This window comes from Pseudomonas sp. LH21, assembly GCF_036549575.1.
Taxonomy (GTDB): domain Bacteria; phylum Pseudomonadota; class Gammaproteobacteria; order Pseudomonadales; family Pseudomonadaceae; genus Aquipseudomonas; species Aquipseudomonas peradeniyensis.
Genome location: NZ_CP144367.1, coordinates 5,182,501 through 5,297,843 on the forward strand (window position 1 = coordinate 5,182,501; position 115,343 = coordinate 5,297,843).

A 115,343-nucleotide genomic window follows, 5' to 3' on the forward strand; every position below is an offset into this window, starting at 1 on the left:
CATGGTCACTTGTGATGCTGATAATCTTGGCGACTATCAGTCCGCACTCACAAGCACCCACACGAATTGCTTGATTCAATTTGTTAAAGAGCGTTTGGTTAAGCGCTTTTCATCTCAACCGAGGCGCGCATTCTACGCTCTCCTCATTTCGTGTCAAGCGTTTATTTTGAAGTTTTTCGTTTCACTTCAAACACTTGACTCGCTGCGATCTCTCGTAGCGGGAGGCGAATCATACAGCGTTACAACCTGCTGTCAACTGCCTTTTTCGCCGCTGCCGATCTGGCGATCGAAGCACCTCCGATACTACCTGAAACATTCAACCTATTGATTAAAAAGAGGTTTTGCGTTTCGACTACGTCGGAAGTGGGGCGCATTATAAGGGGATCTGAGAGGGCGTCAACCGTTAATTTCATTAAATTGAAATATCGGGGGAAGAGACCGCGTCAGGGCTGCCAGGTGTTCGCCACAACCCTTGCAGCGCCTATCAGATCGAGCGCCGCCCGCGCGGCGCATCGCGGGACAAGCCCGCTCCTACATTTGTTGCAACGTGCCGAACCTGTCAGGCCATGGCTGCCCGCCTTCGTGCATGTCGTGAGACAGGTGGGGTGCCAGTGGTGACCACGCTGAAACCACGCCGGACCAACAAGGCGGACCAGGTAATGGCACAGGATTGACTGGCCCGAAACAAATGTAGGAGCGGGCTTGTCCCGCGATGCGCCGCGCGGGCGGCGCTCGATCTCATAGGCGCCAGAGGAACCACGGCGAACACTTCTGAGACACAACGCAATCCCATGACAGGCACCTTACAGCGCCAGCACCATTCCAACCACCCCTCAAGCCGCCCTCCCCCGCCCGACCAATCGTGGAACACGCCGCCACACCGGGGGAATACGCAGCACCAGAAGGATGACCCCAATAGCGGCATACACCGCCCATTCCTTCAAGTCCGAGCGCACGATCCACAGGAAGTGCAACAAGCCCAACCCGAGGATCACATAGACCAGCCGGTGCAGCTTCTTCCACCGTGCGCCAAGGCGTCGCTGGCTATACCGGTTGGAGGTGACCGCCAGTGCCAGCAGCCCAAGAAAACCCAAGGCACCGACAATGATGTAGGGCCGCTTGCGCAGCTCGACGCCGAACTGCCCCCAATCCAGCCCCAGGATGAACACCATGTACGCCGTCATGTGCAGCACTATATAAGCAAAGCACCACAGCCCCAGCTGGCGCCGCACCACGATCCACCCCGACCACCCCGTCAGCCGCTGCAGCGGCGTCATGCTCAGGGTAATCAAGAGAAAGATCAGCGCCCCCTGCCCGAGACGGTCCACCATGATCTTGCCCGGATCAGGACCAAGCAGCCCCATGGCCGCCTCGTACAGCCACCATACGGGGAACAGGCAACCAGTCACGAAGATCGCCAGGCGCAGCCAGGGATAACGCATCAGTAATTCTTCCGCAGGTCGAGGCCGGTATAGAGCGACGCCACTTCATCGGCATAGCCGTTGAACATCAGCGTATCGCGCACATTGGGACTGAACAGCCCGCTGGGCAGGCGACGCTCCCGGGCCTGGGTCCAGCGCGGGTGGTCGACCGTCGGGTTGACGTTGGCATAGAAGCCGTACTCGTTCGGCGCCAGCCCCTGCCAGGTGGTCTGCGGCTGATCCGCCACCAGGCTGATGCGCACGATCGACTTGATACTCTTGAATCCGTACTTCCACGGCACCACCAGACGCAATGGCGCGCCGTTCTGGTTGGGCAGCTCGCGGCCATACATGCCCACCGCCAGAATCGCCAGCGGGTTCATCGCCTCATCCAGGCGCAGACCCTCGACATAGGGCCAGTCGATCAGGGCGAAACCGGACCGCTGGCCGGGCATGCTCTTGGGGTCTTCCAGGGTTTCGAAACGGATATAGCGCGCCTTCGAAGTTGGCTCGACCTGCTTGAGCACCTCCGCCAAAGGAAAGCCCAGCCAGGGAATCACCATCGACCAGGCCTCCACGCAGCGCAAGCGGTAGATCCGCTCCTCGAGCTGGTAAGGCTTGATGAAGTCCTCCAGCGCATAGCGCCCGGGCTTGGCCACCTCGCCATCGACCACCAGGCTCCAGGGCTCGGTCTTCAGGCTGCCGGCATTGGCCGCCGGATCGCCCTTGTCGGGCCCGAACTCGTAGAAGTTGTTGTAGTGAGTGGCGTCCTTGAACGGCGTGATCGCCTCGCCACTGACGGTGACTGCCTGCCAGCGCGTGGCGCCGAGCTTGTCGGTGAACCAGCCTGGCGCGCTGCCCGCCTCGACATCGGCATAGCGGGAAACCTCCGCCGCGGTGCCCAACCGGGGCAAGGCGCCCAGGGCTGCACCTGCAAGGCTGGCGCCCAGCAACTTGCGACGGGAGAGGTAGAAACCTTCGGGGGTGATCTCGGACGACTTGCAGTCGCTGGATCGGGGAAGCTTGATGAGCATGGCGGCTCCACAGTACGGGTCACTGATGTACACGTAAGACTATGGAGCCGGCAGGTTATTCCGCGATTAAATCCTTGTCAGGATTTACGACGGCGCGCCCGCAACAGGAACTGGATCGGCCCCGACGCGGCGTAGGCGAGGAAGATCAGCAGCAGGATGCGCGGCGGATCGCTGAACACCACGGCGAACACCAGCACCACGGCCAGGATCGCGACAAAGGGCACGCGGCCCTTGAGGTCGAGCTCCTTGAAGCTGTTGTACTTGATGTTGCTGACCATCAGCATGCCCGCAGCCGCCACCAGCAGCGCCACCAGGAACGACAGCTTGGAGCCCTGGATGCCGTAGTCGCTGAACGCCCAGACGGTACCGGCCACCACGCCGGCCGCCGCCGGGCTGGCCAGGCCGATGAAGTAACGCTTGTCGGCGGTGCCGACCTGGGTGTTGAAGCGTGCCAGGCGCAGCGCGGCGCCAGCCACATAGATGAAGGCGACCATCCAGCCCACCTTGCCCATGTCGCCCAGGGCCCAGCCGAACGCCAGCAACGCCGGCGCCACGCCGAAGGCGACCATGTCCGACAGCGAGTCGTACTCGGCACCGAAGGCACTTTGCGTATTGGTCATGCGAGCCACGCGGCCGTCGAGGCCGTCGAGGACCATGGCGACGAAGATCGCGATGGCGGCGAAGGCGAAATACTTGCTCGCCTCCCGCGGATCACCCGCGCTCAGGGCGCTCTGCGCGCTCATCGAGCTGATGATGGAATAGAAGCCGGCGAACAGGTTCGCGGTGGTGAACAGGTTGGGCAGCAGATAGATACCGCGGTGACGCACCTTGCGCCCTTCGGCATCGTGGCCTTCTTCGACATGTTCATCGATAGGTAGCAGGCTTTCGGCGTCGGAGGGCTTGTTCGGCTCTTCGGGACGTTCGCTCATGAAAAGTACCTTGCAACAGGGTGGAATATGTTCGACATGGGCTCGGCAAAACCGTTCTAACAGCGAGCCACTGGTCGCTTTATACCAGAAGCTGACCGCGCAAACGAAAAAACGCGGCCGAAGCCGCGTTTTTCATTTATCGACGCAAGACTCAGTTCTTGGTCTTGTCGACGATCTTGTTGGCCGAGATCCACGGCATCATCGAACGCAGTTGCTCGCCGATGATTTCGATGCCGTGGGCGGCGTTGTTGCGGCGCTTGGCGGTCATCGAAGGATAGTTGGTGGCGCCTTCGCTGATGAACATCTTCGCGTACTCGCCGTCCTGGATGCGCTTGAGGGCATTGCGCATGGCCTTGCGGGATTCTTCGTTGATGACTTCAGGGCCGGTGACGTACTCACCGTACTCGGCGTTGTTGGAGATCGAGTAGTTCATGTTGGCGATACCGCCTTCGTACATGAGGTCGACGATCAGCTTCAGCTCGTGCAGGCACTCGAAGTAGGCCATTTCCGGGGCGTAGCCCGCTTCGACCAGGGTTTCGAAACCGGCCTTGACCAGCTCGACGGTACCGCCGCACAGAACGGCCTGCTCACCGAACAGGTCGGTTTCGGTCTCGTCCTTGAAGGTGGTTTCGATGATGCCGGTACGGCCGCCACCGACGCCAGCGGCGTAGGACAGGGCGACGTTCTTGGCGTTGCCCGAGGCGTCCTGGTAGATGGCGATCAGGTCAGGGATGCCGCCGCCCTTGACGAACTCGGAGCGCACGGTGTGGCCCGGGGCCTTCGGCGCGATCATGATCACGTCGAGGTCGGCACGCGGAACGACCTGGTTGTAGTGGATCGAGAAGCCGTGGGAGAAGGCCAGGGTAGCGCCTTTCTTGATGTTCGGCTCGATCTCGTTCTTGTACAGCTGGCCCTGGAATTCGTCCGGGGTGAGGATCATGACCAGGTCGGCAGCGGCGACGGCGGTAGCCACGTCAGCCACTTTCAGGCCATGGGCTTCTGCCTTGGCAACGGTAGCCGAACCTTTACGCAGACCGACGGTAACGTCCACACCGGAGTCCTTCAGGTTGCACGCCTGGGCGTGACCTTGCGAACCGTAGCCGATGATGGCGACTTTCTTGCCCTGGATGATGGAAAGGTCGCAGTCTTTATCGTAGAAAACTTTCATGAAATACCCCTGTTATATCTCGGCCCCAGCGGAGCCATCGCTAGTTTTTGAAGTTAGATGCTGAGCACTTTGTCGCCACGGGCAATGCCGGTGACGCCACTGCGCACGGTTTCGAGAATCGATGCGGTGCCGATGGCCTGGATGAAGCTGTCCAGCTTGTCGCTGGTGCCGCTCAGCTGCACGGTGTACACGCTGGCGGTCACGTCGACGATCTGGCCACGGAAGATATCCGTGGTGCGCTTGATTTCGGCGCGCTGGGCACCGGTGGCCTTGACCTTGACCAGCATCAGTTCGCGCTCGATGTGGGCGCTTTCCGAGAGGTCGACAAGCTTGACCACTTCGACCAGCTTGTTCAGGTTCTTGGTGATCTGCTCGATCACTTCGTCATGGCCAACGGTGGTCAGCGTCAGACGCGACAGGGTCGGGTCTTCGGTCGGTGCCACGGTCAGGCTTTCAATGTTGTAGTTGCGCTGGGAGAACAGGCCGACCACGCGAGACAAGGCACCGGGTTCGTTTTCCAGCAGCAGGGAGATGATGTGCCGCATATCAGGTACGCTCCGTCTTGCTCAGCCACATGTCACGCATCGAGCCGTCCTTGATCTGCATCGGATAGACGTGCTCGGTCCGGTCGACCGCGATGTCGATGAACACCAGGCGGTCCTTCATCGCGAAAGCCTCTTCCAGTTTCGGCTTGAGGTCTTTCAGGCTGGTGATGCGGATGCCCACATGGCCATAGGCCTCGGCCAGCTTGACGAAGTCCGGCAGCGACTCGACGTAGGAGTGCGAGTGGCGACCGTTGTAGGACATGTCCTGCCATTGGCGGACCATGCCCAGCACACCGTTGTTCAGGTTGACGATCTTCACCGGCAGGCCGTACTGCATGCAGGTGGACAGCTCCTGGATGTTCATCTGGATGCTGCCTTCACCGGTAACGCAGGCCACGTCCTGGTCGGGGAAGTTGAGCTTGACGCCCATGGCCGCCGGGAAACCGAAGCCCATGGTGCCCAGGCCACCGGAGTTGATCCAGCGGTTGGGTTTGTTGAAGCGGTAGTACTGCGCCGCGAACATCTGATGCTGGCCGACGTCGGAGGTGACGAAGGCATCGCCCTGGGTCACTTCGCACAAGGTCTCGATCACCTGTTGCGGCTTGATGATGTTGCCGTCGCCCTTGTCGTAGGGGAACAGCGCACCGTCGCCGCGCCATTCGTCGATCTGCTTCCACCAGGCATCCAGCGCCGCCTTGTCGGGCTGCTCGCCGATTTCCTTGAGGATGGTGAGCATCTCGCTCAACACGCTCTCGACCGGGCCGACGATCGGCACGTCGGCCTTGATCATCTTGGAGATCGACGCCGGGTCGATGTCGATGTGGATGATCTTGGCGTTCGGGCAGAACTTGGCCGGGCCGTTGACCACGCGGTCGTCGAAACGCGCACCGACGGCGAAGATCACGTCGGCGTGGTGCATGGCCATGTTGGCGGTGTAGCTGCCGTGCATGCCGAGCATGCCGAGGAACTGGCGATCGGTGCCCGGGAAGCCACCGAGGCCCATCAGGGTGTTGGTGACCGGCAGGTTCAGCGTCTTGGCGATTTCGGTAAGGGCTTCGGAGCCGCCGCCGAGGATCACGCCACCGCCGGAGTAGACGATCGGGCGCTTGGCCGCCAGGAGCATCTCGGCCGCCTTGCGGATCTGCCCGGAGTGACCACGAACAGCCGGGCTATACGAACGCAACTTGACCTTTTTCGGGTAGATGTACTCGAACTTCTCGGCCGGGTTGGTCATATCTTTTGGAATGTCGACCACTACCGGGCCGGGACGGCCGGACTGCGCAAGATAGAAGGCTTTTTTCAGGACTTCGGGGATTTCCGAGGCGTGCTTGATCATGAAGCTGTGCTTCACGATCGGCCGGGAGATACCGATCATGTCGGTTTCCTGGAATGCGTCGGTGCCGACCATGGTGCTGGGCACCTGGCCAGACAGGATGACCATCGGAATGGAATCCATGTAGGCGGTGGCAATGCCGGTAATGGCATTGGTCGCGCCTGGACCGGAAGTCACCAGTACCACGCCGGCCTTGCCGGTGGCACGGGCGTAACCGTCCGCCATATGGGTGGCAGCCTGTTCGTGACGGACCAGGATGTGCTGGACTTCCGGTTCCTTGAACAGGGCATCGTAAACATGAAGGAGAGCACCACCAGGGTACCCGTAGATGTGCTTAACGCCTTCGTCACGCAAGAAGCGGACGACCATCTCAGCGCCAGATAAAAGCTCCACGTTGTTCACCTCTAAAACGCCAGAATACCGCCCTCACTGAGCGGGTCTTAATAGGTTTACTGCCAAGCAGAGCATGAGCGAACGTCAGCACTGACTGAGCAAGTATTGGGAGTGCCCTGGTGTGTTGCGGGCCTTCCCACCCAGCGCGAGGTAACGCGTTGCGGGGTGTTACAAGTCGGCGCGGGTGTGCGCCTCATGATCTGCTTAGCGGGTCTGCTTCTGGCAGTCCCTCTACAGCGGAATCTGGATTCTTGTGATTCGGCGCGCACAAGTCAAGAGAAATTATTGCCAATTTTTCGGCAAGATGAATCACTGCAGCCACTAAAAAGGCTCACAGCAGCAGATTTAAGAAGATTTTCATAAAAAAGGGCCACAATCTGCGGCCCTTGAAGGAAAAAGAGAAGAAATCAGGCGGAGGGGCTGATCAATTGGTCGAATTCTGCCAACAAGCGCCGTAGCGCGCGGCTTTGTTCCGGACGGTCGACAAACACCGTCTCGGCCATGACCAGGATGCCCGAGGCATTGGGCAGCGGGTGTCCGTGCTCGAGGATCAGTTTCATCCGCGGCAGGAAGATCCACTGCAGCCACTGCTCGAAGGCCATGCTGTCGACGGCGAACGGCACCACGCTGGCCAGCGCCTCGGCGCTGGGCGCGACATCGCTCCACCAGCCCTGGACCTTGAGTTCGCGCTCGATCAGCAGCAGATGGTCGGCGATATCGAGGATGCGCTGTTCCATCACAGGTTGACCCGTGCCTTCTGCCGCGCCAGGGCCGCGCCGGCGCTGTCACCCTGCTTCTCGCGGGCCTGGGCGATGGTGTTCCACAGCTGGGCCTGCAGGTCGGGACGACCGTTGGCGTAGGTCAGGGCGCGGCGCGCGAGCTGCTCGGACTGCGCGGCGTCGCCCTGCGACAGGCGCACCTGGGCCAGGCGGAACAGCACCTGCGGCTCACGCGGGGCGATGCGCTGGGCACGCTCCAGGCTCGACGCGGCGCCGTTGAAGTCGCCACTGCCCTGCTGCTGCTGGGCGGTGGTCAGCAGCGCCAGCACCGGGCCGTCGAGCTGTTCGTCGGCGGACAGGCCGCCGCCGGAGACATTGCCCCGCGGAATCCCGGTGGGCGCGCTGGTGACCGGCGCCGGGTTGCTCATCGAGGCGATGTCGAACGGCTCGTCGGCGATCGGGTTGGGGTTGGTGCTGATCGGGCCGCTGCTGACCGGACCCGGGGTGATCGGCCCAGTGCTGATCGGCGCCGGGCCGGTACCTGCCGGGAACGACTGGATCGGCGCGCCGCCGGTCCCCTGCGGGATCATCACGGTGACGCCGGAGTCTTCCGGCAACGACCGGGCCTGGCTGCTGCCACCACTGGTCGGATAGGCCGACGTGCGGTTGGCCGAGACGCGCTCGCTGTTGGAGACCCGGGTGCTCGAATCGACCACCGGAATGTTGCCACGCGGGACGCTGGCACAGCCGTGCAGCACGGTCACTGCCGCCACGGCAGGAATCCACCACTTGTTCACTTCACACCCTCTTCAGAAGCTCGCGCTCAATTCATCCAGCCCTTGACCCAGTCCATCACCTCTTCGGCCGGGTTCTGCTCGCCACCACAGGTGGCGCCAGCGGGCGGTTCACTGCCACGAATATACGGCATCTGCACCGCTCCCGGACAGCTGCCGTCGGAACCCTGGCCGCTGTACGGATCGATCCAGGCCTGCACCACGTTGTCCGGCTGCGGCATGTCCAGCGGCAGCGGGTCGGCCTTCTTCATGAAGCTGGTCCACACCTGCAGCGCGCCGGTGGCACCGGTGAACGGCGTCTTGCCGTTGTCGTCGCGGCCCAGCCAGACCACCGCCAGCAAGTCCTGGCTGAAACCGGAGAACCAGCTATCGCGCGAGTCGTTGCTGGTACCGGTCTTGCCCGCCAGGGTCAGCGAGCTCGGCAGCACGCTGTACACCGAGCGGCCGGTGCCTTCGCGCATCACCCGCTGCATGGCGTTCTGCACCAGGTAGATCGAACCCGGGTCGAAGGTCTGCTGGATCTGGAACGGATAGCGCTTGAGCGGCTCGCCTTCGGCGGTGAGCACGCTGCGGATACCGCGCATCGGCGTGTTGAAGCCGCCGTTGGCGATGGTCTGGTACATGGTCGCCACCTGCATCGGCGACATGCCGCCGGCGCCCAGCAGCATCGACGGGAATGCCGGCCAGTCGACCTGTACGCCGAGCCGACCGATGGTCTTGATCACGTTGGGCACGCCGACTTCCAGGCCTAGCTTGGCGGTCGACAGGTTGTAGGAGTTGGCCAGGCCCTGGTACAGGTAGATGGTGCCATGGGGGCGGCGATCGTAGTTCTGCGGGCGCCACACCTGGCCGTCGGCACCCTTGACCGAGAACGGCTCGTCCTGCACCCAGCTGGTCAGGGTGAACTTGCTCGGTTGCTCCAGCGCGGTCAGGTAGACCGCCGGCTTGACCAGCGAGCCGATCGGCCGCACGGCGTCGATGGCGCGGTTGAAGCCGGCGAAGCCCGACTGGCGGCTGCCGATCAGCGCCTGCACTTCACCGGTCTCGGGGTTGGTGACGACCATCGCCGATTCCACTTCGTCGGCGCCCTTGCGCCCGGCCAGGCGCTTGAAGGTCTCGCTCATGGCGGTCTCGGCCTTCATCTGCAGGATCGGGTCGAAACTGGTGAAGATGCGCAGGCCTTCTTCGGTCAGGTCTTCGTCGCGGTAGTCCTGGCGCAGCTGACGCTTGACCAGGTCGAGGAAGGCCGGGAACGAGCTGTCGGCCAGGCTGCCGCGCTTGGTCACGCCCAGCGGCATCTTCTTCGCCGCGTCGACTACTTCCTGGGTGGCCACGCCCTGCTCGGCGAGCAGGTCGAGCACCAGGTTGCGCCGTTGCAGGGCGCGCTCGGGGTGGCGGCGTGGGTTGTAGTAGGACGGGCCCTTGACCATGCCGACCAGCAGGGCGATCTGGTGCAGCTTGAGTTCCTGCAGCGGCTGGCTGAAGAAGAACTGGCTGGCCAGGCCGAAGCCGTGCACCGCGCGCTGGCCATCCTGGCCGATGAACACTTCGTTCAGGTAGGCCTCGAGGATCTCGCGCTTGTCATAGTGCACTTCCAGGAGCACCGACATCATCGCTTCGGTCAGCTTGCGACTGAGGCTACGCTCGTTGGTGAGGAAGAAGTTCTTCACCAACTGTTGGGTCAGGGTACTGCCACCCTGGCGCATGGCGCCCGAGGAGGTGTTGACCCACACCGCCCGGGCGATGGACTTGGGCGATACGCCGAAGTGGCTGTAGAAGTCGCGGTCTTCGGTGGCGATCAGGGTTTCCACCAGGTACGGCGGCACCTGGTCGATCTTGACCAGGATGCGGTCTTCGAGGTTCTTCGGGTAGATGCCGCCGATCATCAGCGGCTCGAGGCGCACCACGTCGAGCTTGCCGCCATTGGCGCCACTGAGGCCCGCGACATAGTCGCCGGAGAAGCGCACGCGCACGAACTGCGCCGGTTCCATGCCCTCATAGAACTGGAAGCCACGGGTATTGAGATCGACGGTATTGCCGTTGACCGACGCCGCGCCAGGGCCGTTGGCCGCGCTTTCACGGCGGTAACCGAGAGCGTCGAGTTCGGTGAGGAAGTCGTTGCGGCTCAGTTTCTGGCCGACGAACAGCTCCAGCGGCCGGGCATACACCTTGGCCGGGATGGTCCAGCGCTTGCCGGAGAACTTCTCCTGGACCGTCGCATCGAGGTAGACCGCGAAGCCGGCGATCACCACCAGGCCGACCAGGCTGAGCTTGAGTGCCCAGCCCAGCCAGGCGCGGGCGCGGCCGGTCGGGCGTTTTTTAGAGGTGCGGGAATTTCGGGTACGTGTCATGGCGGCGGATTATACGCACTTTGGAAAAGGGGGGCAGACGCCTACGGCGGTTTGCAGGGACGGCACCATTGACCATAATGTCCGATTCGAATTCCCTGACCCCTGAAGGATGATCCGTGAGCCAAGCCCTGATCAGCGCGCTGCAGAACCCCGCCCTCTATCCGCACCCTGTCGCGGGCTTCCAGCTCATCGAGACGCACATCTCCTGGGTGCTGCTCACCGGCGAGTACGCCTACAAGATCAAGAAGCCGATGAACTTCGGCTTCCTCGACTTCACCGGCCTCGACCAGCGCGGGCATTTTTGTAACGAAGAGCTGCGGCTGAACCAGCGCCTGACCGAAGGCCTGTATCTGGAAGTGCTGCCGATCACCGGCAGCGTCGAGGCCCCGCAGATCGGCGGCGAAGGCCCGGCGATCGAGTACGCGCTGAAGATGCGCCAGTTCCCCCAGGACCAGATGCTCAGCACCCTGCAGGCCAACGGCGAGCTGAACGCCGGTCACATCGACCAGATGGCCCGGCAGATCGCCGAGTTCCACCTGCAGGCGCCGAACGTGCCGGTCGACCATCCGCTGGGCACCCCGGACGCGGTCATGGCGCCGGTGGAGCAGAACTTCGAGCAGATCCGCCCGTTCCTGACCGACAAGGCCGACCTGCAGCAACTGGACAACCTGCAGGCCTGGGCCCAGGACAGCTTCAAGCGCCTGCACGGCCTGCTCGAGGCGCGCAAGGCCAATGGTTTCATCCGTGAATGCCACGGCGACATCCACCTGGGCAACGCCACCCTGATCGACGGCAAGGTGGTGATCTTCGACTGCATCGAGTTCAACGAGCCGTTCCGCCTGACCGACGTCTACGCCGACGTCGGCTTCCTGGCCATGGACCTCGAGGACCGCGGCCTGAAGTGCCTGTCGCGGCGCTTCATCAGCCAGTACCTGGAGCTGACCGGCGACTACGAAGGCCTGGAGCTGCTGAACTTCTACAAGGCCTACCGCGCCCTGGTGCGGGCCAAGGTCGCGCTGTTCAGCCTGTCGCCCGACGCCGACGGCGTGCAGCGCGCCACCACCCTGCGCACCTACCGCAACTACGCCAACCTGGCCGAAAGCTACAGCGCCATCCCTTCGCGCCTGCTGGCCGTCACTCAGGGTGTCTCGGCCGTGGGCAAGAGCCATGTGGCGATGCGCCTGGTCGAGGCCCTGGGCGCCGTACGCGTGCGTTCGGACGTGGAGCGCAAGCGCCTGTTCGGCAAGCAGTCGGCAGCCGACGCCGGTCAGCTCGAGGCTGGCATTTACGACAAGGAAGCCAGCATCGCCACCTACCAGCGCCTGCATGAGCTGGCGGCGATCATCCTGCATGCCGGTTTCCCGGTAGTGCTCGATGCCACCTACCTCAAGCACGAGCAGCGCAAGGCGGCGGCGGACGTCGCCAGCGAGACCGGCGTGCCGTTCCTGATTCTCGACTGCCAGGCCCCCGACGCGGTGATCGCCAGCTGGCTGGCCCAGCGCCAGGCCGAAGCCATCGACCCTTCGGACGCCACCCTGGAAGTGATCCAGGCGCAGCAGGCCAGCCGCGACCCGCTGGATGCCGAGGAGCAGAAGCACAGCAAGCGCGTGAACACCCAGGAAAGCGCCAGCATGGACCAGCTGATCGAGCAGATCCGCCAGCACCTGCCCGGCCTTTGAGCCACAAGGCGTGAAGCAGTCGACAGTTCACGCCTGAAGTCCGGCGCCCCTCCAGTGATGTCATTACAATATCATCACACCCCACGGAGGAGGCGCCGCCATGAATCAGCCCCGTCAGCTGGACAACGTCCTGTACTCGATGATCCGCGACGAGAAGATCGCGGCGTTCAACCGCGAGAAGCCCAGCGATTCGACTATCGACTTTCGCGGCGGTGATTTCCGCGGCCTCGACCTGCGCGACCTGGACGTGCGCGGCATCGACTTCACCGACGCCTACTTTCGCGCCGCCGACCTGCGAGGGCTCGACCTGCGCGAAAACGGCCTGGAGGGCGCCAGCCTCGCCCATGCGCAGATCTCCGGGACCTACTTCCCGGCCGAGCTCAGCGCCGACGAGATCCTGATGTCGGTGAAGTTCGGGACGCGGATGCGTTATCGCAGCGCTCGCCAAGGCTAAGTGGCTGGCCTGCGCCAGGCTGTGGATGGGAACTTTGTGGGAGCGGGCTTGCCCCGCGATAGCGTCTGCCCCAGCGATCGCCATCGCGGGACAAGCCCGCTCCCACGCAACCCGCTCCCAGTAGGGTCCCATCCAGCGAAAGTACTGCATCCCGTCGGCCCCGATGGCAAAAGGCCGCGTTATTCACAACCCCCGCTACACTCCTCATTGACCTGCTCGCGATTTATCCCCACGACCCGTTCAGCCATCGCAAGGAGGCTCGATGAACGATGAATTGCAGCATCTGAAAAACCTTGGCAAGACCTCTGCGCAATGGCTGCACGCCGTCGGTATCCACAGTGCTTCGGACCTGCGCCGGCTCGGCGCGGTGGGTGCCTATCAAGCCGTGAGAACGCGAGGATTCCGGGCTTCGAAGGTGTTGTTGTACGCCATCGAGGGGGCCCTGCTGGACATGCACTGGAACGACCTGCCGGCCGAACGCAAGCAGGCGCTGAATCAACAGCTCGACGCGAAATGCCCGGCACAGAAAAACGAAAAATAATTCGCAAAAGGCATTGACGCCGAAATGAGAATCGTTATGATTATCACAACTGGTCGCGAGACCGGTTGGGTAACCTGAATGCTCCCTGGTTCGGACGCTCAGATTATCTCCTCATCAGGCTAATCACGGTTATTGACCCGGCACTTTGCCGGGTCTTTTTTGCCCGCGATTCAGTGCGCCTTGCGCAGTTGGGCGCAGTAGTCCTGCTCCGGCGTCGCCGGGGTGTACCAGACGAAGTCGGCCATGCCCGGCTCGACCGTCTCTCCCACTTCCGTCAGCAACAGCACCTTGCCCTCGGCCTTGGCGTCGAGGTCGGTCAGATGCAGGGGCACGCCCAGGTCCTTGCGCGCATGGTAGCTGCCGGTAAGCAACAGTGCCGGTTGCGGCGCTGCCAGCAGCCGCTCGGCAATGCGTCGGTCGCGCTGCTGCTGCACCGCCAACATGGCCGGCAGCTGGCTTTCCGGCAGCAGGTTGCAGTGGCCAGCGCGCACCTGGGCCAGCAGCGCCTGCACCACGGCCGGCGCATTGGAGCGCTCGCCCGGCGGTGTCACTGGCTGGCGATAGGCCTGGCGGACCTCCTCCGGTGACAGGTTCGCGGCCAGCAGCGGGTAGGGTTGGCCCAGGGCCTCGCGGACGATCGACCCATACAGCGCCCAGTCCCAGCCGGGTTGCCAGTCGAGGGCCTTGGGCAGGTCGGCTGCCGGCGAGGCCTTGCCCTTCTGCGCATCGACCAGGGCCTGCTGCTGCGGCTCGAGCATCTCCAGCAGCAGGCTGCCCTGCGGCCGGCGGCTCTCCAGGGCGCGCAGCAACCAGAGCTGCAGGCGATGGTGGTCGGGGTTGTCGTGCTTTTCACCCACCAGCACCCGTGGCGCATCGGCCAGGCGCTGGACCAGCTGCCCAGGGCTCAAGGCCTGACCGCTGGACAATTCGATGATCCGCCCCAACTGGGCGTTGTCACGGCCCTCGGTGCCCTGCCAGGCCGGCACGGGTGGCAGGCTCGCCTGGCAACCGCCCAGCGCCAGCACCAGGCAGATGGACAGGCCGGACAGCAGGGGATGGCGCATGGCGAAAGCCTCTTAGCGAGTGATAATCAGCGGATGGCCGCGCTCCGGGTGCGGCTGGACCAGGACATCGATACCGAACACTGCCCGCAGCGCCGCCGGCGTCAGCACCTGTTGCGGCGTGTCCAGGGCATGGCAGCGGCCCTGCTCCAGCAGCAGGATATGGTCACAGTAGCGCGCCGCCAGGTTCAGGTCATGCAGGATGACCAGCACCGCCGCGCCACGGTCGGCGAAGCTGCGCACAGCTTGCAGCGTGGTGTGCTGGTGCAGCGGGTCGAGCGCAGAGGTGGGCTCGTCGAGCAGCAGCGTGGTACCCGGCTCGCCGGGCCACAGCTGGGCCAGCACCCGCGCCAGATGCACGCGCTGGCGTTCGCCGCCGGACAGCGCCAGGTAGCTGCGCTCGACCAGATGCCCTGCATCCGCCGCCGCCAGCGCCGCCTCGACGATCTCCCGGTCACGCTGACGGCCGCTGGCATGGGGAAGTCGACCTAAGCCGACCACCTCCTCGACACTGAACGCAAAGCCCAGGCTGGACACCTGCGGCAACACCGCCAGTCGCCGTGCCCGTTCCTGGCCCGACCACCCCTCCAGACCACGACCATCGAGGCGGACCTGCCCGGTGCTTGGCGCCAGTTCGCCACACAGGGCACCGAGCAGGCTGCTCTTGCCGGCGCCGTTCGGCCCGAGCACGCCAAGAACCTGCCCGGGCCGCAGCGTCAGGTTGATGTCGTGCAGCACCAGGCTGCCACCGCGCTTGAGGGAGAGCCCTTGGACGTCGAGCATCAGCTGCGCACCTTCACCAACAGGAACAGGAAGAATGGCGCCCCGATGAACGCGGTGACAATGCCGATCGGCAATTCCGCCGGGGCCAGGGCCAGGCGCGCGATCAGGTCGGCGAACAGCAGCAGAGTGCCGCCCGCCAGCAGCGACGCTGGCAACAGCACCCGGTGATCCGGCCCGGCCACCAGCCGCACCAGGTGCGGTACCACCAGGCCGATGAAGCCGATCAGGCCGGCGGCGGCAACCGCCGCCCCAACGCCCAGCGCCGTGCAGAACACCAGTTCGCGCTTGAGCCCCTCGACCTCGATGCCCAGGTGACGGGCTTCCGACTCGCCCAGCAGCAACGCGTTGAGCGCCTGTGCCCGGCGCGGCAGCCACAGGGCCACGGCGGCAGCCACCAGCAGCAAGGGCCAGAGCCGCTCGTAGCTAGCACCGTTGAGGCTGCCCAGGTTCCAGAACGTCAGGGTGCGCAGGGAGGCGTCGTCGGCCAGGTAGGTGAACAGCCCCACCGCCGAGCCGCCCAGCGCGGTCATGGCGATACCGGCCAGGAGCATGGTGGCCACGTTGGTCTGGCCGTCACGCCGCCCCAGGCGGTAGACCATCGCCGTCACGCCCAGGCCGACGACGAAGGCGCAGAGCGACAACAGGTAAGGCGCGAACCAGTCGGGAATGCCACCCAGCCAACTGCCGCCGACGATCGCCACAGCCGCGCCCAGGGCGGCGCCGCTGGCAACGCCGACCAGCCCCGGGTCGGCCAGCGGGTTGCGAAACAGCCCCTGCATCGCCACGCCGGACAACGCCAGCACGGCACCGACCGCCAGCCCCAGCAGGGTGCGCGGCAGGCGGATCTGGCCGAGGATCATCTCGGCCTGCTCCAGGCCCTCGCCGGATACCGGCAAGCCAATCAGGCGCAGGCCGGCGCGCAGGGTGTCGAGCAACGGCAGGCTGACCGGGCCCAGCGCCAGCGACAGCCAGACCGCGAGCAGGCATAGCAACGCCAGGGTAATGAACAGCGTACGTGGTCGAACCCGCTGCCTCATGGGTTGAAGCTGGCCTTGGCGGCAGGATAAAAACTGGCGGCCAGCTCATGCAGGGTGGCGGGCAGGCGCGGGCCCAGGCCACCGACCAGCAGCGTCGGGTCGAACGATAGCAGGCGCTTGTCGCGCACCGCGCGCGAAGTCGCCAGGGCCGGGTTTTCCTTGATCAGTGCCTGCAGGGCCTGCTCGCCGCTGAGGGCCCGGTCGGAGACCACCACCACGTCCGGATTCAGCGCGGCGAGGGCCTCCACAGAGAAGTTCTTGTAGCCCTGGTGATCGGCGAGGTTGCGGCCTCCTGCCTGGCGCAGCACCCAGTCCCCGGCAGTACCCTGCCCCGCGATCATCGGCTTGGCGCCAGCATGGCCGACCAGCAGCAGGACACCGGGCGCCTGGTGCCCGGCCTTAGCCTGTTCGACCTGCTTGTGCAGCGCCTCCAGTTGCCGGCGATAGTCGGCGGCCAGCGCCTCGGCCTTCTGCTCGTCACCGAGCAACGCCCCCAGGTGCTTGAGGTTCTCGTCCACCGCGCCGACCTCGGCCTTGCTGGAGAACAGCTCGACCCGCACCCCGGCCTTGCGGATCTGCGCCAGCACCGGCGGCGGCCCCATTTCCTCGGTACCCACCAGCACATCGGGGCGCAGGCTGAGGATGCCCTCGGCCGACAACTGGCGCTGGTAGCCGATGCTGGGCAGCGCCTTGAGCGACTCGGGGTGCTGGCTGGTGGTGTCGACACCGACCAGCCGCTGCTCGCCGCCCAGGGCGCTGATCCACTCGCTCAGGGCGCCACCGGCGCTGACCCAGCGCTGCGGAAGCTCGGCGGCCATGGTTTGGGCGGACAGGGCAAGACCGGCGCACAGGGCAATCAAGGCAGCGGGACGGCGCATCATCGGATTCCTTTGCAGAGGGCGGGCAGCACACCTTGTGGCGGGCGGCACAAGTGCGCACCATAGACAGCCTGGCGCGGCGAATGCGGGCAATTTGATAATTATTCGCATTGAAGCGTCAAGCCATCCCTTTGTCACACGGCTTAACCGGAAGCTCCGCTGCAATGCATTTTCTCTGCGCCTCCAACGACCTCGCCGAGGGCCACAGCCGCGCCTTCAGCGTAGCCGGCGTGCCGCTGTTCGGCGTGCGCCGCCAGGGCAAGGTCCACCTCTACCGCAACCGCTGCCCGCACCGGGGCATCCCGCTGAACTGGGCAGCGGACAGCTTTCTCGACGACAGCGCCAGCCTGATCCAGTGCGCCCATCACGGGGCCCAGTTCCTGATAGAAAGCGGCGAATGCATCACCGGCCCCTGCGCGGGCGAATGGCTGGAGGCCCTGGACTGCCAGGAAGACAGCCAGGGCATCTGGTTCACGGATTGAGCAGCACCGGCAGCGGGCGATCGATGACCAGTTGCTGCGCATCCAGGCGCGTGCCGTAGGCCAGTACCTCGACCCCTTGCGCCACGGCGGCGCGCAGGGCCTGGGCATAGGCGGCGTCGATCTCCTCGGCAGGGCGCACGGCCTCGATACCGGTCAGATTCACGCAATACAGCTGCACCGCACGGATGCCCTGGCGCGCCAGGGCGGCCAGCTCGCGCAGGTGCTTGGCGCCGCGCTGGGTGACGGCGTCGGGGAAGGCCGCCACCGGCGTGTCGGGGTAACCCAGGGTTACGCTCTTGACCTCGACATAGGCCTTGGAGCCGTCGGCATACTCCAAGTAGAAGTCGATCCGGCTGCGCTCCTCGCCATAGGCTACCTCACGCTTGAGCGTGGTGAAACCGGCCAGCTCGCTGACCACGCCGGCGCGCAGCGCCTCTTCCACCACGGCGTTGGCGCGCCCTGTGTTGACGCAGGCCAGACGGCCCTGGGGCGTTTCGCTGATCTCCCAGGTACCGGGCAACTTGCGCTTGGGGTCGTTGGAGCGGCTGAACCACACCTGCCCGCCCTCGCGCATGCAATTGAGCATGGAACCGGTGTTGGGGCAGTGGATGGTGATCTGCTCGCCACTGGCCAGCTCGATGTCGGCCAGGAAGCGTTTGTAGCGGCGCAGCAGGCGCGCCTGTTCCAGGGGCGGAAACTGCATCGGTCAGCCCTGCCAGCTCTGCAGGCCACGGGCGATGCGCTGTACCGCCTCTTCCAGGCGCGGCAGGCTCTGGGTGTAGGCGAAACGCACATGATGACCGGCCTGATGCCGGCCGAAGTCCAGCCCCGGGGTGAACGCCAGGTGCTCGGTTTCCAGGAAATGCCGGCAGAACGCGAAGGCATCGCCGCCGAACGCGCTGATATCGGCATACAGATAGAAGGCCCCCTGCGGTTCCACGGCGATGCCGAAGCCCAGCCCGCGCAACGCCGGCAGCAGGTAGTCGCGGCGGCGAGCGAACTCGGCGCGGCGCTCCTCGAGGATCGCCAGGGTTTGCGGCTCGAAGCAAGCCAGCGCGGCATGCTGGGCCATGCTCGGAGCACTGATGTAGAGGTTCTGCGCCAGCTTTTCCAGGTCGCCCACCGCCGACGGCGGGGCCACCAGCCAGCCCAGGCGCCAGCCGGTCATGCCGAAATATTTGGAAAAACTGTTCAGGACGAAGGCCTCATCGTCCACTTCCAGCACGCTCGGCGCGTCCATGCCGTAGGTGAGGCCGTGGTAGATCTCGTCCACCACCAGATGTCCATGACGCTCGCGGGTGGCCCTGGAAAGGCTGGCCAGCTCGTCGCGGTCGAGCACCGTGCCGGTCGGGTTGGCTGGCGAGGCGACCAGGGCGCCGACGGTGTCCTTGTCCCAATGGCGATCGACCAGATCGGCGGTCAATTGGTAATTGACGTCCGGCCCCACCGGCACCAGTTGCGCGCCGCCTTCGACCAGGCGCAGGAAATGCCGGTTGCACGGATAACCCGGGTCGGCCAGCAGCCAGTGCTTGCCCGGATCGACCAGCAGGCTGCTGGCCAGCAGCAGCGCGCCGGAGCCGCCCGGAGTGATGAGCACGCGCTCCGGATCGAGGTCCACACCGTAGCGCTGGCCATAGAACCCGGCGATCGCCTCGCGCAGCTGCGGCAGCCCACGGGCCGCCGTGTAGCGGGTGTGCCCGGCGGCCAGGGCGGCCTGACCGGCGGCGACGATCGGCGCGGCGGTGGTGAAGTCCGGCTCGCCGATCTCGAGGTGGATCACGTCGTGGCCTGCGGCTTGCAGCTCGTTGGCACGGGCCAGCAGGGCCATGACGTGGAAGGGTTCGATGGCGCGACTGCGCGCACTGTGTGGCTGAGCCATGGGCCTTCTCTCAATTGGGTCTAAACTGGTGATTCTACCTGTGCACGCCAACGAACGCGCCGGTCAAGCCGCTGTCAAAAGCAGGCATAGGGCGGGGTAGCGCACCCTGGATCTATCTGGTAAGTTCGGCGGCTCGCAGTCGCAGGGCCGGCGGGCGCCGGAGATGGAAGCAGCCTGCGCATTGGATCAGATGAGTGAGAGGCGGTCTATTCATGTCCACCGTAGAAAAGCAAAAAGTCCAGACCATGTACGGTGTCGAACCCTACGTAGAGACCAAGGGTGAGGAGTACATGGGCGAGCCCATGAAGAAGCACTTCACCAAGCTCCTCAATGCCTGGAAAGGCGAGCTGATGGTCAGTGTGGATCGCACCGTGGACCACATGAAGGACGAAGCAGCCAACTTCCCCGACCCGGCGGACCGTGCCAGCCAGGAAGAAGAATTCGCCCTGGAGCTGCGCAACCGCGATCGCGAACGCAAGCTGATCAAGAAGATCGACAAGACCCTCGACAAGATCAAGGCCGACGAGTACGGCTGGTGCGACTCCTGCGGCATCGAGATCGGCCTGCGCCGCCTCGAGGCCCGTCCGACCGCCGACCTGTGCTTCGACTGCAAGGAAATTGCGGAGAAGAAGGAAAAGACTGTCGGTAAAGGCTGATCCCTGACCCTCGCAGACGGGGCGTATCGGTTGTGGAAGCAGGCTAGCCCGCTTTCTACGACGGGTACGCCCCGTCTTCATTTATATAGCTGTGCAATCCATGAACGACTCCCGCTACATCGGCCGCTTCGCCCCCACCCCCAGCGGCTTCCTGCACTTCGGCTCGCTGGTCGCCGCCCTCGCCTCCTGGCTCGACGCCCGCGCCGTGAACGGTCGCTGGCTGCTGCGCATGGAGGACACCGATCCGCCCCGGGAGATGCCCGGCGCCCGTGACGCGATCCTGCAGACACTGGAACGTTACGGGCTGGAGTGGGACGGCGAGGTGGTGTTCCAGAGCCAGCGCCACGATGCCTATGCCGCGGTGGTCGACCGCCTGTTCAACATGGGGCTGGCCTATGCCTGCACCTGCTCGCGCAAGCAGCTGGAAGGACACAACGGCATCTACCCGGGCTTTTGCCGCAACGCCGGGCACGCCCGCGAAGGCGCGGCGATCCGTCTGCGGGTGCCGGAGCTGATCTACCGATTCAGCGACCGGGTCCAGGGCTCGTTCGAGCAACACCTGGGCCGCGAGGTGGGCGACTTCGTCATCCAGCGTCGCGACGGGCTGTATGCCTATCAACTGGCGGTGGTGCTGGACGATGCCTGGCAGGGTGTCACCGATATCGTGCGCGGCGCCGACCTGCTGGACAACACGCCGCGCCAGCTGTACCTGCAAGAGTTGCTGGGGTTCTCGCAGCCACGTTACCTGCACATTCCATTGATCGTGCAGCCGGACGGGCACAAGCTGGGCAAGTCGTACCGCTCACCACCGCTGGAGGCGGACCAGGCGACGCCGTTGCTGCTGCGAGCCCTGCGGGCATTGGGGCAGGAGGCGGATCCGGCACTGGCGGGGGCCAGCCCGGCCGAGGTGCTGGCGGTGGCCCGGCAGCAGTGGCGGCCGGAGCACATTACGCGGCAGATGACGGTGCCCGAGGCTGAATTGCGCTGAGGCAGTACCAGCCCTATCGCGGGGCAAGCCCGCTCCCACGCAGACCACATTGGCATCGTGGGAGCGGGCTTGCCCCGCGATAGGGCCAGAACATGCAATATCAAAATCAAAGCCCAACAAATTCAACCCCTTGGCGAACCCTACCGATTCCCGCTAGCATCGCCCCAGCCATTTGCGCCAATAATAAGTCCAAGCCCGCAGCGCCCAACCCATCGAGGCCAGCATGTACATCTATCGTTTGGTCCTGCTTCTGGTCGTGGGGATCTACCTGTTCTCCCCGGCCATCATGGACTGGTGGATCGAACCGACCGGTGCCTGGTACCGCCCCTACCTGCTCTGGCTGATCCTGATCGTCGTCACCTTCATCCTGCAGAGCCAACGAGATGCCGATGAGCTTTAGCCTGACCCAGATGATCCTGATCAGCGCCGCCTACCTGCTGGTGCTGTTCGGCGTGGCCTGGATCAGCGAACGCGGGCTGATCCCGCGCGCGGTCATCCGCCACCCCCTGACCTACACCCTGTCGCTGGGCGTCTACGCCAGCGCCTGGGCCTTCTATGGCTCGGTCGGCCTGGCCTACCAGTACGGCTACGGCTTCCTCGCCTGTTACCTGGGGGTGTCGGGGGCCTTCCTGCTGGCGCCGGTGCTGCTCTACCCGATCCTCAAGATCACCCGCACCTACCAGCTGTCGTCGCTGGCCGACCTGCTGGCGTTTCGTTTTCGCAGCACCTGGGCCGGCGCGCTGACCACCATCTTCATGCTGATCGGCGTGCTGCCGCTGCTGGCCCTGCAGATCCAGGCGGTGGCCGACTCGATCAGCATCCTCACCGGCGAACCGGTCAAGGCACGGGTGGCATTCGCCTTCTGCGTGCTGATCGTGCTGTTCACCATCTTCTTCGGCTCGCGCCATATCGCCACCCGCGAGAAGCACGAAGGCCTGGTATTCGCCATCGCCTTCGAATCGGTGATCAAGCTGCTGGCCCTGGGCGGCGTCGGCCTCTATGCGCTGTACGGCGTGTTCGGCGGACCACATGGCCTGGAAGTCTGGCTGCTGCAGAACCAGACCGCCCTCGCCGCCCTGCACACGCCGCTGCAGGAAGGGCCATGGCGTACCCTGCTGCTGGTGTTCTTCGCCTCGGCGATCGTCATGCCGCACATGTACCACATGGCCTTCACCGAGAACTTGAGCCCGCGCTCGCTGGTCAGCGCCAGCTGGGGCCTGCCGCTGTTCCTGCTGCTGATGAGCCTGGCCGTGCCGCTGGTGCTGTGGGCCGGCCTGCGCCTGGGCGCCAGCACCAACCCCGAGTACTTCACCCTGGGCCTGGGCATCGCCGCCAACAACGAAGCGCTGGCGCTGCTGGCCTATGTCGGCGGGCTGTCGGCCGCCAGCGGGCTGATCATCGTCACCACCCTGGCGCTGTCGGGCATGGCCCTGAACCACCTGGTGCTGCCGCTGTACCAGCCGCCGGCCGAAGGCAACATCTACCGCTGGCTGAAATGGACCCGCCGGGCGCTGATCGTCGCCATCATCACCGCCGGCTTCATCTTCTACCTGACCCAGAACACCCACCAGAGCCTGGCCAACCTGGGCATCGTCGCCTTCGTCGCCACCCTGCAGTTCCTGCCCGGCGTGCTTTCGGTGCTGTACTGGCCGACCGCCAACCGCCGCGGCTTCATCGCCGGGCTGCTGGCCGGCATGCTGGTGTGGATGGTGACCATGCTGCTGCCGCTGCTGGGCAACCTGCAGGGCTTCTATATCCCGCTGCTGGACATGATCTACGTGCTGGACGACACCAGCTGGCACATGGCGGCCATCGCCTCGCTGGCGGCCAACGTCCTGCTGTTCACCCTGATCTCGCTGTTCACCAACGCCAGCAGCGAAGAAGTCAGCGCCGCCGAGGCCTGCGCGGTGGACAACGTGCGTCGCCCGCAGCGCCGCGAGCTGCACGCCGCCTCGCCCCAGGAGTTCGCCACCCAGCTGGCCAAGCCGCTGGGCGCCAAGGCCGCGCAGAAAGAGGTGGAACAGGCCCTGCGCGACCTCTACCTGCCCTTCGACGAGCGCCGCCCCTACGCCCTGCGCCGCCTGCGCGACCGCATCGAGGCCAACCTCTCCGGCCTGATGGGTCCGAGCGTGGCCCAGGACATGGTCGAGACCTTCCTGCCCTATAAATCCGGCAACGAGAACTACGTCACCGAGGACATCCACTTCATCGAAAGCCGCCTCGAGGACTACCACTCGCGTCTGACCGGCCTTGCCGCCGAGCTCGACGCCTTGCGCCGCTACCACCGCCAGACCCTGCAGGAACTGCCCATGGGCGTGTGCTCGCTGGCCAAGGACCAGGAGATCCTGATGTGGAACAAGGCCATGGAGGAGCTCACCGGGATCGCCGCCAAGCACGTGGTCGGTTCGCGCCTGGTGACCATCGGCGAGCCCTGGCGCGGCCTGCTGCAAGGCTTCATCAACGTGCCCGACGAACACCTGCACAAGCAGCGACTGGCCCTCGATGGCCAACCGCGCTGGCTCAACCTGCACAAGGCGGCCATCGACGAGCCACTGGCCCCGGGCAACAGCGGCCTGGTGCTGCTGGTCGAGGACCTCACCGAGACCCAGGCGCTGGAAGACAAGCTGGTGCACTCCGAACGCCTGGCCAGCATCGGTCGCCTGGCGGCGGGGGTGGCCCACGAGATCGGCAACCCGATCACCGGCATCGCCTGCCTGGCGCAGAACCTGCGTGAGGAGCGCGAGGGCGACGGCGAGATCATCGAGCTGTCCAGCCAGATCCTCGAACAGACCAAGCGCGTTTCGCGCATCGTCCAGTCGCTGATGAGCTTCGCCCATGCCGGCGGCAGCCAGCAGAACAGCGAGGAGCCGGTGTGCCTGGCCGAAGTCGCGCAGGACGCCATTGGTCTGCTGGCCTTGAACCGGCGCAATTTCGAAGTACAGTTCTTCAACCTCTGCGACCCGGAGCACTGGGTCGAGGGCGACCCGCAGCGCCTGGCCCAGGTGCTGATCAACCTGCTTTCCAACGCCCGCGACGCCTCCCCGCCCGGCAGCGCCGTGCGCGTGCGCAGCGAAGTGAACGAACACACCGTCGACCTGATCGTCGAGGACGAAGGCAGCGGCATCCCGAAAAGCATCATGGACCGCCTCTTCGAACCCTTCTTCACCACCAAGGACCCGGGCGAAGGCACCGGACTGGGGCTCGCTCTGGTCTATTCCATCGTGGAAGAGCATTATGGGCAAATCACCATCGACAGCCCGGCCGACATCGAGCGCCAACGTGGTACCCGGATCCGCGTGACCCTGCCCCGGCATGTCGTAGCGACGTCCCCTGAAATTCGAGACCGTCGAGAGAATTGAATCAATGCCGCACATTCTGATCGTCGAAGACGAAACCATCATCCGTTCGGCCCTGCGTCGCCTGCTCGAACGGAACCAGTACCAGGTCAGCGAAGCCGGCTCGGTGCAGGAAGCCCAGGAACGCTTCAGCATTGCCACCTTCGACCTGATCGTCAGCGACCTGCGCCTGCCGGGCGCCCCGGGCACCGAGCTGATCAAGCTTGGCCAGGGCACCCCGGTGCTGATCATGACCAGCTACGCCAGCCTGCGCTCGGCGGTGGACTCGATGAAGATGGGCGCGGTGGACTACATCGCCAAGCCCTTCGACCATGACGAGATGCTCCAGGCCGTGGCCCGTATCCTGCGCGACCGGCAGAACGCACCAGCGGCCGCACCAGCCGCCGAGCCACGCGCCGGCAACGGCAAGGCCGCCAGCGACAAGGCAGGTAGCGCGGCCGCCAACGGCGAGATCGGCATCATCGGTTCCTGCCCGCCCATGCAGGACATGTACGTCAAGATTCGCAAGGTCGCCCCGACCGACTCCAATGTACTGATCCAGGGCGAGTCGGGCACCGGCAAGGAGCTGGTCGCCCGCGCCCTGCACAACCTCTCGCGCCGGGCCAAGGCACCGATGATCTCGGTGAACTGCGCGGCGATCCCCGAGACCCTGATCGAATCGGAGCTGTTCGGCCACGAGAAGGGCGCGTTCACCGGTGCCAGCGCCGGGCGCGCGGGCCTGGTCGAGGCCGCCGACGGCGGCACCCTGTTCCTCGACGAGATCGGCGAACTGCCCCTGGAAGCCCAGGCCCGCCTGCTGCGCGTGCTGCAGGAAGGCGAGATCCGCCGGGTCGGTTCGGTGCAGTCGCAGAAGGTCGACGTGCGCCTGATCGCCGCGACCCACCGCGACCTGAAGAACCTGGCCAAGGCCGGGCAGTTCCGCGAAGACCTGTACTACCGCCTGCACGTGATCGCCCTGAAGCTGCCGGCCCTGCGCGAGCGCGGCAGCGACGTCAACGAGATCGCCAATGCCTTCCTCGCCCGCCAGAGCGCGCGCATCGGCCGCGACGACCTGCACTTCTCCCACGAAGCCGAGCAGGCCATCCGTCACTACAGCTGGCCGGGCAACGTGCGCGAACTGGAGAACGCCGTGGAGCGCGCGGTGATTCTCAGCGAGAGCGCGGAGATTTCCGCCGACCTGCTGGGTATCGACATCGAGCTGAGCGACCTGGAAGACGACGACGTGCTGGACAACCTGCCGACCCTGGCCGGCGCCAACAGCGCCAGCCACGAGCCGACCGAGGACCTGTCGCTGGAGGACTACTTCCAGCATTTCGTCCTCGAGCACCAGGACCACATGACCGAGACCGAGCTGGCGCGCAAGCTGGGCGTCAGCCGCAAATGCCTGTGGGAACGCCGTCAACGCCTGGGTATCCCGCGACGCAAGAGCAACGCCACCAGCGACAACTGATTCAACGCCGACAGCTCGCGGGGAAAGCCCGCTCCCACGCACCAGGCAAGGGTGGCGTGGGAGTGGGCTTTCCCCGCGATGCGTTTGCGCGGTAACACATCAGTTCCCGCAAAAATCTGTTACCCACCCTGTCAGCCGTAACATCCCCCGAGGCGTAAGGTAACGAAATTTCTACATTTGCCCCGCCCCAAAACCTGCCTTAACCGCTGAAACCCCCGATTTCATTGGGTTTTCAAAAGTTGGCACGGCACCTGCTATATGTCTGGTACAAGAACAATAACAAGCACTGCAACTCAGAATAAGAACAAGACGAAACGGCTCACGCACAATAAGAACAAGACGGCGGAGGCGCAGCTAACTGATTCTTTTGGAGAGGCGTTGTGTTTGGGGCTTGCCCCACGATCAGGCAGAGAACAACAAAAACTGCACTCAAAAGCAGCACCTGAACTGATTGGATCGACAGATCAGCATCAACTCGGCGACCAAAGCAATCCGTTTGCTCTTCACCCCCGGTTTGGGGGTCGTCCACAAGCTTCGAGATTTGTGGACAGGGCATTCAACAAAAACAAGAAGCCCGGCAAAAAAACAATAAGAGCACGCAACGACTTTGATGGGGAGCTTCGGCTCCCCATGTCGTTTCTCCCTTTCGCATCGCCCTTGCCACACCGCCTACACCATTCCCCCAGTAAATGCTAGAATCCCCGCCCATCATGCGGCCATTCTCCTATCCTTGGCCGATCATTCCTTCAAACAGTGCATCCCATGCTGAAGAAGCTGTTCCAGTCGTTCCGCCCGCCCGTTCGTGGCCAGCACCACAGGCGCACTACGCCTGAAGTGATCAACAAGAGCCAGCACTCGCTGCAGCGCAGCCAGTTCAGCCGCCATGCCGTGAGCATCGTCGAGCGCCTGCAGGCAGCCGGTTACCAGGCCTACCTGGTCGGTGGCTGCGTGCGTGACCTGCTGCTGGGCATCACGCCCAAGGACTTCGACGTCGCCACCAGCGCCACCCCCGAGCAGGTCCGCGCGGAGTTCCGCAACGCCCGCATCATCGGCCGGCGTTTCAAGCTGGTGCACGTGCATTTCGGCCGTGACATCATCGAGGTCGCCACCTTCCGTGCCCCGCACTCGGATGAAGACCAGTCCGATAGCCACCGCTCGTCGCACAATGCCAGTGGCCGCATCCTGCGCGACAACGTGTACGGCACCCTGGAAGAAGACGCGCAACGCCGCGACTTTACCATCAACGCCCTGTACTACGACCCGGTCAGCGAGCGCATCCTCGACTACGCCAACGGTGTCCACGACATCCGTAACCGCCTGCTGCGCCTGATCGGCGACCCGACGCACCGCTACCAGGAAGACCCGGTACGCATGCTGCGCGCCGTGCGCTTCGCCGCCAAGCTGGACTTCGGCATCGAGAAACACACCGTGCAGCCGATCCGCGAGCTAGCGCCCATGCTGCGTGACATCCCGCCGGCGCGCCTGTTCGAGGAGAGCCTCAAGCTGTTCCTCAACGGCCAGGGCGCGATCACCTTCGAGATGCTGGTCGACCTGCAACTGTTCGAGCCACTGTTCCCGGCCAGCAGCCAGGCCCTGGAAGAGCGCCCGACCTACACCCACACCCTGATCAGCCAGGCCTTGAGCAACACCGACCTGCGCGTCAAGCAGGGCAAGCCAGTGACCCCGGCGTTCCTCTTCGCCGCCCTGCTCTGGCCGGCCCTGCCGGGCCGTGCGCTGTACCTGCAGAGCCAAGGCGTGCCGCCGATCCCGGCCATGAACGGCGCGGCCCACGACCTGATCGCCGAACAGTGCGCCCGCATTGCCATCCCCAAGCGCTTCACCCTGCCGATCCGCGAGATCTGGGACATGCAGGAGCGCCTGCCACGGCGCAGCGGCAAGCGTGCCGACATGCTGCTGGACAACCCGCGCTTCCGCGCCGGCTACGACTTCCTGCTGCTGCGTGAAAGCGCCGGCGAGGAAACCGACGGCCTGGGCGAGTGGTGGACCGACTACCAGGACGCCAACGACAGTCAGCGCCGCGACATGATCCGCGAGCTCGGCAGCCGCGACGACGGCGCCGGCGGTACTGCCGGCCCACGCAAGCGCAAGCGCAGCGGCGGCAAACGCAAGCGCGATGACGAGCAGGCCTGGGACTGAGCATGAACACCCGTGCGTTCATCGGCCTGGGCAGCAACCTGGATGAGCCCGCCGAGCAGCTGCGCAGCGCCCTGCAGGCGCTGGACCTGATCGCCGACACCCGCCTGGCGGCGGCCTCGGCGCTCTACACCAGCGACTCGCTGCTGCCCGGCCAGCCGCGCTACACCAATGCCGTGGCGGCCATCGACACGGCCTTGGCTCCGCTGGACCTGCTCGACGCGCTGCAAGCCATCGAGAACGACCAGGGCCGCGTGCGTCAGGAGCGCTGGGGCCCACGCACCCTCGACCTCGACGTGCTGCTGTTCGGTGACCAGGTCATCGACGTGCCGCGCTTGCAGGTGCCGCACTACCACATGCACGCCCGCCCCTTCGTGCTCTACCCGCTCGCCGAGCTGGTGCCCGCCGAATTCCGCCTCGCCGATGGCCGCGCCCTGGCGCAGCTGCTCGAAGATTGTCCGTTCGTCGGCCTGGAACGCCTGTAATTCGGGCGTTTCCGACGGCGGTAACGCCAGTAACACCGGTGCCGTAACAATGCGGTAACACGGCTGGTTGACTTCCCCCACCTCGCTCACGACTATAGGCGTCCCGCGGCGCCACTCTGCCGCAATCACCCATTTAGGCTCGGACGGACCTGTGCCCGAACATCACAGACGATGATGTGCCGCTCCGGAAGATGAATACACGCGTTGTACGCAGTTGTTGTTCACAGCGCCTGAACGAGGATTCCCCTACATGCCTGAAGTAACCCTGACCACCCTGCACGGCCTGAAGGCCAAGGGTGAGAAAATCACCATGCTGACCTGCTACGACGCGACCTTCGCCAAGGCCGCCAGCCAGGCCGGCGTGGAAGTCCTGCTGGTGGGCGACTCCCTGGGGATGGTCCTGCAGGGCCATGACAGCACCCTGCCCGTCACCAACCGCGACATGGCCTACCACACCGCCTGCGTCAAACGCGGCAATGATGGCGCGCTGATCCTCGCCGACCTGCCGTTCATGGCCCACGCCACCCCCGAGCAGGCCTTCGCCAACGCCGCCGAACTGATGCGCGCCGGCGCCCACATGCTCAAGATCGAAGGCGCCGCCTGGCTCGGCGAGACCATCCGCCTGCTGGCCGAGCGCGGCGTGCCGGTGTGCGCGCACATGGGCCTGACCCCGCAGACAGTCAACGTGCTGGGCGGCTACAAGGTCCAGGGCCGCCAGGAAGCCCAGGCCCGCCAGATGCGCGCCGACGCCATCGCCCTGGAGCAGGCCGGCGCGGCCATGCTGCTGCTCGAATGCGTGCCCAGCGAGCTGGCGGCGGAGATTACCCAGGCGGTGAGCATTCCGGTGATCGGCATCGGCGCCGGCAGCGCCACCGATGGCCAGGTACTGGTCCTGCATGACATGCTCGGGCTGTCGCTCAGCGGCCGCGTGCCGAAGTTCGTGAAGAACTTCATGGCCGGCCAGCCGGACATCCAGAGTGCCCTGGCCGCCTATGTCCGTGCGGTCAAGGACGTCAGCTTCCCTGGCAGCGAGCATGGGTTCAGCGCATGAATACCGTCAAGACCGTCCGTGAACTGCGTGCCGCCGTGGCCCGCGCCCGTGGCGAGGGCAAGCGCATCGCCTTCGTGCCGACCATGGGCAACCTGCACAGCGGCCATGCCGCGCTGGTGACCAAGGCCGCCCAGCGCGCCGACTTCGTGGTCGCCAGCATCTTCGTCAACCCGCTGCAGTTCGGCGCTGGCGAAGACCTGGACAAGTACCCCCGCACCCTAGTCGCCGACCAGGAAACACTGCTCCAGGCAGGCTGTCACCTGCTTTTCGCCCCCACCGTCGAGGAGATGTACCCCGACGGCATGGCGGTGCAGACCCGGGTGAGCGTGCCGCAGCTGTCAGAAGGCCTGTGCGGCGCCAGCCGCCCCGGGCACTTCGAAGGCGTGGCGACGGTGGTCAGCAAGCTGTTCAACATGGTCCAGCCAGACCTTGCCGTGTTCGGCGAAAAGGACTTCCAGCAACTGGCGGTGATCCGCGCCATGGTGCGCGACCTGAACATGCCGATCCAGATCATCGGCGAGCCGACCGTGCGCGCCGAGGACGGCCTGGCGCTGTCGTCGCGCAATGGCTACCTGACGCCGGAGCAACGTGCCACCGCCCCGGTGCTGTACCGCACCCTGAGCGGCATCGCCGACGCCCTGCGCCGTGGCCAACGCGACTTCGCGGCGCTGATCGCCGAAGGCCAGGCGCAACTGGAAGCGGCAGGCCTGCGCAAGGACTACCTGGAAGTGCGCCATGCCCTGACCCTGCGTCCGGCGATGATCGACGACCGTGACCTGGTGGTGATCGCGGCGGCGTACCTGGGCAACACCCGGCTGATCGACAACATCTACCTGCACCTGGAAGAGCAGACCGCCTGAGATCCCTGCGTGGGCGCGGCGAACTGCCGCCCCACGCACGCCAGGTATCAGGCCGGTGACAATTTTAATCCACACCGTTCGCCTCCCCCCATTCCCGCCTTGGCGCCAATGCCTATAATGTCCAGCTTGCAACCGGCAACGAATGCCGCTGTCCAAGCCTGACCATGCACCAAGGAAACCACCCGCAATGGCGTATTACCGTACCCCCCACGATGTGACGGCGCTGCCCGCCTGGCAGGCGCTTCAGCAACACCGCGACGCCATGCAGGGCTTCAGCATGCGCGAAGCCTTCGCCGCCGACGGCAAGCGCTTCGAGCAGTTCTCCTTGAGCAGCTGCGGCCTGTTCCTCGACTACTCGAAGAACCTGATCACCGAGCAGACCCGTGACCTGCTGGTGAACCTGGCCAAGGACGTCGACCTGGAAGCGGCCATCAAGTCGATGTTCAGCGGCGAGATCATCAACGCCTCCGAAGGCCGCCCGGTGCTGCACACCGCCCTGCGCCGCCCGGTCGGCGACAAGCTCAGCGTGAACGGCGTCAACGTGATGCCGGAAGTGCACAAGGTGCTGAACCAGATCACCGAGCTGGTCGGCCGCATCCACGACGGCCTGTGGCGCGGCTACAGCGAAAAACCGATCACCGACGTGGTCAATATCGGCATCGGCGGCTCGTTCCTCGGCCCCGAGCTGGTCTCCGAGGCGCTGCTGCCCTACGCCCAGCGCGGCGTGCGCTGCCACTACCTGGCGAACATCGACGGCAGCGAGTTCCACGAGCTGTCGGCCAACCTGCGCGCCGAGACCACCCTGTTCATCGTCTCGTCGAAGTCGTTCAACACCCTGGAAACCCTGAAGAACGCCCAGGCCGCGCGCACCTGGTACCTGGCCCAGGGCGGTTCGGAAGCCGAGCTGTACCGCCACTTCATCGCCGTGTCGAGCAACAAGGCCGCGGCCGTGGCCTTCGGCATCCGCGAAGAGAACATCTTCCCGATGTGGGACTGGGTCGGCGGGCGCTACTCGCTGTGGTCGGCCATCGGCCTGCCGATCGCCCTGGCCATCGGCACCGCCAACTTCAAGGAACTGCTGTCCGGCGCCTACACCATGGACCAGCACTTCCAGACCGCGCCGTTCGAGAAGAACATGCCGGTGCTGCTGGCCCTGCTGGGCGTGTGGTACGGCAACTTCTGGGGCGCCCAGGCCCATGCGATCCTGCCGTACGACCACTACCTGCGCAACATCACCAAGCACCTGCAGCAGCTGGACATGGAATCCAACGGCAAGAGCGTGCTGCAGGACGGCACCCCGGTGAAGACCGACACCGGCCCGGTGATCTGGGGTGGCGTCGGCTGCAACGGCCAGCACGCCTACCACCAGTTGCTGCACCAGGGCACCCAGCTGATCCCGGCCGACTTCATCGTCCCGGTGGTGAGCTTCAACCCGGTGGCGGACCACCATCAGTGGCTGTACGCCAACTGCCTGTCGCAGAGCCAGGCGCTGATGCTCGGCAAGACCCGCGAGGAAGCCGAGACCGAGCTGCGCGCCAAGGGCCTGAACGAGGCCGATATCGCCAAGCTGGCGCCGCACAAGGTGATCCCGGGCAACCGTCCGAGCAACACCCTCGTAGTCGAGCGCATCAGCCCGCGCCGTCTTGGCGCGCTGGTGGCGATGTATGAGCACAAGGTGTTCGTGCAGAGCGTGGTCTGGGGCATCAACGCCTTCGACCAGTGGGGCGTGGAGCTGGGCAAGGAACTGGGCAAGGGTGTCTACCAGCGCCTGGTCGGCAGCCTGGAAGACAGCGCCGAGGATGGCTCCACCCAGGGCCTGATCAACTACTTCCGCGGCCGTCATCGCGGCTGATCCACTTCCTGCACCGGCCTCTTCGCGGGTAAACCCGCTCCCACAGGTTCAGTGAAAACCCTGTGGGAGCGGGTTAACCCGCGAAGAGGCCGACACAGGCTGAACATCTCATCCAGCTACACTGTCCATCGAATAGCCGTTGCAGTCCCTCGCCCCTAACAAGAGCAGGACCACCCGCCATGTTCGATATCCGCGACTATCCCCAGGCCCTGGCCGTAAGCCAGTCCGCCCCCCTCAGCGACGACGACTACCGCCGCCTCTACCGCCAGTCGGTGGATGATCCCGACACCTTCTGGGCCGAACAGGCCAGGCGCCTGGACTGGATCAAGCCCTGGTCGAGCGTGCAGCAATGCGATCTGAACACCGGCAGCGCCCGCTGGTTCGACGGCGCCCAGCTCAACGTCAGCCATAACTGCATCGATCGCCACCTGGCCCAGCGTGGCGAGCAGACCGCACTGCTCTGGGAAGGCGACGACCCCGCGGACAGCAAGGCCATCAGCTACCGCGAACTGCACCGCCAGGTCTGCCGTCTGGCCAACGCCCTGAAAGCCCGTGGCGTGAAGAAAGGCGACCGGGTATGCATCTACATGCCGATGATCCCCGAGGCCGCCTACGCCATGCTCGCCTGCACGCGCATCGGCGCCATCCACTCGGTGGTGTTCGGCGGCTTCTCTCCCGACGCCCTGCGCGACCGCATCCTCGACGCCGACTGCCGTACCGTGATCACCGCCGACGAAGGCGTACGTGGCGGCAAGCGCGTTCCGCTCAAGCAGAACGTCGACAAGGCCCTCGCCAGCTGCCCGGCGGTGAGCAGCGTATTCGTGATCAAGCGTACCGGCGCTGAGGTGGCCTGGAGCGACGATCGCGACCTCTGGTACCACGAGGTGACGGAAAAGGCCGCTGACGAGTGCCCGGTTGAACCGATGAACGCCGAGGATCCGCTGTTCATCCTCTACACCTCGGGCAGTACCGGCAAACCCAAGGGCGTGCTGCACACCACCGCCGGCTACCTGCTGCAGGCAACCATGACCTTCAAGACCGTGTTCGACTACCGTGACGGCGAGGTGTTCTGGTGCACCGCCGACGTCGGCTGGGTCACCGGCCACAGTTATATCGTCTACGGCCCGCTGGCCAACGGCGCGATCTCGCTGATGTTCGAGGGCGTGCCCAACTACCCCGACACCTCGCGCTTCTGGCAGGTGGTCGACAAGCATCGGGTGAACATCTTCTACACCGCGCCCACCGCCCTGCGCGCGCTGATGCGCGAAGGCCCCGGCCCCTTGCAAAGTACCTCGCGCCAGAGCCTGCGCCTGCTCGGCAGCGTCGGCGAACCGATCAACCCGGAAGCCTGGGAATGGTACTTCGAGGCCGTCGGGCAGAAGCGCTGCCCCATCGTCGACACCTGGTGGCAGACCGAGACCGGCGGCATCATGCTCACCCCCCTCCCCGGCACGCCACGGCTCAAGCCGGGCTGCGCCACCCAGCCGATGTTCGGCGTGCAACCGGTACTGCTGGACGACAAAGGCAAGCTGATCGAAGGCCCCGGCGCCGGACTGCTGGCGATCAAGGCCAGCTGGCCCGGGCAGATCCGTAGCGTCTACGGCGACCACCAACGCATGGTCGACACCTACTTCAAGCCGATGCCCGGCTACTACTTCACCGGCGACGGCGCCCGCCGCGACGCCGATGGCGACTACTGGATCACCGGGCGCATCGACGATGTGATCAATGTCTCCGGCCACCGTATCGGCACCGCCGAGGTGGAGAGCGCCCTGGTGCTGCACGACAGCGTCGCCGAGGCCGCCGTGGTCGGCTACCCCCACGACCTCAAGGGCCAAGGGGTATATGCCTTCGTCACCCCCATGAACGGCGTCGTGCCGGACGACGCGCTCAAAGCCGAACTGCTGGCCCTGGTCAGCAAGGAGATCGGCAGCTTCGCCAAGCCTGAACTGATCCAGTGGGCTCCTGCCCTGCCCAAGACCCGCTCGGGCAAGATCATGCGGCGCATCCTGCGCAAGATCGCCTGCAACGAACTGGACAACCTTGGCGACACCTCCACCCTCGCCGACCCGAGCGTGGTCCAGGGCCTGATCGACAAACGCCTGAACCAATAGGCCTCTTCGCAGGACGGCCTTTGCCGGCCGTTCTGCGGTGAATTGACATATCGGTAAATACCGATATTATCGCGTCATGGAATTGCTCGACGTATTCAAGGCACTCTCGAACCGCACACGCCTCGAGATCCTCAAAGGCCTGAAAGACCCGGTGAAACACTTTCCTCCACAGGACGAAGGTGACGTTCACACCGTGGGTGTCTGTGTGAGCAGTATCCAGGAAGGCGTGGGGCTGTCGCAGTCGACGGTGTCCGACTATCTGGCCACACTGCAGCGTGCAGGCCTGGTCGAGGTCCGCCGCATTGGCCAGTGGACCTACTACAAGCGCAACGAAGCGGCCATCAGCGCGCTCGCCGAGCTGATCGGGAGCGAACTGTAGGGTTTGCTTTTACTCTTACATATCGGTATTTCCCGATATCCCGTTTTAAAGATACCAAGGAGTCATCACCGAGGTGCCTGCCAGGCGCCCAGAAACTGAAAGACAGCTTGATCTCATTTAATACATCGATATTTCCCGATATCCCTTTTTATCGAAGCGAGGAAACACCATGAAAGCGTTGATACTGGATGCCTTCGGCGGCCCGGATGCGTTCGTCTATCGCGACATCGCCAAACCGGTGCCCGAGGCCGGGCAGGTACTGGTCCGAGTGCATGCCACCTCCGTCAACCCGCTGGACTACCAGGTGCGCCGCGGCGACTATCCCGACCTGGTGCCGCTGCCGGCCATTACCGGGCACGACGTCTCCGGCGTCGTCGAAGCCGTCGGGCCTGGGGTGACGGCGTTCAGCCCCGGTGACGAGGTGTGGTACACCCCGCAGATCTTCGAGGGCGCTGGCAGCTATGCCGAATACCACGTCGCCGCCGAAGGCATCGTCGGCCGGAAGCCGCCGTCGCTGAGCCATCTCGAGGCGGCAAGCCTGAGCCTGGTCGGCGGCACGGCCTGGGAGGCGCTGGTGGTCCGCGCGGCGCTCAGGGTGGGCGAGCGCATCCTGGTGCATGGCGGTGCCGGCGGCGTCGGTCATGTGGCGATCCAGCTGGCCAAGGCCATGGGCGCCAGGGTCTTCACCACGGTGCGCGAAGCGAATGCCGAATTCGTGCGGCGCATGGGCGCCGATGTGGTCATCGACTACGAGCGCCAGGACTATGTCGACGTCATCCTCAAGGAAACTGCAGGCCAGGGCGTCGATGTGGTGTTCGACACCATCGGCGGCGATGCCCTGTCTCGCAGCCCGGACGCCCTGGCCCAGTTGGGACGCGTGGTGTCGATCGTGGATATCGCGCAACCGCAGAACCTCATCCAGGCCTGGGGCAAGAACGCGAGCTATCACTTCGTCTTCACCCGGCAGCAGCGCGGCAAGCTCGATGAGCTGAGCGCACTGGTCGAGCGCGGACAACTGCGGCCACATGTGGGCGCCGTCTATCCCCTGGCCGACGTTGCGCTCGCCCATGCCCGGCTGCAAAGCCCCAACAATGGCCTGCAAGGAAAGATCGCCATTGCGGTCGTGCCTGCGGCCGCCCCAGCCAGCGTTTGATGCCCCCATCATCCAACGAGAACCGCCATGATCTACGAAATCGCCATACTTCCCATCCAACCGGCACATCTCGACAGCTTCAGGCACGCCTTCGCCGAAGTCGCCCCTCTGCTCAGCCGGGCCGATGGGCACATCAGCCACCTGCTCGCGCAAGGGATCGAAGCACCCCATCAATTCAACCTGATCGTGCAGTGGCAATCCCTCGAGGATCACACGCCTGGCTTCGAGGCCAGTGAAGACCACCAGGTCTTCATGGCCCACCTGTCGCCGTATTTTTCCGAGGAGCCCACGGTTTATCATGTCCAGGGTGGCGCGTTCGAGACGCGCGCCACCTCAGGCCCGGCTGATGACCGGCTGAACGATAAACGCCTCAATTCATAGACGGCCGCCATGGCGGCCAGCACAGGTCGCCATGGAAGTCCTACGTCGTCGCATCGAAACCCAGGTCATGAGCCTTACCGGGCTGGCCCTCGGCCAGCTCGACCTGGAATCGCCCAAGGGTGATCCCGGCCTTTTCGGCCCGCAGAGCATCAGCTGGCAGGTGCATGGCGACTTCCCCAGCATGCTGGTGGGCGGTATCAGCGCATTGATGCTGCAACTGCTGCACCCGCTGGCACTGGCCGGGGTATGGGACCACTCGAACTTCCGCCAGGATCTGCTCGGACGCCTGCGCCGTACCAGCCAGTTCATCTCCGGCACCACCTTCGGCTCGACCCGTGACGCCGAGTGGCTGATCGACAAGGTCCGCACCATCCACCTCAAGGTCACCGGCACCGCGCCCGATGGCCGTCCCTATGCGGCCAGCGACCCCGACCTGCTGACCTGGGTGCATGTGGCCGAAGTCAGCAGTTTCCTCGCCGCCCACCTGCGTTATCGCAATCCCCGTCTGCCACGCGCCGAGCAGGACGCCTACTACGACGAGATCGCGCTGATCGCCGAGCGTCTCGGCGCACGCGACGTGCCACGTTCCTGCGCCGAGGTCGACGACTACCTGCGTCGCATGCGCCCGCAACTGCAGTGCGACGCGCGCAGCCTGGAAGTGGTGGACATCCTGCTCAAGGCCCCGGCGCCAAGCCGGATGGCCGAGCCGGTGGGCAAGCTGATGCTCAAGGCCGGCATCGACCTGCTGCCCGAATGGGCCAGCGAAATGCTCGGCCTGCAACTGGGCGCGATCGAGCGGCGCATGATCCGCCTGGGCCTGAACAACACCGCCCCGGTGCTGCGCTGGGCCATGCGAAACGGTTCGGCGCACCGCGCGCGGCGGCGCATGGGCATCGAATGAGGTATTTTGCCCCGTTCATCGGAACCGATTTAACGTGCCATACTCCAAGCACTCCAGCCTGATACAGACGAAGCGACACATGCCCAAAGGATTGACCCGCGCTCTCGGCGCACTGCTGGCCCTCGTGGCCCTGTACGGCCTGCTCGGCTTTTTCATTCTCCCCGGTGTCGCCCTGCGCATCGCCAACCAGCAGCTGGCGCAATACGCCACGGTGCCGGCGCACCTGCAGCGCATCGAGCTCAACCCGTTCAGCCTCGAGCTGACCCTCTGGGGCCTGCAGATCGGCGAACCCGGCAAGGAGCAGGTCGGCTTCGAACGCCTGTACGCCAACCTCGCCCTCGACAGCCTGTGGACCAAGGCCCTGCGCCTGGACGCCGTGGAACTGGACAAGCCGCGCACCGAGCTGTTGTTCGCCAAGGACGGCAGCCTCAACCTGGCCCAGCTGTTCAAGATTCCGCCCAGCGAGCCCAAGCCGGAGGAGCCGCCCAGCGATCCGTTCCCGCTGCGCATCGCCAGCATCAAGCTCAGCGAGGGCTACCTGCACTTCCAGGACCTGCGCCCGAGCGAACCGATCGAGTTCCTCTACGACTCGATGAACCTGGAGCTGAAGAACCTCAGCACCCTGCCCGACGACAACGCCGACATGACCCTGGTGGCCAACGGTCCGGCCGGTGGGCGCATCGACTGGAGCGGCACCCTGAGCCTGGCGCCGATCGCCTCCGAAGGCACCCTCAAGGTCACCGACGGCAAGATGAAGCTGTTCTGGCCTTATGTGCGCGACGCCGTGCCGCTGGTGCTGGAAGACGGCATGGTCAGCCTCGACACCCACTACAAACTCAACCTCGCCAAGGAAACCGAGCTGCTGCTCGACAACACCTCGGTTCGGGTCGCGCCCTTCGCCATCAAGGCCCCGGACGGGCGCCCGCTGGCCCGCCTGGCCAGCCTGGAAGTCAGCGAGACCTCCATCGACCTGGCCAAACAGCTGGTCACCGTCGGCAAGATCCGCAGTGAGAAGCTGGAGACCTGGGCGGCCCTGGAGAAGGACGGCCAGCTCGACTGGCAGAAGCTGTTCGCCAGCCAGCCGGCCAAGGCCACGCCGAAGGAAAAGGCCGAGCCCGCAGCCGCCGAACCGACCCCGGAACAACAGGCCGCCAAGGAACCGAGCAAGCCCTGGCAGGTCCTGCTCAAGGACGTGCAGGCACGCAATTACCTGGTTCACCTGGCCGACCGTAGCCAGAAGGAGCCCGTGGCCCTGGATGTCGGCCCGCTCAACCTCGACCTGCAGAACTTCGACAGCCTCAACCAGTCGCCCTTCACCCTCAAACTCGACACCGGCGTGGGCAAGCAAGGCAAGCTGCAGGCCGCGGGCCAGGTCAACCTGGCACCGGTCACGGCGAAACTCGACGTCGCCACCCGCGACATCGACCTGCGCGTCGCCCAGGCCTACATCAGCCCGTTCATCCGCCTGGAACTGCGCAGCGGCATGCTCTCCAGCGACCTCAAGGTCGACCTCAAGAGCACCGAGCCACTGGCCTTCAGCATCACCGGCAAGGCCCAGGCCAACCAGCTGCACACCTTGGACACCATCAAGAACCGCGACTTCGTCAAATGGCAGCAGGTCAACGTCGATGGCCTGTCCTACGTGCACGGCGATGCCCTGTCGATCGACAAGGTCACCCTGCTGCAACCTTATGCGCGCTTCATCATCAACGAAGACCGCACCACCAACGTCGACGACCTGCTGATCCCGCAACCCGCGGACAAGCCTGCTGCGGCGCCGAGCAAACCGGCGGCGTCCGACAGTGGCAAGGAACTGGGCATTCGTATCGGCCAGATCAGTATCAACGATGGTTCGGCCAACTTCGCCGACCTGACCCTTACGCCGAACTTCGCCACCGCCGTGCAGCAGCTCAATGGCCAGATCGGCACCATCGACAACCGCAAGCCGTCGCCGGCCAAGGTGGATATCAAGGGCAAGGTGGACCGCTACGCGCCGGTCACCATCAAAGGCGCGCTCAACCCGTTCAACCCGCTGGCCAGCCTGGACATCGCCACCAGCTTCAAGCGTGTCGAGCTGACCACCCTCACCCCCTACTCCGGCAAGTTCGCGGGCATGCGCATCCGCAAGGGTCGGCTGAACCTCGACCTGCACTACCTGATCACCAACGGCCAGCTCAAGGCCGAGAACAAGGTGGTGATCGAACAATTGCAACTGGGCGAGAAAGTCGACAGCCCGGACGCCGTGGACCTGCCGATCCGCCTGGCGGTCGCACTGCTCAAGGACACCGAAGGCAGGATCTCCATCGAACTGCCGGTGTCGGGCGACCTAAACAACCCGCAGTTCAGCGTGATGCCGATCGTCTGGCAGACCCTGCGCAACCTGGTGTTGCGCGCGGCCCAGGCGCCGTTCAAGCTGCTCGGCGGGCTGGTTTCGGGCGGCGGCGCGGAAGACCTGGGCAACGTCTCGTTCGCGGCAGGCTCCAGCGACCTGACCCCTGACGTGCAGACGTCCCTGGACAAGCTCGCCTCGGCTCTCAAGGAACGTCCCGAGCTGCGCCTGGAGATCGAGGGTACCGCCGCCCAGAGCAGCGACGGACCGCTGATCGCCCAGCAGCGCCTGGAGCGCGAGTACCAGGCCACCTGGTACAAGATCCTCCAGCGCCGCGGCGACAAGGTGCCGGCCAACGCCTCGTTGCTGGTGGTAGATGACAGCGACAAGCCGGCGATGCTCGAAGGTATCTACCGCAACCGCCTGAAGCAGCAGCCGCCGGCCGAATGGGAGAAGTTGGGCCGTGACGAGCGCACCACCAAGCTGCGCGAGGCGGTGATCAAGTCCTGGGCGGAAAGCACCGCGCTGCTGCGCACCCTCGGCCAGGAACGCGCCAGCAGCATCAAGGACTACCTGGTGGACAAGGGCCAGCTGGAAGATGACCGGGTGTACTTCATCGACACCAATCTTGGCCAGGCTGAAAGCGATGGGCGGGTGGTGACGCCGATGCACCTGGATGCCGAGTAGCCCTTCACGACCGAGTCGCCTTCATCGCCGCCAACCCGGCGATGAAGGCAGGACCGGCAATCGATGCCATCAGACCAGCCGCTGCCCCGACACCGCCGGGTGATACAGCGGCTGCACCTTGTTCCCCGCAGGGTCCAGCAGATGGAAGCTGCGCGCTCCATCGCCATGATTGAAGGGGCGATCCAGCAGCGTCACGCCGTGGGCCTTGAAGTACTGGTACCAGGCTTCCAGCTCTTCCACGCTGTCGACGATGAAGCCGTAGTGATCCAGGGTCTGCAAACCATTGGCCGCCCCTGCACCACGCCCCAGCGACAGGTTGTCGTTGCCGCAGGTGAGGTAGACCAGGTCTTCATTGGCGCGGTTCAGCACTTCCATGCCCAGCACATCCACGTAGAAGCGCTCGCACTCCTCCAGGTTGGGGACCAGCAAGGCGATATGACGCAGACCATTCAGGCGACCTGGACGGGCAGGTAGTTCGGACATGAGCGCGACTCCTTTTTTTGTATACAATTCAAAATAGAATTTAAAACAAAAGGAGCTTTCTGTGTACTGCCTGTTTATCAAGACACGTGTGAAATCCGGTACCGCCGAGGCATTCCTGGCGGCGATCCAGGCCAATGCCGCCGCTTCAGTGGCTACCGAGCCGGGCTGCCTGGTGTTCGATGTGGCCCAGGATCGGGAGAATCCAGATGTGATCTACCTGTACGAGATCTACCAGGATGACGCTGCATATGAGGCCCATACCCAGACCGCGCATTTCCGGGACAGCAGGCCGCTGGTGGAACCGTTGATCGTGGAGCAGGTGTGCTACGAGAGTGATGTCATCGCACGTAATCCAGCGCTATAGCGCCCCGTGTAGGAGCGCCCTTGCGTCGCGAAAGGGCCGCAGAGCGGCCCCGGCGATCTTTGCATCAATACTGAGAACCTGGGGCCGCTACGCAGCCCTTTCGCGACGCAAGGCCGCTCCTACAGGGGGACAGTTCCCTGCGCGACAGCGCAGCCCGACGCGCTGGGCGATCTCCTACAGGGAAGCGCAAGCACAAGCCCCGGCAAATGCCGGGGCTTGTGCTTGAAGGGGTGGCCAAGTCCTTTTGGCCGACGGGACATTCCTTATTCGGACTTCAGGCCATCAGCCGAGACGGCCTGAACACCCTTGATCTTCTTGGCGATGGCGACCGCCATGTCCTTCTGCGCGTCGGTAATGGCCACATCCGAGGACAGGGACACTACACCTTTGTTGGTTTCGACCTTGATGTCACTGCCTGGCACGCCTTTCTCGGTCATCAGGTCAGCCTTCACCTTGGTGGTGATCCAGGTGTCGGAAGTAGCTTCCTTGGCTTTGGTCACCTCACCGGCCGCCAGCGTCATCGGGGCCTGGGTGGACTGGGCAGCGAACGCCGCGTTAGCCATGGTCAGGGTCAGAGCGGTGGCAGTAGCGGCAGCAATGGCGAACTTCTTCATGTGGGTCACTCCTGTTTTTCGAAAGGTCTGCGCCGTGGATCCTGGCGTCAGGTAGGAGTGATGTTGCAGGGCGTGTGCCAGCTTTTTGATTTTAATTTTTATCTTATAAATCAATTAGTTAATAACTAACCACTACATGGCTGGTCGTGCATTTTGCAAGCCCGGGCAAAATCCTGCATGCAAGATGCAAGTCCGCAAGACAAAACCACAGGCATAAAAAAAGGACCCCGAAGGGTCCTTCCTTTCAGCCTGTGATGGCTTAGACGCCCGATGCCTTGGCAGCGGCAACGTCCTTGATCGACAGCTTGATACGGCCGCGGTTGTCCACGTCCAGTACCAGTACTTCGACTTCCTGGCCTTCCTTCAGTACGTCGGTGACTTTCTCGACGCGAGCATCGCTCAGCATGGAGATGTGCACCAGGCCGTCCTTGCCCGGCAGGATGTTGACGAAGGCGCCGAAGTCGACGATGCGCTCGACCTTGCCGACGTAGATCTTGCCGATCTCGGCCTCGGCGGTGATGCCCAGGATGCGCTGTTTGGCAGCGTCCGCGGCTTCCTTGGTCTCGCCGAAGATCTTGATCGAGCCGTCGTCTTCGATGTCGATCGAAGCCTTGGTCTCTTCGCAGATGGCGCGGATGGTGGCGCCACCCTTGCCGATGACGTCACGGATCTTGTCGGTGTCGATCTTCATCGCGATCATGGTCGGGGCGTTGGCCGACAGCTCGGTACGCGACTCGCCGATGATCTGGTTCATCTGGCCGAGGATGTTCAGGCGCGCTTCCAGGGCCTGGCCCAGGGCGATTTCCATGATCTCTTCGGTGATGCCGTTGATCTTGATGTCCATCTGCAGCGCGGTGACGCCCTTGGCGGTACCGGCTACCTTGAAGTCCATGTCGCCCAGGTGGTCTTCGTCACCCAGGATGTCGGTCAGGACGGCGAACTTGTCACCTTCCTTGACCAGACCCATGGCGATACCGGCAACCGGCGCTTTCATCGGCACGCCGGCATCCATCAGGGCCAGCGAGGCGCCGCAGACCGAAGCCATGGAGCTGGAACCGTTGGACTCGGTGATTTCCGACACCACGCGGATGGTGTACGGGAACACGTCGGCGGCCGGCAGCATGGCCTGGACCGAACGACGGGCCAGACGGCCGTGGCCGATTTCGCGACGACCGGCACCGCCCATGCGGCCACACTCGCCCACCGAGAACGGCGGGAAGTTGTAGTGCAGCATGAAGGGGTCTTTCTTCTCGCCTTCGAGGGTGTCCAGCAGCTGGGCGTCACGGGCAGTACCCAGGGTCGCGACGACCAGGGCCTGGGTTTCGCCGCGGGTGAACAGCGCCGAACCGTGGGTCTTCGGCAGGACGCCGACTTCGATGTTCAGCGGACGCACGGTCTTGGTGTCGCGACCGTCGATACGCGGCTTGCCGTTGACGATGTTTTCGCGAACGGTGCGGTATTCGATTTCGCCGAAGATGTCTTTGACTTCGCCGGCCGAAGGCTGGCCTTCTTCACCGGAGAACTTGGCGACCGCCTGGTCGCGCAGCTCGCCCAGGCGGGCATAGCGGTCGGCCTTGACGGTGATGGTGTAGCCCTGGGAAACGGCTTCGCCGAATTCAGCGCGGATGGCGTTGAACAGCTCGGTGTTGGCAACGGCAGGTTTCCAGTCCCAGGTCGGCTTGGCAGCTTCGGCAGCCAGCTCTTTGACCGCTTTGATCACGGCCTGGAATTCATCGTGGGCGAACAGCACGGCGCCCAGCATCTGGTCTTCGGTCAGCTCCTGGGCTTCCGATTCAACCATCAGGACGGCGTCGGAGGTACCGGCAACGACCATGTCCAGGCTCGAGGCAGCCAGTTGCTCGTAGGTCGGGTTCAGCAGGTAGCCGGTGCTTTCGTGGAAGGCAACGCGGGCGGCGCCGATCGGGCCTTCGAACGGAATGCCGGAGATGGCCAGGGCGGCCGAGGTACCGATCATCGCGGCGATGTCCGGATCGGTCTTCTTGCTGGTGGAAACCACGGTGCAGACGACCTGGACTTCGTTCATGAAGCCTTCAGGGAACAGCGGGCGGATCGGGCGGTCGATCAGGCGCGAGGTCAGGGTTTCCTTCTCGGAAGGACGGCCTTCACGCTTGAAGAAACCACCAGGGATCTTGCCGGCGGCGTAGGTCTTTTCCTGGTAGTGCACGGACAGCGGGAAGAAGCCCTTGCCCGGATCAGCCTGCTTGGCACCGACCACGGTCACCAGCACGGTGACATCGTTGTCGACGGTGACCAGCACGGCGCCGGTGGCCTGACGGGCAATGCGGCCCGTTTCGAGGGTTACGGTCGATTGACCGAACTGGAATTTCTTGATTACCGGGTTCACGGTTTCCTACCTTCTTCAGTGGCTCTTGGGGGAACTGGTTCTTGCGAATTCTTGGGCAGAACGGGGAATCGGCCCCATTGACCGTCCAGATACAACACGAGGCTGGGAGCCTGGCGCCGGGCGGATGAACCGCACGACGGACCAGGCTGCCAACCTCGCAGATCGCGTGGCGTGTCCAACGCCAGGGTTGCCAGGCAACCCTGCCGATGCATGCGACACGCCATGCAACACCACTGGCCAGGCCGCTATTAGCGACGCAGACCCAGGCGACCGATCAGGGCGCTGTAACGGGTGGTGTCTTTGCCCTTCAGGTAGTCCAGCAGCTTACGACGCTGGTTGACCATACGGATCAGACCACGACGGGAGTGGTGGTCTTTTTCGTTGGCCTTGAAGTGGCCTTGCAGCTTGTTGATGTTGGCGGTCAGCAGAGCAACCTGCACTTCCGGGCTACCGGTATCGCCGGCGGCTTGCTGGTAATCGGCAACGATCTGAGCTTTTTCTTCGACGCTGAGGGCCATTTGGCTTCTCCTGATAAACGGATCCCGCGAACGGTCTCCAATAGGCCAGGGACAAGTCCCCGTATTAATAAGAAGAGGTGTGACCGTGCCTAATAACAGCCACCCTCGTATCCACCGGTTTCAGCCGAAGCCCCTGCCGGTGGTTCCGGTCATTCCGACCGAATCAGTCGACGCGGCGCGATGCGCCCGTCTTCGCTCACTTCACCGATACCGATGAAGCGGCCATTGTGATCCTGTACCCGGACCATGCCGAACTGCGGCGCGTCCGGCGCGCGTACCGCCTGGCCATGCAGCCAGTAGAACGCGCTGTGCTCGGACAACTGCACCAGCGGCCAGTCCTGCAGCCCGCTGTCGGACGGCATGAGGAAGCGATCGAGCGCTTCATTGCCACCCTCTGCGTGGGCCTGTTCGAGTTCCTCGAGCGTCACGGTCTGTGCCAGCTCGAAGGGGCCCGCCTGGGTACGGCGCAGTTCAGCGACGTAGGCACCACAGCCCAGCGCCTCACCGATATCCTCCACCAGGGTGCGGATATAGGTGCCTTTGCTGCATCCAACCGACAGGCGCGCACGGGTGCCTTCGCACTCGAGCAACTCCAAGCGGCCAATAGTAACAGAACGCGCCTCGCGCTCCACTACCTCTCCTGCACGTGCCAGCTTGTACAGTGGCTGACCATCGCGCTTGAGGGCCGAGTACATCGGCGGCACCTGGAGGATTTCACCCTTGAAACGCGGGATCACGGCCTCGATGTCGGCGCGACCAACGGTCACTTCGCGGGTCTGCAGGACTTCGCCTTCGGCGTCCGCGGTGCTGGTGGTCTGCCCCATCTGCATGACCGTCTCGTAGCCCTTGTCGGAATCGAGCAGGTACTGCGAGAACTTGGTCGCCTCGCCGAAGCACAGCGGCAGCACGCCGGTAGCCAGCGGGTCGAGGCTGCCGGTGTGGCCGGCCTTTTCCGCGTTGAGCAACCAGCGAACCTTCTGCAGCGCCGCGTTGGAGGTGAATCCCAGCGGCTTGTCGAGGAGGATGATGCCGCTGACGTTGCGGCGGATACGTTTGACCTGGGCCACCGCTTACTCCTTGGCGTCCAGCTCGTCGGCATCCTTGTGCAGGCGGTCTTCGGCCACCGCACGTTCGATCAGTGCCGACAGGTGGACACCACGGCTGACGCTCTCATCGAAGTGGAAGTGCAACTGCGGCACGCTGCGCAGCTGCATGACGCGGCCCAGATGCAGGCGCAGGAAGCTCGCGGCACTGGTCAGCGCCTTGAGGGTCTGCGGCACGGCGTCGGTCCCGTCCTGGCCCATCACGGTGATGAACACCTTGGCATGGCCCAGGTCACGGCTGACGTCGACGGCGGTGATGGTCACCAGACCGACACGCGGGTCTTTGACTTCACGGCGGATCAGCTCTGCCAGCTCACGCTGCATCTGATCACCGATACGTTGGGTACGGCTGTATTCTTTTGCCATTCTTGCTACCTGTAACGTAAAGCGGCAAACGCCCGGTCAGGCTGAAGCCTGACCGGGCGCTACCTTGTGAGGCGCCGCCAGCCGCCTTGCGACGGGGCCTGCGCCATGCTCGTCCCTTACAGGGTACGAGCCACCTGGACTTTCTCGAAGACCTCGATCTTGTCGCCAACCTTGACGTCGTTGTAGCTCTTGACGCCAATACCACACTCCATGCCGTTACGCACTTCGGAGGCATCGTCCTTGAAGCGACGCAGCGATTCCAGTTCGCCTTCGAAGATCACCACGTCATCGCGCAGTACGCGGATCGGACGGTTGCGGTACACGGTACCTTCGATGACCATACAGCCAGCGATGGCGCCGAACTTCGGCGAGCGGAACACATCGCGGACTTCGGCGACACCCAGGATGTTCTCGCGAACATCGCTGCCGAGCATGCCGGTCAGGGCCTTCTTGACGTCTTCGATGATGTCGTAGATCACGTTGTAGTAACGCATATCCAGACCTTCCTGCTCGACGATCTTGCGCGCACCGGCATCGGCACGCACGTTGAAGCCGAACAGCACCGCGTTCGAGGCCAGTGCCAGGTTGGCGTCGCTCTCGGTGATACCACCGACGCCGCCACCAATGACGCGTACCTGAACTTCGTCGTTGCCCAGGCTGCCGAGCGAACCCTGCAGCGCTTCGAGGGAACCACGCACATCGGTCTTGAGGACGATGTTGAGGGTCTTCTTCTCTTCCTGACCCATGGTCTCGAAGATGTTTTCCAGCTTGCCGGCGTGAGCACGGGCCAGCTTGACCTCGCGGAACTTGCCTTGACGGAACAGCGCAACTTCACGCGCTTTCTTCTCGTCAGCAACCACCGACATCTCTTCGCCAGCGTCCGGCGTACCGTCCAGGCCAAGGATCTCGACCGGGATCGACGGGCCGGCTTCCTTCACAGGCTTGCCGTTCTCGTCGAGCATGGCGCGCACGCGGCCATAGTTGGAGCCGACCAGGACCATGTCGCCCTGACGCAGGGTACCGTCCTGAACCAGGATGGTGGCCACCGGGCCACGGCCCTTGTCCAGGCGCGACTCGACCACGACACCACGACCAGGAGCGGTCGGAGTGGCCTTGAGTTCGAGGATCTCGGCCTGCAGCAGGACAGCTTCGAGCAGTTCGTCGACGCCGGTACCCATCTTCGCCGAAACCTTGACGAACGGCGTGTCACCACCCCAGTCCTCGGAGGTCACGCCTTCGACCGACAGCTCGTTACGGATGCGATCGAGGTCGGCACCCGGCTTGTCGATCTTGTTCACGGCGACTACCAGCGGAACGCCAGCCGCTTTCGCGTGCTGAACGGCTTCGCGGGTCTGCGGCATCACGCCGTCGTCCGCCGCCACCACCAGGATGACGATGTCGGTCGCCTTGGCACCACGGGCACGCATCTGGGTGAACGCAGCGTGGCCCGGGGTGTCGAGGAAGGTGACCATGCCACGGTCGGTTTCGACGTGGTAGGCACCGATGTGCTGGGTAATACCACCGGCTTCGCCAGCGGCCACCTTGGCACGACGGATGTAGTCGAGCAGCGAGGTCTTGCCGTGGTCGACGTGGCCCATGACGGTCACGACCGGAGCACGCGAGGTGGTCTCACCTTCGAACTTCAGCGATTCGGCCAGGGAGTCTTCCAGGGCAGTGTCGCTGACCAGGGTGACCTTGTGGCCCAGCTCTTCGGCAACCAGCTGAGCGGTTTCCTGGTCAAGCACCTGGTTGATGGTGACCGGGGTGCCCAGCTTGAACATGAACTTGACGACTTCAGCGGCCTTGACCGACATCTGTTGCGCCAGTTCCGAGACAGTGATGGTCTCGCCGATGGTCACGTCACGAATGACCGGACCGGTCGGGCTCTGGAAGCCGTGCGCATTGCGCTTCTTGCCCTTGCCCTTGCCACCGCGGCCACGACGGAAGCCATCGCTTTCTTCGTCGGTGGTGCGAGGTGCAGCGCGCGGAGTCGGAGCCTTTTCCTTCTCCTTGACCTTGACCTTGACCGACATGCGCGGCGCTTCGCCACGACCGGCCGCAGCCTGGCCACCACCGCGACGATCGTCATCACGGGTACGGCTTTCGTTGCGACGGGTCTCGTCTTTCTTGCGCTCGGCGGCACGGGCGGCGGCGTCTTCGGACACCGGCGCGTTGGCCACTACCGGGGCAGCAACCGGGGCAGGCTCGGCCTTCGGCGCTGGCGCGGCGGCCGGGGCCTCGGCAGCCTGACGGCGTGCCTGCTCCTCGTTGCGCTGGCGAACTTCGGCTTCAACCTTTTCGCGGGCGGCATTTTCAGCGGCGCGGCGTTCTTCCTGCTCACGCTTCTGCTCAGCCTGGATCTCTTCCGGGCTGCGCTGCACGAATACTTTCTTCTTGCGTACTTCTACGCTGATGCTCTTGCTACCGGCGACACGCAGAGTGCTGGTGGTCTTGCGCTGCAAGGTGATCTTGCGCGGTTCTTCCGCCTTGCTCTTGTGGCTGCTCTTCAAATGAGTCAGCAGGGTCTGCTTCTCATTGTCGGTCACTACCTGACCGGCGTCGGTGTGCGGCAGACCTGCCTCACGCATCTGCTGCAGCAGGCGCTCTACCGGTGCCTCGACCTCTTGGGCCAGTTCTTTCACCGTGACTTGCGTCATGCACTTCTCTCCTCAGGCCGCGCCTAATTACTCGAACCAGTGGGCTCGGGCGGCCATGATCAACTTGCCGGCACGCTCTTCGTCGATGCCGTCGATGTCGAGCAGGTCGTCAATCGACTGCTCGGCCAGGTCTTCGCGGTTAACCACGCCGCGCACCGCCAGTTCCGCCGCCAGGTCCTTGTCCATGCCCTCGAGGGAGAGCAGGTCTTCAGCCGGATGGGCGTCTGCCAGTTTTTCTTCGGTAGCGATGGCCTTGGTCAACAAACGGTCCTTGGCTCGAGCGCGGAGCTCATTGACGATGTCCTCGTCAAAGCCATCGATGTTGAGCATTTCTTCCAACGGTACGTAGGCAATCTCTTCGAGGCTGGTGAAGCCTTCGTCGACCAGCACTTGTGCCAGCTCCTCGTCGACTTCCAGTTCCTCGATGAAGTTGCGCAGGATGTCGCCGGTCTCAGCTTGCTGCTTGGCCTGGATGTCCTTCTCGGTCATCACGTTCAGGGTCCAGGCAGTCAGCTGGCTGGCCAGGCGGACGTTCTGGCCGCCACGTCCGATGGCCTGCGCCAGGTTGTCCTCGGCCACGGCGATGTCCATTGCATGGGCATCTTCATCAACGATGATCGCGGCAACTTCTGCCGGCGACATGGCGTTGATGACGAACTGCGCCGGGTTCTCGTCCCACAGGACGATATCCACACGCTCGCCACCCAGCTCGCCGGATACGGCCTGGACGCGCGAACCACGCATGCCGATGCAGGCGCCTTGCGGGTCGATGCGCTTGTCCTTGGAGCGGACGGCGATCTTGGCGCGCGACCCCGGATCACGGGAGGCGGCCATGACTTCGATGAGGCCTTCGGCGATTTCCGGCACTTCGATGCGGAACAGCTCGATCAGCATCTGCGGCGCGGTGCGCGACAGGATCAGCTGAGGACCGCGGTTCTCGGTGCGGATTTCCTTGAGCAGCGCACGCAGGCGTACGCCGACACGGAAGGTCTCACGGGGAATGATGTCTTCGCGGGCCAGCAGCGCTTCGGCGTTGTTGCCCAGGTCGACGATGACGTTGTCGCGGGTAACTTTCTTGACGGTACCGGAGATGATTTCGCCCACGCGCTCGCGGTAAGCATCGACCACCTGGGCGCGCTCAGCTTCGCGAACCTTCTGCACAATGACTTGCTTGGCGGTTTGCGCAGCAATGCGGCCGAATTCGATCGACTCGATCTTCTCTTCGATCACGTCGCCAACTTTGGCTTCAGGATGACTTTCCTGAATCTTTGCTGGCCAGACCTCGATTGCCGGATCATCCAGATCCGCTTCTTCGACGACCGTCCAGCGACGGAAGGTCTCGTAGCTACCGGTGTGGCGGTTGATTTCCACACGGAGGTCGACTTCGTCTTCAAAACGCTTTTTGGTTGCAGTAGCCAGGGCCACTTCCAGCGCTTCGAAAATGACGCCGGGCGGTACACCCTTTTCGTTGGATACCGATTCAACAACCAGCAGTACTTCTTTGCTCATCGTACGCCTCGCCTTGCGCAAGCCATTGGCCCCGGATCTTTCACCGGGCCCGGCACGTCTCAGTCAAAACTGGGAATAATATTGGCCTTGTCGATCGAGTCGATCGGCAACAGGAACTCGTGCTGGTCTACCTGCACCACCACATCCTGCTCCTCCACACCGCGGAGGAGGCCCTGGAAGTTACGACGGCCCTCGAAGGGCGTACGCAGCTTGATCTTCACCTGCTCGCCGGCATGCGCAGCAAACTGTTCTAAGGTGAACAGCGGGCGGTCCATGCCTGGAGAGGACACCTCGAGGGTATATTCAGAGCTGATCGGATCTTCCACATCGAGAATGGCGCTTGCCTGACGGCTGACGGCTTCGCAGTCGTCCACCAGAATCCCGCCTTCCTTGTCGATGTAGATACGCAGTACCGAATGCTTGCCTTGGGAGACGTATTCGATCCCCCAGCATTGGTAGCCCAGGCCCTCGACCACCGGGGCCAACAAGGCCTGCAACTGTTCTAGCTTGCTCGACACCTGAACCCCCTCGTGCATGCTGTGCAAATAAAAAATGGGCGAAGCGCCCATCCCTGAAAGCGCCGTTGGACAACGGCGCCGAAAACTGTTCGGCTAGCAAAAAGCCCCTGAAAAGGGGCTCTGCTGAAGCTGGTTGCGGGGGCTGGATTTGAACCAACGACCTTCGGGTTATGAGCCCGACGAGCTACCAAGCTGCTCCACCCCGCGACAAAGCTGGGGCGAAAGTATAAGACTGAACCCTTTGCTGGGTCAATCCGACCTCCACCTGCAAGAAAGCCCGCTAAAGCGGGCTCTCATGCTTCAATTGGTACCGAGAAGGGGACTCGAACCCCTACACCCTATGGGCACAACCACCTCAAGGTTGCGTGTCTACCAATTCCACCACCTCGGCAATACTACTTCTTGAAACCCGTTACTGCTGCTCTTTGGCTGGAGGAGGTACGTCACCAGAGTTGGTGGTTTCGCTCTTCTGCTGCTGGAGCACCGGTACATCATCATTGACTGCCGGCTTTGGCTCTTTGACTTCCAGCACTGCTGGATCTGGCAGACCAGCTTGAGTCAGCTGGTGAGCCTGCTGCTTGGCGAAGTATCCTAACCCAAGTGCAGTCAAAAAGAAAGTGGCAGCAAGTATAGCAGTAACTTTACTCAAAAAGGTAGCGGAACCTTGGCTTCCGAACACAGTATTTGAAGCACCTGCGCCGAAAGATGCACCCGCTTCCGCACCTTTACCCTGTTGCAGCAGCACCATTACAACCAGTGCCAACGCTGCCAACAGATGAAAAACAACTACGACTGTTTCCAGCATTTGTTCAGTTTCCTGCGGCGCGACAAATTGCACCGAATTCGTCTGCGTTCAGGGAAGCCCCACCAATGAGCCCCCCATCGATATCCGGCATGCCGAACAGTTCAGCCGCATTGGCCGCCTTCACGCTGCCGCCGTAGAGAAGTTGCACATTTTCTGCAACTTCGGCGTCCTTCGCCGCCAACTGCTTGCGGATGGCTGCATGCACATCCTGGGCTTGCTGTGGCGAGGCCGTCAAACCAGTACCAATGGCCCAAACAGGCTCATAGGCAATAACCGCATTGGCGAAAGCCTTGATACCGAACATGTCGATAACACTGCTTAGTTGACGCCCTACAACTTCGAGCGTCTCACCTGCCTCGCGCTCTGCAAGAGTTTCCCCTATACACAGCACTGGCGTCAAACCACTTTTCTGAGCGGCTGCAAACTTCTGATTCAGCACTTCGTCACTTTCACCAATAATCTGGCGACGCTCGGAATGCCCAATCAATACATACTTGCAACCGACTTCAGCCAACTGACTCGGTGCAACTTCGCCGGTCAGCGCGCCTTGTTCAGGCTGTACCGCAGAATTCTGTGCTCCAACGATGATCCCCTTGCCTTTTAGCCCATCAACGACTTCGTTGATGAACAGGGCCGGCGGAAACACCGCGACTTCGATACCATCGGGAATGAGCATTTCGCCCAAGCCCTGAGTCAGCTCAGCGACGCTGGCGCGGGTACCGTGCATCTTCCAGTTACCAGCTACCATGGGGCGACGCATGCTTTACCTCGTCGGTCAAAGTGGGCGCAGATCTTACCCAACCCGATCTGCGCTGGCAAGCCTCTTTCAGGCACAAACTTCTTCGACCAGCTTGGCCAGGGCCTCGGCATGGCCACGTACCTGGTTTTCGTCGTCGCCCTCGACCATCACCCGCACCAGCGGCTCGGTACCGGACTTGCGCAGCAGCACCCGCCCACGACCGGCCATGGCCTCGGTGGCCTTGGCGCTGGCTTCCTTGACCAGGGGGTTTTCCAGCGGGTCGTTCTTGCCGGCCGCGAAGCGCACGTTGATCAGCACCTGAGGGCACTTGCGCACGGCCTGGCGGGCCTGGGCAAGGTTTTCGCCGCGACGTTTCAGCGCCATCAGCACCTGCAGCGCGGCGATGATCGCATCGCCGGTGGTGGTGTGACCGCCGCAGACGACATGACCGGAATTTTCGCCACCCAGCAGCCACTCGCGCTCGAGCAGTTCGGCCATGACATAGCGGTCGCCCACCTTGGCCCGCACGAACGGGATATCCAGTTCCTTGAACGCCAGCTCCAGGCCCAGGTTGCTCATCAGGGTACCGACCACGCCACCCTGCAGCTTGCCACGCTCCTGCATGTCGCGACCGATGATGAACAGCAGTTCGTCACCGTCGACGATGGCGCCGGTGTGATCGACCATCAGCACGCGGTCGCCGTCGCCGTCGAAGGCGATACCGAGATCCGCATGCCCGACCAGGACCGCCGCCTGCAGCGACTCGATATGGGTCGAACCGCAGCCCTCGTTGATGTTCAGGCCATCCGGGGCGGCGTGCAGCACGGTGACATCGGCACCCAGTTCACGGAACACACTCGGCGCGACCTTGTAGGTGGCGCCATGGGCGCAGTCCACGACGACCTTCAGGCCTTCGAAGCTGGTACTGCTGGGCACGCTGCTCTTGCAGAACTCGATGTAGCGGCCCGCCGCGTCATTGATGCGCGAGACCTTGCCCAGCTTGCTGGACTCGACGACATTCATCGGCTGGTCGAGCAGCTCCTCGATCATCAGCTCGACTTCGTCCGGCAGCTTGGTGCCGGCACCGGAGAAGAACTTGATGCCATTGTCGTCATGGGGGTTGTGCGAGGCGCTGATGACGATACCGGCCTCAGCATGGAAGGTGCGGGTCAGGTAGGCGATGGCCGGCGTCGGCATAGGGCCGAGCAGCATCACGTCGGCGCCGGCTGCGGACAGGCCCGCCTCGAGCGCGGATTCGAACATGTAGCCGGAGATCCGCGTGTCCTTGCCCACCAACACGCGGCAGTTGCCCTGCTTGCGGAAGGCCATGCCGGCGGCCCAGCCGAGTTTCAGCATGAAGTCCGGGGTGATCGGGAATTGACCTACGCGGCCACGGATACCATCGGTACCAAAGTATTTTCTGCTCATAGTGACTCCAATGTTCTTATTCGGCGCTCTGGACCGCAGCGATCATGCGCACGACATCGACGGTTTCGGTGACGTCGTGTACCCGCAGGATGCTTGCGCCCTTGGTCATGGCCAGGGCGGCCAGGGCCAGACTACCGTAGAGCCGCTCGCCGACCGGACGGTCCAGCGCGAGGCCGATCATGCTCTTGCGCGAGACACCCACCAAGAGTGGCCGCCCCAGGCGATAGAGCGCTTCCATGTGCTTGAACAGGCTGAGGTTATGCTCAAGGGTCTTGGCAAAGCCGAACCCAGGGTCGAGGATGATGCGCTCAGCCCCGATGCCGGCCGCCGCGCAGGCGGCCATGCGCTGTTCAAGATAGCGCGTTACATCGGCTGTCACATCCTCGTACTGCGGATTGTCCTGCATGGTGCCCGGCTCGCCACGCATATGCATCAAGCACACCGGCAGGCCGCTATCGGCCGCCGCATCGAGCGCACCATCGCGCTCCAGGGCGCGCACATCGTTGATCAACCCTGCGCCAAGGCGGGCCGTCTCGCGCATGACCGAAGGCGTCGAGGTGTCGACCGAGATGATCACATCGAGCCGACTGCTGATCGCCTCGACAATTGGCGCCACGCGCTCCAATTCCTCGATGGGCGATACCGCACGCGCCCCCGGACGGGTGGACTCGCCACCTACGTCGATCAGGGTCGCACCGGCCGCTACCATCTCCTCGGCATGGCGCAAGGCCGCATCGCGCTGGCTGAAGCGCCCACCATCGGAGAACGAGTCTGGGGTGACGTTGAGGATACCCATGACATGGGTACGGGACAAATCAAGAACCCGGTTGCCGCAAGGCAACCGGGTCGGGTACTGCGTCAAGCTCATAGATACCCTTAGTGTTGAGCCGCTGGACCGCCGATCGGCGATTCCGGACGATCGTCCTGGGAAGCCTGGTTGCCGGAGGTACCGGAATCATTGTCCCAGTCACGCGGCTCGCGCGGGGTACGGCCAGCCATGATGTCGTCGATCTGGTCGGCATCGATGGTTTCGTACTTCATCAAGGCCTCGGCCATCGCGTCGAGCTTGTCGCGGTTGTCGGTAAGGATCTGCTTGGCCGTGGCGTAGCACTGATCGATGATGCTGCGCACCTCGGAGTCGATCATCTTGGCAGTCTCGCCCGAGACGCTGGCGTGCTGGCTCGCCGCGCTGCGACCGAGGAACACCTCGCCCTCCTCTTCGGCGTACATCAGCGGGCCGAGTTTCTCGGACAGGCCCCACTTGGTGACCATGTTCCGGGCAATCTGGCTGGCGCGCATGATGTCGTTGGAGGCGCCGGTGGTGACACCGTCGAAGCCCAGGGTCATCTCTTCGGCGATACGGCCACCGTACAGCGAGCAGATCTGGCTGATCAGCGCGCGCTTGGACAGGCTGTAGCGGTCCTCTTCCGGCAGGAACATGGTCACGCCCAGGGCACGGCCACGGGGAATGATCGAGACCTTGTAGACCGGGTCGTGCTCGGGAACGACGCGACCGACGATGGCGTGGCCCGCCTCGTGGTAGGCGGTGTTCTGCTTCTCTTTTTCGGACATGACCATGGTCTTGCGCTCGGCGCCCATCATGATCTTGTCCTTGGCCAGTTCGAATTCCTTCATCTCGACCAGGCGCTTGCTGGCTCGGGCGGCGAACAGCGACGCCTCGTTGACCAGGTTGGCCAGGTCGGCACCGGAGAAGCCCGGCGTACCACGGGCGATGACCGCCGCGTTGACGTTCTCGCCGACCGGCACTTTGCGCATGTGCACCTTGAGGATCTGTTCACGACCACGGATATCCGGCAGGCCGACCACAACCTGCCGGTCGAAGCGGCCGGGACGCAGCAGCGCCGGGTCGAGCACGTCGGGACGGTTGGTGGCGGCGATGACGATGATGCCATCGTTCATCTCGAAGCCGTCCATCTCGACCAGCAATTGGTTCAGGGTCTGCTCACGCTCGTCGTGACCGCCACCCATGCCGGCGCCACGGTGGCGACCGACGGCGTCGATCTCGTCAATGAAGATGATGCACGGTGCGTGCTTCTTGGCCTGTTCGAACATGTCGCGAACACGGCTGGCACCCACGCCGACGAACATCTCGACGAAATCGGAACCGGAGATGGTGAAGAACGGCACCTTGGCTTCACCGGCAATGGCCTTGGCCAGCAGGGTCTTACCGGTACCGGGCGGGCCGACCATCAGCACGCCACGAGGGATGCGGCCACCCAGGCGCTGGAACTTGCCCGGGTCGCGCAGGAACTCGACCAGTTCGCCCACTTCTTCCTTGGCCTCGTCGCAGCCTGCGACGTCGGCCAGAGTGGTTTTCACCTGGTCTTCGGACAGCAGGCGCGCCTTGCTCTTGCCAAAGCTCATCGGCCCGCCCTTGCCACCGGCACCGCCCTGCATCTGGCGCATGAAGAACATGAACACGGCGATGATCACCAGGATCGGGAAGCTGGCGACCAGCAACTGGGTCCAGATGCTCTGCTGCTCAGGCTGCTTGCCTTCGACGGTGACGTGGTTGTCCACCAGGTCGCCGATCAGGCCGTTGTCGGTAATGGCCGGGCGCACGGTCTTGAAGTTGTCGCCATCGGTGCGCTTGCCGGTAATGATGTAGCCGTCGACGGTCACGCGCTCGACCTTGCCATCCTTGACCTGCTGGATGAAGTCGGAATAGTTGAGGGTCTGCGGCTCGTTAGGGCTGGAGAAGTTGTTCATCACCGTCACCAGGACGGCGGCGATGATCAACCACAGGATCAGATTCTTTGCCATGTCGTTCAATTCGCTACCCTCTGAGGCCGGCGCACGACGCAGCCGTGCCTCGCATGATATTCATCGCCCTAACTTACTACATTACCCACGCATCCGCAGGCACCGTCTGTAACCCTTTGTGAAAGCTAGACTACACGAAGTTCGGACGATCCAGACGGGGCGGCCGATTGGAAATAACTATCGGCAACCCCGCAATACGCCTTTCATGCGCCCTTGAAACCCTTGCCCAACAGGTACTGTTCACGGGAACGGTCTCGCGAGGACGACGGCTTGCGCATCTGCACCTTGTCGAACTTGCTGCGCACGTCCTTGAGGTACATGTCGAAGCCCTCGCCCTGGAAAATCTTGATCAGGAAATCTCCGCCGGGCTTGAGCACGCGGGTCGCCAGATCCAGGGCCAGTTCGCAGAGGAACATGGCGCGCGGCATGTCCACCGCAGGCGTACCACTCATATTGGGGGCCATATCGGAAATCACAAGGTCGACGTGCGAATCGCCGACCGCCTGCAGGATCTGCTGCAGCACTTCGTCCTGGGTGAAGTCGCCCTGGATGAAGGTGACATCGGGGATCGAGTCCATTTCCAGGATGTCCGAGGCGATCAGCCGGCCCTGGCCGCCAATCAGACGACTGGTCACCTGCGACCAGCCACCGGGAGCCGCACCGAGGTCGATCACGCTCATGCCGGGACGGATCAGGCGGTCTTTCTCCTGGATCTCCAGCAGCTTGTAGCTCGCGCGCGAGCGGTAGCCATCCTTCTGCGCCTGCTTGACGAAAGGATCGTTGAAATGTTCGCGCAGCCAGTTTGCGCTGCTTTTGGAACGTTGTACCACGGGGCACCTCGATGATATGCGTCGTGTTTGACTGGGCGGAGCCACAGGCCCTCGGGTAAAATGCCCGTCAATTTTACAGAATCAGACGAAAAGGGTCAGATTATGCCGCTCAATAACGAGCAGAAGAAGCAATACAAGTCCATTGGTCATGACCTGAAGCCGGTCCTGATCGTTGCTGGCAACGGTTTGAATGAAGGCGTGATCGCCGAACTGGAGCGCGCCCTGGTCGACCATGAGCTGATCAAGGTCGAGATTCGCTCGGAAGATCGCGAGGAGCGCGCCGAGACCATCGCCGCGCTGTGCAAGGCCGGCCGCGCCGAACTGGTGCAGACCATCGGCAAGAAAGCGCTGATCTACCGCAAGAACCCGCAACCGAACAAGCAGCTGTCCAACATTCACCGTTACAAGTAACGTCCAGGACAGCGCATACCCATGTAGGAGCGGCCTTGTGCCGCGAAAGGGCCGCAAAGCGGCCCCGGTAATATCTGCAGCGAAGCTGATACCTGGGGCCGCTTCGCAGCCCTTTCGCGGCACAAGGCCGCTCCTACAAAGGCCGCGTCACACTTCGACTAGCGCCGAGCCCTGACCGGGACCGGCTGGGCCACCAGCACAATGCCGGAGAAGCCCAGCACCAGGAAGCAGAACATCTGCCACCGCTCGCCCACCGAAATCCCGTAGCGCAGCGTGTAGTAGCTGACGCAGGCGCCGAAGCCGAGCAGCAGCATCTGGCCGCGGAACTGCCGCCACCAGGCCGCCAGGCCATCCACCCTCGCCAGCACCGCCAACTGGGTCAACAACCCGAGCATGGCCACGCCAATCAACCAGCGGTCGATCTGCGCAGCCACGTCGTGCACCAACAGTGGCGCCAGGCCGCTGACCTTGAGCGCCGGCACCAGCCCCACATGGAACACCCACAGGCCGCCGACCCAGAACACCTGGGCCAGTTGCCAGAGGATCCCCTCGAGGGATGGCGCCCGCAGGCGCCGGTCAGATGTGCTTGACTTCGACAATCTCGTACTCGACCGTGCCACTTGGCGTCTTGACGACGACAGTATCACCTTCTTCCTTGCCGATGATGGCACGGGCGATCGGCGCACCGCTGGAGAGCTTGCCCTGCTTCACGTCGGCTTCGTCTTCGCCGACGATCTGGTAGGTCACCTCTTCATCGGTCTCGGTGTTCGCCAGCACCACGGTGGTGCCGAAGATTACCTTGCCGGTGTGGGCGATGGTGGTGACGTCGATCACCACCGAGTTCTGCAGACGGCCTTCGATATCGCGGATGCGCGCCTCGACCATGCCCTGCTCCTCGCGGGCGGCGTGGTATTCGGCGTTTTCCTTGAGATCGCCCAGCTCGCGAGCCTCGCCGATCGCCTGGCTCAGGCGCGGGCGCTCGGTCTTGCTCAGGAACAGATGCTCTTCCTCCAGGGCGCGAGCGCCCTGGACGGTCATCGGGTACTTGGTAATGCTCATGCTTTGAGTCCTGCATGCAGATCCTGCAGGCGACGAACGGTCTTTTCCGGACCGAATTTCAGCGCCTCGCAGATGGCTTCACCGGCCGCAATGGTCGTGGTGCAGTAGATCTTGTGCTGCAACGCATTGCGACGAATCGAGTAGGAGTCGGCGATCGACTGGCGGCCTTCGGTGGTGTTGATGATCAGCGACACTTCGTCGTTCTTGATCATGTCGACCACGTGCGGACGACCCTCGGTCACCTTGTTCACGCGACGCACTTTCAGGCCGGCCGCTTCGATCACCTTGGCGGTGCCGGCGGTGGCGACCACTTCGAAGCCCAGGGCGATCAGGTCGCGGGCAACGCCAGCCACCTGCGGCTTGTCGTCGTCGCGCACGCTGATGAACGCGGTACCGCCGGTCGGCAGCACTTCGCTGGCGCCCATCTGGGCCTTGGCGAAGGCTTCGCCGAAGCTGTCGCCGACGCCCATGACTTCACCGGTCGATTTCATCTCAGGGCCGAGGATCGGGTCAACCCCCGGGAACTTGGCGAACGGGAAGACGGCTTCCTTGACGCTGTAGAAGTTCGGGATGATTTCCTGGGTGAAGCCCAGCTCTTTCAGGGTCTTGCCGGCCATGACACGAGCCGCGATCATCGCCAGGGAAGTGCCGATGCACTTGGAGACGAACGGTACGGTACGCGAGGCGCGCGGGTTGACCTCGATCACGTAGATCTTGTCGCCCTGCAGGGCCAGCTGCACGTTCATCAGGCCGACCACGCCCAGCTCCAGGGCCATTTTCTTGACCTGGACGCGGACTTCGTCCTGCACTTCCTGGCTCAGCGAGTAAGGCGGCAGCGAGCACGCCGAGTCGCCGGAGTGAACACCGGCCTGCTCGATGTGCTGCATGATCGCGCCGATCACCACATCGGTGCCGTCGCAGACCGCATCCACGTCCATCTCGATGGCGCAGTTGAGGAAGTGGTCGAGCAGCACCGGGCTGTCGTTGGAGACCTGTACCGCTTCACGCAGGTAGCGCTTGAGCTCGTCCAGCTCGTAGACGATCTCCATGGCGCGGCCGCCCAGCACGTAGGACGGACGAACCACCAGCGGGTAGCCGATCTTGCCAGCGGCAGCGATGGCTTCGTCTTCGCTGCGAACGGTGGCGTTTGGCGGCTGCAGCAGGTTCAGGCGCTGGACCATCTGCTGGAAGCGCTCGCGGTCTTCGGCGCGGTCGATGGCGTCCGGGCTGGTACCGATGATCGGTACGCCGGCTTCTTCCAGGGCACGCGCCAGTTTCAGCGGGGTCTGGCCGCCGTAGTGGACGATCACGCCTTTTGGCTTCTCGACGCGGCAGACTTCCAGCACGTCTTCCAGGGTCAGCGGCTCGAAGTACAGGCGGTCGGAGGTGTCGTAGTCGGTGGAGACGGTTTCCGGGTTGCAGTTGACCATGATGGTCTCGTAACCGTCTTCACGCAGCGCCAGTGCGGCGTGCACGCAGCAGTAGTCGAACTCGATGCCCTGGCCGATACGGTTCGGGCCGCCACCCAGGATCATGATCTTGTCGCGGGTCGACGGGTTGGCCTCGCACTCTTCCTCGTAGGTCGAGTACAGGTAGGCGGTGTCGGTGGCGAACTCGGCGGCGCAGGTGTCGACGCGCTTGTACACCGGGAACACTTCCAGCTTGTGGCGGTGACGGCGCAGGTTCTTGTCAGTGATGCCGAGCAGCTTGGCCAGGCGCTGGTCCGAGAAGCCCTTGCGCTTGAGGCGCAGCATGTAGTCCTTGTCGATCGACGACAAGGCCAGGGTCTTGACCTTCTCTTCTTCCTTGATCAGGTCTTCCATCTGCACCAGGAACCACAGGTCGATGCCGGTCAGGGCAAAGATTTCCTCGATGGTCATGCCCGAACGCATGGCGTCGGCGACGTACCAGATGCGCTCGGCGCCCGGCACGGTCAGTTCGCGCTTGAGGATGCTGGCGGCTTCCGGGCTGGCCAGGTCGACTTTCGGGTCGAGGCCGCAGGCGCCGACTTCCAGGCCGCGCAGGGCTTTCTGCAGGGATTCCTGGAAGGTGCGGCCGATGGCCATGACTTCACCCACGGATTTCATCTGGGTGGTCAGGCGGGCGTCGGCTTTCGGGAATTTCTCGAAGGCGAAGCGTGGCAGCTTGGTAACGACGTAGTCGATCGACGGCTCGAAGGACGCCGGGGTGCGGCCGCCGGTGATGTCGTTCTGCAGTTCGTCGAGGGTGTAGCCGATGGCCAGCTTGGCAGCGATCTTGGCGATCGGGAAGCCGGTGGCCTTGGAAGCCAGGGCCGAGGAACGCGAAACCCGCGGGTTCATCTCGATCACGACCATGCGGCCGGTGTTCGGGCAGATACCGAACTGCACGTTGGAACCGCCGGTCTCGACACCGATTTCACGCAACACCGCCAGCGAGGCGTTGCGCATGATCTGGTATTCCTTGTCGGTCAGGGTCTGTGCCGGAGCAACGGTGATCGAGTCACCGGTGTGCACGCCCATCGGGTCGAAGTTCTCGATCGAGCAGACGATGATGCAGTTGTCCTTCTTGTCGCGGACCACCTCCATCTCGTATTCCTTCCAGCCGATCAGCGATTCGTCGATCAGCAGTTCCTTGGTCGGCGACAGGTCCAGACCCCGGGTGCAGATTTCTTCGAACTCTTCACGGTTGTAGGCGATACCACCGCCCGTGCCGCCCATGGTGAACGATGGGCGGATGATGCATGGGAAGCCGAGCTTCTCGAGGACTGCGTTGGCCTCCTCCATGCTGTGGGCGATACCGGAACGCGGGCACTCCAGACCGATGTCTTTCATGGCCTTGTCGAAGCGCGAACGGTCTTCGGCCTTGTCGATGGTGTCGGCGTTGGCACCGATCATCTCCACGCCGAACTTTTCCAGAACGCCGTGGCGCTCCAGGTCCAGGGCGCAGTTCAGTGCGGTCTGGCCACCCATGGTCGGCAGCACTGCGTCCGGGCGCTCTTTCTCGATGATCTTGGCCACCGACTGCCACTTGATCGGCTCGATGTAGGTGGCGTCGGCCATGGCCGGGTCGGTCATGATGGTGGCCGGGTTGGAGTTCACCAGGATGACGCGGAAACCTTCCTCGCGCAGGGCTTTACAGGCCTGGGCGCCGGAGTAGTCGAATTCACAGGCCTGGCCGATCACGATCGGGCCAGCGCCGAGAATCAGGATGCTTTTGATGTCTGTACGTTTTGGCATGGTTGTCACTCAAATCCGGGGTCAGTCGGCAAGCCGCTTTGAACAATCTGGGTCAGGCGCTGCCGGGCGCGGCGCGAGCCGGCCCGGGGCCTTGAAGCAGGATGCTCAGCGGCGCTTGGCCATGGCATCGGTGAAACGATCGAACAGTGGCGCGACATCGGTCGGGCCTGGGCTCGCTTCAGGGTGGCCCTGGAAGCTGAACGCGCTCTTGTCGGTGCGCTCGATACCCTGCAGGGTACCGTCGAACAGCGACTTGTGGATGGCGCGCACGTTGCCCGGCAGGGTGGCTTCGTCGACGGCGAAACCGTGGTTCTGGCTGGTGATCATGACCACGCCGGTGTCCAGGTCCTGGACCGGGTGGTTGGCACCGTGGTGGCCGTGGCCCATCTTCACGGTCTTGGCGCCGGAGGCCAGGGCCAGCAGCTGGTGGCCGAGGCAGATACCGAACACCGGAATCTCGGTGTCGAGGATCTCTTTGATCGCCTGGATCGCGTAGTCGCACGGCTCGGGATCGCCAGGGCCGTTGGACAGGAACACGCCATCAGGATTGAGCGCCAGGACTTCGCTGGCCGGGGTCTGGGCGGGCACCACGGTGACGCGGCAGCCACGGGCGACCAGCATGCGCAGGATGTTCAGCTTGACGCCGTAGTCGAAGGCGACGACATGGTACGGCAGGTCGGCGGCATCGATGGTCGGGTGGCTGTCGGTCTTCAGCTCCCAGACGCTGGAACGCCACTCGTAGCGCTCCTTGGTCGAGACCACCTTGGCCAGGTCCATGCCCTTCAGGCCCGGGAAGGCGCGGGCAGCGGCGATGGCGGCCTCTTCGCTGATGTTGTCGCCGGCCAGGATGCAGCCGTTCTGGGCGCCTTTCTCACGCAGGATGCGGGTCAGGCGACGGGTATCGATGCCAGCGATGGCGACGACGTTGTTGGCTTTCAGGTATTCGGGCAGGGACTGGGTGTTGCGCCAGTTGCTGGCCAGCAGCGGCAGATCGCGAATCACCAGGCCCGCGGACCAGACGCGATTCGATTCGGCGTCTTCGGCGGTGGTGCCGGTGTTGCCGATGTGCGGGTAAGTCAGGGTAACGATTTGCTGGGCGTAGGAAGGGTCTGTGAGGATTTCCTGGTAGCCGGTCATTGCAGTATTGAACACGACCTCACCAACGGTCTGACCGTCGGCTCCAATGGCTTCACCGCGAAAAATGCTGCCATCGGCAAGGGCGAGTATGGCTGGCTTAGTCAAGAAGACCTCCCGTAAATCAAGCCTGAAAGGGCGATCGCAGGTTGCAAAAAAGCGGAATGACGTATGGACACGTCACCCCGCTTTTATGCTGAATTAGTCTGCGCGCTTTTAGTGGACACACTAAAGCTGTAGCTTACAGAAAAATGCGTTTTGGGTCTACCGGGAATGTGTCTCCAAAACGCAGGATTGCGACAGAGGGGACATTGCAGCGACCCCTGCTGTGTAGGAGCGGCCTTGTGCCGCGAAAGGGCCGCGCAGCGGCCCCGGCAATTCTGAATGGTTCAGAGATCCTAGGGCCGCTGCGCGGCCCTTTCGCGGCACAAGGCCGCTCCTACAGAGGACGGTGTCAATGCAGCTCGAGCACATCCTGCATGTCGTACAGCGCAGGCTCGCGCCCGTCCAGCCACAGCGCGGCACGCACCGCGCCCTTGGCGAAGGTCATGCGGCTCGAGGCCTTGTGGGTGATCTCCAGACGCTCGCCTTCAGCGGCGAACAGCACGGTGTGGTCACCGACCACGTCACCCGCACGCACGGTGGCGAAACCGATGGTCTGGCGATCACGGGCGCCGGTCTGGCCTTCACGGCCATACACCGCCACCTCGCGCAGGTCGCGCCCCAGTGCATTGGCGACCACTTCACCCATGCGCAGCGCGGTACCCGACGGCGCATCGACCTTGTGCCGATGGTGGGCCTCGATGATCTCGATATCCACGTCGTCACCCAGCACCCGCGCCGCCATGTCCAGCAGCTTGAGGCTGAGGTTGACGCCCACGCTGAAGTTGGCGGCGAAGACGATCGGGATCTCCTTGCCCGCCTCGACCAGCAACGCCTTCTCCTCGGCACTGAAGCCGGTGGTGCCGATAACCATGGCCTTGCCCGCCTTGCGGCAGAACGCCAGGTTCTTCAGGGTCACCGACGGATGGGTGAAGTCGATCAGCACATCGAACTCATCGACGACCTTGGCCAGGTCGTCAGAGATGGTCACGCCGATGCGCCCCAGCCCCGCCAGCTCACCCGCGTCGGCACCGACCAGGGAGCTGTCCGGACGATGGATGGCCGCGGTCAGGCCGGCCTTCGGCGCCTGCTGCTGCACGGCCTCGATCAGCACCTTGCCCATGCGCCCGGCGGCGCCCATCACTGCAATACGTCGCATAGCCTGTTCCTTCTCAGAGATCGCCGAAGAAGCGCTTCACGCCCTCGAACCAGCCACTGGCCTTGGGCGAATGGGAGCTGTCGCCCTCGAGGGAATCACGCAGCTCCTCGAGCAGCTCGCGCTGACGGCGGCTGAGGTTGACCGGCGTCTCCACCGCCACACGGCACAGCAGGTCGCCCGCCGCGCCACCGCGCACCGGCGCCACGCCCTTGCCGCGCAGACGGAACTGCTTGCCGGTCTGGGTACCTTCGGGGATCTTCAGCTTCACGCGACCGTCGAGGGTCGGCACTTCCAGCTCGCCACCCAGGGCGGCATCGGTGTAGCTGATCGGCACTTCGCAGTAGAGGTGCTTGCCGTCGCGCTGGAAAATCGGGTGCTCGCGCACATTGACGACCACATAGAGGTCACCGGCAGGGCCGCCATGGGCGCCCGCCTCGCCTTCGCCGGACAAGCGAATGCGATCACCGGTATCGACACCGGCCGGCACCTTGACCGACAGCGTCTTGTATTCCTCGACACGACCTTCGCCGTGGCACGAACCGCAAGGGTCGGTGATGATCTTGCCCTGGCCATGGCAGCGCGGGCAGGTCTGCTGCACGGCGAAGAAGCCCTGCTGCATGCGCACCTGGCCGATGCCGCCGCAGGTCGGGCAGGTCGACGGCGTCGAACCCTTCTTGGCGCCGGAGCCGTCGCACGGCTTGCAGTTGACCAGCGTGGGCACGCGAATGTTGACCGTGGTGCCGCGCACCGCCTCTTCGAGGTTGAGCTCGAGGGTGTAGCGCAGGTCACTGCCGCGCTGGACACCCCCACGACCGCCACCGCGGCCGCCGCCGAAGAAGTCGCTGAAGACATCGCCGAAGATATCGGAGAAGTTGGCGCCACCGAAACCGGCACCGCCGCCACCCATGCTCGGGTCGACGCCGGCGTGGCCATACTGGTCGTATGCCGCGCGCTTGCTGGCATCGGACAGCACTTCGTAGGCCTCGTTGGCCTCCTTGAACAGGTCTTCCGATTCCTTGTCGCCCGGATTGCGGTCCGGGTGGTACTTCATCGCCAGACGGCGGTAGGCTTTCTTGAGATCACCTTCACTGGCGCCACGCTCGACACCCAGGACCTCATAAAAATCACGCTTTGCCATAGGTCATATGCACTCTTGGGGGCGTTCGGCATACCTCGGCGCATCGTGCGCCATGCCACCAGCACCTGTCGTCATAGGCGAATACGCCGTGACAGATGCCGTAAATAATTCTCGTGTTCCAGACACGCCAACGCGGGAGCAAGCTCCCGCGCGGCGACATCCTACCAGTTCACCAGCAAACGACGATGAACCGGCCGACAACATGCAGGAATTACTGCTTGTTGTTGTCTTTCACTTCTTCGAACTCGGCGTCAACCACGTCATCGTGCTTGGCTTCCGGCTCGGCCTGCTGGGCGCCGCCCTGCGGTTGCTCGGCCTGCTGCTCTGCGTACATCTTCTGAGCGACTGGCGCCGAGACCTTGGACAGCTCCTCGACCTTGGCGTCGATGGCGGCCTTGTCGTCGCCTTTGACGGCGGCTTCCAGGGCGACCACGGCAGCCTCGATGGCGGTCTTCTCTTCAGCGGTGACCTTGTCACCGGCTTCAGTGATCATCTTGCGGGTCGAGTGGACCAGCGCGTCACCCTGGTTACGGGCGGCGGCCAGCTCTTCGAACTTGCGGTCTTCCTCGGCGTTGGCCTCGGCGTCACGCACCATTTTCTCGATTTCTTCGTCGGACAGGCCGGAGTTGGCCTTGATCACGATCGACTGCGCCTTGCCGGTAGCCTTGTCCTTCGCGCCGACGTGCAGGATGCCGTTGGCGTCGATGTCGAAGGTCACTTCGATCTGCGGCACGCCGCGCGGAGCCGGCGGGATGTCGGCCAGGTCGAACTTGCCCAGCGACTTGTTCTGCGAAGCTTGCTTGCGCTCGCCCTGCAGCACGTGGATGGTCACGGCGCCCTGGTTGTCGTCGGCGGTCGAGAACACCTGCGACTTCTTGGTCGGAATGGTGGTGTTCTTCTCGATCAGCGCGGTCATCACGCCGCCCATGGTTTCGATACCCAGGGTCAGCGGGCTGACGTCCAGCAGCAGCACGTCCTTCACGTCACCAGCCAGAACGGCGCCCTGGATGGCGGCACCCATGGCAACGGCTTCGTCCGGGTTGACGTCTTTGCGTGCTTCTTTACCGAAGAAGTCGGCAACGGCTTTCTGCACCATCGGCATACGGGTCTGGCCACCGACCAGGATCACGTCGTCGATCTTGCTGGCGTCGATGCCGGCATCCTTTAGGGCGATGCGGCATGGCTCGATGGTACGGTTGACCAGGTCTTCGACCAGCGACTCCAGCTTGGCGCGGGAGATCTTCACGTTCAGGTGCTTCGGACCGGTCGCATCTGCAGTGATGTACGGCAGGTTGACGTCGGTCGACTGAGCGGAGGACAGCTCGATCTTGGCTTTTTCAGCGGCTTCTTTCAGGCGCTGCAGGGCCAGGGGATCGTTCTTCAGGTCCATGCCGGACTCTTTCTTGAACTCGTCGACGAGGTAGTCGATCAGGCGCATGTCGAAGTCTTCGCCACCCAGGAAGGTGTCGCCGTTGGTGGCCAGTACTTCGAACTGGTGCTCACCGTCGACTTCGGCGATTTCGATGACCGATACGTCGAAGGTACCACCACCCAGGTCATAGACGATGACGGTGTGGTCGCCCTTGCCCTTGTCCATGCCGTAAGCCAGCGCGGCGGCGGTCGGCTCGTTGATGATACGCTTCACGTCCAGGCCAGCGATGCGGCCGGCGTCCTTGGTCGCCTGGCGCTGGCTGTCGTTGAAGTAGGCCGGAACGGTGATGACCGCTTCGGTGACCGGCTCGCCGAGGTAGTCTTCGGCGGTCTTCTTCATTTTTTTCAGGACTTCGGCGCTGATCTGCGGCGGAGCCATCTGCTTGTCGGCGGCCTCGACCCAGGCGTCACCGTTGTTGGCCTTGACGATCTTGTAAGGCACCAGTTTGATGTCTTTCTGCACGACATCTTCTTCGAAACGGCGGCCGATCAGGCGCTTCACCGCGAACAGGGTGTTGTGCGGGTTGGTGACCGCCTGGCGCTTGGCCGACTGGCCAACCAGGATCTCGCCGTCGTTGGCGTAGGCGATGATCGAAGGCGTGGTACGCGCGCCTTCGGCGTTCTCGATGACCTTGGCGGTGCCGTTTTCCAGCACGGAGACGCAGGAGTTGGTGGTCCCCAGGTCGATACCGATGATTTTACCCATGTTGATTCTCCCGAAACTTGAATTTGGTAGCAGCGACTGCTTTGGCCAACTGCACTAATACTTGAAGGCTTGACACCTAGATGGGGGTGCCCGGAAGGATTTCAAGCCTTTTCGTTGATCGAAGGCTGCGGGGCGCTGGGCGCCTTGCTGACCACCACCATGGCGGGGCGTAGCAGGCGGCCGTTGAGCAGGTAGCCCTTCTGGAACACGTTCAGCACGCTGTTCGGCTCGACATCGGCGCTTTCCTGCATGGCCATCGCCTGGTGGTGCTCGGCGTTGAATGGCTGGCCGTGCGGCTCGATGGTCTCCAGGTTGTAGCGCTTGAGGGTGTCCTGGAACATCTTCAGGGTCAGCTCGATACCTTCGCGCATCGGCTTGATGGTCTCGTCATCAGCGCTGGACAGTTCCAGGCCACGCTCCAGGCTGTCGATGATCGGCAGCAGGTCGCCAGCGAACTTCTCCAGGGCGAACTTGTGGGCCTTCTCGACATCCTGCTCGGCACGGCGGCGGATGTTCTGCAGGTCGGCGGCGGCGCGCAGGGACTGGTCCTTGGCGGCGGCCAGCTGCTCCTCGAGCTCCAGGACACGGGCATCGGCATTCGCGGCGCCTGCTTCTTCGGAATTCAGGTTCTTCTCATCCAGCTGTTCGTCAGCCATTGGGTTTCTCCTCCACGATTTCTGTCGTGCGAGCCAGGCTCGCCATGTCTTGCCGGCTATATGGGGTCGGAAAAACCAGGTTCAAGGGGGGAGGTGCTTTTCCACATTCGTCGACCGGCTATTGGCAGACTCGCAAAAAGCACTGTATAAATATCCAGACACGACCCTTCGGGAGCCGCCCCATGCTGGTGCACCTGTCCATTCACAACTACGCCATCGTCGAACACCTCGACCTCGAGATCGCCCGTGGCATGTCCGTCATCACCGGCGAGACCGGGGCCGGCAAGTCGATCATGCTCGACGCCCTCGGCCTGGCCCTGGGCGACCGCGCCGACAGCGGCGTGGTGCGCCCGGGCACCGACAAGGCCGACATTCTCGCCACCTTCGACCTGGTCGACATCCCCGAGGCGCACGCCTGGCTCACCGAGCGCGACCTGGAAAGCGACGGCCCGTGCATCCTGCGCCGGGTGATCACCGCCGAGGGCCGCAGCCGTGGCTACATCAACGGCACCCCCTGCCCATTGGGCGACCTCAAGGCCCTGGGCGAGCTGCTGATCGACATCCACAGCCAGCATGAGCACCAGTCGCTGCTGAAGACCGACACCCACCGCCGCCTGGTGGACGAGTACGCCGGCGCCAGCGACCTGGCCCGCCAGGTCCAGCTGGCCGCCAAGCGCTGGAACCAGACGCGCCAGGAACTGGAGCGCCTGAGCAATTCCGGCGATGAGCAACGGGCACGCCACCAGCTGCTCAGCTACCAGCTGGAAGAACTGGAGAACCTCGGCCTCGGCGAAAACGAGCTGGAACAGCTGGAGCAGGAACACAAGAACCTGACCAACGCCGAGGCGCTGTTCGGCATCTGCCGCCAGGTCATCGACCAGTGCAGCGAAAGCGACTCGGGCAACGTGCTGAGCGCCCTGACCGTCAGCCTCAACCGGCTCACCGCGGTCGTCAACGGCCCCAAGGCACTGGGCGAGGCCGTCAACCTGATCGCCAGCGCGCAGATCCAGGTGGAGGAAGCCGTCGGCGAGCTCAACCGTTTCCTCGACAACTTCGACGCCGACCCGATGCGACTACAGGCCCTCGAAGAACGCCTGGATACTATCTATACCCTCGCCCGCAAGCACCGCGTGCACCCCACCGAATTGCCGCACCTGCAGCAGCGCCTGATGGAAGAACTGGAAGGGTTGAATGCCAGCGACGAGTCGATCGAGCGCCTCGGCGAGGAACTGGCCGCCTACGCCCAGCACTATAAAGAGAAGGCTGGCGAGCTGAGCGCGCTGCGCCAGCAGGCCGCCAAGCAGCTGGCCACCGCCGTCGAGCAGGAGATCCAGCGCCTGGGCATGCCCGGCGGGCGGTTCTGCATCGAGCTCACGCCCTTCGACAACAGCGACCTCTCGCCCCATGGCCTGGAGCAGGTCGAACTGCTGGTCAGCGCCAACCCCGGCCAGCCACTCAAGGGCCTGGCCAAGGTCGCCTCGGGCGGTGAGCTGTCGCGTATCAGCCTGGCGATCCAGGTGATCACCGCGCAGACCTCGCGCATTCCGACCCTGGTGTTCGACGAAGTGGACGTGGGGATCGGCGGGCCGACGGCAGAGATCGTCGGCCAGTTGCTTCGCCGCCTCGGCGAGCGCGGCCAGGTCCTGACCGTGACCCACCTGCCCCAGGTGGCAGCGCAGGGCCATCACCACCTGTTCGTGCACAAGGTGCGCAACAGCGACACCACGCACACCGCCGTGGCCAGCCTGGGCAAGCGCGAACGGGTCGAGGAAGTGGCGCGGATGCTGGGCGGGATCGACCTGACCAAGGAATCGCTGGCCCATGCGCGCAAGATGGTGGTGAGCAGCAAGGCCTGAGCCTGCGCGATACCTGTAGGAGCGGCCTTGCGCCGCGAAAAGGGCGCGTAGCGGCCTCGGGATCTCTGCATGACTCAAAATTGCAGGGGGCCGCTAGCAGCCCTTTCCGGCCGGTCCGACGCCTCGGCAAGGCCGCTCCTACAAGGGGATTTGTACGCTGGCCCAGAAAGCACAAAGGCGACCCTAGGGTCGCCTTTGTCATCAATATCGATCTAAATCGTTACTTCTTTTTACGCACATACAGAACCAGATTGTGGTCCACCAGCTCGAAACCATGCTCGGCAACGATCTCTTTCTGGCGCTTCTCGATTTCGGCATCGAAGAATTCAATGACTTCACCGCTGTCCACGTTGACCATGTGATCGTGGTGCTTGCCATCCGCCAGCTCGAACACCGCGTGGCCGCCATCAAAGTTGTGGCGCTCCACCAGGCCCGCCGCTTCGAATTGGGTCAGCACGCGGTACACGGTCGCCAGACCGACATCCTCGCCAGCTTCCATCAGCGCCTTGTAGACATCCTCGGCACTCATGTGACGCTGCTCGGCGGAGTCGAGCATCTGAAGAATCTTGACTCGAGGCAGGGTTACCTTGAGGCCCGCTTTGCGCAATTCGCTATTTTCAACCATGGTCAGCTTTCTCGCCGATGCTGCTTCGCAGCTTCTCTTAATACGGGTATGATCGGGGTTTACGTTGTCCAGCCAAGATAGTGGAAGTCGCCCACCGATGCAAAACACCAAGCTCTTGCTAACCAGCCTCACCCTAGTGGGACTGCTCGCACTCGCCGGTTGCTCGTTTCCCGGGGTTTACAAAATCGACATCCAGCAGGGCAATGTCGTCACGCAAGACATGATAGACCAATTGCGCCCGGGAATGACCCGCCGGCAAGTAAGGTTTATCATGGGCAACCCCCTGCTGCAGGACACCTTCCACACCAATCGCTGGGACTACCTGTACAGCCTGCAGCCCGGCGGTGGCCAGCGCCAGCAGGAGCGCATGAGCATCTTCTTCAACGAGAGCGACCAACTGGTCAGCCTCTCCGGCGACTTCATGCCGGGTGTCAGCCGCGACCAGGAAATCCTCGGCGGCAGCGGCGACACCACGGTCAGCCCGGACAAGCAGCCAAGCCAGCCCGAGAAGCCGGCCAAGCCAGGCTCGCTGGAAGACACGCTGCAGAAAGAAATCGACAACATCGAGACCACTCCGGTCCCGACGCCGGCCCCGCTGGAAACCTCGCCGCAGTAATTGCGCCGACACTAAAAAGCCCGGATCCAGTCCGGGCTTTTTATTGCGTTGCCGAATAGCCTTTGGATCAGGCCAACGCCATCACTACTCAGCCATTGATCTGCTTGGCACGCTGGCAAAACGCATCGACCATGGTATTAGCCGCCTGGTTGAACAGCGGCCCCAGGGTCGCCCGCACCAGGGCGCCGGCGTAGTCGAACGACAGGTCGAGGCTGATCTTGCAGGCCTTCTCGCCCAGCGGCTTGAACACCCACAGGCCATGCAGCTGGGTGAACGGCCCATCTTCCAGGTTCATTTCGATCGACTGCCCCGGCACCAGCACATTGCGCGTGGTGAACTGCTGGCTCATGCCGCCCTTGGCCACTTCCAGCTTGGCGCGCATGTGCGTGTCGCTGGCCTCGAGCACGGTGGAAGCCGAGCACCAGGGCAGGAACTCCGGGTAGCTGGCCACATCGTTGACCAGGTCGTAGAGCGCCTGGGCAGGGAACGGCAGCAGGGCGGAGCGTTGAATATGGGTAGTCATCCAGGCGTCACTTCCAATCTGGGCGGCGCGTCGCAGCGCCTCGAATACGGTTCTGCACGGCAGAACGAGGCATGTATTGTCCGGGATTCACACAACTGGCTCAAGCACACCTAAACCCCGTAGCCGAGGACGCGGACTCTCCCTATAATGCCGCCCCTATGGCTAAGCAAAAGAAACATCCGACCGGGACCATCGCGCAGAACAAGAAGGCGCGACACGATTACTTCATCGAACACAAGTTCGAGGCCGGGCTGGTCCTGTCCGGTTGGGAAGTAAAGAGCCTGCGGGCCGGCAAGGCGCACCTGACCGACAGCTACGTGCTGCTCAAGGATGGCGAAGCCTGGCTGTTCGGCAGCCACATCACCCCGCTGACCACCGCCAGCACCCACGTCATCGCCGACCCGATCCGCACCCGCAAGCTGCTGCTGAACAAGCGTGAGCTGGAGCGCCTGGAAGCGGCCGTGGCGCAGAAGGGCTATACCTGCGTGGCGATGTCGCTGTACTGGAGCAAGCACCTGATCAAGTGCGAGATCGCGCTCGGCAAGGGCAAGAAGGAGTTCGACAAGCGCGACACCGTGCGCGAGCGCGACTCCAACCGCGAGCTGCAGCGCACGATGCGCAACAAGGGCAAGGAAGAGTAAGCCGCCTTTCGCATTGCGGCGCCTGCTTCGCGGGTAAACCCGCTCCCACAGGTATGTCGCTGAATTCAGATTCGGCGCCATACCTGTGGGAGCGGGTTTACCGCGAATGCCACCACACTGGCCTACCGCCCGCTGCGCCGCTCTGCCCGCGCCACTCGCTGGGCCTCCTGCTGCGCCTCTTGCAGCACCTCCTGCACATACAGGATGTGCCGGCTCGACACCTCCCGCGCATCGTCCGCCCGACCCTCGACAATCGCCAGGTACAGCTCGCGATGCTGGCTGATCAGCATGTCGCGGGTCTCCGTGCGCTGCTGGTACATGCCGCCGATGTTGGTCACCACGTTGCGCTTGAGCAGGTCGAACAAGCCGCGGATGGTATGCAGCAGCACGGCGTTGTGGCTGGCTTCGGCAATGGCCAGGTGGAAGCGCGCATCGGCCGCCCCCTCCTGCGCCCGATCCACCTCGCCGACACGGTTGTAGCAATCCTGCAGCGCGTCGAATGCCGTCTTCAGCCGCTCGCGATCAGGTTCGGTAGCGCGCTGGGCCGCGTAGTAGGCGCACGACGCCTCCAATGTATGACGAAACTCCAGCAAATCGCGCTGGGCCTCCGGATTACGCTCCAGCAACTGCAACAGCGGGTCGCTGAACGTTGAGCCCAAGGCTTCGGCCACATAGTTGCCGCCACCCTGGCGGCTGACCAGCAGCCCCTTGGCCACGAGCTTCTGGATCGCCTCGCGCAGCGACGGACGGGATACGCCGAACTGCTCGGCCAGGACGCGTTCGGCGGGCAGGCGCTGCCCCGAAGTCAACGTACCCTCGAGAATCATCCCTTCCAACCGGTCGACGATGTCGTCGGACAGGCGCCGCTGGCGGACCTGATCAAAAACCATTGCTTGCTCTCCACGAACCCCGGGGATGCGAATCCGGGGGCGCCTATTCTGCGCCTATCCAGCCTGCGCCGACACCCATCAGGCGGCGATTTTCCCTGCCGCTCAGATGCCCGCTCATCGGCATCCGACCAAAGTTTTCCACAGGACAAATTGACACACCCTGCGCGGCGCTCTTAACCTAGCGCCCAGCCATTGTAAATTGGTCTTACCAATTATCCAATGCCAGTGCCTTGACCAACAACAATTAGGGGCCACCCCATATGCAAACCTGGCAACAACTCTATACCCCGCTTGGTAGCCTTGGCCTGTCCGCGCTGGCGGCGGTCATCCCCATCGTGTTCTTCTTCCTCGCCCTCGCCGTGTTCCGCCTCAAGGGCCATGTCGCCGGCAGCATCACCCTCGCGCTGTCGATCCTGGTGGCGATCTTCGCCTTCCAGATGCCGGTCGACATGGCCCTGGCCGCCGCGGGCTATGGCTTCCTCTACGGCCTGTGGCCGATTGCCTGGATCATCGTCGCTGCGGTGTTCCTCTACAAACTCACGGTCAAGAGCGGCCAGTTCGAGGTGATCCGCAGCTCGGTGCTGTCGATCACCGACGACCAGCGCCTGCAAGTGCTGCTGATCGGGTTCTGCTTCGGTGCCTTCCTCGAAGGCGCGGCCGGCTTCGGCGCGCCGGTGGCCATCACCGCCGCGCTGCTGGTGGGCCTGGGCTTCAACCCGCTGTACGCCGCCGGCCTGTGCCTGATCGCCAACACCGCGCCGGTGGCCTTCGGCGCCCTGGGCATCCCGATCATCGTCGCCGGGCAAGTGACCGGCATCGACGCCTTCCACATCGGCGCCATGACCGGCCGCCAGCTGCCGCTGCTGTCGCTGTTCGTGCCGTTCTGGCTGGTGTTCATGATGGACGGCGTGCGCGGCGTGAAAGAGACCTGGCCCGCCGCCCTGGTGGCCGGCCTGAGCTTCGCCGTCACCCAGTACTTCACCTCCAACTTCATCGGCCCGGAGCTGCCGGACATCACCTCGGCCCTGGCCAGCCTGATCGCCCTGACCCTGTTCCTGAAAGTCTGGCAGCCCAAGCGCTCGTTCGCCGAAGCCAAGGGCAGCGTCGGCGCCGCCGTGGTGCAATCGGGTGGCAGCCAGCCTTCGCCGTACAGCTTCGGCGAGATCTTCAAGGCCTGGTCGCCGTTCCTGATCCTGACCGTGCTGGTCACGATCTGGACCCTGAAGCCGTTCAAGGCAGCCTTTGCCCCGGGCGGCGCGATGTACAACTTCGTGTTCAACTTCGCCATCCCGCACCTCGACCAGCTGGTGATCAAGACCGCACCGATCGTCACCGCGCCGACCGCCATGCCGGCGGTGTTCAAGCTCGACCCGATCTCCGCCACCGGTACCGCGATCTTCCTCTCGGCGCTGATCTCGATGTGGGTATTGAAGATCAACTTCAAAACTGGTCTGACCACTTTCAAGGAGACCTTCTGGGAACTGCGCTGGCCAATCCTGTCGATCGGCATGGTGCTGGCCTTCGCCTTCGTCACCAACTACTCGGGCATGTCCTCGACCATGGCCCTGGTGCTGGCCGGCACAGGCGCCGCATTCCCGTTCTTCTCGCCGTTCCTGGGCTGGCTGGGCGTGTTCCTGACCGGTTCCGACACCTCGTCCAACGCCCTGTTCAGCTCGCTGCAGGCCACCACCGCGCACCAGATCGGGGTCAACGACACCCTGCTGGTGGCGGCCAACACCAGCGGCGGCGTGACTGGCAAGATGATCTCGCCGCAGTCGATCGCCGTGGCCTGCGCCGCCACCGGCCTGGTGGGCAAGGAATCCGACCTGTTCCGCTTCACCGTCAAGCACAGCCTGTTCTTCGCCACCATCGTCGGCCTGATCACCCTGATCCAGGCCTATTGGCTGACCGGCATGCTGGTTCATCACTAAAGTGAAAGGGCCCGGGCGCCAGCGAGCGCCCGGCATCACCTTCAACCCACGCTGCGAGAATCCATGATCATTTCCGCCTCCACCGACTATCGCGCCGCGGCCCAACGCAAGCTGCCCCCCTTCCTCTTCCACTACGCCGACGGCGGTGCCTACGCCGAGCACACCCTGCGCCACAACGTCTCGGACCTGGCCAGCATCGCCCTGCGTCAGCGCGTGCTGAAGAACATGTCGGACCTGAGCCTTGAGACCCGGCTGTTCGACGAAACCCTGAGCATGCCCGTGGCCCTGGCCCCGGTCGGCCTCACCGGCATGTACGCCCGCCGCGGCGAAGTGCAGGCGGCGCGCGCGGCGGCGGCCCATGGCATTCCGTTCACGATGTCGACCGTGTCGGTATGCCCGATCGAGGAAGTGGCTCCGGCCATCGACCGGCCGATGTGGTTCCAGCTGTATGTCCTGAAAGACCGTGGTTTCATGCGCAACGCCCTGGAACGCGCCAAGGCGGCCGGCGTGAAGACCCTGGTGTTCACCGTCGACATGCCCGTGCCCGGCGCCCGCTACCGCGACGCCCACTCCGGCATGAGCGGCCCGAACGCTCCGCTGCGTCGCGTGTGGCAGGCCATGACCCACCCGCAGTGGGCGCTGGATGTCGGCCTGCTCGGCCGCCCCCATGACCTGGGCAACATCTCGAAATACCGTGGCAACCCGACCGGCCTTGCCGACTACATCGGCTGGCTGGGCAACAATTTCGACCCGTCCATCTCCTGGAAAGACCTGGAATGGATCCGCGAATTCTGGGACGGCCCGATGATCATCAAGGGCATCCTCGACGCCGACGACGCCCGCGACGCGGTCAAGTTCGGCGCCGACGGCATCGTCGTCTCCAACCACGGCGGCCGCCAGCTCGACGGCGTGCTGTCCAGCGCCCGCGCCCTGCCGGCGATCGCCGACGCGGTGAAGGGCGATATCAAGATCCTCGCCGACTCAGGTATCCGCAGCGGCCTGGACGTAGTGCGCATGGTCGCCCTGGGCGCCGACACCGTGCTGATCGGCCGCGCCTTCCTTTATGCCCTGGCCACCCATGGCGAAGCGGGCGTGAAAAACCTGCTGGAGCTGTTCGAGAAAGAAATGCGCGTGGCCATGGTACTGACCGGCGCCAAGTCCATCAGCGAGATCACCCGCGACTCGCTGGTCCGCGAACTGGGCGCCTGAACGCGCCCGCCAACGCCTGATTGCCCGGGGCACGCCGCGCACAAGACGCCGCGGCCCCGCGAGGAGACTGCATGAGCCTGCCCGCCGCGTTCCTGCGTGATGCCGAGCGCCTGATCCCCGCCGAACGCCGCTTCGACGACCCGACCTCGACACTGGCCTTCGGCACCGACGCCAGCTTCTACCGGCTGATTCCCAAGCTGGTGGTGCGCGTGGAATCCGAGGACGAAGTGGTCGCGCTGCTGCAACTGGCCCAGCGTGACCGGGTACCCGTGACCTTCCGCGCCGCCGGTACCAGCCTGTCGGGCCAGGCCATCAGCGACTCGGTGCTGATCGTGCTCGGCGACAACTGGAATGGCCGGGAGATTCGCGGCCAAGGCACGCAGATCCGCCTGCAGCCCGGGGTGATCGGCGCCCAGGCCAATGCCTGGCTCGCCCCCTACGGGCGCAAGATCGGCCCGGACCCGGCCTCGATCAATGCCTGCAAGATCGGCGGTATCGTCGCCAACAACGCCAGCGGCATGTGCTGCGGCACCGCGCAGAACACCTACCACACCCTTGCCGGCCTGCGCCTGGTGCTGGCCGACGGCACCCGCCTGGACAGCGAGGACCCGGCCAGTGTCGCCGCGTTCGAGCAAAGCCACGCCGGCCTGCTGGACGAACTGGCTCGCCTTGGTCGCGAGACCCGCGCCAACCTCGCATTGGCCGACCGTATCCGCCACAAGTACCGACTGAAGAACACCACGGGCCTGTCGCTCAACGCGCTGGTGGACTACGACCAGCCACTCGACATCCTGCAGCACCTGCTGGTCGGTTCCGAAGGCACCCTCGGTTTCATCAGCGCCGTCACCTACGACACCGTGCCCGACCACCCGCACAAGGCCAGCGCGCTGCTGGTGTTCCCGAGCGTGGAAAGCTGCTGCCGGGCGGTGACCCTGCTCAAGCCGCAACCGGTGTCCGCCGTGGAGCTGCTCGACCGCCGCAGCCTGCGTTCGGTGCAGGATATGCCCGGTATGCCGGCCTGGGTAAAAGGCCTGTCCGGCAATGCCTGCGCCCTGCTGATCGAGTCCCGCGCCGCCAGCCGGAGCCTGCTGCACGAACAGCTCGACCAGGTTATGGCGGCCATCGCCGAGTTCCCGCTGGAGCAGAAGGTCGCCTTCAGCGAAGACCCGACGGTGTACAACCAACTGTGGAAGATCCGCAAGGACACCTTCCCCGCCGTCGGCGCCGTGCGCCAGACCGGCACCACGGTGATCATCGAGGACGTCACCTTCCCCATCGAGCAACTGGCCGAAGGCGTCAACCGCCTGATCCAGCTGTTCGACAAGCACCGTTACGACGAGGCGATCATTTTCGGCCACGCCCTGGAAGGCAACCTGCACTTCGTCTTCACCCAGGGCTTCAACAGTGCCGAGGAAGTAGCGCGCTACCAGGCGTTCATGGATGACGTGGCACAACTGGTGGCGGTGGAGTTCGGCGGCTCGCTCAAGGCCGAGCACGGCACCGGGCGCAACATGGCGCCGTTCGTCGAGCTGGAGTGGGGCAAGGACGCCTATCAGTTGATGTGGCAGCTCAAGCGCCTGCTCGACCCCAACGGCATCCTCAACCCCGATGTGGTGCTGAGCGAGGATCCGGATATCCACCTGAAGTACCTCAAGCCGCTGCCGGCCGCCGACGAAATCGTCGACAAGTGCATCGAGTGCGGGTTCTGCGAGCCGGTGTGCCCGTCGAAAGGGCTGACCCTCAGCCCACGCCAGCGCATCGTCATGTGGCGCGATATCCAGGCGAAGAAGCGTGCCGGCGTCGACATCCGCGAACTGCTGCGCACCTACCAGTACCATGGCATCGATACCTGCGCCGCCACGGGCCTCTGTGCCCAGCGCTGCCCGGTAGGCATCAATACCGGCGAGCTGGTGAAGAAACTGCGCGGCCAGGCGGCCGAGCACGGCAAGGCCGCCGACTGGCTGGCCGAGCACTTCCACACCACCCTGCGCGGCGCCCGCTTCACCCTGGCCGCCGCCAATGGCGCGCGCAGGCTGCTCGGCGCCCCACGCATGAGCCGCCTCAGCGCCAGCCTCAGCAGGGCCAGCAAGGGCCGCCTGCCGCAATGGACACCCGCCATGCCGCAGCCGCTGCGCGCCATCGATTTCCCCGCGCCAAGCCACGATGCCCGCCCACGGGTCGTCTACCTGGCCGCCTGCGTGTCGCGGGTGATGGGCCCGGCCTACGCCGACCGCGAACAGAACTCGCTGCTGGACAAGACCCGCGCCCTGCTGGAAAAGGCCGGCTACCAGGTGGTGTTCCCGGACAACGCCGACAGCCTGTGCTGCGGCCAGCCGTTCGCCTCCAAGGGCTACCCCGAGCAGGCCGAGCACAAGCGCCAGGAGCTGATCACCGCCCTGCTGCACGCCAGCCGCGGCGGCCTCGACCCGATCTACTGCGACACCAGCCCCTGCACCCTGCGCCTGGTGCAGGACCTGGGCGATTCACGGCTGGACCTGTACGACCCGGTGCGCTTCATCCGCACCCACCTGGTCGACAGGCTGGAGTTCACCCCCCAGGACGAGCCAGTGGCGGTGCACGTGACGTGTAGCACCCAGCACCTGGGCGAGAGCCAGGCGCTGATCGACCTGGCGCGGCGCTGCAGCAAGCAGGTGGTGATCCCCGAGGGCATCCATTGCTGCGGCTTCGCCGGCGACAAGGGCTTCACCACCCCGGAGCTCAACGCCCATTCGCTGCGCACCCTGAAGGACGCCGTGCAGTATTGCAGCGAAGGGATCTCCACCAGCCGTACCTGCGAGATCGGCCTGTCGAGCCACAGCGGCATCGACTATCACGGCCTGGTGTACCTGGTCGACCGGGTCACCCGCGCGCGCAGCCTCTGATCCGCCAGGGCAGCCCCCGCTCCCTCTTCGGAGGGAGTGGGGCTGCCCTGCGATGGCGTCGACAAGCGCTGCGCCACAACTGTGTCCTGCACAAACCCTGCGCACTCAAGTAAACTGGCGGCCTTTTCGCGCAGCCTCGGGCTGCCCCTGTCGATTTACCAAAGGTGCCCGCCATGCCCTGGCTGCAAGTACGCCTGGCCATCAGCCCGGAACAAGCCGAAACCTACGAAGACGCCCTGCTCGAAGTAGGCGCCGTCTCGGTGACCTTCATGGACGCCGAAGACCAGCCGATCTTCGAACCGGACCTCAACACCACCCCGCTGTGGTCGCACACGCACCTGCTGGCGCTGTTCGAGGCCGATGCCGAGCCTGAAGCGGTGTTCGCCCACCTGCAATTGCTGACCGGTGCCGCGCTGCCCGAGCACCAGGCCGAAGTGATCGAGGACCAGGACTGGGAGCGCAGCTGGATGGACAACTTCCAGCCCATGCGCTTCGGCCAGCGCCTGTGGATTGTGCCGAGCTGGCACGAAGCCCCGGAGAAGGACGCGGTCAACCTGCTGCTCGACCCGGGCCTGGCGTTCGGCACCGGCACCCACCCGACCACCGCGCTGTGCCTGGAGTGGCTCGACGGCCAACAGCTGCAAGGCACCCAGGTGCTGGACTTCGGCTGCGGCTCGGGCATCCTCGCCATCGCCGCGCTGCTGCTCGGCGCCCGCCACGCGGTCGGCACCGACATCGACGTGCAGGCTATCGAGGCCTCCCGTGACAACGCCCAGCGCAACGGCATCGCCGACGACAAGTTCGACCTGTACCTGCCCGAACAGATGCCGGCCATGCAGGCCGACGTGCTGGTGGCCAATATCCTGGCCGGCCCGCTGGTCTCGCTGGCGCCGCAGCTGTCCGGCCTGGTTCGCCCCGGTGGCCTGCTGGCGCTGTCGGGCATCCTTGCCGAACAAGGCGAGGAAGTGGCCGCCGCGTATACGGCCGACTTCGACCTGGACCCGATCGTCGTGCGCGACGGCTGGGTACGTATCAGTGGTCGCCGCCGCTAAGCGCGCCTAGACTCATTTCCTGCACAGCTCCCCGGACAGCCGCATGACCGACAGTTTCGTCACCCAGTGCCCGCATTGCCAGACCAGCTTTCGCGTCACCCATCACCAGTTGAGCGTGGCCCGCGGCGTGGTGCGCTGCGGCCAATGCCTGCAGGTGTTCAACGCGGCGAAACAGTTGCTGGAGCAGAACCGCGCTGCCACTGGTGAAAGCAGCGCCGAGGCACCGCCCGCGGTGGCGCAGCCGGTCGCACCGGTGGCCCCGGCAGCCGAGCCGGTGGCCGAAACCCCGGCACCGGACGAAGACAACTGGAGCGTCACGGCCGAGGAACTGGACGCCCTCGACCTCGACCAGGAACTGGCGCGTCTCGAACGGCGTAGCCCGGGCGACCGGCGCGGCGCGGCGCAGAGCGTGTTGCAGGCCCGTCGCGACGAGCAGGCCGGTGATGGACACGGCGACGAGCTGTTCGGCACGGCCACTGATGACGACCTGACGCCCGTACAGGTGCGCGAGGAAGCGCCGGTACTGATCGAGCAGGAGCCGCTGGACCTGGAGCCCGCGGCCGACGACCGCACCGAGCCGACCCTCGGCAGCGCCGACCTCGACCTGGACGACGAACCGCCGGTGCGCCACCAGACAGCGACCGACGACCTCGACGAGCCGCTGGAGCGGTTGTCCGTCCACGACGAGCCAGTTCCGGAAAAAGGCCTGTCGGCGCTGGATGACGAGGTCCGCAGCGAACCGCTTTCAGCCCGCGACGAGGAACCCGACGAACAGCCCGGGCAACGCCTGGAGCCCAGCCTGGCGATCAAGCCCGAGCGCACGCGCAAGGAGCCGCTGGTCGACGTGGTCGACGACCCGTTGCAGCTGGACTGGGAAAAGCCCGCGCCGAACTGGGGCAAGCGCCTGCTATGGGGCTTCCTGACCCTGCTGGCCGCCACCCTGCTGGCGTTCCAGTACGTCTGGTTCCACTTCGACGAAATGGCCCGCCAGGACCAGTACCGCCCCTGGTTCCAGCAACTGTGCCCGGTGTTCGGCTGCCAGGTGCCGACCCGCGTGGACATCTCGCGGATCAAGAGCAGCAACCTGGTGGTACGCAGCCATCCGGACTTCAAGGGCGCGCTGATCGTCGACGCGATCATCTACAACCGCGCCCCCTTCGCCCAACCCTTCCCCTTGCTGGAGCTGCGCTTCGCCGACCTCAACGGCCAGCTGATCGCCAGCCGGCGCTTCAAGCCCAGCGAGTACCTGTCGGGCGAGTTGGCCGGCCGCGGCGAGATGCCCAGCCAGACACCGATCCACATCGCCCTGGACATCCTCGACCCGGGGCCGAAGGCAGTGAACTACAGCCTGAGCTTCCGCTCGCCGGAATAAACGACCAGCGGCAAGCGCGCCCTACGGGCTTGCCGGTGTCGCGAACAGACCGCAAAGCGGCCCCAGGTTCAACTGAACGGTTGAATTTCCGAGACTCGCGGCATCGGTCATAACGCCGCAACTGTTCAGATTTTATCCAGATTCATCTTTATCCGGTCATCGAGAGCGGGTATCATGCCATCCCTTTTTCGAACTCCAATGATTCGGCCCCACAACAGGGAACACCTATGTCGGCGGTACGCATCGGCCCTTACACACTGCAGAACAACCTGATCCTGGCCCCCATGGCCGGCGTCACGGACCAGCCTTTCCGAACCCTGTGCAAACGCCTGGGGGCGGGCATGGTGGTCTCGGAGATGGTCTCCAGCGACATGCGCCTGTGGAACAGCCGCAAGTCGAGCCTGCGCCGCATCCATGAAGGCGATCCCGAGCCGCGCTCGGTGCAGATCGCCGGCGGCGACGCGCAGATGATGGCCGAGGCGGCCCGGGCCAACGTCGAGGCCGGCGCCCAGATCATCGACATCAACATGGGCTGCCCGGCGAAAAAAGTCTGCAACAAGGCCGCAGGCTCTGCTTTATTGAGAGATGAAGCCTTGGTCACCGAAATCCTCCACGCCGTCGTCGGCGCCGTGGACGTCCCGGTGACGCTGAAGATTCGCACCGGCTGGGACCGGGCGAACAAGAACGGCCTGAATGTGGCGAAGATCGCCGAACAGGCCGGCATCCAGGCGCTGGCGGTACATGGCCGCACACGCGCCGACCTGTACACCGGTGACGCCGAGTACGACACCATCGCCGCGATCAAGCAGGCGGTGTCGATCCCGGTTTTCGCCAACGGCGACATCACCTCGCCGGAAAAGGCCCGGGCGGTGCTGCACGCCACCGGTGCCGACGGCCTGCTGATCGGCCGTGCCGCCCAGGGGCGGCCGTGGATTTTCCGCGAGATCGAGCATTTCCTGCGCACGGGCGAGCATTTGCCCGCACCGGCGCTGGACGAAGTGGAACGCATTCTGCTGGAGCACCTGGCTGCGCTGCACGCCTTCTACGGCGATGTGATGGGCGTGCGTATCGCCCGCAAGCACGTGGGCTGGTACCTGGCGACCCGACCCGGCGGCAAGGAGTTCCGCAGCCGGTTCAACGCTTTGGAAGACACACAAGCGCAGTGCGCCAACGTTCAGGCATTTTTCGCCGAACGTCGACAGAGCCTTGGGACAGAGGACGAACAAGGGGTGGCCGCATGACGATGATGACCGAGACATTAGTGAGTGGAACAACGCCCGTGAGCGACAACGCCAACCTCAAGCAGCACCTGAACACGCCGAGCGAGGAGGGCCAGACCCTGCGCGACAGCGTCGAGAAGGCGCTGCACAACTACTTCGCCCACCTGGAAGGCGCTACCGTCACGGACGTGTACAACCTGGTGCTCTCGGAAGTCGAGGCGCCCTTGCTCGAATGCGTGATGAACTACGTCAAGGGCAACCAGACCAAGGCCAGCGAGATGCTCGGACTCAACCGAGGCACGCTGCGCAAGAAGCTCAAGCAGTACGATCTGTTGTAAGGCCAGAACCCCAACCAGAAAAGGCGCTCATGCAAAAAGGCGCCTTTTTTGCTGACTCCACCGCGTTATGGAATCTGAAATGACCGACCAGACTACCCGCCTGCCGATCCGCCGCGCCCTGATCAGCGTCTCCGACAAGACCGGTATCCTCGAATTCGCCCGTGAGCTGCAGCAGCTCGGTGTCGAGATCCTGTCCACCGGCGGCACCTACAAGCTGCTCAAGGACAATGGCGTGAACGCGGTGGAAGTGGCCGACTACACCGGCTTCGCCGAAATGATGGACGGCCGGGTCAAGACCCTGCATCCGAAGATCCACGGCGGCATCCTCGGCCGTCGCGGCACCGACGACGCCATCATGAACGAGCACGGCATCAAGCCGATCGACTTGGTCGCGGTCAACCTGTACCCGTTCGAAGCCACCATCAGCAAGCCGGGCTGCGACCTGCCGACCGCCATCGAGAACATCGACATCGGCGGCCCGACCATGGTCCGTTCGGCGGCGAAGAACCACAAGGACGTCGCCATCGTGGTCAACGCCAGCGACTACGCCGGTATCGTCGAGGGCCTCAAGGCCGGCGGCCTGACCTACGCCCAGCGCTTCGACCTGATGCTCAAGGCCTTCGAGCACACCGCCGCCTACGACGGCATGATCGCCAACTACATGGGCACCATCGACCAGGCCAAGCAGACCCTGTCGACCGAAGACCGCAGCGAGTTCCCGCGCACCTTCAACAGCCAGTTCGTCAAGGCCCAGGAAATGCGCTACGGCGAGAACCCGCACCAGAGCGCGGCGTTCTACGTCGAGGCGAAGAAGGGCGAGGCCAGCATCTCCACCGCCATCCAGCTTCAAGGCAAGGAGCTGTCGTTCAACAACGTGGCCGACACCGACGCCGCGCTGGAGTGCGTGAAGAGCTTCGTCAAGCCGGCCTGCGTCATCGTCAAGCACGCCAACCCATGCGGCGTGGCCGTGGTGCCTGAAGACGAAGGCGGCATCCGCAAGGCCTACGACCTGGCCTACGCCACCGATACCGAATCGGCGTTCGGCGGCATCATCGCCTTCAACCGCGAGCTGGATGGCGAGACCGCCAAAGCCATCGTCGAGCGTCAGTTCGTCGAAGTGATCATCGCCCCGAAAATCTCCCAGGCCGCCCGCGAAGTCGTGGCTGCCAAGCAGAACGTGCGTCTGCTGGAGTGCGGCGAGTGGCCAGCCGAGCGCGCCGCCGGTTGGGACTTCAAGCGCGTCAACGGTGGCCTGCTGGTGCAGAGCCGCGATATCGGCATGATCAGCGCCGACGACCTGAAGATCGTCACCAAACGCGCGCCGACCGAGCAGGAAATCCACGACCTGGTGTTCGCCTGGAAAGTGGCCAAGTTCGTCAAGTCCAACGCCATTGTCTACGCCAAGAACCGCCAGACCATCGGCGTCGGCGCCGGCCAGATGAGCCGCGTCAACTCCGCGCGCATCGCCGCCATCAAGGCCGAGCACGCCGGTCTGCAGGTACAGGGCGCGGTGATGGCCTCGGACGCGTTCTTCCCGTTCCGTGATGGCATCGACAACGCGGCTAAAGTGGGTATCAGCGCCGTGATCCAGCCGGGTGGTTCGATGCGTGATGCCGAAGTCATCGCCGCTGCCGACGAAGCCGGCATCGCGATGGTGTTCACCGGTATGCGCCACTTCCGCCACTGATCCACGGTCCCGTGGGAGCGGGCTTGCCCCGCGATGGCGTCAGCAGGAGCAACATCGCAGCCTGGCCTGACGCAATCGCGGGGCAAGCCCGCTCCCACGGGCCAACACAGATTTCGAGGTTTTGACATGAAAGTTTTGATCATCGGCAGCGGCGGTCGTGAACACGCCCTGGCCTGGAAAGTCGCCCAGGACCCACGCGTCGAGAAAGTCTTCGTTGCCCCGGGCAACGCCGGCACCGCCACCGAAGCCAAATGCGAGAACGTCGCCATCGACGTCACCGCCCTGGAGCAACTGGCCGACTTCGCCGAGAAGAACGTCGACCTGACCATCGTCGGCCCGGAAGCGCCGCTGGTGCTCGGCGTGGTCGACCTGTTCCGCAGCCGCAACCTGGACTGCTTCGGTCCGACCAAGGGCGCGGCACAGCTGGAAGGCTCCAAGGCCTTCACCAAGGACTTCCTGGCCCGTCACAAGATCCCGACCGCCGACTACCAGAACTTCACCGAGATCGAGCCAGCCCTAGCCTACCTGCGTGAGAAAGGCGCGCCGATCGTGATCAAGGCCGACGGCCTGGCGGCCGGCAAGGGCGTGATCGTTGCCATGACCCTGCAGGAAGCCGAAGACGCCGTGCGCGACATGCTCGCCGGCAATGCCTTCGGCGAAGCCGGTTCGCGGGTGGTAATCGAAGAGTTCCTCGACGGCGAGGAAGCCAGCTTCATCGTCATGGTCGACGGCCACAACGTGCTGCCCATGGCCACCAGCCAGGACCACAAGCGCGTCGGCGACAAGGACACCGGCCCGAACACCGGCGGCATGGGCGCCTACTCCCCTGCCCCGGTAGTCACCGCCGACGTGCACCAGCGCGTGATGGACCAGGTGATCTGGCCGACCGTGCGCGGCATGGCCGAGGAAGGCAACGTCTACACCGGCTTCCTCTACGCTGGCCTGATGATCGACAAGGCGGGCAACCCCAAGGTCATCGAGTTCAACTGCCGCTTCGGCGACCCGGAAACCCAGCCAGTCATGCTGCGCCTGGAGTCGAGCCTGGTACTGCTGGTCGAGGCCGCCTTCGCCAAGGCCCTGGACAAGGTCGAAGCCCAGTGGGACCCGCGACCGAGCCTGGGCGTGGTGCTGGCCGCCGGTGGCTATCCGGGCGACTACGCCAAGGGCGCCGCTATCAGCGGCCTGGATGCCGCCGCCAAGCTTGAAGGCAAGGTGTTCCACGCCGGTACCGCGCTGAAGGACGGCCAAGTGGTCAGCGCCGGGGGCCGAGTGCTCTGCGCCACCGCCATGGGCGACACCGTCGAGGCCGCCCAGCAGCAGGCCTACCGCCTGGCCGAGCAGGTCAAGTGGGACGCCAGCTTCTACCGCACCGACATCGGCTACCGGGCCATTGCCCGCGAGCGCGGTGAGCACCAGCAGTAAAAATGCACCGAACGGCCGTGGCGCTCCGCGCGCGGCCTTCGGCTCGTCGTCAAGGCCCCGCCGGGGCCTTGCCTTCGCCTTGGCGCGCCGCGCATAGTTGTTATCCGGCACATTAGCTAAGAAGGGATTTCGTCGTGCGTCGGCTTCGGATTGCCATAGCCCTGATCGTCAGCCTGCTGACCCTGCTCTGCCTGCTCCCGGCACACGCCGAACAGGCCGGAGGCTGGTCGGCGCTGCTCGATGAACAGGCCAACCTGCAATTGTCCGATGTACGCTCCGAGCGTTACCGCAACCAGTTCAGCCCCCTGGCCCTCGACGAACTGGATGCCGCCCTCCCCGACCAGGCGCTCTGGCTGCACTACCGCCTGGAACCGCACGACCAGGAGCAACTGGTCCGCATCTTCGCCCCCGATCTGTCGCGCCTGGACCTCTACGCCCTCGAAGGCGGCAAGCTGCTGCGCCAGCTGCACCATGGCCGCCAGGGCGATGGCCTGAGCCCGACCCAGCGCGGCCGGGACCATGTGCTGCCGCTGCCGCACAGCAGCCAGCCCCTGGACATCTACCTGCGGCTGGTCTCCGAACACCAGTTGCGCCCAGCCATCAGCGTCGAGTCCACCGCCCACGCCGCCGCCGACCAGCGCCAGTCGCTGCTGTTCGGTCTGCTGTTCGGCGGGCTGGTAATGCTGATCCTGCACAACCTGATCCGCTTCGCCTATTCACGCTCCAGCACCACGCTAGTCCTGGCGCTGTACCACAGCCTGATGCTGCTCAGCGCGCTGATCCTGCTCAATCTCACTGGCCCGTGGGGGCAGCTGTGGCACAGCGCGCAGACCCCGGCGGCCTACCTTACCCTGGTACTGGCGGGCCTGGCCGGACTGTACTTCACCCTGCATTTCTTCTCCCCCTGCAGTTCGGCACGGCTCAATCGCCTGCTGCACATGGAAATGGTGGTGGCCGCGGTCAGCGGCCTGGTGCTGCTGTTCGTCGACACGCTGCCGCTGAACCTGATGACCTACGCCCTGCTCGCCCTGGGCAGCGTGAGCATGCTGCTGATCAGCAGCTACCACTGGTACAAGGGCTACGGCCCGGCGCGGCTGTTCAGCGTGGCGATGCTGGTGTTCAACCTCGGCGGCCTGGTGCTGCTACCGGCCCTGCTGGGCCTGACCCGCACCGCCACGCCCTGGCTGCTGTGCATCCTCATGGCGCTGACCGTGGTCAGCGGCCTGTTGCTCAACCTCGCGGTCAGCGAGCGCCTGCGCCGGATCAGCGAGGAACGCTTCCGCGCCAGCCGCGCCCTGGCCGCCAGCGATGCCGAGATCAACGCCAAGGCCGAGTTCCTGGCCAAGATCAGCCACGAGATCCGCACCCCCATGAACGGCGTGCTGGGCATGACCGAGCTGCTGCTGGGCACGCCGCTGTCGGTCAAGCAGCGCGACTACGTGCAGACCATCCACAGCGCCGGCAACGAACTGCTCACCCTGATCAACGAGATCCTCGACATCTCCAAGCTCGAGTCGCGGCAGATCGAACTGGACGATGTGCAATTCGACCTCAACGCCCTGATCGAGGACTGCCTGAACATCTTCCGGGCCAAGGCCGAGCAGCAGAACATCGAGCTGATCAGCTTCACCCAGCCCCAGGTGCCCAGGGTCGTCAGTGGCGACCCGACGCGCCTGCGCCAAGCCCTGTCGAGCCTGCTGGACAACGCTCTGAAGAACACCACCCAGGGCGAGATCCTGCTGGTGGTGGCCCTCGACCAGCGTGGCGACAGCCCGCGCCTGCGCATCGCCGTGCAGGACAGCGGCGAGCCGATGCCGCCCGCCGAGCGCGACGCCCTGCTGCAGGCCGAACTGCACAGCCGGCACTTTCTCTCCAGCAACAAGCTCGGCGGCCATCTGGGTCTGGTGATCGCCAAACAGCTGATCGGCCTGATGCAGGGTGAATTCGGCATCAAGACCAGCACCAGCATGGGCAACACCCTATGGCTGACCCTGCCGCTGGATCCCCAGCGCCTGGAGCAGCCGGCCACCGACCTCGACGGTCCGTTGCGCGATGCGCGGGTGCTGGTGGTGGACGACAACGATACCTGCCGCAAGGTGCTGGTGCAGCAATGCAGCGCCTGGGGCATGAACGTCAGCGCGGTGCCGTCGGGCAAGGAGGCGCTGGCGCTGCTGCGCACCAAGGCGCACCTGCGCGACTACTTCGACGCGGTGCTGCTGGACCAGAACATGCCCGGCATGACCGGCATGCAACTGGCAGCCAAGATCAAGGAAGACCCGAGCCTGAACCACGACATCCTGGTGGTCATGCTCACCGGCATCAGCAACGCGCCGAGCAAGATCATCGCCCGCAACGCCGGGGTCAAGCGCATCCTCGCCAAGCCGGTGGCCGGCTACACGCTCAAGACCACCCTCGCCGAGGAACTCGCCCTGCGCGGCCGCGATCAGACCCCTCCGCCGCTGCCGGTCGGCACCCCGGTGCCGCTGGACCTGCCCGGCGACTTCCGCATCCTGGTGGCCGAGGACAACAGCATCTCGACCAAGGTCATCCGCGGCATGCTCGGCAAGCTCAACCTCGAGCCGGACACTGCCAGCAACGGCGAGGAAGCGCTGCAGGCGATGAAGACCAGGCACTATGACCTGGTGCTGATGGACTGCGAGATGCCGGTGCTCGATGGGTTCTCCGCCACCCAGCAGCTGCGCGCCTGGGAAACCGCCAACCGACGTCCGCGCACGCCGGTTGTGGCGCTGACCGCGCACATCCTCAATGAACACAAGGAACGCGCACGCCTGGCCGGCATGGACGGCCATATGGCCAAGCCGGTGGAGCTGTCGCAATTGCGCGAGCTGATCCAGTTCTGGGCGGGGCAGCGGCAGGTGGTGTCCGATGACACCACGCAGATCCTCTAACGGTTGTGTTCACGACTCATTTCCCTGGCGGGACGTGCGCATCGCTGTAACGCTTCAACTTTCCTTCATTGATTCCAGGCGGTCAGCTTGCGCATGACTGCGAGCTGGGGTTCTCTCCTGGTTTTTCCCTTTCCGGCAATGCGTTGATAGAAAAGGGCATCCTGTTGGAGATGGCCCAGCCCTTTTGGCTGCGCTGTCGCGCAGGAAACTATGATTGCGCCGCCAGCGCCCCCCTGTGCGCGGTTTTAGCCGCGAAACAGGCGCCGCAGTGCCTGGCACCGGCCATACCGGTGTTCGCGGCTAAAGCCCCACAGAATCAGTATTGGTGCGTGGTCTCTGTAGAGAACCTCCGTGGGAGCGGGCTTGCCCCGCGATGTACCGCCAGGCTTGCTGCCGACGCGATCCCTGTAGGAGCGGCCTTGTGCCGCGAAAGGGCTGCGTAGCAGACCCAGGATTTGTGCATCACGCTGATATCGCCGGGGCCGCTTTGCGGCCCTTTCGCGGCACGAGGCCGCTCCTACAGGGGGGCGGTGTTGATTTGGTGGACGCGGAAAAGACAAAACCCCTACCTGCTCACGCAGATGCCAGGCTTGCCGCCGACGCGATCCCTGTAGGAGCGGCCTTGTGCCGCGAATGGGCTGCGGAGCAGACCCAGGATTTGTGCATCACGCTGATATCGCCGGGGCCGCGTTGCGGCCCTTTCGCGGCACGAGGCCGCTCCTACAGGGGGGCGGTGTTGATTTGGCGGACGCGGAAAAGACAAAACCCCTACCTGCTCACGCAGATAGGGGTTTTGCGAAATGAATCTTGACGATGACCTACTCTCACATGGGGAAACCCCACACTACCATCGGCGATGCATCGTTTCACTGCTGAGTTCGGGATGGGATCAGGTGGTTCCAATGCTCTATGGTCGTCAAGAAATTCTGTTGCCAGAACATCCAGATGGATACTCCAGCGAATTCGGATATGTGAATTTGTGAAGCTGCGAACTTTCGGTTCTTTCGTCTTCACCACCACAATTTGGCCTCGGCGCAAATTGCTTGGGTGTTATATGGTCAAGCCTCACGGGCAATTAGTATTGGTTAGCTCAACGCCTCACAGCGCTTACACACCCAACCTATCAACGTCGTAGTCTTCGACGGCCCTTCAGGGAGCTCAAGGCTCCAGTGAGATCTCATCTTGAGGCAAGTTTCCCGCTTAGATGCTTTCAGCGGTTATCTCTTCCGAACATAGCTACCCGGCAATGCCACTGGCGTGACAACCGGAACACCAGAGGTTCGTCCACTCCGGTCCTCTCGTACTAGGAGCAGCCCCTCTCAAATCTCAAACGTCCACGGCAGATAGGGACCGAACTGTCTCACGACGTTCTAAACCCAGCTCGCGTACCACTTTAAATGGCGAACAGCCATACCCTTGGGACCGGCTTCAGCCCCAGGATGTGATGAGCCGACATCGAGGTGCCAAACACCGCCGTCGATATGAACTCTTGGGCGGTATCAGCCTGTTATCCCCGGAGTACCTTTTATCCGTTGAGCGATGGCCCTTCCATACAGAACCACCGGATCACTAAGACCTACTTTCGTACCTGCTCGACGTGTGTGTCTCGCAGTCAAGCGCGCTTTTGCCTTTATACTCTACGACCGATTTCCGACCGGTCTGAGCGCACCTTCGTACTCCTCCGTTACTCTTTGGGAGGAGACCGCCCCAGTCAAACTACCCACCATACACTGTCCTCGATCCGGATAACGGACCTGAGTTAGAACCTCAAGGTTGCCAGGGTGGTATTTCAAGGATGGCTCCATGAGAACTGGCGTCCCCACTTCAAAGCCTCCCACCTATCCTACACAAGCAAGCTCAAAGTCCAGTGCAAAGCTATAGTAAAGGTTCACGGGGTCTTTCCGTCTAGCCGCGGATACACTGCATCTTCACAGCGATTTCAATTTCACTGAGTCTCGGGTGGAGACAGCGCCGCCATCGTTACGCCATTCGTGCAGGTCGGAACTTACCCGACAAGGAATTTCGCTACCTTAGGACCGTTATAGTTACGGCCGCCGTTTACCGGGGCTTCGATCAAGAGCTTCGCTTGCGCTAACCCCATCAATTAACCTTCCGGCACCGGGCAGGCGTCACACCCTATACGTCCACTTTCGTGTTTGCAGAGTGCTGTGTTTTTAATAAACAGTCGCAGCGGCCTGGTATCTTCGACCGGCGTGGGCTTACGCAGCAAGTGCTTCACCCTCACCGGCGCACCTTCTCCCGAAGTTACGGTGCCATTTTGCCTAGTTCCTTCACCCGAGTTCTCTCAAGCGCCTTGGTATTCTCTACCTAACCACCTGTGTCGGTTTGGGGTACGGTTCCCAGTTATCTGAAGCTTAGGAGCTTTTCTTGGAAGCATGGCATCAACCACTTCGCGCTCTAAAGAGCACTCGTCATCAGCTCTCGGCCTTGAGATCCCGGATTTGCCTAAGATCTCAGCCTACCACCTTAAACTTGGACAACCAACGCCAAGCTGGCCTAGCCTTCTCCGTCCCTCCATCGCAATAACTGGAAGTACAGGAATATTAACCTGTTTTCCATCGACTACGCTTTTCAGCCTCGCCTTAGGGACCGACTAACCCTGCGTCGATTAACGTTGCGCAGGAAACCTTGGTCTTTCGGCGTGCGAGTTTTTCACTCGCATTGTCGTTACTCATGTCAGCATTCGCACTTCTGATACCTCCAGCAAGCTTCTCAACTCACCTTCACAGGCTTACAGAACGCTCCTCTACCGCATCACCAGAGGTGATACCCGTAGCTTCGGTGCATGGTTTGAGCCCCGTTACATCTTCCGCGCAGGCCGACTCGACTAGTGAGCTATTACGCTTTCTTTAAAGGGTGGCTGCTTCTAAGCCAACCTCCTAGCTGTCTAAGCCTTCCCACATCGTTTCCCACTTAACCATGACTTTGGGACCTTAGCTGACGGTCTGGGTTGTTTCCCTTTTCACGACGGACGTTAGCACCCGCCGTGTGTCTCCCATGCTCGGCACTTGTAGGTATTCGGAGTTTGCATCGGTTTGGTAAGTCGGGATGACCCCCTAGCCGAAACAGTGCTCTACCCCCTACAGTGATACATGAGGCGCTACCTAAATAGCTTTCGAGGAGAACCAGCTATCTCCGAGCTTGATTAGCCTTTCACTCCGATCCACAGGTCATCCGCTAACTTTTCAACGGTAGTCGGTTCGGTCCTCCAGTCAGTGTTACCTAACCTTCAACCTGCCCATGGATAGATCGCCCGGTTTCGGGTCTATACCCAGCGACTAAAGCGCCCTATTAAGACTCGCTTTCGCTACGCCTCCCCTATTCGGTTAAGCTCGCCACTGAATATAAGTCGCTGACCCATTATACAAAAGGTACGCAGTCACCTAACAAAGTAGGCTCCCACTGCTTGTACGCATACGGTTTCAGGTTCTATTTCACTCCCCTCTCCGGGGTTCTTTTCGCCTTTCCCTCACGGTACTGGTTCACTATCGGTCAGTCAGTAGTATTTAGCCTTGGAGGATGGTCCCCCCATGTTCAGACAAAGTTTCTCGTGCTCCGTCCTACTCGATTTCACTGGCAAGAGATTTTCGTGTACGGGGCTATCACCCACTATGGCCGCACTTTCCAGAGCGTTCCACTAATCTCAAACCAGCTTAAGGGCTGGTCCCCGTTCGCTCGCCACTACTAAGGGAATCTCGGTTGATTTCTTTTCCTCAGGGTACTTAGATGTTTCAGTTCCCCTGGTTCGCCTCTTGCACCTATGTATTCAGTACAAGATAACCAGCTTGTGCTGGCTGGGTTCCCCCATTCAGAGATCTCTGGATCACAGTCTGTTTGCCGACTCCCCAAAGCTTATCGCAGGCTACCACGTCTTTCATCGCCTCTGACTGCCAAGGCATCCACCGTATGCGCTTCTTCACTTGACCATATAACCCCAAGCAATCTGGTTATACTGTGAAGACGACATTCGCCGAAAATTCGCATTTCGCTCATTGCTGAGCAGAACTCACAAATTTTACCTTAGCCTGAATAACCAGCAGTGAAACTGGCATTCAGTCTATCTATCACATATCCGAATTTTTAAAGAACGATCTGACAAAAGTCAGAAATCAACATTCATCAACGAATGTTCATTTCTAAGTTCTGAGCAGTGCTGCGAAACCTGAAAGAGTGGTGGAGCCAAGCGGGATCGAACCGCTGACCTCCTGCGTGCAAGGCAGGCGCTCTCCCAGCTGAGCTATGGCCCCATTTGACCAGCCGCACCAAGTAATTGGTAGGTCTGGGCAGATTTGAACTGCCGACCTCACCCTTATCAGGGGTGCGCTCTAACCAACTGAGCTACAGACCTATAACAGGGTCGCGTTACAGCATCGTCTTTACACAATGAATCAAGCAATTCGTGTGGGAGCTCATCAGCAGGCTGATGTCTTCGATTAAGGAGGTGATCCAGCCGCAGGTTCCCCTACGGCTACCTTGTTACGACTTCACCCCAGTCATGAATCACACCGTGGTAACCGTCCTCCCGAAGGTTAGACTAGCTACTTCTGGTGCAACCCACTCCCATGGTGTGACGGGCGGTGTGTACAAGGCCCGGGAACGTATTCACCGCAACATTCTGATTTGCGATTACTAGCGATTCCGACTTCACGCAGTCGAGTTGCAGACTGCGATCCGGACTACGATCGGTTTTGTGAGATTAGCTCCACCTCGCGGCTTGGCAACCCTCTGTACCGACCATTGTAGCACGTGTGTAGCCCAGGCCGTAAGGGCCATGATGACTTGACGTCATCCCCACCTTCCTCCGGTTTGTCACCGGCAGTCTCCTTAGAGTGCCCACCATAACGTGCTGGTAACTAAGGACAAGGGTTGCGCTCGTTACGGGACTTAACCCAACATCTCACGACACGAGCTGACGACAGCCATGCAGCACCTGTGTCAGAGTTCCCGAAGGCACCAATCCATCTCTGGAAAGTTCTCTGCATGTCAAGGCCTGGTAAGGTTCTTCGCGTTGCTTCGAATTAAACCACATGCTCCACCGCTTGTGCGGGCCCCCGTCAATTCATTTGAGTTTTAACCTTGCGGCCGTACTCCCCAGGCGGTCAACTTAATGCGTTAGCTGCGCCACTAAAATCTCAAGGATTCCAACGGCTAGTTGACATCGTTTACGGCGTGGACTACCAGGGTATCTAATCCTGTTTGCTCCCCACGCTTTCGCACCTCAGTGTCAGTATCAGTCCAGGTGGTCGCCTTCGCCACTGGTGTTCCTTCCTATATCTACGCATTTCACCGCTACACAGGAAATTCCACCACCCTCTACCATACTCTAGCTCGCCAGTTTTGGATGCAGTTCCCAGGTTGAGCCCGGGGCTTTCACATCCAACTTAACGAACCACCTACGCGCGCTTTACGCCCAGTAATTCCGATTAACGCTTGCACCCTCTGTATTACCGCGGCTGCTGGCACAGAGTTAGCCGGTGCTTATTCTGTCGGTAACGTCAAAACAGCAAGGTATTAACTTACTGCCCTTCCTCCCAACTTAAAGTGCTTTACAATCCGAAGACCTTCTTCACACACGCGGCATGGCTGGATCAGGCTTTCGCCCATTGTCCAATATTCCCCACTGCTGCCTCCCGTAGGAGTCTGGACCGTGTCTCAGTTCCAGTGTGACTGATCATCCTCTCAGACCAGTTACGGATCGTCGCCTAGGTGAGCCATTACCTCACCTACTAGCTAATCCGACCTAGGCTCATCTGATAGCGCAAGGCCCGAAGGTCCCCTGCTTTCTCCCGTAGGACGTATGCGGTATTAGCGTTCCTTTCGAAACGTTGTCCCCCACTACCAGGCAGATTCCTAGGCATTACTCACCCGTCCGCCGCTGAATCAAGGAGCAAGCTCCCGTCATCCGCTCGACTTGCATGTGTTAGGCCTGCCGCCAGCGTTCAATCTGAGCCATGATCAAACTCTTCAGTTCAATACTGCTTGGGTTTTTAAGAAACCCTAAACTTGGCTCAGCAATCTCAAATGACTATGTGATTTCTCGCATGGCCACTTGTGATGCTGATAATCTTGGCGACTATCAGTCCGTACTCACAAGCACCCACACGAATTGCTTGATTCAATTTGTTAAAGAGCGTTTGGTTAAGCGCTTTTCATCTCAACCGAGGCGCGCATTCTACGCTTTCCTCATTTCGTGTCAAGCGTTTATTTTGAAGTTTTTCGTTTCACTTCAAACACTTGACTCGCTGCGATCTCTCGTAGCGGGAGGCGAATCATACAGCGTTACAACCTGCTGTCAACTGCCTTTTTCGCCGCTGCCGATCTGGCGATCGAAGCACCTCCGATACTACCTGAAACATCCAACCTATTGATTAAAAAGAGGTTTTGCGTTTCGACCACGTCGGAAGTGGGGCGCATTATAAGGGGATCTGACAGGGCGTCAACCGTTAATTTCATTAAAGTGAAATATCGGGGGAAAACACCGCGTCGGGGGCCTCCAGATGCTCGCCGCAGCCCTTGCAGCGCCTATCAGATCGAGCGCCGCCCGCGCGGCGCATCGCGGCACAAGGCCGCTCCTACATCTGTTTCGGGCCAATCCCTCCTGGTCCGTCTTGTTGGTTCGACGCGGTTTCGGCGTGGGCGCCACTGGTTATCCTGCCGAACGCACCTCTACTGCCCTGCGGGAATGGCCGCGCGTGGTGACGATCCCCAGGAACGAGATCACGATCGCCAGGCTCAGGGTGGCAGTCACCTCAGCGCGGTGCTCCTCGGTGAACATCATCACGGCCAGGGCGCCACTGATGAACAGGATCACTGCCCAGGTCAGCCAGGGGAACAGCCACATGCGGAACTTGAGGTTGGCGTTCTCGCGCTCCAGCCGCCCACGCATGCGCAGTTGCGAAATGGCGATCACCAGGTACACCAGCAGGGCGATGGCCCCGGAACTGGCCAGCAGGAACTCGAACACGCCCTTGGGCGCGAAGTAGTTGAGGATGGCGATGGCCGCGCCGATCAGGGTGCTGCCGAACACCGCGGCGCGCGGGACACCCACCTTGGAAGTGTTCTTCAGCAAGGCCGGCGCATCACCCCGCTTGGCCAGCGAGTACATCATCCGCGAGGCGATATAGATAGAAGAGTTCATGCAGCTGGTTACCGCGATCAGCACCACGAAGTCGACCATCAGCGCCGCGTTGGGGATGTTCATGATTTCCAGCGCGCGCTGGTAGGAACCCACCACCGCCAACTGCGGGTCATTCCACGGCACCACCGAGATGATCACGAAGATCGACAATATATAGAAGGTGCTGATGCGCCAGATCACCGAGCGGGTGGCCTTGGCGATATTGCGCGCCGGGTCGCTGGACTCGGAGGCGGCGATGGTCACTGCCTCGGTGCCGATGAAGCTGAACATCACGGTGATGAAGGCGCCGACCACCGCGGACCAGCCCTTGGGCGCGAAGCCGCCGTGCTCGTCCACCAGCGTGCTCAGCCCACTGACCTCGCGCTCCGGCAACCAGCCCGCCAGCGCGGCGAAGCCCAGGCCGATGAAGCCGAGAATGGCGGTGACCTTGAGAATGGCGAACCAGAACTCGAATTCACCGTACTTGGCCACGCTGAACAGGTTGGTGCAGGCCAGCAGCAGTACCGAGGCCAGGGCGAAGATCCAGCTGTCCACCTGGGGGAACCAGGCGTTGAGCACGTGCCCGGCAGCCAGTGCCTCGATGGGGATCACCAGCACCCAGAACCACCAGTACAGCCAGCCGATGGTGTAGCCGGCCCAGCGGCCGATGGCCTGGTCGGCGTAGGTGGAGAACGAGCCGGTGTCGGGGTGGGCCACGGCCATTTCGCCGAGCATGCGCATGACCAGCACCACCAAGGTGCCGGCCACGAAATAGGAGAGGATGGTGGCCGGACCGGCCGCCGAGATGGCGTGCCCGGAGCCGACGAAGAGCCCCGCGCCGATGATGCCGGCAATGGACAGCATCGTTACGTGACGTGGCTTGAAACCTTGAGCAAGGTTGCCATCAGTTCCCACGGTGTTCATTGGTCTTGTTCTCTTTTTGCTGACACAAGGAAGGGACGGGCAGGCGCGGGCGAAACGGTCTCCTCGGCTAAGGGTGGAGTACGTTGCGCACGCTCTGTTACGGCCTTCTCAAGCGCCCGGGCAACGCACCGTGGGGATGCGGGCTTCACTTTAAGCCGGGCGCGGCGCGAGCAAAATGCTCGAAAACGTCAGACAACTGTTCGATCACGACACCGCGTACCCATGCACGTCAGTCAAGCCCCTCGGCATGCCTGTTTGCGTCAGTCGCGGTCACGCAGGTAGTCCCAGTAGAAGTTCACCACCGCGAACACCACGATCACCGTGACGATCATCAGGCCGATCTGCAGGTTGCTCATGGCGTTCTCCAATTGGCGATACCAGGGAATGAGGGGCTCGGCCGCGCAACGGGGCGCTCGGTTTGCGCAGGGGTCACGACAGGACGACGCCCACGGGCCAGGCGCTTGAGCGCCAGCACCATGAACACGCCCAACAGCATCATCGCCAGCACCAGCAAGGCATACGCCAGCCACCACGGCACGCCCGCGGTCATCATGCTGAACTCGGACATGCCGCCAATACTGGCGATCAGGTTCAGCGGCAGGAACACCACGTTGATCAGGGTGAGCTTGCGCAGGGTCTCGTTCATCGCGTTGTTGGCCAGGTTGCCACGGGCGTCCATCAAGCCGGCGAACACCGTCGAGTAGATCTCGGCCTGCTTGTGGCACTGGTTGTTCTCGATGACCAGGTCGTCGATCAGCGCCAGCACCTCGGGGTTGAAATGACGCTTCTCGCCATGGGCGCGCAGGCGCGAGAGCACCGCGCCATTGCTGTGGATGGCGTTGATGTAGTGGATCAGGCTCTCGCTGAGGTTGAACATCTGCATCAGGTGGTGGTTCTCCAGCGACTGCTCGAAGCGTTGCTGCAGTTCGCGGGCAACCATCTTGATCACCTTCAGGTGTCCCAGGTAGTGGTGCAGGTTGTCCAGCAGGATGGCCAACAACACATCCATCGGATCGTGCAGCGCATGGCGCTGCCCGAGGCCGTCGAGCAGGGAGGCGTCCGGGGCGATCAGCACCAGGTGGCCGTCGACCATCAGCATGCCGAACGAAGACACCTGGAAGGCGAAGCTGTCTCCCCCGGTGTAGCTCTCCGGGCGCTTCCAGATCAGGAACAGGCCATCGCGGTGCAGTTCGATGCGCGACACCTCGTCCGGGTCCAGCGCCGAAGCCAGGGCGTGGGCATCCAGGTGGAACCACGCCTGCAACAGTTCACGCTCGGCACTGTCCGGTTCGACGAACAGCAGCACCTCGCAATCGAGCCCCTCGCGCTTGCGCAACTGACCATGGGCCAGGCTGTAGCTTTCGATCATGCCAGCACCTCGTTACCAGGCTTGCCCCCGGCGCTTCTGCTCCAGGCGGCGGATGAATTCCTCCAGCACCAGGGTGTAGAGGTCGTCGTGCAGGTAGGCGTCTTCGATGCCGGCATCGAGGTTGGGGTTGTCGTTGACCTCGATCACCACCACCCGATCACCGACCTGCTTGAGGTCGACGCCGTACAGGCCATCGCCGATCAGGTTGGCGGCCTTCACCGCCAGCTCCACCACCGCACGCGGCGCCTCGTGCACGGCCAGGGTGCGGCACTCGCCGTTGACCTCGTCGCGCTGGGCCTGGTGGTTGAAGATTTGCCAGTGGCCCTTGGACATGAAGTACTGGCAGGCGAAGATCGGCTTGCGGTTGAGCACGCCGATACGCCAGTCGTATTCGGTGTAGAGGTATTCCTGGGCCAGCAGCAGCACCGAGTGCTCGAACAGTTCGGCAGTGGCGGCCTGGAGTTCGGCGGGGTCCTTGACCTTGATCACGCCCCGGGAGAAACAGCCGTCGGGAATCTTCAGCACCAGCGGAAAGCCCAGCCGCTCGCCGATGCCTTCCAGCGCCTGGGGGTTGTCGCGGTAGAGGATCTCGCTGGCCGGCATGGCCAGGCGATGGCTGCGCAGCAGGTCGGTCAGGTAGACCTTGTTGGTGCAGCGCAGGATCGAAGCCGGGTCGTCCATCACCACCAGCCCTTCGCTCTCGGCCTTCTTGGCGAAGCGATAGGTGTGGTTGTCGACGCTGGTGGTCTCGCGGATCAACAGCGCGTCGTATTCGGCCAGGCGGGCGTAGTCCTTCTTGCCGATCAGCTCGACGTCGACCCCCAGTTGGCGACCGGCACGAATGAAGTGCTCCAGCGCCTTGGGGTTGGATGGCGGCAACGCCTCATCGGGGTCGTGGAGGATCGCCAGGTCGTAACGCGCCACCCGCCGCGAGCGAGGCTGGCGCCAGATCCGGCGGCTGAAGCCATCGAGGGCGTTGGCGAAGGGGTCCTGCTGGTCTTCACGCAACTTGTGCAGCGCGCCGGCCTTGACCCCGGCGATATGCCAGGCGCTGGTCTTGCGGAACTCCACCAGCAGGATCGGGCACGGGAAACTTTCGAACAGCTGGCGGGCGATGTCCTGCAGCGGTTCCAGATCGGTACGGCCGAAATACAGGGTCAGGGTGAACCCTTCGGTTTCGCCGTAGGGGTGATTGGCCAGGGCACTCTCGAGGCTGCGCGCCATGTCGTCGAGGGCCAATCCGTATAACGACTTGCGGGTCAACTCACTGATACTTCTGACCGAGGGAATGACTTTATGCCCGCGCGCCTCGGCCAATAACGAACAATAATAACCGTGACCTAGATATTTATAATTACGACATAGATTTATGACCTGGACACGCTTGCCGTTATCGGCCTCGCGTGGCTCTTCCAGGTACTCCTGGGCCGTCACGACATCCTCGCTGGGCAGGTAAGAAGCCCAGTCTTCACGCCGCTCCACGATGATCACCAGCTGACTTGACTTGTTATCCAGGGTCAGTGGATAAATAACACCAGTTGTACTTGAGTGTGAACTTTCCCCGGGCCGGCCAGGTAAGGGTTCCTGAAACGATGACATGTTTGAAGCCCTGTGTTGGGTAGACACGGTTTCTATTAAGCACGAAGTTTTTCGAATGTCCCGTTTCATTACGCAACTTTTACGGCGGCCCTATGCACATCGAATTTCGCCTGGCAACTGTTGACGACCTGCCGGCCCTGCTGGCGCTGGAGAACCAGTGCTTCGCCCTCGACCGGCTGACCCCGCGCAGCTTTCGCTGGATGCTGTCCCACGCCAATGCCAGCCTGCTGGTGGCGCAACGCGACGGCCAGCTGATGGGCTATGCATTGCTGCTGTTCCACCGCGGCACCTCGCTGGCCCGGCTGTATTCCATCGCCATTGCCGAACAGGCGCGTGGCCATGGCCTTGGCGCCCGTCTGCTGGAACAGGCCGAGCGCTGCGCCCTGGAGCACGAGCGCGCCTACCTGCGGCTTGAGGTGCGCACCGACAATCCCAAGGCCATTGCCCTGTACGAACGCCATGGCTACCGGCGCTTCGCCCAGGTCGACGACTACTACGAGGACCACACCAGCGCCCTGCGTTACGAGAAGCGCATCCTCCAGCACCCGGCGGGCGAGACGCGACCGGTCCCCTACTACGCCCAGACCACCGACTTCACCTGCGGCCCGGCCTGCCTGCTGATGGCCATGGCCGCGCTGCAACCGCAGCGCCCGCCGAGCCGTCGCGAGGAACTGCGCCTGTGGCGCGAGGCGACCACTGTGTTCATGACCTCCGGCCACGGCGGCTGCAGCCCTCACGGGCTGGCGCTGGCCGCCTGGCGCCGGGGGTTTCGCGTGCAACTACGGCTCAATACCGAGGGGCCGCTGTTTCTCGATGGCGTGCGCCAGCCCGGCAAGAAGGAGGTCATGCGCCTGGTCCATGAGGACTTCTGCGCCGAGCTGCAGGAAAGCGACGTGGTCATCGCCCGGCAGGCGCCGAATCTGCCCCGGGTGCTGGCCGAAGGCGGCCTGGCGCTGGTGCTGATCAGCAACTACCGGTTGACCGGCAGCAAGGCGCCGCACTGGGTGCTGGTCACCGCCTGCGACGACGACTTCGTCTACCTGCACGACCCCGACACCGACCACGCTCGCCACCGCCAGGCCCTGGACTGCCAGCACCTGCCGGTCAGCCACCAGGAGTTCCAGCGCATGAGCCTGTTCGGCGGGCGCAAGTTGCGGGCGGCGGTGGTGGTGTACGCAAAGGCGGCGTAAACGAAAAAAGCCCCGGCGGGCCGGGGCGGTGCTGCACGGGCGTCTGCCTACGCCCGACCGGAAACACCGGTGGCAGCAGGAAATGTTTGCAGGGTCCCTACCGGCCCTATCGCGGGGCAAGCCCGCTCCCACGCCACGCATTGCTCGTGAGAGCGGGCTTGCCCCGCGACAAGGCCGGTACGTGTTCGATCAGCGCACCAGGCACGGCCGCTTGTTATCGAAAGTCCACCCCGGGATCAGGTACTGCATGGCCACGCTGTCATCCCGAGCCCCCAGTCCCATGTTGCGATAGCACTCATGGGCCTTGGCCAACTGGTCCTCGTCCAGTTCGACTCCGAGCCCCGGACGCTCCGGCACACGCACATGGCCATCGATGATGCGCAGCGGTTCGCGGGTCAGGCGCTGGCCGTCCTGCCAGATCCAGTGGGTGTCGATTGCGGTGATCTCGCCGGGCGCAGCTGCCGCCACCTGGGTGAACATCGCCAGTGAGATGTCGAAGTGATTGTTCGAATGCGAGCCCCAGGTCAGTCCCCAGTCATGGCACATCTGCGCCACCCGCACCGATCCCTGCAAGGTCCAGAAATGCGGGTCGGCCAGAGGGATGTCCACCGCCTGGGACTGGATCGCATGGCCCATCTGCCGCCAGTCGGTGGCGATCATGTTGGTGGCGGTGGGCAGGCCAGTGGCGCGACGGAACTCGGCCATGACCTCACGCCCGGAATAGCCGTTCTCGGCACCGCATGGGTCCTCGGCATAGGCCAGCACGGCGTGCTTGTCGCGGCACAGGGCGATGGCCTCCTTGAGTGACCAGGCGCCATTGGGATCAAGGGTGATGCGCGCCTCGGGGAAGCGCTCGGCCAGCGCCGTGACCGCCTCCATCTCCTCCTCGCCGCGCAGCACGCCGCCCTTGAGCTTGAAGTCGTTGAAGCCATAGCGGGCCTGGGCCGCCTCGGCCAGGCGCACCACTGTTTCCGGGGTCAGGGCCTGCTCATGGCGCAGCCTGAACCAGGCGTCGTCGGCATCGGCCTCGTTGCGATACGCAAGGTCAGTACGCCGACGATCACCGATGTAGAACAGGTACCCCAGCATCTTGACCGCCTCGCGCTGCTGGCCTTCGCCCAACAGGGCGGCCATGGGCACGCCCAGGTGCTGCCCAAGCAGGTCGAGCAGGGCCGACTCGATGGCGGTGACGGCGTGCACGGTGATGCGCAGATCGAAGGTCTGCAACCCGCGGCCACCCGCATCACGGTTGGCAAAAACCTGGCGCATGGCGTTGAGCACGCGCTGGTAGTGCCCGATAGGCTGGCCGACCACCAGGGCGCGGGCATCCTCGAGGGTCTGGCGGATCTTCTCGCCGCCGGGCACCTCGCCCAGCCCGGTGTTGCCGGCGCTGTCGCGCAGCACCACGACATTGCGGGTGAAGAACGGGCCATGGGCGCCACTGAGGTTGAGCAGCATGCTGTCGTGTCCGGCCACCGGAATCACCCGCAGGTCGGTGACCACTGGCGTGCCGAGGTGAGCCTGGGGGGTTGTCTGCATGTTCATGGAGATCTCTCTCGGGGTCAGTTGGCCGAAGCGGCCTTGAGGTCAGGGGAAGCCGCGCCCTTGGGACGCATGCGCACGAAGAACACGGCAATGGCGGCCAGCACAGAGGTCACCGCCAGGCCGTACAGGCCGCCCTGGATCGAGCCGGTCTGTTGCTCGAGCAAACCGAAGGTGGTCGGCGCGACAAAGCCGCCGAGGTTGCCCACCGAGTTGATCAGGGCGATGACCGCCGCGGCGATGCGTGCATCCAGGTAGCCTTGGGGGATCGGCCAGAACAGTGACGAGGCGGCCTTGAAGCCGATGGCGGCGAAGCACACCGCGACGAAGGCGAACACCGGACCACCGGTGGTGGACATGAACATGCCGCAAGCCGCCACCAGCAGTGCCGCAGCGACCCAGGCCTGCTGGAACTTCCAGCGCTTGGCACAGGCGGCGAAGGCGTACATGGCGATGATCGAGATCAGCCAGGGGATCGAGTTGAAAAAGCCAACCTGCAGATCACTCAAATCGCCCATGCGCTTGATGATGCTCGGCAGCCAGAAGGTCGCGGCGTAGATGGTCAGCTGGATGCAGAAGTAGATCAGGCAGAACAGCACGATCTGGCGGTCCTTGAGCAGGCGCCAGGCCGAGACCTTGGTCATGCCGCCGGCCTCGCGTTCGCGTTGCTCCAAGTCGATGGCGGCCACCAGCGCGTCTTGCTCTTCGCGGCTCAGCCATTTGGCGTCATGGGGCTTGGAGTCGAGCCAGAAGAACACGAAGAAGCACAGCAAAACCGAGGCCATGCCTTCGATGAACAGCATCCATTGCCAACCGTGCATCCCCATGCCCTGGATCTGCATCAGCGCCCCGGCCAGAGGCCCGGAGATCAGCGAGGCGAAGGCCGAGCCGCTGAGGAAGATGGCGATGGCCTTGCCACGCTCGGCGGCCGGCAGCCAGCGGGTGAAGTAGTAGATCACCCCGGGGAAGAACCCGGCCTCTGCCACTCCAAGCAGAAAACGCAGCACGTAGAACTGGGTTTCGGTCTGCACGAAAGCCATGGCCGTGGCCACCAGCCCCCAGGTAAACATGATGCGGGTCAGCCACAGGCGCGCGCCGACCCGCTGCAGGAGCATGTTCGACGGCACTTCGAACAGCGCATAGCCGATGAAGAACAGGCCGGCGCCGAAGCCGTAGGCCGCCGCGCTGATGCCCAGGTCGCTTTCCAGGTGCGGGCGGACGAAGCCGATGTTGACGCGGTCCAGGTAGTTGACGATGAACATGATGACGAACAGCGGCAGGACATGGCGCTTGACCTTGGCCACGGCGCTGGCGAGCGCGTGCGCAGACGGATCTGGGGTGTCGTTCATGGGGGCTCCCACTCATTGTTTTTATTGGGGGGCTGGTGGTGGACAGCGAGTTGTCTGACCTCCAGGTGAGAGAAAGCATATTCCCGAGGAAGTTGTACGACAACGGCATTTTTTCAGATAAATCGCAAAATACAAGCTATTTAATGGATAAGATCGGTTAAATATCCAAAAATTAGAACACTGACGCTGACAATAGGTAGCCAATTTCCAGATCAAAAAAATCTTTGCGCCCAACTTGTCATACAAGTAGATTGACGATGCTCATGCAGCCTCCATGGCAATCGCCAGGCAAGCTCACATCACCTGAGAACCTCTGATGTCCCGCGCCCACGACCTGGTCTCCCGCCTGACCCAGCAGATCCTCCTCGGCACCTACGCACCGGGCGACCGACTTCCCTCGGAAAACACCCTGGTGCGCGACCACGCCATCAGCCGCACCGTGGTCCGCGAGGCACTATCGAAACTTCAGGCCTCGGGCCTGGTGGAAACACGCCACGGCATCGGCACCTTCGTCATCGAGCGCCAGGCCCAGTCCGGGCTGCGGGTGGGTCCGGAAAGCGCGGCCAGCGTGCGCGACCTGCTGGAGTTGCGCCTCGGCCTGGAAGGCCAGGCCGCCGCCCTCGCCGCCCTGCGTCGCGACGAGCGCCAGCTGGCGCAGATGCGCCAGGCGCTGGACGACTACCAGGACCTGGCCGCCGCCGGTGATAGCTGCATCGAAGCCGACCGGCGCTTTCACTTGCTGATCGCCGAGGCCACCGGCAACCTGTATTTCGGCGAGATGATGGCGCACCTGGGGACGGCGCTGATTCCCCGCAATCGTATCGCCCAGGCCGAACGCGCCGGGGCCAGGCTGGCCAGGCACGCGTACCTGGCGAACCTGGAGCACGAGGCGATCCTCAACGCCATCCGCCGGCAGGACCCGGACGCGGCGCGGGCAGCCATGTGCCTGCATCTGTCCAACAGCCGGGATCGGCTGGTGCCGGAGTGAAGACCGCGCCGCGTCCGGGTACAAACCCTTACAACTTTTCATCCACGCTGCGGTTAACGTTCACCCTCACTTCACGGACAGGTATGGACGCCATGGCCCCCCTCCTCGACGACCCCGCACTCACGCAGGTCGAGCACTACCGCGACGACCCGCACCTGCGCGCCGAACTCAACACCCTCACCCGCCAGACCTACGGCTTCGACTTCGAAGCCTGGTACCAGGCCGGCTTCTGGCAAGCCGACAACCAGCCGTGCTCGCTGGTTCGCGACGGGAAGATGCTGGCCAACGCCTCGGCCAACCTGCTCGACTTCACCCTGGATGGCCAGCCCCTGCGTTGCGTCCAGATCGGTACGGTAATGACCGCGCCCGAAGCACAGGGACGTGGCTACAGCCGTTACCTGATGGAGGTGCTGGTGGAGCGCTGGGCAGGTAACTGCGACCTGCTGTACCTGTTCGCCAACAGCACGGTGCTGGATCTCTATCCCAGGTTCGGTTTTCGCCGAGTGGTCGAACACGAGTACTACCAGCCCTGGTCGGCGCAACCACGGGCCACGACCTTCCACCTGGTGAACCTGGATGATGGCGATCAACGCCAACGCTTCATCGATGCGGTGGAAAAGAGTTGTCCACAGGCGCGATTGAGCCTGATGCCGAATGTGCCGCTGACGATGTTCTATTGCGATGGGCCATACCGGGAGGCCGTGTTCCATTCCTCAGCGCACGAGGCCTATGTGGTGATGGAACAGGATGGCGAGCGGATGGTGCTGGTGGACGTGTTCTGCGAACGCGAACTGGCGCTGGCCGATGTGCTGGCCGAGCTGGTCACCTCAACCACGCGGGAGGTGGTGCTGGGGTTCGCGCCGCTGAACTGCGAAGGCTTCGCGGCGCGTGTTGTGGATAACGATGATGCGCTGTTCGTCTGGGGAGCGGCACCTACCCGTGTCGATGGGCAGGTGCTGATGTTTCCATTGCTCTCGCATACCTGAGTCGCGGGGCAAGCCTGCTCCCACGTCACCAGGTCAGGCAGATCTTGCCGAAATGCTTGTTGCTCTCCTGGTACTTGAAGGCCTCGACCATCTGCTCCAGCTCGAAATGCTTGTCCACCACCGGCCGCAGGCCATTGGCGTCGATGGCGCGGACCATCGCCTGCTGCTGGGCGCGGCTGCCCACCAGCACGCCCTGCAGGCGGATCTGCCGCACCAGTGCCTGCACCAGCGGCAGCTGCCCGGCCACGCCGGTGAGGATGCCGATCAGCGACACATGCCCACCGATGCGCGCGGCGATCATCGACTGCTCCAGCGTGGCCGGGCCACCGACTTCGATCACATGGTCCACGCCGCGTCCGTCGGTCAGCGCACGGACCTTTTCGCCCCAGACGGGCGTGGTCTTGTAGTTGATCAGGTGATCTGCGCCAAGCGCCTTGAGACGCTCCAGCTTGGCATCGCTGGACGAGGTGGCGATCACCGTGGCGCCGGCCAGCTTGGCGAATTGCAGGGCGAAGATCGACACGCCACCGGTGCCCTGCACCAGCACGCTGTCGCCAGGTTTGAGGTGGTCATCGCTCATCAGGGCGCGCCAGGCGGTGAGGCCGGCGGTGGTCAGGGTCGCCGACTCGGCATGGCTGTAGCCCTTGGGCGCGAAGGTGAAAGAGGTGGCCCGGGCGGTTACCTGTTCACGGGCATAGCCGTCGATGCCGTCACCCGGCACGCTGGCAAAGCCCTCGACCTGGGCCTGCCCATCGAGCCAGTCGGGGAAGAAGGTGCTGACCACCGTATCACCGACCTGGAACTCGCTGACCCCGGCGCCCACCGCAATCACCTCGCCAGCGCCGTCGGCCATGGGGATGCGCCGCTCGCTCGGCCCCCACATGCCGCTGACCACGGCGAAATCGTGATAGTTGAGGGAACTGGCGTGCAGGCGCACGGTGATCTCGCCGGCCTTGGGCGCGGCGGTTTCGCAGGTGCCGGCCTGGACCTTGTCGTAGCCGCCGCCGGGCAGGACGTAGAGGGCCTTGGTGGTCATGGGTGGGTCTCCATCGTGGGAAAAGGTGCAGTGCAGCTTAGACAGGTCTGGGTGATCGCGGGGGCAAGCCATCGCCAAGGTGACACCATTCCCCTGTAGGAGCGGCCTTGTGTCGCGAAAGGGCTGCGAAGCAGCCCCGGCTTGATGTTAGAGCCAAGATAGCTGGGGCCGCTGCGCGGCCCTTTCGCGGCACAAGGCCGCTCCTACAGTGGATCGTGGGCCGTCAGCCGAGCAACGCCCTCAACGCCCAGCAATCGGCCGCATGCCAGTCGGCCAGATGCGGCCATGGGTTGTCCGGCAGGTTGACCAATACGGTGCGGGTGCCTGCGGCCCGGCCACAGTCGAGGTCGAAGCGGTAGTCACCGACCATCACCATTTCAGCTGGGCTCACGTCCCAGGCCCGGGCGATCTGCAGCAGCCCGTCAGGGCTGGGCTTGGGCGCCGCCTCGTCGCGCCCGAGGATGTGCTCGACCGGGAAGCAGTCGGCCAGGCCGATGGCCTCGAGGGTGACATGGGCCAGTTCGCGGGCATTGCGGGTGAGGATGGCCAGCCGGCAGTCACGCCCGGCCAGCTCACGCACCAGCTCCACCGCGCCGTCCGCGGCCTTCGAGGCAATCGCCAGGTCGCGCTCGTGTTCCAGCAGCCAGGCATGCTTGGCCGCCGCTTCCGCCGCCGGCAAGGCAGCCAGGTGGGTGAGGATGTCGTGGTCGGACGGAATGTCGAGCGCCTCGCGGATGGCCGCGAAGTCATGCACGGCGACCGTCAGGGTGCCATCCATGTCGAACACCCAGTGGCGAATGTCCCCCAGGTTCATGCCCAGTCCTTGCGATGGCGGATCAGGCCTTCCTGGGTGGACGAGGCCACCAGCTGCCCGGCGCGGTTGAAGATGCTGCCACGGCAGAAGCCGCGGGCATTGCCGGCCCAGGGGCTGTCGGTGGCGTACAGCAGCCACTCGTCGGCGCGCAGGTCACGGTGGAACCACAGCGAATGGTCGAGGCTGGCGATCTGCATGTCCTTGCGCCACACCGACTTGCCATGGGGCAGCAAGGATGTGGTCAGCAGGCCGAAGTCCGAGGCATAGGCCAGCAGGTACTTGTGCAGCGCCGGGATGTCCGGGAGGTTGCCATCGGCGCGGAACCAGGCGTACTTGATTGGCTCGCCCGGCTTGGGGTCGAACGGATCACGCTCGGTGATCGGGCGGATCTCGATGGGCTTGGCGCACAGCACCTTTTCGCGGATGCGCTCGGGCAGCTTGTCGGCCATGGCACTGGCCAGCTCGACTTCGCTGGGCAGGTTTTCCGGGCCGACCACGTCCGGCATCTGCGCCTGGTGCTCGAAACCATCCTCGTCGTACTGAAACGAGGCGCTGCAGGTGAAGATCGGCTGGCCCTTCTGGATCGCCGTGACCCGCCGGGTGCTGAAGCTGCCGCCGTCGCGCACGCGGTCCACCGAATAGACCACCGGCATGCTGGCATCGCCCGGGCGCAGGAAGTACCCGTGCAGCGAATGCACGTGGCGGGCGTCCTCGACCGTCTGGCTGGCCGCCGACAGCGACTGGCCGAGCACCTGGCCACCGTACAGCTGGCGGAAGCCCAGGTCCTGGCTGCGTCCGCGGAACAGGTTCTCCTCGATGGACTCGAGGCTCAGCAAGTCGACCAGATCGTCGAGTACGTGGCTCATGGGGTTCTCCTGGCAAGGCAATACGGCGCGGTTATACCGGCGAATGATACAGGGTTTTGCCGTTCGTCCCGTCGTACGAATGGCGACCTATTCAGCCGCGCAGGTTCTGTTGCCAACGCTCGCGGTCGATGCGGTACAGCACATGGGGGCGCAGCGGGTCGCCGACGGGCAGGCGCGGGTGCTCGAAGCTGCCCGCCAGGTCCTGGACCATGCCGATGGCCTGCATCACCTTCTGCGACGGCAGGTTGGCCTCGGTGGTGAACGACACCACCTCGTCCAGGTGCAGCTGGGCGAAGGCACAGCGCAGGCAGGCCCAGGCCGCCTCGCTGGCGAAGCCCAGACCCCAGTGGCGACGGGCCAGGCGCCAGCCGATCTCCACCGCCGGGCCGAACGGGGCGTCGAAGTTGACGTTGAGCAGGCCGGTCATGCCGATGAAGGCGCCGCTGTCCTTGCGCTCCAGGGCCCACAGGCCGAAGCCGTACTCGTTGAAATGGCCACGGATGCGGCCGATCAGCGCCGCCGCCTCGACCCGGGTCATCGGCGCGGGGAAATAGCGCATCACCTGCGGGTCGGCGCACAGGGCGGCGAACTCGCGCAGGTCGTCATCCTGCCATTGGCGCAAGACCAGGCGCGGGCTTTCCAGTTCCAGGAGGGGGGTCATCGGCACGGCTCCGAAATCACGGTCTGGCAGTGTACAGCGTAGGCCGCGCGCATCGGCCAGCCGATGCTTTTTTCACATCGGCTTCACCGCCCCCCGACAGACCGCTTCGCACAATGCCGACACTACCGCGGCCTTCGTCGACGCCGCATTGCCATCGGAGTGACGCATGCACCCCAGCAACACCCTGCACAACCCGGCCCTGCTGGCCCCCCGCAAACGCCGCCGCTCGCGCACCACGATCAGCGCTGCCATCGGCCTGCTCCTGGCACTGGTCGGGGCCAGCACCTGGCTAGCGACGAGGACGCACATCGTGAACCTTGGCAACGAGCAACAGTTGAGCGACAGCGGCCTGCTGCAGGACTGGAAGGAAGGCGCGGTGATCGTGATGATTCGCCATGCCGAACGCTGCGACAGTGCCCCGGGGCCGTGCCTGGACGATCCGACCGGCATCACCCTGTCCGGCAGCCAGGCGGCGCAACGGGTCGGCCAGGGCCTGCAGCAACTGGGGCTGGCCGGCGCCGACCTGCTCAGCAGCCCGAAGCTGCGCACCCGCCAGACCGCGCACTTCATCCTCGGCCAGGCCGTGACCAGTGAAGACTGGCTGGAGCGCTGCGACCACCCGTTCCCGGCCGAGGCCATGGCCCGCAAGCGGCCCGGGCACAACCTGGTGCTGGTGACCCACAACGGTTGCATCGATCACTTCGCCCGCCAGCAGCATGTACCGGGCGGCGAGCGCGAGAGCGGTTATGCCAGCGCGCTGTTCGTGTCGGTGGATGGCAACGGCAAGGCGCGAATCCTTGGACGGATGAACGAACCGGACTGGCAAAGGGTACTGGCCTCGGCCGACAAGTGATCGGCTATCGGCAATTCGCCAGCCCCTGTGGGAGCGGGTTTACCCGCGAAGCAGCCAGCGCGGTCTCTGGCACCCGCTACGCGGGTGATCGCGGGTGAACCCGCTCCCACAGAAGCCACCAAAGCTGGCAAGATCGGTGCTCGCCCCTACCGCGCCGACACCATGCCCCTGCCGCTGATCTACCACGACGACTACAGCCCCGAGTTCCCACCGGACCATCGTTTCCCGATGGACAAGTTCCGCCTGTTGCGCGATCACCTGGTGGACAGCGGCCTGACCACCGACGCCGCCCTGCTGCGCCCCGAGATCTGCCCCAACGACATCCTCGCCCTGGCCCATGACCGCGACTACATCGAGCGCTACATGAACGGCGAACTGTCCCGCGAGGACCAGCGCCGCCTCGGCCTGCCCTGGAGCGAAGCCCTGGCCCGGCGCACCGTGCGCGCCGTGGGCGGTTCGCTGCTGACCGCCGAGCAGGCGCTGCAACACGGCATCGCCTGCCACCTGGCCGGCGGCACCCATCACGCCCACTACGATCACCCGGCCGGTTTCTGCATCTTCAACGACCTGGCGGTGATCAGCCGCTACCTGCTGGAGGCCGGTCGCGTGCACCGGGTGCTGATCTTCGACTGCGACGTGCACCAGGGCGATGGCACCGCGCGCATGCTCCACGACACGCCGGAGGCGATCACCGTGTCGCTGCACTGCGAGCAGAACTTCCCGGCACGCAAGGCCCAGAGCGACTGGGACATCCCCCTGCCCCGCGGCATGCACGACGATGCCTACCTCAAGGTGGTCGAAGACGCGCTGAATTACCTGCTGCCGCTGTACCAGCCCGACCTGGTGCTGTACGACGCCGGCGTCGATGTGCACAAGGACGACGCCCTGGGCTACCTGCAACTGACCGACGCAGGCCTGGCCGCCCGCGACGAACACGTGTTGCGCCAGTGCCTGGGCCGCGACATCCCGGTGGTGGGCGTGATCGGCGGCGGCTACAGCAAGGACCGCGAAGCCCTGGCCCGGCGCCACGGCATCCTCCACCACAGCGCGGCGCGGGTGCTCGGTTGTTCACAATGACTGTGGAACCGCTTGTGGATAACCTGCGGGAAAGCCGCTCCAGCCCTTTAACTGCCTGAGCTGCAAAGAGTTGGTCGTTTTTTGAGCAGTGTCGTGGCAGGCCCCGCTGAGGTAGAATGCGCGGTCTTTTCCACAGCCTGTCGCCCGCCATGAACGATCCCCGCCCCGCCTCCCGCCCCCTCGTCGCCGTGATCGGCGGCGGCCCCGCCGGCCTGATGGCCGCCGAGACCCTGGCCCGGCGCGGGATGGCAGTCGAAGTGTTCGACGCCATGCCTTCGGTGGGCCGCAAGTTCCTGCTGGCCGGCGTCGGCGGCATGAACATCACCCATTCCGAGCCCTACCCCGCCTTCATCGGCCGTTACGGCGCACGCCAGGTCGAGGTCGACACGCTGCTGCGCGACTTCGACGGCGAAGCCCTGCGCCAATGGATTCACGCCCTGGGCATCGAAACCTTCGTCGGTACCTCGGGCCGCGTGTTCCCTCGCGACATGAAGGCCGCGCCGCTGCTGCGTGCCTGGCTCAAGCGCCTGCGTGAGTCCGGCGTGGTTATCCACACCCGGCACCGCTGGCTGGGCTGGACAGCCGATGGCGCCCTGCGGATGAGTTATCCACAAGGCGAGTTGCAGGTACGGGCCGATGCCGTGGTACTGGCCCTGGGTGGCGGCAGCTGGGCGCGCCTGGGCTCGGACGGCGCCTGGGTGTCACTGCTGGCCGAACGCGGTGTGGATATCTCTGCGCTGCGGGCGAGCAACTGCGGTTTCGAGGTCGAGGGCTGGAGCGATCTGCTCAAGGACAAGTTCGCCGGCGCCCCGCTGAAGAACATCGCCCTCGGGGTGCCTGGCACCGCCTCGCGCAAGGGCGAATTCATCCTCACCGCCCAAGGGGTGGAGGGTAGCCTGGTGTATGCCTGGTCGGCGGCGCTGCGTGAAGCGATCGACCGCGACGGGCGGGCGACGCTGCTGCTCGACCTGCTGCCGGACCGGCCTGTGGACAAGATTGCCCAGGCCCTTGCCAAGCCCAGGGGCTCACGCTCGATGGCTAAGCACCTGCACGGCCAGCTCGGGATCGACGGGGTGAAGGCGGCCTTGTTGCGCGAGCTGACCGACCAGGCGACCTTTGCCGACCCCGAGCGCCTGGCGGCGGCGATCAAGTCATTGCCGATCGTGCTGGTGAGGACCCGGCCGCTGGATGAGGCGATCAGCAGTGCCGGTGGCGTGCGCTTCGAAGGGTTGGATGAGGGGCTGATGGTGCGCAACCTGCCTGGGGTGTTCTGCGCGGGGGAGATGCTGGATTGGGAGGCACCGACTGGCGGGTACTTGCTGACGGCGTGTTTCGCCAGTGGATTCCGGGCTGGGAGCGCGGCGGCGGATTGGCTGGCGTGGACAGCCTGAACAGGCACTCAATGCACAAAACATGATCCACTGGTTCAAATGTGACTCGTGGGAGCGGGCTTGCCCCGCGATGCGGCGCATGGCACCGGCGTTGCCGGTGATCGCGGGTCAAGCCCGCTCCCACGGAGGGTGCTTCGGCTACAGGCCATTTAACGCTTACGCGGCTTGCCCCCAAAGCTCGGCACCTTGCGCACGGCCTTGACCGCCGGCGCCGAAGTCCCCGCCTCCTCGCTGTCCATCCAGCGCCCCAGGCCACGCTTGGCGCTGTTCTCTTTCGGCTTCTTGGGCTTCTTCGGCTTCTTCAGCACCTGGCCACTGGCGTCGGTCACCGGCACCCGGTGGTCGGGGATGAAGTCCGGCTCCTCGTGGCGCGGCAGCACCTGACGGATCAGCGTCTCGATCGACGCCAGCAGTTGCACCTCGTCGGCGCACACCAGCGAGATCGCCTCGCCCTTGTTGCCCGCGCGACCGGTACGGCCAATACGGTGCACATAGTCCTCGGCGACGATCGGCAGATCGAGGTTGACCACCAGCGGCAGGTCATCGATATCCAGGCCGCGGGCGGCCACATCGGTGGCCACCAGCACCTGGACCTCACGCGCCTTGAAGCTGTCCAGGGCGCGCTGGCGGGTGGCCTGCGGGCGATCGCCGTGGATACCGTCGGCGTTCACGCCCTCGGCCAGCAGACGCTCGACCAGCTGATCCACGCCATTGCGGGTCTTGGCGAACACCAGCACCTGCTTCCAGCGCTGCTTGCGCAGCAGGTGGCAGAACAGGTCGGCCTTGCGCTTCTTGTCCACCGGCACCAGCCATTGCTTGACCGTGTTGGCAGCGGCATTTCGCGGGCTGACCTCGATGCTCAGCGGGTCGTTCAGCGCCAGACCCGCGAGCATACGGATCTGGTCAGAGAAGGTGGCGGAGAACAGCAACGTCTGGCGCTTGCGCGGCAACGCTGCGTACACCGCCTGCAGCTCCTCGGCGAAACCCAGGTCGAGCATGCGGTCGGCTTCGTCGAGCACCAGGGTCTGCACCTGGCCGAACTTGATGGCGTTCTGGCGGAACAGGTCGAGCAGACGGCCCGGGGTGGCCACCAGCAGGTCGACGCCGCGGCGCAGGCGCATCATCTGCGGGTTGATGCTGACGCCACCGTATACCGCGTAGGTGGACAGCGGCAGGTTCTCGGCGTACTCACGCACGTTGGCGTGAACCTGCTCGGCCAGCTCGCGGGTCGGCACCAGCACCAGCGCGCGCACCGAGTTGCTGGCGACCTTCTCCCCTTCCAGCGCCAGGCGCTGCAGCACCGGCAGGGCGAAGCCGGCGGTCTTGCCGGTGCCGGTCTGGGCAGCGGCCATCAGGTCGCGGCCGGCGAGCACCGCAGGGATGGCCTTGGCCTGGACCGGGGTGGGCGTGGTGTAGTCCAGCGTCTGCAAGGTGCGCAGCAGCGGTTCGATCAGGCCGAGTTGGGCGAAATTCATGGCAATACCGTCAGGGGGTTCAGCGAAGGCGGCAAGTTTACCCCAGTGCCACGATGGCCGGTATTTACTTGCATACCCCTTCTTTAAGCGGCACGGGCTGCTCCGGCGACTTGCGCCACTGCGGCAGGCCGATCAGCACCACCGCGCCGATGATCACCGCCATGGCCACGCACTCCTCGGCGCCGATCTGCTCGCCGGCGAAGACGATCCCCAGCAGCACCGCCACCGCAGGATTGACGTAGGCATAGCTGGTGGCTGCCGCCGGGCGCACGTGCTTGAGCAGGTACATGTAGGAACTGAACGCCAGGATCGAGCCGAAGAACACCAGGTAGGCCAGCGCCCCCCAACCGGCAGCGGTGGGCATCTGGGTCAGGCGCTCGCCGCTGACGGCACTGCCGATCAGCAACGCAGCGCCGCCCACCAGCATTTCCGCGGCACTGGCCATCGCCCCCTGGGGCAGCGGCAGGCTCTTGCTCCACACCGATCCGAAGGCCCAGGCCGCCGCGGCGAACAGGATCAGCGCCGCGCCCATGGGGCT

Annotated in this window: 93 protein-coding genes, 4 tRNA genes and 3 rRNA genes (1 of these 100 running past the window's edge); 41 read left to right on the forward strand and 59 right to left on the reverse strand. The window is 63.8% G+C overall.

The features are described 5' to 3' along the window. Nucleotides 1–833: 833 nt before the first annotated feature. From msrQ to mrcB, 9 genes are all read right to left on the reverse strand, one after another. Nucleotides 834–1,442, reverse strand: coding sequence for a protein-methionine-sulfoxide reductase heme-binding subunit MsrQ (gene msrQ / locus VUG52_RS23655; protein ID WP_050706951.1), 609 nt, complete (start codon nt 1,440–1,442; stop codon nt 834–836). After that, entirely contained in the window at nt 1,442–2,455 is a 1,014-nt protein-coding gene (gene msrP / locus VUG52_RS23660; RefSeq protein WP_050706952.1) for a protein-methionine-sulfoxide reductase catalytic subunit MsrP, read from the reverse strand. Before msrP ends, msrQ begins: the two co-directional genes overlap by 1 nt. A gap of 77 nt (nt 2,456–2,532) precedes the next feature. Beyond that, nucleotides 2,533–3,384 carry a CDP-diacylglycerol--serine O-phosphatidyltransferase gene (gene pssA / locus VUG52_RS23665; protein ID WP_050706953.1) on the reverse strand — a complete coding sequence of 284 codons (852 nt, stop codon included), beginning with the start codon at nt 3,382–3,384 and terminating at the stop codon, nt 2,533–2,535. A gap of 151 nt (nt 3,385–3,535) precedes the next feature. After that, entirely contained in the window at nt 3,536–4,552 is a 1,017-nt protein-coding gene (ilvC, locus tag VUG52_RS23670) for a ketol-acid reductoisomerase (protein WP_027917653.1), read from the reverse strand. A 53-nt stretch (nt 4,553–4,605) separates the two neighbouring features. Next, nucleotides 4,606–5,097 (reverse strand): acetolactate synthase small subunit, encoded by a 492-nt coding sequence (ilvN, locus tag VUG52_RS23675; RefSeq protein ID WP_003250040.1) that lies wholly within the window; start codon nt 5,095–5,097, stop codon nt 4,606–4,608. A 1-nt stretch (nt 5,098) separates the two neighbouring features. Next, nucleotides 5,099–6,823: an acetolactate synthase 3 large subunit gene (locus VUG52_RS23680; RefSeq protein WP_050707010.1), complete on the reverse strand. Its 1,725-nt coding sequence runs from the start codon at nt 6,821–6,823 to the stop codon at nt 5,099–5,101. 407 nt (nt 6,824–7,230) lie between these two features. Further along, complete coding sequence (locus VUG52_RS23685; protein ID WP_050706954.1) at nt 7,231–7,563, reverse strand: YqcC family protein; 333 nt, start codon at nt 7,561–7,563, stop codon at nt 7,231–7,233. Further along, nucleotides 7,560–8,339: a tetratricopeptide repeat protein gene (locus VUG52_RS23690; RefSeq protein WP_050706955.1), complete on the reverse strand. Its 780-nt coding sequence runs from the start codon at nt 8,337–8,339 to the stop codon at nt 7,560–7,562. Before VUG52_RS23690 ends, VUG52_RS23685 begins: the two co-directional genes overlap by 4 nt. 26 nt (nt 8,340–8,365) lie before the next feature. After that, a complete protein-coding gene (mrcB, locus tag VUG52_RS23695) occupies nt 8,366–10,687 on the reverse strand; it encodes a penicillin-binding protein 1B (RefSeq protein ID WP_050706956.1) in 2,322 nt (773 codons plus the stop codon). 116 nt (nt 10,688–10,803) lie between these two features. Between mrcB and VUG52_RS23700 the strand changes: the two genes are divergently transcribed. The 3 genes from VUG52_RS23700 to VUG52_RS23710 all read left to right on the forward strand — a co-directional run bounded on the left by VUG52_RS23700 (nt 10,804) and on the right by VUG52_RS23710 (nt 13,361). Then, complete coding sequence (locus tag VUG52_RS23700; protein ID WP_050706957.1) at nt 10,804–12,366, forward strand: bifunctional aminoglycoside phosphotransferase/ATP-binding protein; 1,563 nt, start codon at nt 10,804–10,806, stop codon at nt 12,364–12,366. A 100-nt stretch (nt 12,367–12,466) separates the two neighbouring features. Continuing rightward, the gene (locus VUG52_RS23705; RefSeq protein ID WP_050706958.1) at nt 12,467–12,820 is read left to right on the forward strand and encodes a pentapeptide repeat-containing protein; all 354 of its coding nucleotides are present in this window, start codon (nt 12,467–12,469) and stop codon (nt 12,818–12,820) included. Nucleotides 12,821–13,082: 262 nt separating this feature from the next. After that, nucleotides 13,083–13,361: a TfoX/Sxy family protein gene (locus VUG52_RS23710; RefSeq protein WP_028691223.1), complete on the forward strand. Its 279-nt coding sequence runs from the start codon at nt 13,083–13,085 to the stop codon at nt 13,359–13,361. Nucleotides 13,362–13,531: 170 nt separating this feature from the next. Here VUG52_RS23710 and VUG52_RS23715 read toward each other — a convergent pair whose 3' ends face one another. From VUG52_RS23715 to VUG52_RS23730, 4 genes are read right to left on the reverse strand one after another with little or no spacing between them, the layout of a single operon-like run. After that, on the reverse strand, nt 13,532–14,425 hold the full coding sequence (locus tag VUG52_RS23715; protein ID WP_050706959.1) for a ChaN family lipoprotein: 894 nt from the start codon (nt 14,423–14,425) through the stop codon (nt 13,532–13,534). Nucleotides 14,426–14,437: 12 nt separating this feature from the next. Further along, nucleotides 14,438–15,205 (reverse strand): heme ABC transporter ATP-binding protein, encoded by a 768-nt coding sequence (locus tag VUG52_RS23720; protein WP_262974463.1) that lies wholly within the window; start codon nt 15,203–15,205, stop codon nt 14,438–14,440. Beyond that, complete coding sequence (locus tag VUG52_RS23725) at nt 15,205–16,188, reverse strand: FecCD family ABC transporter permease (protein ID WP_262974466.1); 984 nt, start codon at nt 16,186–16,188, stop codon at nt 15,205–15,207. Before VUG52_RS23725 ends, VUG52_RS23720 begins: the two co-directional genes overlap by 1 nt. Nucleotides 16,189–16,238: 50 nt before the next feature. Further along, on the reverse strand, nt 16,239–17,123 hold the full coding sequence (locus VUG52_RS23730; RefSeq protein ID WP_050706962.1) for a heme/hemin ABC transporter substrate-binding protein: 885 nt from the start codon (nt 17,121–17,123) through the stop codon (nt 16,239–16,241). A gap of 161 nt (nt 17,124–17,284) precedes the next feature. Here VUG52_RS23730 and VUG52_RS23735 point away from each other — a divergent pair, with 161 nt between their 5' ends. Beyond that, nucleotides 17,285–17,602, forward strand: coding sequence for a Rieske (2Fe-2S) protein (locus VUG52_RS23735; RefSeq protein ID WP_262952774.1), 318 nt, complete (start codon nt 17,285–17,287; stop codon nt 17,600–17,602). Here VUG52_RS23735 and sfsA read toward each other — a convergent pair. Together sfsA and VUG52_RS23745 are read right to left on the reverse strand one after the other, a co-directional pair. Further along, complete coding sequence (gene sfsA, locus VUG52_RS23740; protein ID WP_186713736.1) at nt 17,592–18,305, reverse strand: DNA/RNA nuclease SfsA; 714 nt, start codon at nt 18,303–18,305, stop codon at nt 17,592–17,594. The two genes, VUG52_RS23735 and sfsA, sit on opposite strands and share 11 nt — an antisense overlap. A 3-nt stretch (nt 18,306–18,308) precedes the next feature. Continuing rightward, on the reverse strand, nt 18,309–19,481 hold the full coding sequence (locus tag VUG52_RS23745; RefSeq protein ID WP_050706965.1) for a pyridoxal phosphate-dependent aminotransferase: 1,173 nt from the start codon (nt 19,479–19,481) through the stop codon (nt 18,309–18,311). A 212-nt stretch (nt 19,482–19,693) separates the two neighbouring features. On the opposite strand from VUG52_RS23745, the gene dksA reads away from it, so the two are divergent. From dksA to VUG52_RS23825, 16 genes are all read left to right on the forward strand, one after another. Beyond that, nucleotides 19,694–20,137 (forward strand): RNA polymerase-binding protein DksA, encoded by a 444-nt coding sequence (gene dksA / locus VUG52_RS23750; protein WP_050706966.1) that lies wholly within the window; start codon nt 19,694–19,696, stop codon nt 20,135–20,137. A gap of 100 nt (nt 20,138–20,237) precedes the next feature. Beyond that, on the forward strand, nt 20,238–21,125 hold the full coding sequence (gluQRS, locus tag VUG52_RS23755; RefSeq protein ID WP_262952775.1) for a tRNA glutamyl-Q(34) synthetase GluQRS: 888 nt from the start codon (nt 20,238–20,240) through the stop codon (nt 21,123–21,125). A 223-nt stretch (nt 21,126–21,348) separates the two neighbouring features. Next, entirely contained in the window at nt 21,349–21,525 is a 177-nt protein-coding gene (locus VUG52_RS23760; RefSeq protein WP_003250005.1) for a hypothetical protein, read from the forward strand. Next, nucleotides 21,509–24,484 carry a sensor histidine kinase gene (locus VUG52_RS23765; RefSeq protein WP_052896099.1) on the forward strand — a complete coding sequence of 992 codons (2,976 nt, stop codon included), beginning with the start codon at nt 21,509–21,511 and terminating at the stop codon, nt 24,482–24,484. Before VUG52_RS23760 ends, VUG52_RS23765 begins: the two co-directional genes overlap by 17 nt. A gap of 4 nt (nt 24,485–24,488) precedes the next feature. After that, nucleotides 24,489–25,931 (forward strand): sigma-54-dependent transcriptional regulator, encoded by a 1,443-nt coding sequence (locus VUG52_RS23770; RefSeq protein WP_050706969.1) that lies wholly within the window; start codon nt 24,489–24,491, stop codon nt 25,929–25,931. Between the two features lie 762 nt (nt 25,932–26,693). Then, on the forward strand, nt 26,694–28,088 hold the full coding sequence (locus tag VUG52_RS23775) for a polynucleotide adenylyltransferase PcnB (protein ID WP_028691235.1): 1,395 nt from the start codon (nt 26,694–26,696) through the stop codon (nt 28,086–28,088). 2 nt (nt 28,089–28,090) lie between these two features. After that, complete coding sequence (folK, locus tag VUG52_RS23780) at nt 28,091–28,570, forward strand: 2-amino-4-hydroxy-6-hydroxymethyldihydropteridine diphosphokinase (RefSeq protein ID WP_050706971.1); 480 nt, start codon at nt 28,091–28,093, stop codon at nt 28,568–28,570. A 250-nt stretch (nt 28,571–28,820) separates the two neighbouring features. After that, a complete protein-coding gene (gene panB / locus VUG52_RS23785; RefSeq protein ID WP_050706972.1) occupies nt 28,821–29,621 on the forward strand; it encodes a 3-methyl-2-oxobutanoate hydroxymethyltransferase in 801 nt (266 codons plus the stop codon). Then, nucleotides 29,618–30,481: a pantoate--beta-alanine ligase gene (gene panC, locus VUG52_RS23790; protein ID WP_050706973.1), complete on the forward strand. Its 864-nt coding sequence runs from the start codon at nt 29,618–29,620 to the stop codon at nt 30,479–30,481. The genes panB and panC overlap by 4 nt, the downstream gene beginning before the upstream one ends. 187 nt (nt 30,482–30,668) lie before the next feature. Beyond that, nucleotides 30,669–32,333, forward strand: coding sequence for a glucose-6-phosphate isomerase (pgi, locus tag VUG52_RS23795; RefSeq protein ID WP_050706974.1), 1,665 nt, complete (start codon nt 30,669–30,671; stop codon nt 32,331–32,333). A 179-nt stretch (nt 32,334–32,512) separates the two neighbouring features. Beyond that, the gene (gene acs, locus VUG52_RS23800) at nt 32,513–34,447 is read left to right on the forward strand and encodes an acetate--CoA ligase (protein ID WP_050706975.1); all 1,935 of its coding nucleotides are present in this window, start codon (nt 32,513–32,515) and stop codon (nt 34,445–34,447) included. A 76-nt stretch (nt 34,448–34,523) separates the two neighbouring features. Then, a complete protein-coding gene (locus VUG52_RS23805; protein ID WP_050706976.1) occupies nt 34,524–34,826 on the forward strand; it encodes an ArsR/SmtB family transcription factor in 303 nt (100 codons plus the stop codon). Nucleotides 34,827–34,995: 169 nt separating this feature from the next. Beyond that, on the forward strand, nt 34,996–35,979 hold the full coding sequence (locus tag VUG52_RS23810) for a zinc-dependent alcohol dehydrogenase family protein (protein ID WP_331832167.1): 984 nt from the start codon (nt 34,996–34,998) through the stop codon (nt 35,977–35,979). Nucleotides 35,980–36,006: 27 nt separating this feature from the next. Further along, a complete protein-coding gene (locus tag VUG52_RS23815) occupies nt 36,007–36,360 on the forward strand; it encodes an antibiotic biosynthesis monooxygenase family protein (protein ID WP_262952781.1) in 354 nt (117 codons plus the stop codon). Nucleotides 36,361–36,391: 31 nt separating this feature from the next. Next, the gene (locus tag VUG52_RS23820; protein ID WP_262952782.1) at nt 36,392–37,261 is read left to right on the forward strand and encodes an oxygenase MpaB family protein; all 870 of its coding nucleotides are present in this window, start codon (nt 36,392–36,394) and stop codon (nt 37,259–37,261) included. A 79-nt stretch (nt 37,262–37,340) separates the two neighbouring features. Further along, complete coding sequence (locus VUG52_RS23825) at nt 37,341–40,277, forward strand: DUF748 domain-containing protein (protein WP_331832168.1); 2,937 nt, start codon at nt 37,341–37,343, stop codon at nt 40,275–40,277. A 69-nt stretch (nt 40,278–40,346) separates the two neighbouring features. On the opposite strand, the gene VUG52_RS23830 is transcribed toward VUG52_RS23825, so the two are convergent. Next, nucleotides 40,347–40,760: a VOC family protein gene (locus tag VUG52_RS23830; protein ID WP_010955354.1), complete on the reverse strand. Its 414-nt coding sequence runs from the start codon at nt 40,758–40,760 to the stop codon at nt 40,347–40,349. Nucleotides 40,761–40,821: 61 nt separating this feature from the next. On the opposite strand from VUG52_RS23830, the gene VUG52_RS23835 reads away from it, so the two are divergent. Continuing rightward, nucleotides 40,822–41,124 (forward strand): putative quinol monooxygenase, encoded by a 303-nt coding sequence (locus VUG52_RS23835; RefSeq protein WP_050706981.1) that lies wholly within the window; start codon nt 40,822–40,824, stop codon nt 41,122–41,124. 263 nt (nt 41,125–41,387) lie between these two features. On the opposite strand, the gene VUG52_RS23840 is transcribed toward VUG52_RS23835, so the two are convergent. From VUG52_RS23840 to rlmE, 16 genes are all read right to left on the reverse strand, one after another. After that, nucleotides 41,388–41,738, reverse strand: a complete 351-nt coding sequence (locus VUG52_RS23840) for a BON domain-containing protein (RefSeq protein ID WP_050706982.1) — start codon at nt 41,736–41,738, stop codon at nt 41,388–41,390. A 259-nt stretch (nt 41,739–41,997) separates the two neighbouring features. Further along, complete coding sequence (gene pnp, locus VUG52_RS23845) at nt 41,998–44,103, reverse strand: polyribonucleotide nucleotidyltransferase (protein WP_050706983.1); 2,106 nt, start codon at nt 44,101–44,103, stop codon at nt 41,998–42,000. Nucleotides 44,104–44,351: 248 nt separating this feature from the next. Next, entirely contained in the window at nt 44,352–44,621 is a 270-nt protein-coding gene (gene rpsO, locus VUG52_RS23850) for a 30S ribosomal protein S15 (protein ID WP_029613930.1), read from the reverse strand. A 149-nt stretch (nt 44,622–44,770) separates the two neighbouring features. Further along, nucleotides 44,771–45,688 (reverse strand): tRNA pseudouridine(55) synthase TruB, encoded by a 918-nt coding sequence (truB, locus tag VUG52_RS23855; protein WP_050706984.1) that lies wholly within the window; start codon nt 45,686–45,688, stop codon nt 44,771–44,773. A 3-nt stretch (nt 45,689–45,691) separates the two neighbouring features. Further along, on the reverse strand, nt 45,692–46,090 hold the full coding sequence (gene rbfA / locus VUG52_RS23860; protein ID WP_050706985.1) for a 30S ribosome-binding factor RbfA: 399 nt from the start codon (nt 46,088–46,090) through the stop codon (nt 45,692–45,694). Nucleotides 46,091–46,206: 116 nt separating this feature from the next. Further along, nucleotides 46,207–48,747, reverse strand: coding sequence for a translation initiation factor IF-2 (gene infB / locus VUG52_RS23865; protein ID WP_050706986.1), 2,541 nt, complete (start codon nt 48,745–48,747; stop codon nt 46,207–46,209). Nucleotides 48,748–48,774: 27 nt separating this feature from the next. Further along, nucleotides 48,775–50,256 carry a transcription termination factor NusA gene (nusA, locus tag VUG52_RS23870; RefSeq protein WP_050706987.1) on the reverse strand — a complete coding sequence of 494 codons (1,482 nt, stop codon included), beginning with the start codon at nt 50,254–50,256 and terminating at the stop codon, nt 48,775–48,777. Nucleotides 50,257–50,315: 59 nt separating this feature from the next. Continuing rightward, entirely contained in the window at nt 50,316–50,774 is a 459-nt protein-coding gene (gene rimP / locus VUG52_RS23875) for a ribosome maturation factor RimP (RefSeq protein ID WP_050707011.1), read from the reverse strand. Nucleotides 50,775–50,904: 130 nt separating this feature from the next. Next, a tRNA-Met gene (locus VUG52_RS23880) sits at nt 50,905–50,981 on the reverse strand. 98 nt (nt 50,982–51,079) lie between these two features. Continuing rightward, nucleotides 51,080–51,165, reverse strand: a tRNA-Leu gene (locus VUG52_RS23885). A gap of 21 nt (nt 51,166–51,186) precedes the next feature. Beyond that, on the reverse strand, nt 51,187–51,579 hold the full coding sequence (gene secG, locus VUG52_RS23890; protein ID WP_028691255.1) for a preprotein translocase subunit SecG: 393 nt from the start codon (nt 51,577–51,579) through the stop codon (nt 51,187–51,189). Nucleotides 51,580–51,583: 4 nt separating this feature from the next. After that, a complete protein-coding gene (gene tpiA, locus VUG52_RS23895) occupies nt 51,584–52,339 on the reverse strand; it encodes a triose-phosphate isomerase (RefSeq protein WP_262952445.1) in 756 nt (251 codons plus the stop codon). 66 nt (nt 52,340–52,405) lie between these two features. Continuing rightward, on the reverse strand, nt 52,406–53,746 hold the full coding sequence (gene glmM / locus VUG52_RS23900) for a phosphoglucosamine mutase (protein ID WP_262952446.1): 1,341 nt from the start codon (nt 53,744–53,746) through the stop codon (nt 52,406–52,408). Nucleotides 53,747–53,762: 16 nt separating this feature from the next. Further along, nucleotides 53,763–54,614 carry a dihydropteroate synthase gene (folP, locus tag VUG52_RS23905; protein ID WP_262952447.1) on the reverse strand — a complete coding sequence of 284 codons (852 nt, stop codon included), beginning with the start codon at nt 54,612–54,614 and terminating at the stop codon, nt 53,763–53,765. An 8-nt stretch (nt 54,615–54,622) separates the two neighbouring features. Beyond that, nucleotides 54,623–56,530, reverse strand: a complete 1,908-nt coding sequence (ftsH, locus tag VUG52_RS23910; protein WP_028691259.1) for an ATP-dependent zinc metalloprotease FtsH — start codon at nt 56,528–56,530, stop codon at nt 54,623–54,625. A gap of 203 nt (nt 56,531–56,733) precedes the next feature. Next, nucleotides 56,734–57,360: a 23S rRNA (uridine(2552)-2'-O)-methyltransferase RlmE gene (gene rlmE / locus VUG52_RS23915; protein WP_011532133.1), complete on the reverse strand. Its 627-nt coding sequence runs from the start codon at nt 57,358–57,360 to the stop codon at nt 56,734–56,736. Nucleotides 57,361–57,462: 102 nt separating this feature from the next. On the opposite strand from rlmE, the gene yhbY reads away from it, so the two are divergent. Continuing rightward, complete coding sequence (gene yhbY / locus VUG52_RS23920) at nt 57,463–57,771, forward strand: ribosome assembly RNA-binding protein YhbY (protein WP_050706991.1); 309 nt, start codon at nt 57,463–57,465, stop codon at nt 57,769–57,771. A gap of 158 nt (nt 57,772–57,929) precedes the next feature. On the opposite strand, the gene VUG52_RS23925 is transcribed toward yhbY, so the two are convergent. From VUG52_RS23925 to grpE, 8 genes are all read right to left on the reverse strand, one after another. After that, a complete protein-coding gene (locus VUG52_RS23925) occupies nt 57,930–58,370 on the reverse strand; it encodes a hypothetical protein (protein WP_011532132.1) in 441 nt (146 codons plus the stop codon). Continuing rightward, complete coding sequence (gene greA / locus VUG52_RS23930; protein WP_011532131.1) at nt 58,348–58,830, reverse strand: transcription elongation factor GreA; 483 nt, start codon at nt 58,828–58,830, stop codon at nt 58,348–58,350. Before greA ends, VUG52_RS23925 begins: the two co-directional genes overlap by 23 nt. Next, complete coding sequence (gene carB / locus VUG52_RS23935; RefSeq protein ID WP_050706992.1) at nt 58,827–62,048, reverse strand: carbamoyl-phosphate synthase large subunit; 3,222 nt, start codon at nt 62,046–62,048, stop codon at nt 58,827–58,829. The genes greA and carB overlap by 4 nt, the downstream gene beginning before the upstream one ends. A 105-nt stretch (nt 62,049–62,153) precedes the next feature. Beyond that, nucleotides 62,154–63,290, reverse strand: a complete 1,137-nt coding sequence (gene carA, locus VUG52_RS23940; protein WP_050706993.1) for a glutamine-hydrolyzing carbamoyl-phosphate synthase small subunit — start codon at nt 63,288–63,290, stop codon at nt 62,154–62,156. Nucleotides 63,291–63,636: 346 nt separating this feature from the next. Beyond that, nucleotides 63,637–64,443, reverse strand: coding sequence for a 4-hydroxy-tetrahydrodipicolinate reductase (gene dapB, locus VUG52_RS23945; RefSeq protein ID WP_050706994.1), 807 nt, complete (start codon nt 64,441–64,443; stop codon nt 63,637–63,639). Between the two features lie 13 nt (nt 64,444–64,456). Further along, entirely contained in the window at nt 64,457–65,581 is a 1,125-nt protein-coding gene (dnaJ, locus tag VUG52_RS23950; RefSeq protein ID WP_050706995.1) for a molecular chaperone DnaJ, read from the reverse strand. A gap of 211 nt (nt 65,582–65,792) precedes the next feature. Continuing rightward, a complete protein-coding gene (gene dnaK, locus VUG52_RS23955; protein WP_050706996.1) occupies nt 65,793–67,718 on the reverse strand; it encodes a molecular chaperone DnaK in 1,926 nt (641 codons plus the stop codon). Between the two features lie 101 nt (nt 67,719–67,819). Beyond that, complete coding sequence (gene grpE, locus VUG52_RS23960; RefSeq protein ID WP_050706997.1) at nt 67,820–68,374, reverse strand: nucleotide exchange factor GrpE; 555 nt, start codon at nt 68,372–68,374, stop codon at nt 67,820–67,822. Nucleotides 68,375–68,556: 182 nt separating this feature from the next. Between grpE and recN the strand changes: the two genes are divergently transcribed. Further along, nucleotides 68,557–70,230: a DNA repair protein RecN gene (gene recN / locus VUG52_RS23965; protein WP_050706998.1), complete on the forward strand. Its 1,674-nt coding sequence runs from the start codon at nt 68,557–68,559 to the stop codon at nt 70,228–70,230. Between the two features lie 220 nt (nt 70,231–70,450). On the opposite strand, the gene fur is transcribed toward recN, so the two are convergent. Next, nucleotides 70,451–70,855: a ferric iron uptake transcriptional regulator gene (gene fur, locus VUG52_RS23970; RefSeq protein WP_028691268.1), complete on the reverse strand. Its 405-nt coding sequence runs from the start codon at nt 70,853–70,855 to the stop codon at nt 70,451–70,453. Between the two features lie 97 nt (nt 70,856–70,952). Between fur and bamE the strand changes: the two genes are divergently transcribed. Further along, complete coding sequence (gene bamE, locus VUG52_RS23975; RefSeq protein WP_050706999.1) at nt 70,953–71,471, forward strand: outer membrane protein assembly factor BamE; 519 nt, start codon at nt 70,953–70,955, stop codon at nt 71,469–71,471. A gap of 88 nt (nt 71,472–71,559) precedes the next feature. Here the strand turns inward: bamE and VUG52_RS23980 are convergent, their stop codons facing one another. Beyond that, the gene (locus VUG52_RS23980; RefSeq protein WP_050707000.1) at nt 71,560–71,994 is read right to left on the reverse strand and encodes a type II toxin-antitoxin system RatA family toxin; all 435 of its coding nucleotides are present in this window, start codon (nt 71,992–71,994) and stop codon (nt 71,560–71,562) included. A gap of 158 nt (nt 71,995–72,152) precedes the next feature. On the opposite strand from VUG52_RS23980, the gene smpB reads away from it, so the two are divergent. Further along, nucleotides 72,153–72,635, forward strand: coding sequence for an SsrA-binding protein SmpB (gene smpB / locus VUG52_RS23985; protein ID WP_011532120.1), 483 nt, complete (start codon nt 72,153–72,155; stop codon nt 72,633–72,635). A gap of 122 nt (nt 72,636–72,757) precedes the next feature. On the opposite strand, the gene VUG52_RS23990 is transcribed toward smpB, so the two are convergent. Then, the gene (locus VUG52_RS23990; RefSeq protein WP_050707001.1) at nt 72,758–73,525 is read right to left on the reverse strand and encodes an FCD domain-containing protein; all 768 of its coding nucleotides are present in this window, start codon (nt 73,523–73,525) and stop codon (nt 72,758–72,760) included. A 260-nt stretch (nt 73,526–73,785) separates the two neighbouring features. Here VUG52_RS23990 and VUG52_RS23995 point away from each other — a divergent pair, with 260 nt between their 5' ends. The 10 genes from VUG52_RS23995 to VUG52_RS24040 all read left to right on the forward strand — a co-directional run bounded on the left by VUG52_RS23995 (nt 73,786) and on the right by VUG52_RS24040 (nt 89,547). Further along, entirely contained in the window at nt 73,786–75,456 is a 1,671-nt protein-coding gene (locus tag VUG52_RS23995) for a lactate permease LctP family transporter (protein WP_028691272.1), read from the forward strand. Nucleotides 75,457–75,519: 63 nt separating this feature from the next. Continuing rightward, nucleotides 75,520–76,665, forward strand: coding sequence for an FMN-dependent L-lactate dehydrogenase LldD (gene lldD, locus VUG52_RS24000; RefSeq protein WP_050707002.1), 1,146 nt, complete (start codon nt 75,520–75,522; stop codon nt 76,663–76,665). 71 nt (nt 76,666–76,736) lie between these two features. Further along, on the forward strand, nt 76,737–79,547 hold the full coding sequence (locus VUG52_RS24005) for an FAD-binding and (Fe-S)-binding domain-containing protein (protein WP_050707003.1): 2,811 nt from the start codon (nt 76,737–76,739) through the stop codon (nt 79,545–79,547). A gap of 173 nt (nt 79,548–79,720) precedes the next feature. Further along, complete coding sequence (prmA, locus tag VUG52_RS24010; protein WP_050707004.1) at nt 79,721–80,599, forward strand: 50S ribosomal protein L11 methyltransferase; 879 nt, start codon at nt 79,721–79,723, stop codon at nt 80,597–80,599. Nucleotides 80,600–80,642: 43 nt separating this feature from the next. Continuing rightward, nucleotides 80,643–81,971 carry a DUF3426 domain-containing protein gene (locus tag VUG52_RS24015; RefSeq protein ID WP_050707005.1) on the forward strand — a complete coding sequence of 443 codons (1,329 nt, stop codon included), beginning with the start codon at nt 80,643–80,645 and terminating at the stop codon, nt 81,969–81,971. 227 nt (nt 81,972–82,198) lie between these two features. After that, nucleotides 82,199–83,212 (forward strand): tRNA dihydrouridine synthase DusB, encoded by a 1,014-nt coding sequence (gene dusB, locus VUG52_RS24020; RefSeq protein WP_050707006.1) that lies wholly within the window; start codon nt 82,199–82,201, stop codon nt 83,210–83,212. Beyond that, nucleotides 83,209–83,529 (forward strand): DNA-binding transcriptional regulator Fis, encoded by a 321-nt coding sequence (fis, locus tag VUG52_RS24025; protein ID WP_011535876.1) that lies wholly within the window; start codon nt 83,209–83,211, stop codon nt 83,527–83,529. The genes dusB and fis overlap by 4 nt, the downstream gene beginning before the upstream one ends. 79 nt (nt 83,530–83,608) lie before the next feature. Beyond that, complete coding sequence (gene purH / locus VUG52_RS24030) at nt 83,609–85,216, forward strand: bifunctional phosphoribosylaminoimidazolecarboxamide formyltransferase/IMP cyclohydrolase (protein WP_050707007.1); 1,608 nt, start codon at nt 83,609–83,611, stop codon at nt 85,214–85,216. A 126-nt stretch (nt 85,217–85,342) separates the two neighbouring features. Then, nucleotides 85,343–86,638, forward strand: coding sequence for a phosphoribosylamine--glycine ligase (gene purD / locus VUG52_RS24035; RefSeq protein ID WP_050707008.1), 1,296 nt, complete (start codon nt 85,343–85,345; stop codon nt 86,636–86,638). 134 nt (nt 86,639–86,772) lie between these two features. Next, the gene (locus VUG52_RS24040) at nt 86,773–89,547 is read left to right on the forward strand and encodes a hybrid sensor histidine kinase/response regulator (RefSeq protein ID WP_050707009.1); all 2,775 of its coding nucleotides are present in this window, start codon (nt 86,773–86,775) and stop codon (nt 89,545–89,547) included. An 805-nt stretch (nt 89,548–90,352) separates the two neighbouring features. Here the strand turns inward: VUG52_RS24040 and rrf are convergent. From rrf to VUG52_RS24080, 8 genes are all read right to left on the reverse strand, one after another. After that, nucleotides 90,353–90,468, reverse strand: a 5S ribosomal RNA gene (gene rrf, locus VUG52_RS24045). A 133-nt stretch (nt 90,469–90,601) separates the two neighbouring features. Further along, nucleotides 90,602–93,494: ribosomal RNA gene (locus VUG52_RS24050) — 23S ribosomal RNA — on the reverse strand. Between the two features lie 245 nt (nt 93,495–93,739). Next, a tRNA-Ala gene (locus tag VUG52_RS24055) sits at nt 93,740–93,815 on the reverse strand. A gap of 24 nt (nt 93,816–93,839) precedes the next feature. Next, nucleotides 93,840–93,916 (reverse strand) — tRNA-Ile (locus VUG52_RS24060). 86 nt (nt 93,917–94,002) lie between these two features. Next, nucleotides 94,003–95,539, reverse strand: a 16S ribosomal RNA gene (locus VUG52_RS24065). Together the 16S, 23S and 5S rRNA genes with 2 tRNA genes alongside form the textbook arrangement of a ribosomal RNA operon. A 675-nt stretch (nt 95,540–96,214) precedes the next feature. Then, nucleotides 96,215–97,609 (reverse strand): GABA permease, encoded by a 1,395-nt coding sequence (gene gabP / locus VUG52_RS24070; protein ID WP_050707012.1) that lies wholly within the window; start codon nt 97,607–97,609, stop codon nt 96,215–96,217. A gap of 352 nt (nt 97,610–97,961) precedes the next feature. Further along, on the reverse strand, nt 97,962–98,978 hold the full coding sequence (locus VUG52_RS24075) for a magnesium transporter CorA family protein (RefSeq protein WP_050707013.1): 1,017 nt from the start codon (nt 98,976–98,978) through the stop codon (nt 97,962–97,964). Nucleotides 98,979–98,990: 12 nt separating this feature from the next. Then, nucleotides 98,991–100,577 (reverse strand): RimK family protein, encoded by a 1,587-nt coding sequence (locus VUG52_RS24080; protein WP_082337823.1) that lies wholly within the window; start codon nt 100,575–100,577, stop codon nt 98,991–98,993. Between the two features lie 92 nt (nt 100,578–100,669). On the opposite strand from VUG52_RS24080, the gene VUG52_RS24085 reads away from it, so the two are divergent. Continuing rightward, on the forward strand, nt 100,670–101,767 hold the full coding sequence (locus VUG52_RS24085; protein WP_050707014.1) for a peptidase C39 family protein: 1,098 nt from the start codon (nt 100,670–100,672) through the stop codon (nt 101,765–101,767). Between the two features lie 189 nt (nt 101,768–101,956). On the opposite strand, the gene gudD is transcribed toward VUG52_RS24085, so the two are convergent. Beyond that, the gene (gudD, locus tag VUG52_RS24090) at nt 101,957–103,312 is read right to left on the reverse strand and encodes a glucarate dehydratase (RefSeq protein ID WP_050707015.1); all 1,356 of its coding nucleotides are present in this window, start codon (nt 103,310–103,312) and stop codon (nt 101,957–101,959) included. Nucleotides 103,313–103,329: 17 nt separating this feature from the next. Beyond that, the gene (locus VUG52_RS24095) at nt 103,330–104,658 is read right to left on the reverse strand and encodes an MFS transporter (protein WP_050707016.1); all 1,329 of its coding nucleotides are present in this window, start codon (nt 104,656–104,658) and stop codon (nt 103,330–103,332) included. Nucleotides 104,659–104,974: 316 nt separating this feature from the next. Between VUG52_RS24095 and VUG52_RS24100 the strand changes: the two genes are divergently transcribed. Together VUG52_RS24100 and VUG52_RS24105 are read left to right on the forward strand one after the other, a co-directional pair. Beyond that, on the forward strand, nt 104,975–105,646 hold the full coding sequence (locus VUG52_RS24100; RefSeq protein ID WP_050707017.1) for a FadR/GntR family transcriptional regulator: 672 nt from the start codon (nt 104,975–104,977) through the stop codon (nt 105,644–105,646). Nucleotides 105,647–105,738: 92 nt separating this feature from the next. Continuing rightward, entirely contained in the window at nt 105,739–106,632 is an 894-nt protein-coding gene (locus VUG52_RS24105) for a GNAT family N-acetyltransferase (RefSeq protein ID WP_162232983.1), read from the forward strand. A 25-nt stretch (nt 106,633–106,657) separates the two neighbouring features. Here the strand turns inward: VUG52_RS24105 and VUG52_RS24110 are convergent, their stop codons facing one another. From VUG52_RS24110 to VUG52_RS24125, 4 genes are all read right to left on the reverse strand, one after another. Further along, a complete protein-coding gene (locus VUG52_RS24110) occupies nt 106,658–107,668 on the reverse strand; it encodes a zinc-dependent alcohol dehydrogenase family protein (protein WP_331832177.1) in 1,011 nt (336 codons plus the stop codon). A gap of 223 nt (nt 107,669–107,891) precedes the next feature. Beyond that, the gene (locus tag VUG52_RS24115; protein ID WP_050707020.1) at nt 107,892–108,482 is read right to left on the reverse strand and encodes an HAD family hydrolase; all 591 of its coding nucleotides are present in this window, start codon (nt 108,480–108,482) and stop codon (nt 107,892–107,894) included. Then, entirely contained in the window at nt 108,479–109,348 is an 870-nt protein-coding gene (tesB, locus tag VUG52_RS24120; protein ID WP_050707021.1) for an acyl-CoA thioesterase II, read from the reverse strand. Before tesB ends, VUG52_RS24115 begins: the two co-directional genes overlap by 4 nt. A gap of 91 nt (nt 109,349–109,439) precedes the next feature. Next, nucleotides 109,440–110,009, reverse strand: coding sequence for a GNAT family N-acetyltransferase (locus VUG52_RS24125; RefSeq protein ID WP_050707022.1), 570 nt, complete (start codon nt 110,007–110,009; stop codon nt 109,440–109,442). Nucleotides 110,010–110,175: 166 nt separating this feature from the next. Between VUG52_RS24125 and VUG52_RS24130 the strand changes: the two genes are divergently transcribed. The 3 genes from VUG52_RS24130 (at nt 110,176) to VUG52_RS24140 (ending at nt 113,330) form a co-directional block, all read left to right on the forward strand. Next, the gene (locus VUG52_RS24130; protein WP_050707023.1) at nt 110,176–110,862 is read left to right on the forward strand and encodes a histidine phosphatase family protein; all 687 of its coding nucleotides are present in this window, start codon (nt 110,176–110,178) and stop codon (nt 110,860–110,862) included. 162 nt (nt 110,863–111,024) lie between these two features. Beyond that, nucleotides 111,025–111,939, forward strand: coding sequence for a histone deacetylase family protein (locus VUG52_RS24135; protein WP_050707024.1), 915 nt, complete (start codon nt 111,025–111,027; stop codon nt 111,937–111,939). A gap of 149 nt (nt 111,940–112,088) precedes the next feature. Beyond that, the gene (locus tag VUG52_RS24140; RefSeq protein WP_220689945.1) at nt 112,089–113,330 is read left to right on the forward strand and encodes a TIGR03862 family flavoprotein; all 1,242 of its coding nucleotides are present in this window, start codon (nt 112,089–112,091) and stop codon (nt 113,328–113,330) included. A gap of 149 nt (nt 113,331–113,479) precedes the next feature. On the opposite strand, the gene VUG52_RS24145 is transcribed toward VUG52_RS24140, so the two are convergent. Beyond that, nucleotides 113,480–114,805, reverse strand: coding sequence for a DEAD/DEAH box helicase (locus VUG52_RS24145; protein ID WP_050707027.1), 1,326 nt, complete (start codon nt 114,803–114,805; stop codon nt 113,480–113,482). 64 nt (nt 114,806–114,869) lie between these two features. Continuing rightward, a protein-coding gene (gene yedA, locus VUG52_RS24150; protein ID WP_050707028.1) for a drug/metabolite exporter YedA crosses the window boundary here: on the reverse strand, nt 114,870–115,343 show its 3' portion. 447 nt of this gene lie beyond the right edge of the window; only the last 474 of its 921 coding nucleotides appear in the window; its start codon lies off the right edge, out of view — the gene reads right to left on this strand; the stop codon is at nt 114,870–114,872.

Bases quoted from the DNA above. Each gene is read 5' to 3' on its own strand.
- dusB (WP_050707006.1), top strand. From the start codon at position 82,199: ATGTCGGCGGTACGCATCGGCCCTTACACACTGCAGAACAACCTGATC.
- VUG52_RS23730 (WP_050706962.1), bottom strand. From the start codon at position 17,123: ATGATGCGCCGTCCCGCTGCCTTGATTGCCCTGTGCGCCGGTCTTGCC.
- VUG52_RS24095 (WP_050707016.1), bottom strand. From the start codon at position 104,658: ATGAACGACACCCCAGATCCGTCTGCGCACGCGCTCGCCAGCGCCGTG.
- ilvN (WP_003250040.1), bottom strand. From the start codon at position 5,097: ATGCGGCACATCATCTCCCTGCTGCTGGAAAACGAACCCGGTGCCTTG.
- VUG52_RS24105 (WP_162232983.1), top strand. From the start codon at position 105,739: ATGGCCCCCCTCCTCGACGACCCCGCACTCACGCAGGTCGAGCACTAC.
- bamE (WP_050706999.1), top strand. From the start codon at position 70,953: ATGCAAAACACCAAGCTCTTGCTAACCAGCCTCACCCTAGTGGGACTG.
- folK (WP_050706971.1), top strand. From the start codon at position 28,091: ATGAACACCCGTGCGTTCATCGGCCTGGGCAGCAACCTGGATGAGCCC.
- gudD (WP_050707015.1), bottom strand. From the start codon at position 103,312: ATGAACATGCAGACAACCCCCCAGGCTCACCTCGGCACGCCAGTGGTC.
- VUG52_RS24115 (WP_050707020.1), bottom strand. From the start codon at position 108,482: ATGAACCTGGGGGACATTCGCCACTGGGTGTTCGACATGGATGGCACC.
- smpB (WP_011532120.1), top strand. From the start codon at position 72,153: ATGGCTAAGCAAAAGAAACATCCGACCGGGACCATCGCGCAGAACAAG.
- grpE (WP_050706997.1), bottom strand. From the start codon at position 68,374: ATGGCTGACGAACAGCTGGATGAGAAGAACCTGAATTCCGAAGAAGCA.
- VUG52_RS23815 (WP_262952781.1), top strand. From the start codon at position 36,007: ATGATCTACGAAATCGCCATACTTCCCATCCAACCGGCACATCTCGAC.
- VUG52_RS23760 (WP_003250005.1), top strand. From the start codon at position 21,349: ATGTACATCTATCGTTTGGTCCTGCTTCTGGTCGTGGGGATCTACCTG.
- msrP (WP_050706952.1), bottom strand. From the start codon at position 2,455: ATGCTCATCAAGCTTCCCCGATCCAGCGACTGCAAGTCGTCCGAGATC.
- purH (WP_050707007.1), top strand. From the start codon at position 83,609: ATGACCGACCAGACTACCCGCCTGCCGATCCGCCGCGCCCTGATCAGC.
- VUG52_RS24110 (WP_331832177.1), bottom strand. From the start codon at position 107,668: ATGACCACCAAGGCCCTCTACGTCCTGCCCGGCGGCGGCTACGACAAG.
- VUG52_RS23980 (WP_050707000.1), bottom strand. From the start codon at position 71,994: ATGACTACCCATATTCAACGCTCCGCCCTGCTGCCGTTCCCTGCCCAG.
- gluQRS (WP_262952775.1), top strand. From the start codon at position 20,238: ATGAACGACTCCCGCTACATCGGCCGCTTCGCCCCCACCCCCAGCGGC.
- tpiA (WP_262952445.1), bottom strand. From the start codon at position 52,339: ATGCGTCGCCCCATGGTAGCTGGTAACTGGAAGATGCACGGTACCCGC.
- VUG52_RS23825 (WP_331832168.1), top strand. From the start codon at position 37,341: ATGCCCAAAGGATTGACCCGCGCTCTCGGCGCACTGCTGGCCCTCGTG.
- VUG52_RS24005 (WP_050707003.1), top strand. From the start codon at position 76,737: ATGAGCCTGCCCGCCGCGTTCCTGCGTGATGCCGAGCGCCTGATCCCC.
- fur (WP_028691268.1), bottom strand. From the start codon at position 70,855: ATGGTTGAAAATAGCGAATTGCGCAAAGCGGGCCTCAAGGTAACCCTG.
- secG (WP_028691255.1), bottom strand. From the start codon at position 51,579: ATGCTGGAAACAGTCGTAGTTGTTTTTCATCTGTTGGCAGCGTTGGCA.
- VUG52_RS24135 (WP_050707024.1), top strand. From the start codon at position 111,025: ATGCCCCTGCCGCTGATCTACCACGACGACTACAGCCCCGAGTTCCCA.
- VUG52_RS24100 (WP_050707017.1), top strand. From the start codon at position 104,975: ATGTCCCGCGCCCACGACCTGGTCTCCCGCCTGACCCAGCAGATCCTC.
- dnaJ (WP_050706995.1), bottom strand. From the start codon at position 65,581: ATGGCAAAGCGTGATTTTTATGAGGTCCTGGGTGTCGAGCGTGGCGCC.
- infB (WP_050706986.1), bottom strand. From the start codon at position 48,747: ATGACGCAAGTCACGGTGAAAGAACTGGCCCAAGAGGTCGAGGCACCG.
- pgi (WP_050706974.1), top strand. From the start codon at position 30,669: ATGGCGTATTACCGTACCCCCCACGATGTGACGGCGCTGCCCGCCTGG.
- VUG52_RS23820 (WP_262952782.1), top strand. From the start codon at position 36,392: ATGGAAGTCCTACGTCGTCGCATCGAAACCCAGGTCATGAGCCTTACC.
- VUG52_RS24015 (WP_050707005.1), top strand. From the start codon at position 80,643: ATGACCGACAGTTTCGTCACCCAGTGCCCGCATTGCCAGACCAGCTTT.
- gabP (WP_050707012.1), bottom strand. From the start codon at position 97,609: ATGAACACCGTGGGAACTGATGGCAACCTTGCTCAAGGTTTCAAGCCA.
- greA (WP_011532131.1), bottom strand. From the start codon at position 58,830: ATGAGCATTACCAAGTACCCGATGACCGTCCAGGGCGCTCGCGCCCTG.
- VUG52_RS23830 (WP_010955354.1), bottom strand. From the start codon at position 40,760: ATGTCCGAACTACCTGCCCGTCCAGGTCGCCTGAATGGTCTGCGTCAT.
- VUG52_RS23735 (WP_262952774.1), top strand. From the start codon at position 17,285: ATGCATTTTCTCTGCGCCTCCAACGACCTCGCCGAGGGCCACAGCCGC.
- VUG52_RS23710 (WP_028691223.1), top strand. From the start codon at position 13,083: ATGAACGATGAATTGCAGCATCTGAAAAACCTTGGCAAGACCTCTGCG.
- yhbY (WP_050706991.1), top strand. From the start codon at position 57,463: ATGCCGCTCAATAACGAGCAGAAGAAGCAATACAAGTCCATTGGTCAT.
- ftsH (WP_028691259.1), bottom strand. From the start codon at position 56,530: ATGGCAAAGAATCTGATCCTGTGGTTGATCATCGCCGCCGTCCTGGTG.
- VUG52_RS24125 (WP_050707022.1), bottom strand. From the start codon at position 110,009: ATGACCCCCCTCCTGGAACTGGAAAGCCCGCGCCTGGTCTTGCGCCAA.
- VUG52_RS24140 (WP_220689945.1), top strand. From the start codon at position 112,089: ATGAACGATCCCCGCCCCGCCTCCCGCCCCCTCGTCGCCGTGATCGGC.
- folP (WP_262952447.1), bottom strand. From the start codon at position 54,614: ATGAGCTTGACGCAGTACCCGACCCGGTTGCCTTGCGGCAACCGGGTT.
- rbfA (WP_050706985.1), bottom strand. From the start codon at position 46,090: ATGGCAAAAGAATACAGCCGTACCCAACGTATCGGTGATCAGATGCAG.
- fis (WP_011535876.1), top strand. From the start codon at position 83,209: ATGACGATGATGACCGAGACATTAGTGAGTGGAACAACGCCCGTGAGC.
- carB (WP_050706992.1), bottom strand. From the start codon at position 62,048: ATGCCAAAACGTACAGACATCAAAAGCATCCTGATTCTCGGCGCTGGC.
- glmM (WP_262952446.1), bottom strand. From the start codon at position 53,746: ATGAGCAGAAAATACTTTGGTACCGATGGTATCCGTGGCCGCGTAGGT.
- VUG52_RS24145 (WP_050707027.1), bottom strand. From the start codon at position 114,805: ATGAATTTCGCCCAACTCGGCCTGATCGAACCGCTGCTGCGCACCTTG.
- dksA (WP_050706966.1), top strand. From the start codon at position 19,694: ATGTCCACCGTAGAAAAGCAAAAAGTCCAGACCATGTACGGTGTCGAA.
- nusA (WP_050706987.1), bottom strand. From the start codon at position 50,256: ATGAGCAAAGAAGTACTGCTGGTTGTTGAATCGGTATCCAACGAAAAG.
- VUG52_RS23715 (WP_050706959.1), bottom strand. From the start codon at position 14,425: ATGCGCCATCCCCTGCTGTCCGGCCTGTCCATCTGCCTGGTGCTGGCG.
- dnaK (WP_050706996.1), bottom strand. From the start codon at position 67,718: ATGGGTAAAATCATCGGTATCGACCTGGGGACCACCAACTCCTGCGTC.
- VUG52_RS23765 (WP_052896099.1), top strand. From the start codon at position 21,509: ATGCCGATGAGCTTTAGCCTGACCCAGATGATCCTGATCAGCGCCGCC.
- VUG52_RS23805 (WP_050706976.1), top strand. From the start codon at position 34,524: ATGGAATTGCTCGACGTATTCAAGGCACTCTCGAACCGCACACGCCTC.
- VUG52_RS23840 (WP_050706982.1), bottom strand. From the start codon at position 41,738: ATGAAGAAGTTCGCCATTGCTGCCGCTACTGCCACCGCTCTGACCCTG.
- purD (WP_050707008.1), top strand. From the start codon at position 85,343: ATGAAAGTTTTGATCATCGGCAGCGGCGGTCGTGAACACGCCCTGGCC.
- mrcB (WP_050706956.1), bottom strand. From the start codon at position 10,687: ATGACACGTACCCGAAATTCCCGCACCTCTAAAAAACGCCCGACCGGC.
- acs (WP_050706975.1), top strand. From the start codon at position 32,513: ATGTTCGATATCCGCGACTATCCCCAGGCCCTGGCCGTAAGCCAGTCC.
- panB (WP_050706972.1), top strand. From the start codon at position 28,821: ATGCCTGAAGTAACCCTGACCACCCTGCACGGCCTGAAGGCCAAGGGT.
- VUG52_RS23745 (WP_050706965.1), bottom strand. From the start codon at position 19,481: ATGGCTCAGCCACACAGTGCGCGCAGTCGCGCCATCGAACCCTTCCAC.
- VUG52_RS24130 (WP_050707023.1), top strand. From the start codon at position 110,176: ATGCACCCCAGCAACACCCTGCACAACCCGGCCCTGCTGGCCCCCCGC.
- VUG52_RS23810 (WP_331832167.1), top strand. From the start codon at position 34,996: ATGAAAGCGTTGATACTGGATGCCTTCGGCGGCCCGGATGCGTTCGTC.
- VUG52_RS23990 (WP_050707001.1), bottom strand. From the start codon at position 73,525: ATGGTTTTTGATCAGGTCCGCCAGCGGCGCCTGTCCGACGACATCGTC.
- lldD (WP_050707002.1), top strand. From the start codon at position 75,520: ATGATCATTTCCGCCTCCACCGACTATCGCGCCGCGGCCCAACGCAAG.
- VUG52_RS24075 (WP_050707013.1), bottom strand. From the start codon at position 98,978: ATGATCGAAAGCTACAGCCTGGCCCATGGTCAGTTGCGCAAGCGCGAG.
- dapB (WP_050706994.1), bottom strand. From the start codon at position 64,443: ATGCGACGTATTGCAGTGATGGGCGCCGCCGGGCGCATGGGCAAGGTG.
- VUG52_RS23770 (WP_050706969.1), top strand. From the start codon at position 24,489: ATGCCGCACATTCTGATCGTCGAAGACGAAACCATCATCCGTTCGGCC.
- rpsO (WP_029613930.1), bottom strand. From the start codon at position 44,621: ATGGCCCTCAGCGTCGAAGAAAAAGCTCAGATCGTTGCCGATTACCAG.
- pssA (WP_050706953.1), bottom strand. From the start codon at position 3,384: ATGAGCGAACGTCCCGAAGAGCCGAACAAGCCCTCCGACGCCGAAAGC.
- panC (WP_050706973.1), top strand. From the start codon at position 29,618: ATGAATACCGTCAAGACCGTCCGTGAACTGCGTGCCGCCGTGGCCCGC.
- VUG52_RS23705 (WP_050706958.1), top strand. From the start codon at position 12,467: ATGAATCAGCCCCGTCAGCTGGACAACGTCCTGTACTCGATGATCCGC.
- VUG52_RS23995 (WP_028691272.1), top strand. From the start codon at position 73,786: ATGCAAACCTGGCAACAACTCTATACCCCGCTTGGTAGCCTTGGCCTG.
- VUG52_RS23720 (WP_262974463.1), bottom strand. From the start codon at position 15,205: ATGCTCGACGTCCAAGGGCTCTCCCTCAAGCGCGGTGGCAGCCTGGTG.
- ilvC (WP_027917653.1), bottom strand. From the start codon at position 4,552: ATGAAAGTTTTCTACGATAAAGACTGCGACCTTTCCATCATCCAGGGC.
- recN (WP_050706998.1), top strand. From the start codon at position 68,557: ATGCTGGTGCACCTGTCCATTCACAACTACGCCATCGTCGAACACCTC.
- tesB (WP_050707021.1), bottom strand. From the start codon at position 109,348: ATGAGCCACGTACTCGACGATCTGGTCGACTTGCTGAGCCTCGAGTCC.
- VUG52_RS24085 (WP_050707014.1), top strand. From the start codon at position 100,670: ATGCACATCGAATTTCGCCTGGCAACTGTTGACGACCTGCCGGCCCTG.
- VUG52_RS24080 (WP_082337823.1), bottom strand. From the start codon at position 100,577: ATGTCATCGTTTCAGGAACCCTTACCTGGCCGGCCCGGGGAAAGTTCA.
- prmA (WP_050707004.1), top strand. From the start codon at position 79,721: ATGCCCTGGCTGCAAGTACGCCTGGCCATCAGCCCGGAACAAGCCGAA.
- sfsA (WP_186713736.1), bottom strand. From the start codon at position 18,305: ATGCAGTTTCCGCCCCTGGAACAGGCGCGCCTGCTGCGCCGCTACAAA.
- VUG52_RS23775 (WP_028691235.1), top strand. From the start codon at position 26,694: ATGCTGAAGAAGCTGTTCCAGTCGTTCCGCCCGCCCGTTCGTGGCCAG.
- msrQ (WP_050706951.1), bottom strand. From the start codon at position 1,442: ATGCGTTATCCCTGGCTGCGCCTGGCGATCTTCGTGACTGGTTGCCTG.